We start from the raw sequence: 115,343 nt of genomic DNA, 5'->3' as shown, positions 1-115,343 counted from the left end.
CGCCCGCGTCAACGGCCGCCTGGTCCCGCTGGAGTCCACCCTGGACAACGGCGACACCGTCGAGGTGTTCACCTCCAAGGCCGACAACGCGGGTCCCTCCCGTGACTGGCTCGGCTTCGTCAAGTCGCCCCGCGCCCGCAACAAGATCCGCGCCTGGTTCTCCAAGGAGCGCCGGGACGAGGCCATCGAGCACGGCAAGGACGCCATCGCGCGGGCCATGCGCAAGCAGAACCTGCCGATCCAGCGCATCCTCACCGGCGACTCCCTGGTCACCATCGCCCACGAGATGCGCTACCCGGACATCTCCTCCCTGTACGCCGCGATCGGCGAGGGCCATGTGGCCGCGCAGAACGTCGTGCAGAAGCTGGTCCAGGCGATGGGCGGCGAGGAGGCCGCCAGCGAGGAGATCGACGAGAGCGTGCCGCCGGCGCGCACCCGCAAGCGCCGCTCCAGCGCCGACCCAGGCGTCGTCGTCAAGGGCGTCGACGACGTGTGGGTCAAGCTGGCCCGGTGCTGCACCCCGGTGCCCGGCGACCCGATCATCGGCTTCGTCACCCGGGGCAGCGGCGTCTCCGTGCACCGCACCGACTGCGTCAACGTCGACTCGCTCTCCCGCGAACCCGAGCGGATGCTCGAGGTCGAGTGGGCGCCCACCCAGTCCTCGGTGTTCCTGGTCGCCATCCAGGTCGAGGCGCTGGACCGGTCCCGGCTGCTCTCCGACGTCACCCGGGTCCTGTCCGACCAGCACGTCAACATCCTGTCCGCGGCGGTGCAGACCTCCCGCGACCGGGTGGCGACCTCGCGGTTCACCTTCGAGATGGGCGACCCCAAACACCTGGGCCACGTCCTGAAGGCCGTCCGCGGTGTGGAGGGCGTCTACGACGTCTACCGGGTGACCTCCGCGCGCCAGACCCGCTGACGCCCCGCCCGGGCCCGCACACGAACGACGCCCCCGGCCGCAGAGGCGACCGGGGGCGTCGGCGTCGGAGGGGCGTCGGCCGCCGCACTCCTGGAGGGCGTCAGCCGCCGAACTCCTGCAGACCCTTGAGGGCCTGGTCCAGCAGGGCCCGACGCCCCGCCAGCTCACGCTCGAGCTTCTCCGCCCGCGCGGTGTTGCCCTGCGCGCGGGCCTGCTCGATCTGGCCCTCGAGCTTGTCCACCGCGGCCTGCAGCTGACCGGTCAGACCGGCCGCACGCGCCCGCGCCTCCGGGTTGGTGCGCTTCCACTCGGCCTCCTCGGCCTCCTGGATCGCCCGCTCCACCGCGTGCATCCGGCCCTCGACCTTCGGCCGGGCGTCCCGCGGGACGTGGCCGACGGCCTCCCACCGCTCGTTGATCGCACGGAAGGCGGCGCGCGCGGCCTTGAGGTCGGTGACGGGCAGGAGCTTCTCGGCCTCCCCGGCCAGCTCCTCCTTCAGCTTCAGGTTCTCCGCCTGCTCGGCGTCCCGCTCGGCGAAGACCGAGCTGCGGGCGGCGAAGAAGACGTCCTGGGCGCCGCGGAAGCGGTTCCACAGTTCGTCCTCGTGCTCGCGCTGGGCGCGGCCCGCCGCCTTCCACTCGGTCATCAGCTCGCGGTAACGGGCGGCCGTCGGACCCCAGTCCGTCGAGCCGGAGAGCGACTCCGCCTCGGCGACCAGCCGCTCCTTGACCTTGCGGGCGTCCTCGCGCTGCTGGTCCAGCTGAGCGAAGTGCGCCTTGCGGCGCTTGGAGAACGCGCTGCGGGCGTGCGAGAAGCGGTGCCACAGCTCGTCGTCGGACTTGCGGTCCAGCCGCGGCAGCCCCTTCCAGGTGTCCACCAGCGCGCGCAGCCGCTCGCCGGCCGACCGCCACTGCTCGGACCGGGCCAGCTCCTCGGCCTCGGCGACCAGCGCCTCCTTGGCCTGACGGGCCTCCTCCGACTGCTTCGCCCGCTGCGCCTTGCGCTCCTCGCGACGGGAATCGACCGTCTCCACCAGCTTGTCCAGACGCTTGCGCAGCGCGTCCAGGTCGCCCACCGCGTGATGGGCGTCGACCTGCTCACGCAGGTGCTCGACAGCGGCCAGGGCGTCCTTGGCGGCGAGGTCGGTGGTCCGCACCCTCCGCTCGAGGAGGCCGATCTCGACAACCAGGCCCTCGTACTTGCGCTCGAAGTAGGCCAACGCCTCGTCAGGGGAGCCGGCCTGCCAGGAACCGACGACCTTCTCGCCGTCGGCCGTACGCACGTACACGGTCCCCGTCTCGTCGACGCGGCCCCACGGGTCGCTGCTCACAGCGCCTCCTCCACATGATGCCGCGGGGGGTTTCGTGGCCCCGGGCATCCTCCACAGTTTCGTCACCGGTCAACATAGGCGACCGGCGGGTGGCCTGTCCGCATCCCGCGCGACCGAATATCGGCCCGCGGGAAGGCGTCCACGGCTCAGGACTTGGTGACGGTCGCCTTGTTGATGACCACCGTCGCGTTGGGGGCGCCGTCCCCCATGCCGGTGCTCTCACCGGCCTTGGCGATCTTCTCCAGGACCGCCAGCCCCTTCTTGTCGAGCTTGCCGAACGGCGTGTAGTTCGGCGGCAGCGGGCTGTCCTGGTAGACCAGGAAGAACTGGCTGCCGTTGGTGTTCGGACCGGCGTTGGCCATCGCGACCGTGCCCGTCGGGTAGGTGTCCTTCTTCAGGGCGTCGGACTTGAGGTTCTCGTCCTTGATCTCGTACCCGGGACCGCCGGAGCCCTGGGCCGTCGGGTCGCCGCACTGGAGCACGTAGATGCCCTGGGTGGTCAGGCGGTGGCACTTGGTGTGGTCGAAGTAGCCCTTGCCCGCCAGGAACTCGAAGGAGTTCACGGTGTGCGGCGCGCCCTTGGCGTCCAGCTCGACCGACATCTCCCCGCAGGTGGTGTCCAGCGTCATCGTGTACTGCGCGGACGTGTCGATCTTGAGCGCCGGCTCCTTGTCGAACGTCATCTTCTCGATCTCGCCCGCGGCCGGCTTCTCGCACGGGTCCGGGGCCTTCTTGGACGGCTCGGCGCTCGGGGACGCCTCCGCGCTCTTGGCCACGTTGTCGTCGTCGCCCCGCAGCGTCCCCGTGGTGTACAGCGCGAGGCTGCCGACCAGGACCACGCCGAGGACCGACGCGATCACCGCGTTCCGCATGCGCGCCTTGCGGCGGGCGTCGGTGCGCCGCTGCTGCTGGCGCAAGAACTTCTCCCGGGCGAGCTGACGCCGCCGCTGTTCCTGGGTGACCACCGGGTCTCACTCCTCGTGCGAATCGTGCGTCGACCGGGCCGCTTGGGCCTCCTGAGCCGACCGCGTGCGTGTGCCCCGTACCGTATATGGGTTCGCCGATGATTCGGCAGCGCCGGTAGGCTGCTGACGCCAGGGTGGCCGGAACGCCGCCCGCCCGTATCGACATATGAGGGACGATCGTGCTCATTGCCGGGTTCCCGGCCGGTGCCTGGGGGACGAACTGTTATCTCGTCGCCCCCGGTGCCGGCGAGGAGTGCGTGATCATCGACCCCGGCCACCAGGCCGCCGCGGGAGTCGAGGAGACACTCAGGAAGCATCGGCTCAAGCCCGTCGCGGTCGTCCTCACCCATGGACACATCGACCACGTCGCCTCGGTGGTCCCGGTGTGCGGCGCGCACGACGTGCCCGCCTGGATCCACCCGTCGGACCGGTACATGATGAGCGACCCCGAGAAGGCGCTCGGCCGGTCCATCGGCATGCCGCTCATGGGTGAGCTGGCCGTGGGCGAGCCCGACGACGTCCGGGAGCTCACCGACGGCTCGCGGCTGGAGCTCGCCGGGCTGGAGTTCTCCGTGGCGCACGCTCCCGGCCATACCAAGGGGTCGGTGACCTTCCGGATGCCCGAGAACGCGGACGTGCCGTCCGTCTTCTTCTCCGGGGATCTGCTGTTCGCCGGCTCCATCGGACGGACCGACCTGCCGGGCGGCGACATGGACGACATGCTCGCGTCGCTGGCCCGCGTGTGCCTGCCGCTGGAGGACACCACCGTCGTCCTGTCCGGCCACGGCCCCCAGACGACCATCGGCCAGGAGCGCGCCACCAACCCCTATCTGCGGCAGGTGGCCGCCGGCCCGGAGGGCTTCCAGGCCCCCCGACGAGGAATGTGACGAGAGAACACCCGTGAGCACTTTCAAGGCCCCCAAGGGCACGTACGACCTGATCCCGCCGAGCTCCGCCCGGTACCTCGCCGTGCGCGAGGCGATCGCCGCCCCGCTGCGCAACTCCGGCTACGGCTACATCGAGACCCCCGGCTTCGAGAACGTCGAGCTGTTCGCCCGCGGCGTCGGCGAGTCCACCGACATCGTCACCAAGGAGATGTACGCCTTCGAGACCAAGGGCGGCGACCGGCTCGCCCTGCGTCCCGAGGGCACCGCCTCCGTGCTCCGCGCCGCGCTGGAGGCCAACCTCCACAAGGCCGGCAACCTGCCCGTCAAGCTCTGGTACTCGGGCTCCTACTACCGCTACGAGCGCCCGCAGAAGGGCCGCTACCGCCACTTCTCCCAGGTCGGCGCCGAGGCGATCGGCGCCGAGGACCCCGCGCTGGACGCCGAGCTGATCATCCTGGCCGACCAGGCCTACCGCTCGCTGGGCCTGCGGAACTTCCGCATCCTGCTCAACAGCCTCGGCGACAAGGAGTGCCGCCCCGCCTACCGGGCCGCCCTCCAGGACTTCCTGCGCGGCCTGGACCTCGACGAGGAGACGCTGCGCCGGGCCGAGATCAACCCGCTGCGCGTCCTCGACGACAAGCGGGCCGACGTGCAGCAGCAGCTCGTGGGCGCGCCGCTGCTCCAGGACCACCTGTGCGAGGCGTGCAAGGCCTACCACGAGGAGGTCCGCGAGCTGATCACCGCGGCGGGCGTCGCCTTCGAGGACGACCCGAAGCTGGTCCGCGGCCTCGACTACTACACCCGCACCACCTTCGAGTTCGTCCACGACGGCCTCGGCTCCCAGTCCGCGGTGGGCGGCGGCGGCCGGTACGACGGCCTCTCCGAGATGATCGGCGGCCCGGCGCTGCCGTCCGTGGGCTGGGCGCTCGGCGTCGACCGCACCGTGCTGGCCCTGGAGGCGGAGGGCGTCGAGCTGGACCTGCCCGCCACCACCAGCGTCTTCGCCGTCCCGCTGGGCGAGGAGGCGCGGCGGCTGCTGTTCGCCAAGGTCACCGAGCTGCGCAAGGTGGGCATCGCCGCGGACTTCGGGTACGGCAACAAGGGGCTCAAGGCGGCCATGAAGGCCGCCAACCGCTCCGGCGCCCGGTTCACCCTGGTGGCCGGTGAGCGGGACCTCGCCGAGGGCGTCGTCCAGCTCAAGGACATGGAGTCCGGCGAGCAGACGGCCATCGGCGTCGGCGAGATCGTCGCGGAACTCGAGTCCCGCCTCGGCTGACGCCCGCCGCCCGCGCCCGGGGCGCCTCCTCCGCGAGGAGGGGGCGCCCTTCGCGTTCCCGCCCGTGCGCGGGTGCGTCCCTGGAACGGGTGTTCCCGGCCGGAGGGCCCTTCGGCGCAGCCGTGGGGACCCATTTACGTCCATCGAACGGCGGGCGTGCCAGAGTGCGGCACAATGGCCGTGCCCAGCCCCTTCGACGCCAGGGAATCGGTGTGATGAGCAGCATGACGACAGTGCACGACGTGCCGGCGCCCCGGACCGGGGACGACGGTCCGCGCCGGGCGGGCGGCAGCCGGGCCTTCGGTGTGCTGCTGGTGATCACCGGCCTGCTCGGCGTGTTCGCCTCGGGCATCATCACGATGGACAAGTTCCACCTGCTCGAGGACCCGTCCTACAAGCCGGCCTGCAGCCTGAACCCGATCTTCTCCTGCGTGAGCATCATGCAGAGCGACCAGGCCTCGGTCTTCGGCTTCCCGAACCCGCTGCTGGGCCTGGTCACCTACGGCATCGTCGTCGCCGTGGGCATGAGCGTGATCGCGGGCGCCCGGTTCCCCCGCTGGTACTGGCTCACCTTCAACGCCGGCACGCTCTTCGGCGTGGGCTTCTGCACCTGGCTGATGATCCAGTCCCTGTACGAGATCAACCGCCTCTGCCTGTGGTGCATGCTCGCCTGGACCGTCACCATCCTGATGTTCTGGTACGTGACCTCGTTCAACGTCCGCAACGGCTTCCTGCCCGCGCCCAAGGGGCTGCGGAACTTCTTCGCCGAGTTCACCTGGGCGCTCCCGGTGCTGCACCTCGGCATCGTCGCCATCCTGATCTTCACCCGCTGGGGCGCCAACCTCTGGGCCTGACCGGCCCCGGCCGCGTTGTCGGCGCCGTGGCTTAGGGTTTCGGTGTGGAGCCCGACCTGTTCACCGCCGCAGCCGAAGAACGCCAGGAGAAGGACCCGGCCGCCAGTCCGCTGGCGGTCCGGATGCGCCCCCGCACCCTTGACGAGGTCGTGGGCCAGGGGCACCTGCTGAAGCCCGGCTCCCCGCTGCGCCGCCTGGTCGGCGAAGGCGCCTCCGGCCCCGCCGGACCCTCCTCGGTGATCCTCTGGGGGCCGCCGGGGACGGGCAAGACGACGCTCGCGTACGTGATCTCCAAGGCCACCGACAAGCGGTTCGTGGAGCTCTCCGCGATCACCGCCGGCGTCAAGGAGGTCCGGGCGGTCATCGACGGCGCGCGCCGCGCCACCGGCGGCTTCGGCAAGGAGACCGTCCTCTTCCTCGACGAGATCCACCGCTTCAGCAAGGCCCAGCAGGACTCCCTGCTTCCGGCGGTGGAGAACCGCTGGGTCACCCTGATCGCCGCCACCACCGAGAACCCGTACTTCTCGGTGATCTCCCCGCTGCTCTCGCGCTCCCTGCTGCTGACCCTGGAACCGCTCACCGACGAGGACCTGCGCGGTCTGCTGCACCGCGCGGTGAGCGACGAGCGAGGGCTCGGCGGCTCGGTGGAGCTGCCCGAGGACGCCGAGGAGCACCTGCTGCGGGTCGCCGGCGGTGACGCCCGCCGCGCCCTGACGGCCCTGGAGGCGGGCGCGGGTTCGGCCCTGGCCAAGGGTGAGGCCGCGATCACGCTGGAGACGCTGGAGGACTCCGTCGCCCGCGCCGCCGTGCGCTACGACAAGGACGGCGACCAGCACTATGACGTGGCCAGCGCGCTGATCAAGTCGATCAGGGGCTCCGACGTGGACGCCGCCCTGCACTACCTGGCCCGCATGATCGACGCGGGGGAGGACCCTCGGTTCATCGCGCGCCGGCTGATGATCTCCGCCAGCGAGGACATCGGCCTCGCCGACCCGAACGCGTTGTCCGTCGCCGTGGCCGCGGCGCAGGCCGTCGCCATGATCGGCTTCCCGGAGGCCGCCCTCACGCTGAGCCACGCCACCATCGCGCTGGCCCTCGCCCCCAAGTCCAACGCGGCGACCACGGCGATCGGCGCCGCGCTGGAGGACGTCCGCAAGGGACTGGCCGGGCCGGTCCCGTCGCACCTGCGCGACGGGCACTACAAGGGCGCCGCCAAGCTGGGGCACGCCCAGGGGTACGTCTACCCGCACGACCTGCCCGAGGGCATCGCCGCCCAGCAGTACGCGCCGGACGCGATCAAGGACCGCGAGTACTACAGCCCCACCCGGCACGGCGCCGAGGCCCGGTACGCCGACGCCGTGGAGTGGACCCGCAAGAACCTCGGCCGCCGCCGGTCCTGACCCGCGGTCCTCGCGGCCCGGCGAGGGCTGTACCATTGCCCGAAGTGCTGCGTCCCGTAGTCCGCTCCGGCGGACCGCACCAGGCGGGACATCCAGCCGGAACCCCGAGCCGCGAGGCTCCGGGGATCCAGGAGCGTCGCGCACCGTCGAAGGTGTCGCGGGCAGCCCACCACCGCCTCCGGTCCACGCGCCCGGGGTCACCGGTCGGTGGGCCACTCGCGTGCTGCACGTATGTGCCCAGACCTGGGAGCGGCTGCCCGCCGGGTTCTCCGGAACCGGACGGGTTTCCCGGGCTGCGGATGCGACCTCCCCTAACCCTGGTGAGCCGTATTCACACAGAAATATGAGGTGTTTGGTTCATGGCGAACCAGTCCCGCCCCAAGGTCAAGAAGTCGCGTGCCCTCGGCATCGCGCTGACCCCGAAGGCCGTCAAGTACTTCGAGGCCCGCCCCTACCCGCCGGGTGAGCACGGCCGCGGCCGCAAGCAGAACTCGGACTACAAGGTCCGTCTGCTCGAGAAGCAGCGTCTGCGCGCGCAGTACGACGTGTCCGAGCGCCAGCTCGTCCGCGCCTACGAGCGTGCCTCCAAGGTGCAGGGCAAGACCGGTGAGGCCCTGATCGTCGAGCTCGAGCGCCGTCTCGACGCGCTGGTCCTGCGTTCGGGCATCGCCCGCACGATCTACCAGGCCCGCCAGATGGTCGTCCACGGCCACATCCAGGTCAACGGCCAGAAGGTCGACAAGCCGTCCTTCCGTGTCCGTCCGGACGACGTCGTGCAGGTCCGCGACCGCTCCAAGGACAAGACGCTGTTCCAGGTCGCCCGCGAGGGTGGCTTCGCCCCCGACGGCGAGATCCCGCGCTACCTGCAGGTGAACCTCAAGGCCCTGGCGTTCCGCCTGGACCGCGAGCCGAACCGCAAGGAGATCCCGGTGATCTGCGACGAGCAGCTCGTCGTCGAGTACTACGCCCGCTGATCCTGCTCGGATTGGCGAGCTGCGCTCGCCTCCGGGGCGCCGGAGTCGGTGTCCCTTCGGCTCGCTTGCCGCGAGGCGTGCGCTGCTCAACCTCGGCCCGCCGCCGTGCCGGTTCTTCCGTGCACGGGGGCGGGCCGTCGCCGTTCCCCGGGGCGGGCGGGACGGCCGCGTCGCCGCGCGGCGGAAACCGGTACAGGGCGCGCGCCCTGGCGCGATAGGCTCGGGGCACGACTTTTCCGATGTCAGGGAGCGGGTGCGCAGTGTCCGGTGGAGAGGTGGCCGGAATCCTGGTGGCCGTCTTCTGGGCCATCCTGGTGTCCTTCCTCGCCGTAGCCCTGGCGAGACTGGCCCAGACGCTCAGGGCGACGACCAGGCTGGTGGCGGACGTGACCGAGCAGGCCGTCCCGCTGCTCTCCGACGCCTCCCAGGCCGTGCGTTCCGCACAGACCCAGATCGACCGGGTCGACGCCATCGCATCGGACGTCCAGGAGGTCACGTCGAACGCCAACGCGCTGTCGACGACCGTCGCCTCCACCTTCGGCGGCCCCCTGGTCAAGGTCGCGGCCTTCGGTTACGGCGTGCGCCGCGCGCTGAGCCGCAGCGACGCCGCGGCCGGGGCGCCGCGCGAACCCCGGCGCACCGTGATCGTGGGCCGAACCCTCCCGGCCGAAGGCCGGGCCAGCCGGACGAAGCGGAAGAGGGACTGAACCACCGATGTTCCGTCGAGCCTTCTGGTTCTCCGCCGGCGCAGCCGCCGGCGTGTGGGCCACCACCAAGGTCAACCGCAAGCTGAAACAGCTCACCCCCGAGAGCCTCGCCGCGCAGGCGGCGAACAAGGCCGTCGAGGCGGGCCACCGGCTGAAGGACTTCGCGCTCGACGTGCGCGACAACATGGTCCAGCGCGAGGCCGAACTCGGCGAGGCGCTCGGCCTGAACGCGCCCGTCGACCCCGGACCCCGCGCCGCCGCCCTGGAGCCGGGGCGGACCACCGGGCGGCACATCGCCGCCGCAGACCACCGCAGCAACGAGAAGTACGCCCCGACGTACTCGTACAACCGGAATGAGGACCACTGATGGAGTCGGCCGAGATCCGCCGCCGCTGGCTGAGCTTCTTCGAGGAGCGCGGGCACACCGTCGTCCCTTCGGCGTCGCTGATCGCGGACGACCCGACTCTGCTCCTCGTCCCGGCCGGCATGGTGCCGTTCAAGCCCTACTTCCTGGGTGAGGTCAAGCCGCCGTACCCGCGCGCCACCAGCGTGCAGAAGTGCGTGCGCACGCCGGACATCGAGGAGGTCGGCAAGACCACCCGCCACGGCACCTTCTTCCAGATGTGCGGCAACTTCTCCTTCGGCGACTACTTCAAGGAAGGCGCCATCAAGCTCGCCTGGGAGCTGCTCACCAGCCCCCAGGACAAGGGTGGTTACGGCCTGGAGGCCGAGAAGCTCTGGATCACCGTCTACCAGGACGACGACGAGGCCGAGCAGATCTGGCGCGACGTCGTCGGCGTGCCCGCCGAGCGGATCCAGCGCCTGGGCAAGAAGGACAACTTCTGGTCCATGGGCGTCCCCGGCCCCTGCGGCCCGTGCTCCGAGATCAACTACGACCGCGGCCCCGAGTTCGGCGTCGAGGGCGGCCCGGCCGTCAACGACGAGCGGTACGTGGAGATCTGGAACCTCGTCTTCATGCAGTACGAGCGGGGCGAGGGCACCGGCAAGGACGACTTCGAGATCCTCGGCGACCTGCCCAGCAAGAACATCGACACCGGTCTCGGCCTCGAACGCCTCGCGATGATCCTGCAGGGCGTGCAGAACATGTACGAGATCGACACCTCGATGGCCGTCATCGAGAAGGCCACCGAGCTGACCGGCGTCCGCTACGGCGACGCCGCCTCCTCCGACGTCTCGCTGCGCGTGGTCACCGACCACATGCGCACCTCGGTGATGCTCATCGGCGACGGCGTCACCCCCGGCAACGAGGGCCGCGGCTACGTGCTGCGCCGCATCATGCGCCGCGCCATCCGCAACATGCGCCTGCTCGGCGCCACCGGCCCGGTCGTCAAGGACCTCATCGACGTCGTCATCGGCATGATGGGCCAGCAGTACCCCGAGCTGGTCACCGACCGCGAGCGGATCGAGAAGGTCGCCCTCGCCGAGGAGAACGCCTTCCTCAAGACGCTGAAGGCCGGCACCAACATCCTCGACACCGCCGTCACCGAGACCAAGGCCGCCGGCGGCAAGGTCCTCGCCGGCGACAAGGCGTTCCTGCTCCACGACACCTGGGGCTTCCCCATCGACCTCACCCTCGAGATGGCCGCCGAACAGGGCCTCTCCGTGGACGAGGACGGCTTCCGCCGCCTGATGAAGGAGCAGCGGGAGCGCGCCAAGGCCGACGCCCAGGCCAAGAAGACCGGTCACGCCTCGCTCGGCGCCTACCGCGAGATCGCCGACACCGCCGGCGAGACCGAGTTCATCGGCTACACCCACACCGAGGGCGAGTCCACCGTCGTCGGCATCCTGGTCGACGGCGTCTCCTCCCCGGCCGCCCGCGAGGGCGACGAGGTCGAGGTCGTCCTGGACCGCACCCCGTTCTACGCCGAGGGCGGCGGCCAGATCGGCGACACCGGCCGGATCAAGGCCGACTCCGGCGCCGTGATCGAGATCCGCGACTGCCAGAAGCCGGTCCCGGGCGTCTACGTGCACAAGGGCGTCGTCATGGTGGGCGAGGTGACCGTGGGCTCGAAGGCCGAGGCCTCCATCGACCACCGTCGCCGCACCGCCATCGCCCGCGCCCACTCGGCCACCCACCTCACCCACCAGGCCCTGCGCGACGCGCTCGGCCCGACGGCCGCCCAGGCCGGTTCGGAGAACCAGCCGGGCCGCTTCCGCTTCGACTTCGGCTCCCCGTCGGCCGTCCCGACGGCCGTGATGACCGACGTCGAGCAGAAGATCAACGAGGTGCTCTCCCGCGACCTCGACGTGCGCGCCGACGTGATGAGCATCGACGAGGCCAAGAAGCAGGGCGCCATCGCCGAGTTCGGCGAGAAGTACGGCGAGCGGGTCCGCGTGGTCACCATCGGCGACTTCTCCAAGGAGCTGTGCGGCGGCACGCACGTCCACTCCACCGCCCAGCTCGGTCTGGTGAAGCTGCTCGGCGAGTCCTCCATCGGCTCCGGCGTGCGCCGCATCGAGGCCCTGGTCGGCGTCGACGCGTACAACTTCCTGGCCCGCGAGCACACGGTGGTCAACCAGCTCACCGAGCTGCTCAAGGGCCGCTCGGAGGAGCTGCCGGAGAAGGTCGCCGCCATGCTCGGCAAGCTGAAGGACGCCGAGAAGGAGATCGAGAAGTTCCGCGCCGAGAAGGTGCTGCAGGCCGCCGCCGGTCTCGCCGAGTCCGCCAAGGACGTCCGCGGCGTGGCCCTGGTCACCGGCCAGGTGCCGGACGGCACCACCGCCGACGACCTGCGCAAGCTGGTCCTCGACGTGCGCGGCCGCATCCAGGGCGGCCGGGCCGCCGTGGTGGCCCTGTTCACCACGGTCAACGGCAAGCCGCTCACGGTCATCGCCACCAACGACGCCGCCCGTGACCGCGGCCTCAAGGCCGGCGACCTGGTCCGCGTGGCCGCCAAGACCCTCGGCGGCGGCGGTGGCGGAAAGCCGGACGTCGCCCAGGGCGGCGGCCAGAACCCGGCCGCCATCGGCGAGGCCGTGGACGCCGTCGAGCGCCTCGTGGCCGACACGGCCAAGTGAGGTAGGCGACACATGCGCAGAGGACGCCGGCTGGCCGTCGACGTCGGGGACGCCCGGATCGGGGTCGCCTCGTGCGACCCCGACGGGATCCTCGCCACACCGGTCGAGACGGTGCCGGGACGAGACGTCCCGGCGGCCCACCGGCGGCTCACGCAGCTCGTCGAGGAGTACGAACCCATCGAGGTCGTCGTCGGCCTTCCCCGCTCCCTCAAGGGCGGGGAGGGCCCCGCGGCCGCCAAGGTGCGCGGCTTCACCCAGGAGCTGGCGGCGCGGATCGCGCCGGTGCCGGTGCGGCTGGTGGACGAGCGGATGACCACGGTCACGGCGAGCCAGGGACTGCGCGCCTCGGGCGTGAAGTCCAAGAAGGGACGCTCCGTGATCGACCAGGCCGCGGCTGTGATCATCCTGCAGCAGGCACTGGAATCCGAACGGGTGTCCGGGGTTGCTCCAGGGGAAGCAGTCGAGGTGGCCCGCTGATCGCGGTACGGTAACGTTCCGCGCGATGCGGCGCGTTCGAATGCCGTCGCACAACGAGAGGCGGCGCGGCTCCGAGCCGACCGGTGCCGGAAAGACACCGCCTCGCGGCTCTAGGGGATCGATGACTGAGTATGGCCGGGGCCAAGGCTCCGAACCGTGGCATCCCGGTGACCCGTACTACGGGGACGACGGATGGGGAGGGCAGCACCCGCAGGGGCAGCAGCAGTTCCCGTACGGCGGCCAGCCGCAGCAGTATCCGGAGCAGGACCCGTACGGCGGACAGGACCAGCAGCACTACGGGCAGCAGCACCAGCAGCAGTACGGCGGTGACTGGGGCACCGGAGAGCAGCCGCCGTACGGCACGGGCCACGATCCCTACGCGCAGCAGCATCAGCACCAGCAGCAGCACCCCCACCAGCACCAGCAGTCGTACGACGACGGCTACGGGACGCAGCAGGGCTACCAGGAGCAGGGTCACCAGCAGCAGGGGTACCCGCAGCAGGGCGACGGCCGGCCGGGCGCCGGCCAGGACCGCCCCGACTGGGACGCCGAGCCGGAGGAGGAGCGGCACCCGTTCTTCACCGGCGCGGACGACGACGAGGACGACGGTCGCGACGACCGCCCCGGTCGGCGCGGGCGTGGCGGCAGGTCGGACCGCCGGGGCCGTGACGAGGGCCGCCGGGGCCGCGGCGGCGACCGCGACGAGGGCCGCAGAGGCCGCGGGGGCTGCCTGATCGGCCTGCTGGTGGTCGGCGCGGTGGTCGTCGGCGGGGGCTACTACCTCTACCAGGACCGCTTCGCCTCGGCCCCGGACTTCTCGGGCGACGGCAACGGCACGGCCGTCTCGATCACCATCCCGCCCGGCTCCACCGGCGCGGAGGTCGGCCGGATCCTCAAGGAGAAGGGCATCGTCAAGAGCGTCGACGGCTTCGTCGCGGCGCTCACCGACAGCGGGGGCGACCTCCAGGCGGGCGCGTACCAGCTCGAAAAGGAAATGTCCGCAGAGACCGCGGTGGAATGGCTCCTCGACCCCGGCAAGAGCGGCGCCAAGGGGCTGGTCGTCACCGAGGGCATGCGGAACGCCGACATCTACAAGGCGATCGACAAGAAGCTCGACCTCGACGCGGGCACCACCCAGAAGATCGCCCAGGAGAAGTCCGAGACGCTGGGCCTGCCCGAGTGGGCCGCCGACAGCGACGACATAAAGGACCCCCTGGAGGGCTTCCTCTTCCCGGCGACCTACCCGGCCGCGGACGACACCAAGCCCGAGGACCTCCTCAAGGACATGGTGAAGCGGTCCACCGAGATCTACGAGAAGCACGAGGTCGACACCCGGTACAAGGAGTTCGGGCTCGACAGCCCGCTCGAGCTGGTCACCGTCGCCAGCCTGGTGCAGGCCGAGGGCATCAGCCACGACGACTTCAAGCAGATGGCCGAGGTCATCTACAACCGGCTGTCGCCGGACAACACCGAGACCTACGGCAAGCTCGAGTTCGACTCCAGCTACAACTACTTCAAGAACCAGCACGAGCTGGACATCTCCGCGCAGGATCTCCGGGGCATCGACAACCCCTACAACACGCACTACCACCGCGGTCTGCCGCCCGGCCCGATCGGCAACCCGGGCGAGGACGCCATCACCGGCGCGATGGCCCCCACCGACCAGGGCTGGTACTACTTCATCTCACTCGACGGCAAGACCAGCAAGTTCAGCAAGACCTACGCCGAGCACGAGAAGCTGGTCCAGCAGTTCCAGAAGCAGCTGCGGGAGGAGCAGTGACCCAGCGGCACCGCGCCGCCGTGCTCGGCTCGCCGATCGCCCACTCCCTCTCCCCGGTGCTGCACCGGGCCGCCTACGCCGAGCTCGGCCTGGACGGCTGGACGTACGACCGGTTCGAGACCGACGAGGCGGCCCTGCCCGGCTTCGTCGAGGGCCTCGGCCCGGAGTGGGCCGGGCTTTCGCTGACCATGCCGCTGAAGCGGGCGATCATCCCGCTGCTCGACTCGGTCAGCGAGACCGCCGCCTCCGTCGAGGCCGTCAACACGGTCGTGTTCACCGAGGACGGCCGCCGCGTCGGGGACAACACCGACGTCCCCGGCATGGTCGCCGCCCTCCGCGAGCGGGGCATCGAGAAGGCGGAGTCGGCGGCGGTCCTCGGCGCCGGCGCCACCGCGTCGTCCGCGCTGGCCGCGCTGACCCGGATCTGCCCCGGCGAGATCACGGTGTACGTCCGCAGCGAGGCGCGCGCCGCCGAGATGCGGGAGTGGGGCGCCCGCCTCGGGGCCGGCGTCCGGATCGCCGCCTGGGAGGACGCCGCCGAGGCCCTGCGGGCCCCGCTGGTGATCGCCACGACCCCCGCCGGCGCCACCGACGCCCTGGCCGGGGCGGTGCCGGAGCGGCCCGGCGCGCTGTTCGACGTGCTCTACGAGCCCTGGCCGACCCCGCTGGCGCACCGCTGGTCCGCGGCCGGGGGCGCGCTGGTCGGCGGCCTCGACCTGCTGGTGCACCAGGCGGTGCTCCAGGTCGAGCAGATGACCGGACGGGTCCCGGCGCCGCTGAAGGCCATGCGGGACGCGGGGGAGCGGGCACTCTCCGCCCGCTGAAGCCCCGGGCCGAGCGGCTCGTGCGCCGGTGACCTCCGTCACGCCGCCGTCCCACCGCGCCCCGCGCTGCCGGGGGTCCGTGGCGTGGGACGCCTGTCCGACCGGTGGACCGGTGGGCCGTCCGCCTCCCCGGGCATGGGAGGATCAGGGGCAAGGCGGGCCCGGCCAGGACCTGGGCGCGCCGTCGCCGTACCACTGGCGCGAGCAGGAGGAGCACCGTTGAGCAGGTTGCGCTGGCTGACCGCGGGGGAGTCCCACGGACCCGCACTCGTCGCGACGCTGGAAGGACTTCCGGCCGGCGTGCCGGTCACCACCGAGATGGTGGCCGACCACCTCGCCCGCCGCCGCCTCGGCTACGGCCGCGGCGCCCGGATGAAGTTCGAGCGCGACGAGGTCACCTTCCTCGGCGGCGTGCGCCACGGCCTCAGCCTCGGCTCCCCGATCGCGATCATGGTCGGCAACACCGAGTGGCCCAAGTGGGAGCAGGTCATGGCCGCCGACCCGGTGGACCCGGAGATCCTCGCCGGCCTCGCCCGCAACGCGCCGCTGACCCGGCCGCGGCCCGGCCACGCCGACCTGGCCGGCATGCAGAAGTACGGCTTCGACGAGGCCCGCCCGATCCTCGAGCGCGCCTCCGCCCGCGAAACCGCGGCCCGCGTCGCGCTCGGCGCCGTCGCCCGCTCCTACCTCAAGGAGACGGCCGGCATCGAGATCGTCTCCCACGTCGTCGAACTGGCCGCCGCCAAGGCCCCGTACGGCGTGTACCCGACGCCCGCGGACACCGAGAAGCTGGACGCCGACCCGGTGCGCTGCCTGGACGCCGACGCGTCGAAGCGGATGGTCGCCGAGATCGACCAGGCCCACAAGGACGGTGACACCCTCGGCGGCGTCGTCGAGGTGCTGGCCTACGGCGTGCCCGTCGGCCTCGGCTCGCACGTCCACTGGGACCGCCGCCTGGACGCCCGCCTGGCCGCCGCGCTGATGGGCATCCAGGCCATCAAGGGCGTCGAGGTCGGCGACGGCTTCGACCTGGCCCGCGTGCCCGGCTCCAAGGCGCACGACGAGATCGTCCCCACCGAGGACGGCATCCGCCGCGCCTCCGGCCGCGCCGGCGGCACCGAGGGCGGCCTCACCACCGGCGAGTTGCTGCGGGTGCGGGCCGCGATGAAGCCCATCGCCACCGTGCCGCGCGCCCTGCGCACCGTCGACGTCACCACCGGCGAACCCGCGCAGGCCCACCACCAGCGCTCCGACGTCTGCGCGGTCCCCGCGGCGGGCATCGTCGCCGAGGCCATGGTCGCCCTCGTCCTGGCCGACGCGGTGGCCGAGAAGTTCGGCGGCGACAGCGTCCCCGAGACCCGTCGCAACGTGCGGTCGTACCTCGACACCCTGACCGTCCGATGAACGCCGGACCACGCCTGGTCCTGGTCGGCCCGATGGGCGTCGGCAAGTCCACCGTGGGCGCGCTGCTCGCCGACCGCCTCGGCGTCGGCTACCGCGACACCGACGACGACATCGTCGCCACCGAGGGCCGCGCCATCGCCGACATCTTCGTCGACGACGGCGAGGAGCGGTTCCGCGCCCTGGAGAAGGCGGCCGTGCACACCGCGCTCGCCGAGCACGACGGCGTCCTCGCCCTCGGCGGCGGGGCGATCCTCGACGCCGGCACGCGGGCGCAGCTGGCCGGCCTGCGGGTCGTCTACCTCTCGATGGACGTCGAGGAGGCCGCCCGGCGCACCGGCCTCAACCAGGCCCGCCCGCTGCTCGCCGTCAACCCGCGCAAGCAGTGGCGGGAGCTGATGGAGGCCCGGCGCCACCTGTACACCGAGGTCGCCCGCGCGGTGGTCCCCACCGACGGGCGCACCCCCGAGGAGGTCGCCGAGGCGGTCCTCGACGCACTGGAGAAGAACGAAGCATGAGCACCCGTGAAGCCGTGACCCGGATCCAGGTCGCCGGTAGCGCCGGCACCGACCCGTACGAGGTCCTGGTCGGCCGGCAGCTCCTCGGCGAGCTCGGCGCCCTGGTGGGCGACAAGGCCCAGCGGGTCGCCGTGATCCACCCCGAGGCGCTCGCCGAGACCGGAGACGCGCTCCGTGCCGACCTGGCCGAGCAGGGCTTCGAGGCGGTCGCCATCCAGGTGCCGAACGCGGAGGAGGCCAAGACCGCCGAGGTCGCCGCCTACTGCTGGAAGGCGCTGGGCCAGACCGGCTTCACCCGCACCGACGTGATCGTCGGCGTCGGCGGCGGCGCCACCACCGACCTGGCCGGCTTCGTCGCCGCCACCTGGCTGCGCGGGGTGCGCTGGATCGCCGTCCCCACCACCGTGCTCGCCATGGTGGACGCGGCCGTCGGCGGCAAGACGGGCATCAACACCGCCGAGGGCAAGAACCTCGTCGGCGCCTTCCACCCGCCGGCCGGCGTCCTGTGCGACCTGGCCGCGCTGGACTCGCTGCCGGTGCACGACTACGTCTCCGGCCTCGCCGAGGTCGTCAAGGCCGGCTTCATCGCCGACCCGGTCATCCTCGACCTGATCGAGGGCGACCCCGAGGCCGCGCGCAGCCCCGAAGGGCCGCACACCGCCGAGCTGATCGAGCGCGCCATCCGGGTCAAGGCCGAGGTGGTCTCCTCCGACCTCAAGGAGTCGGGCCTGCGGGAGATCCTCAACTACGGCCACACCCTGGCGCACGCCATCGAGAAGAACGAGCGCTACAAGTGGCGGCACGGCGCGGCCGTCGCCGTCGGCATGCGGTTCGCCGCCGAGCTGGGCCGGGTCGCCGGACGGCTCGACGACGCCACCGCCGACCGGCACACCGAGATCCTCCGCTCCCTCGGCCTGCCGCTGACCTACCGCTACGACCAGTGGCCCAAGCTGCTGGAGAACATGAAGGTCGACAAGAAGTCCCGCGGCGACCTGCTGCGCTTCATCGTCCTGGACGGCCTGGCCCGTCCCACCGTGCTGGAGGGCCCGGACCCGGCGGTGCTGCTCGCCGCCTACGGCGAGGTCGCCGAGTAACCCCCCGGACCCCAGGGCACTTTCCCGCCGCCCCGCCCGTTCCCCACCAGACGGCGCGGGGCGGTACCGTTCCGACGGCCGGTACGACGGATGCGACCACGAGACGGAGTGGCAGGGATGCAGCACGCGGTGGGGTCCGAACTGCCGCCTCCCCACGGGCCCGGGCAGACCGCCTGGACGGGGCAGGCGCCCGAGGCGACCGGTCAGATGCCCTTGCCCCAGGGAGGCCCGGTGCACCCGCAGGCGGCTCCCCTGGCCCAGGGCGGTGTCCACGCGGTGGCGCCGCCGCCCCCGGACCCGCGGACGGCGATCCTCGCGGTGCTGCTCATCGGCCCCGCCGGAGCCGGCAAGACCAGCGTCGCCCAGTACTGGGCCGACCACCGCCGGGTGCCCACCGCCCACATCAGCCTCGACGACGTCCGCGAGTGGGTCCGCTCCGGCTTCGCCGACCCGCAGACCGGCTGGAACGAGCAGTCCGAGACCCAGTACCGCCTGGCCCGCCGCACCTGCGGCTTCGCCGCGCGCAACTTCCTCGCCAACGGCATCTCCTGCGTGATCGACGACGCCGTCTTCCCCGACCGGCCGGTCGTCGGACTCGGCGGCTGGAAGCGGCACGTCGGCCCCGGGCTGCTGCCGGTGGTCCTGCTGCCCGGCCTGGAGGTCGTGCTGGAGCGCAACGCCCGGCGCTCGGGCAACCGGCGGCTCACCGACGAGGAAGTCGCCCGCATCCACGGGCGGATGGCCGGCTGGTACGGCTCCGGCCTGCCCATCATCGACAACTCCCAGATGGACGTCCCCACCACCGCCGCGCTCCTCGACGACGTCCTCGCCCGCTCCATCGCCGCGCCGCCGCAGTGGTGACGCCGGCCGCCGCGGCCCGCACGGGCGGGCGCGGGCCCCGGACACGCGCCTGACGGTCCGCCGGACCGGCCCGGGCGCCCCCGCCCCCCGACCGGCCGCGTTCAGGACGCGCCCCCGCGCGCAGGAACATACGCTCGGGCCATGCCAGAGGTGTTCGCCGCCCGCCGGGCGCGGCTGAGGGAACGCTGCCACGCGGTCGGCAGCGCGGCCGCGCTGGTCACCCGTCCCGCCAACGTGCGGTACCTCGCCGGTGCCGCCCCGCCGGGTGCCGCGCTGCTCCTCGCTCCGCGTGACGGCGCCGAGGACGTGCTGCTGTGCCCGCACCCCCTGGAGGACCCGCAGCCCTCCGGCGCCCGCGAGGGCGGGCGGCCCGACGACCTGCTGCGGATCCGGCCGCTCGGCGGCAGCCTCTCCCCGGAGGGCGGCGACGCCGCCGTGGCCGCCGCCGGACTGGCCGCCGAGGAGGGCGGCGTCGACTCCCTCGCCGTGGAGGAGCACCACCTCACCGTCGCCCGCCACCGCGCCATCGGCTCCGTGGCTCCCCGCCTGCGGCTCACCGACCTCGGAGGGTCCGTGGAGCAGATGCGCGTGGTCAAGGACGAGGAGGAGATCTCCTGCCTGCGCGCCGGCGCCGAGATCGCCGACCAGGCGCTGGGCGAGCTGCTGGAGTCCATCCTGGTCGGCCGCACCGAGCGTCACCTCGCCCTGGAACTGGAGCGCCGCCTCGTCGACCACGGGGCCGACGGTCCGGCGTTCCCCACCTCCGTGGCCACGGGCCCGCACGCCGGGCGGCCGGGCCACCGGCCCACCGACCGCCGGGTCGAGGAAGGCGACTTCCTCTCCGTCTGCATGGGCGCCACCTACCGCGGCTACCGGTGCGAGATCGGCCGGACCTTCGTCATCGGCACCACCCCCGCGGACTGGCAGATCGAGCTCTACGACGTGGTCTTCGCAGCCCAGCGGGCCGGCCGTGAGGCGCTCGCACCGGGCGTCGAACACCGCGATGTGGACCGGGCCGCACGGCACGTGCTGTCGTCCGCCGGCTACGGCAGCGCGCTGCCGGCCCGCACCGGACACGGTGTGGGACTGGAAATCGCGGAGGACCCGCAGTTGGCCCCCGCGGCCATGGGTAAACTGGACGCTTGCGTGCCGGTCACCGTCGAGCCGGGGGTTCACCTCCCCGGTCGGGGCGGGGTCCGGATCGATGACACGCTCGTCGTACGCCCCGAGGCGGACGGCGGACCCGAGCTACTCACCATCACGACCAAGGAGCTGCTCGCGCTGTAGCCTCCGGGCCGCCGCGCACCTGCCGCCCCGGGGTCGTCCACGTCAGTCCAGGAGATTCCGCAACCGTGGCTTCCACGAACGACCTCAAGAACGGCATGGTGCTCAAGCTCGAAGGCGGCCAGCTCTGGTCCGTCGTCGAGTTCCAGCACGTCAAGCCCGGCAAGGGCCCGGCCTTCGTGCGCACCAAGCTCAAGAACGTGCTCTCCGGCAAGGTCGTCGACAAGACCTTCAACGCCGGCGTCAAGGTCGAGACGGCCACCGTTGACAAGCGCGACATGCAGTTCTCGTACATGGACGGCGAGTACTTCGTGTTCATGGACATGGACACCTACGACCAGCTGATGGTCGACCGCAAGGCCGTCGGCGACGCCGCCAACTTCCTGATCGAGGGCTTCACCGCCGTCGTCGCCCAGCACGAGGGCGAGGTGCTCTTCGTCGAGCTGCCGGCCGCCGTCGAGCTGGTCGTCCAGGAGACCGAGCCGGGCGTCCAGGGCGACCGCTCCACCGGTGGCACCAAGCCCGCCACCCTGGAGACCGGCCACCAGATCCAGGTCCCGCTCTTCATCACCACGGGCGAGAAGATCAAGGTCGACACCCGCACGAGCGACTACCTCGGCCGGGTGAACAGCTAACCGTGGCTGCCCGTAACACGGCCCGCAAGCGCGCCTTCCAGATCCTCTTCGAGGCCGACCAGCGCGGCGTCGACGTGCTGTCCGTCCTCGCCGACTGGGTCCGGCACTCCCGGAACGATCCCCGGCAGCCGCCGGTGAGCGAGTACACGATGGAGCTGGTCGAGGGATACGCGGACCGCGTCCGCCGCATCGACGAGCTGATCGCCCAGTACGCCGTGGACTGGACCCTGGACCGCATGCCGGTCGTCGACCGCAACATCCTGCGGCTCGGCGCCTACGAGCTGATCTGGGTGGACGGCACGCCGGACGCCGTCGTGCTGGACGAGATGGTGCAGCTGGCCAAGGAGTTCTCGACCGACGACTCGCCCGCGTTCGTGAACGGACTGCTGGGCCGGCTGAAGGACCTCAAGTCCTCGCTGCGGCGGGAAGAGGCCTGAGCCACGGCCTGAGCCACGGCCCGACCACGGTCCGAGCCACGGCCTCGGCACGGAGCTCACGGCGAAGGGCCCCCAGCGTGACGCTGGGGGCCCTTCGGCGTTCCTGAGGGAGGTCAGTTCTCCTCGTGCGCGACCGCGCGGCGCGCGTCGGCGTCCAGGACGCCCCAGCTGATCAGCTGCTCGGTCAGCACCGAGGGCGACTGGTCGTAGATGACGGCCAGGGTGCGCAGGTCGTCCTGGCGGATCGAGAGCACCTTGCCGTTGTAGTCACCGCGCTGGGACTGGATCGTCGCCGCGTAGCGCTGCAGCGGGCCGGCCTTCTCCACCGGGACGTGCTGGAGCCGCTCGAGGTCGAGGACCAGCTTCGGCGGGGGCTCGGCGGCGCCGCCCGGCGTCGTGCCGGGGAGCAGCTCCTGGACGGGGACGCCGTAGAAGTCCGCCAGCTCGGCGAGGCGCTGCACGGTCACGGCGCGGTCACCGCGCTCGTAGGAACCGACCACGACGGCCTTCCAGCGGCCCTGGGACTTCTCCTCCACACCGTGGAGGGAGAGCCCCTGCTGGGTGCGGATGGCCCGGAGCTTGGCCCCGAGCTGCTTTGCGTATTCGCTGGACATAAAGCTCCCGGACAGTCGGCGTCGCGTGCGGTGCGCGTACGGGGCGGTCGGTGGTGACGCTGTTCGCGCCCGGCGCCCGCCCGGCGTGCCGCACGGTTGGTAACTCACTGTAAGGTTACGCAGCGTTACGCTGCCCCGTCAAGCGGAATGGTCCGGACCGACGGTTCGATGATCGGTCCGCCTGGATACTCCGTACGGGTGAGGCGAGGGTCAGGCGGGCGGATGCTGGGCCGGGGGAGGGGTGTCGCCGGACGCGATCGGGGGCCTGTTAGGGTAGGGGCCGTAAACACGACGTCCTTTAAAGTCCGTCCCGTGAGGCGGAGAAGGAGGTCCTTTTCGTATGGACACGAACAGCTCCGCCTCGGCGGCGCAGGGGTCCGACGCACGTGCCGTGCTCGAGGCCCAGGACATCGCGCGGGTTCTGACCCGCATCGCGCACGAGATCGTCGAACGCGCCAAGGGCGCCGAGGGCGTCGTGCTGCTCGGCATCCCGACCAGGGGCGTCTACCTCGCCCGGCGGATCGCCGACAAGCTCGAGGAGATCACCGGGCGGAAGATCCCCGTCGGCTCCCTCGACATCACCATGTACCGCGACGACCTGCGGCTCCAGCCCCCCAGGGCGCTCGCCCGCACCGAGATCCCCGGTGACGGCATCGACGGCCGCCTGGTCGTCCTCGTCGACGACGTGCTCTTCTCCGGCCGCTCCGTGCGCGCCGCCCTCGACGCGCTGAACGACATCGGCCGCCCCCGCGCCGTGCAGCTCGCGGTCCTCGTCGACCGCGGCCACCGCGAACTGCCGATCCGCGCCGACTACGTCGGCAAGAACCTCCCCACGTCGCTGCGGGAGACGGTCAAGGTGCTGCTCGCCGAGGAGGACGGTCGCGACACCGTGCTGCTCGGGACCAAGCAGGCCACCCAGGGCGAACGGCAGTAGACCCATCCGCGTGCCCGCGCCACCCGGCGCCCACGCGCGTCCGCCCACGCCCGAAATCTCCCAGATGATCCTTCCCACGGAGCCTGCCCGATGAAGCGCCACCTCATCTCGGCCGCCGACCTCACCCGCGACGACGCCGTCCACATCCTCGACACCGCCGAGGAGATGGCCCGGGTCGGGGACCGCACGGTCAAGAAGCTGCCCGCCCTGCGCGGCCGCACCGTCTGCAACCTCTTCTTCGAGGACTCGACCCGCACCCGGATCTCCTTCGAGGCCGCCGAGAAGCGGCTGTCCGCCGACGTCATCAACTTCGCCGCCAAGGGCTCCAGCGTCTCCAAGGGCGAGTCCCTCAAGGACACCGCCCAGACGCTGGCCGCCATGGGCGTCGACGCGGTGGTCATCCGCCACAGCGCCTCCGGCGCCCCCTACCGCCTGGCCACCTCCGGCTGGATCGACGCCCCGGTGATCAACGCCGGCGACGGCACCCACCAGCACCCCACCCAGGCCCTGCTGGACGCCTTCACCATGCGCCGCCGCCTGATCGGCCCGGACGCCGGCCTCGGCCAGGACCTGGCCGGCAAGCACGTCACCATCGTCGGCGACGTCCTGCACAGCCGGGTCGCCCGCTCCAACGTCGACCTGCTGCACACGCTCGGCGCCCACGTCACCCTGGTCGCCCCGCCGACCCTGCTGCCGGTCGGCGTCGAGCACTGGCCCTGCGCGGTCTCCTACGACCTCGACTCCGCCCTCCCCAAGGCCGACGCGGTGATGATGCTCCGCGTCCAGCGCGAGCGGATGAACGCCGCCTTCTTCCCCACCGAGCGCGAGTACTCCCGCCGTTACGGCCTGGACGGCGACCGGATGGCGAAGATGCCCGACCACGCCATCGTGATGCACCCCGGCCCGATGGTCCGCGGCATGGAGATCACCGCCGAGGTCGCCGACTCCGACCGCTGCACCGTCACCGAGCAGGTCGCCAACGGCGTCTTCACCCGGATGGCGGTCCTCTACCTCCTGCTCGGTGGCAACGCCAACGAGCCCACGCCCGGCCAGTGAACCCGTACCGAGGAAAGGCAGAACCCATGAGCAAGACCCTGATCCGCGGTGCGCGCGTGCTGGGCGGCGAGCCGCAGGACGTGCTGATCGACGGCGCCACCATCGCCGCGGTCGGAACCGGCCTGGACACCGAGGGCGTCGGGACCGTGATCGAGGCCGAGGGCAAGGTCCTCCTGCCGGGCCTGGTCGACCTCCACACCCACCTGCGCGAGCCCGGCCGCGAGGACTCCGAGACCGTCCTCACCGGCACCCGCGCCGCGGCCAAGGGCGGCTACACCCAGGTGTACGCCATGGCCAACACCTTCCCCGTCGCCGACACCGCCGGTGTCGTCGAGCAGGTGTACCGCCTCGGCCAGGAACACGGCTACTGCGACGTCCAGCCCATCGGCGCCGTCACCGTCGGCCTGGAGGGCGAGAAGCTCGCCGAGCTCGGCGCGATGCACGAGTCCGCGGCCGGCGTCACCGTCTTCTCCGACGACGGCAAGTGCGTCCACGACGCGGTGATCATGCGCCGCGCGCTGGAGTACGTGAAGGCCTTCGGCGGCGTCGTCGCCCAGCACGCGCAGGAGCCCCGGCTCACCGAGGGCGCCCAGATGAACGAGGGCGTGGTCTCCGCCGAGCTCGGCCTCGGCGGCTGGCCGGCGGTGGCCGAGGAGTCGATCATCGCCCGCGACGTCCTGCTCGCCGAGCACGTCGGCTCCCGCGTCCACATCTGCCACCTGTCCACGGCCGGCTCCGTCGAGATCGTCCGCTGGGCCAAGTCCCGCGGCATCGACGTCACCGCCGAGGTCACCCCGCACCACCTGCTGCTCACCGACGAGATGGTCCGCAGCTACAACCCGGTCTACAAGGTCAACCCGCCGCTGCGCACCGAGCGCGACGTGATGGCCCTGCGCGAGGCCCTGGCCGACGGCACGATCGACATCGTCGCCACCGACCACGCCCCGCACCCGCACGAGGACAAGGACTGCGAGTGGGCCGCGGCCGCCATGGGCATGGTCGGCCTGGAGACCGCCCTGTCCGTGGTGCAGGAGACCATGGTGGAGACCGGCCTGCTGGACTGGGCCGGCGTCGCCGACCGGATGTCCGCCGCGCCCGCCCGGATCGGCCGCGCCAAGGGCCACGGCAGGCCGGTGGCCGCCGGTGAGCCCGCGAACCTGACGCTGGTCGACACCGCATACCGTGGAGACGTGGACCCCGCGGGCTTCGCCTCCCGCAGCCGCAACACCCCGTACGAGGGCCGTGAGCTGCCGGGCCGTGTCACCCACACGTGGCTGCGGGGCAAGGCCACCTACTCGGACGGGAAGCTCGCGTGACGACCACCACCACCCTTCTTCACCTCGCCGCCGAGGCCGAACGCAAGTCGGCCGAGGTCACCAACTGGCCGGGCCGCATCGCCTGGGTGGTCGGTCTCGCCCTGTTCGTCGCGCTCCTCTACTGGCTGATGCGCGAGGGCTGGAAGTGGCGGGCCACCCTCCAGAGCGACCTCCCCGAGCTGCCCCAGGCCCCCGAGGAGCCGGGCGAGGCGCGGCTGACCCTGAGCGGCCGCTACCACGGCTCCACCCACGCCGGTCAGTGGCTCGACCGGATCGTCGCCCACGGCCTGGGCACCCGGAGCCGGGCCGAGCTCACCCTCACCGGCACCGGACTGGTCGTCGAGCGCCCCGGCGCGAACGACTTCTTCGTCCCCGCCGGGCAGCTCCGCGAGGCCCGGCTGGACAAGGGCATCGCCGGCAAGGTCCTCACCGAGGGCGGCCTGCTGGTGGTGACCTGGGAACTGGGCGACCGGCTGATCGACTCCGGCTTCCGCTCCGACCGTTCGGCCGAACACCCCGAGTGGGTCACCGCCCTCAACGACATGATCGAACAGCACAAGAAGCAGACGGAAGGCGCACGATGACGACCTCCACCAGGGGAGCCAAGGCTCCCGCAGTACTCGTCCTGGAGGACGGCCGGATCTTCCGCGGCCGCGCCTACGGGGCCGTGGGGGAGACCTTCGGCGAGGCCGTGTTCTCCACCGGCATGACCGGCTACCAGGAGACCCTCACTGACCCGTCCTACCACCGCCAGGTGGTCGTGATGACGGCGCCGCACGTCGGCAACACGGGCATGAACGAGGAGGACCGCGAGTCCCACAAGATCTGGGTGGCCGGCTACGTCGTCCGCGACCCCGCCCGGGTCCCCTCGAACTGGCGCTCCACCCGCACCCTCGACGACGAGCTCGCCGAGCAGGGCGTCGTGGGCATCAGCGGCATCGACACCCGCGCCCTCACCCGCCACCTGCGCGAGCGCGGCGCCATGCGCGTCGGCATCTACTCCGGCGACGCCGTCGCCGCCGAGGAGACCATGCTCGCCAAGGTGCGCGAGGCCGCCCCGATGAAGGGCGCCAGCCTCTACGAGGAGGTCGCCACCACCGAGGCCTACGTCGTCCCGGCGCAGGGCGAGAAGAAGTTCACCGTCGCGGCGGTCGACCTCGGCATCAAGGGCATGACGCCCTACCGGATGGCCGAGCGCGGCATCGAGGTCCACGTCCTGCCCGCCACCGCGACGCTCGACGAGATCTACGCCCTGAACCCCGACGGCGTGTTCTTCTCCAACGGCCCCGGCGACCCCCAGGCCGCCGACCACCCCGTCGAGCTGATGCGGGGCGTGCTCGAGCGCTCCACCCCGCTCTTCGGCATCTGCTTCGGCAACCAGATCCTCGGCCGCGCCCTCGGCTTCGGCACCTACAAGCTGAAGTACGGCCACCGCGGCATCAACCAGCCGGTCCAGGACCGCACCACCGGCAAGGTCGAGGTCACCGCCCACAACCACGGATTCGCCGTCGACGCCCCGCTCGACACCGTCTCCGACACCCCCTTCGGCCGTGCCGAGGTCTCCCACGTCTGCCTCAACGACAACGTGGTCGAGGGCCTGCAGCTCCTCGACCGGCCGGCGTTCAGCGTCCAGTACCACCCCGAAGCGGCAGCGGGTCCCCACGACGCCGCCTACCTGTTCGACCGCTTCGTGAAGCTCATGGAGGGCCAGCGTGCCTAAGCGCACCGATATCCAGTCCGTCCTGGTCATCGGCTCCGGCCCGATCGTCATCGGCCAGGCCGCGGAGTTCGACTACTCCGGCACCCAGGCGTGCCGCGTCCTCAAGGCCGAGGGCCTGCGGGTCGTCCTGGTGAACTCCAACCCGGCGACGATCATGACCGACCCGGAGATCGCCGACGCCACCTACGTGGAGCCGATCACCCCCGAATTCGTCGAGAAGATCATCGCCAAGGAGCGCCCCGACGCCCTCCTGCCCACCCTCGGCGGCCAGACCGCGCTCAACACGGCGATCTCCCTCCACGAGAACGGCACGCTCGCCAAGTACGGCGTGGAGCTGATCGGCGCCAACGTCGAGGCCATCCACAAGGGCGAGGACCGCGAGCAGTTCAAGGTCGTCGTCGAGGAGGTCCGCAAGAAGATCGGCCACGGCGAGTCCGCCCGCTCGGTCATCTGCCACTCCATGGACGACGTCCTCGCCGGCGTCGACACCCTCGGCGGCTACCCGGTCGTCGTGCGCCCCTCCTTCACCATGGGCGGCGCCGGCTCCGGCTTCGCCCACGACGAGGAGGAGCTGCGCCGCATCGCCGGCCAGGGCCTCACGCTCTCCCCGACCACCGAGGTGCTCCTGGAGGAGTCCATCCTCGGCTGGAAGGAGTACGAGCTGGAGCTGATGCGCGACAAGCACGACAACGTCGTGGTCGTCTGCTCCATCGAGAACTTCGACCCGATGGGCGTCCACACCGGCGACTCCATCACCGTCGCCCCGGCGATGACCCTCACCGACCGCGAGTACCAGGTCCTGCGCGACATCGGCATCGCCGTCATCCGCGAGGTCGGCGTCGACACCGGCGGCTGCAACATCCAGTTCGCCGTCAACCCCGCCGACGGCCGGGTCATCGTCATCGAGATGAACCCGCGCGTCTCCCGCTCCTCCGCGCTCGCCTCCAAGGCCACCGGCTTCCCGATCGCCAAGATCGCCGCCAAGCTGGCCGTCGGCTACACGCTGGACGAGATCCCCAACGACATCACCGAGCAGACCCCGGCCTCCTTCGAGCCGACGCTCGACTACGTCGTGGTCAAGGCGCCCCGCTTCGCCTTCGAGAAGTTCCCCTCCGCCGACTCCACCCTCACCACCACCATGAAGTCGGTGGGCGAGGCCATGGCCATGGGCCGCAACTTCACCGAGGCCCTGCAGAAGGCCCTGCGCTCCCTGGAGAAGAAGGGCAGCCAGTTCACCTTCACCGGCGAGCCCGGCGAGAAGGACGAGCTGCTGCGCGAGGCCGTCCGGCCCACCGACGGCCGCATCAACACCGTGATGCAGGCCATCCGGGCCGGGGCCACCCAGGAGGAGGTCTTCGAGTACACGAAGATCGACCCCTGGTTCGTCGACCAGCTCTTCCTGATCAAGGAGATCGCCGACGAGCTGGCCGCCGCCTCCGAGCTCACCCCCGAGCTGCTCGCCGACGCCAAGCGCCACGGCTTCTCCGACCAGCAGATCGCCGAGATCCGCGGCCTGCGCGAGGACGTCGTCCGCCAGGTCCGGCACGCCCTCGGCGTCCGCCCGGTCTACAAGACGGTCGACACCTGCGCCGCCGAGTTCGCCGCGAAGACCCCGTACTTCTACTCCTCCTACGACGAGGAGAGCGAGGTCGCCCCGCGCGAGCGCCCCGCGGTGATCATCCTCGGCTCGGGCCCCAACCGCATCGGCCAGGGCATCGAGTTCGACTACTCCTGCGTCCACGCCTCCTTCGCGCTCAGCGACGCCGGCTACGAGACCGTGATGGTCAACTGCAACCCGGAGACCGTCTCCACCGACTACGACACCTCCGACCGGCTCTACTTCGAGCCGCTCACCCTGGAGGACGTCCTGGAGATCGTCCACGCCGAGCAGCAGGCGGGCCCGGTCGCCGGCGTCGTCGTCCAGCTCGGCGGCCAGACCCCGCTGGGCCTGTCCCAGGCGCTCAAGGACAACGGCGTGCCCGTCGTCGGCACCTCCCCGGAGGCCATCCACGCCGCCGAGGACCGCGGCGCCTTCGGCCGCGTCCTCGCCGAGGCCGGCCTGCCCGCCCCCAAGCACGGCACCGCCACCACCTTCGCCGAGGCCAAGCGGATCGCCGACGAGATCGGCTACCCGGTCCTGGTCCGCCCGTCCTACGTGCTCGGCGGCCGCGGCATGGAGATCGTCTACGAGGAGTCCCGCCTCGAGGCGTACATCTCCGAGTCCACCGAGATCTCCCCGGACCGCCCCGTCCTGGTCGACCGCTTCCTCGACGACGCGGTCGAGATCGACGTCGACGCCCTCTACGACGGCACCGAGCTCTACCTCGGCGGCGTCATGGAGCACATCGAGGAGGCCGGCATCCACTCCGGCGACTCGGCGTGCGCCCTGCCCCCGATCACCCTCGGCGGCTTCGACATCAAGCGGCTGCGCGCCTCCACCGAGGCCATCGCCAAGGGCGTCGGCGTCCGCGGCCTGATCAACATCCAGTTCGCGCTCGCGGGCGACATCCTCTACGTGCTGGAGGCCAACCCGCGCGCCTCGCGCACCGTGCCCTTCACCTCGAAGGCCACCGCGGTGCCGCTCGCCAAGGCCGCCGCCCGCATCTCGCTCGGCACCACCATCGCCGAGCTGCGCGCCGAGGGCCTGCTCCCGGCGAACGGCGACGGCGGCGACCTGCCGCTGGACGCGCCGATCTCCGTCAAGGAGGCCGTGATGCCGTGGTCGCGCTTCCGCGACGTGCACGGCCGCGGCGTGGACACCGTCCTCGGCCCGGAGATGCGCTCCACCGGCGAGGTCATGGGCATCGACTCGGTCTTCGGCACCGCCTACGCCAAGTCGCAGGCCGGCGCCTACGGCCCGCTGCCCACCAAGGGACGCGCCTTCATCTCGGTCGCCAACCGGGACAAGCGCTCGATGATCTTCCCGGCCCGTGAACTGGTCGCGCACGGCTTCGAGCTGCTCGCCACCTCCGGCACCGCCGAGGTCCTGCGCCGCAACGGCATCCCCGCCACCGTGGTGCGCAAGCAGTCCGAGGGCGAGGGCCCGAACGGCGAGAAGACGATCGTCCAGCTGATCCACGACGGCCAGGTCGACCTCATCGTCAACACCCCGTTCGGCACCGGCGGCCGCCTCGACGGCTACGACATCCGCACCGCCTCCGTGGCCCGCGGCGTGCCCTGCCTCACCACCGTCCAGGCGCTCGCCGCCGCGGTGCAGGGCATCGACGCCCTCACCCAGGGCGACGTCGGGGTCCGCTCCCTGCAGGAACACGCGGAACAGCTGACCGCGTCGCGCGGACAGTGACCGACGAGGGGGACACCGGAAGGTGTCCCCCTCCTCATGAGGAGCCCTCTTCCATGTACAAGCTGTTCTTCCGCCTGGTGTTCTCCCGGATGGACCCGGAGAACGCCCACCACCTGGCCTTCCGCTGGATCCGCCTGGCCGCCCGCGTCCCCGTGCTGCGGACCTACCTCGCCGCCTGGCTCGCCCCCCGGTACACCGAGCTGCGCACCGAGGCGTTCGGCCTCCGGATGCACGGCCCGTTCGGCCTGGCCGCCGGCTTCGACAAGAACGCCGTCGCCATCGACGGCATGGCCATGCTCGGCTTCGACCACGTCGAGATCGGCACGGTCACCGGCGAGGCCCAGCCCGGCAACCCGAAGAAGCGCCTCTTCCGCCTGGTGGCCGACCGCGCGCTGATCAACCGGATGGGCTTCAACAACGACGGCTCCGCCGCCGTCGCCGCCCGCCTGGCCGCCCGTCGGCCGGTCTTCAAGCCGGTCGTCGGCGTCAACATCGGCAAGACCAAGGCCGTCCCCGAGGAGGAGGCCGCCGCCGACTACGTGAAGTCCGCCGAGCGGCTCGCCCGCCACGCCGACTACCTGGTCGTCAACGTCTCCTCGCCCAACACCCCCGGCCTGCGCAACCTCCAGGCCACCGAGGCGCTGCGCCCGCTGCTCACCGCCGTCCGCGAGGCCGCGGACCGCACGGTGACCGACCGGCACGTGCCGCTGCTGGTGAAGATCGCCCCCGACCTCGCCGACGAGGACGTGGACGCCGTCGCCGACCTCGCCGTCGAACTCGGCCTGGACGGCATCATCGCCACCAACACCACCATCGCCCGTGCCGGCCTGGGCCTCAGGTCCTCGCCCGCCGTGGTGCAGGAGACCGGCGGCCTGTCCGGCGCCCCGCTCAAGGAGCGCTCCCTGGAGGTCCTGCGCCGCCTCTACGCCCGCGTCGGCGACCGGATCACCCTGGTCGGCGTCGGCGGCGTCGAGACGGCCGAGGACGTCTGGAAGCGCATCCTGGCCGGCGCCACGCTCGTCCAGGGCTACAGCGCCTTCATCTACGAGGGCCCCCTGTGGGCCCGCGCGATCCACCTGGGACTGGCCCGGCGCCTGCGCCAGAGCCCCTACGCCACCCTCGCGGACGCCGTCGGCGCCGACGTCGGCAAGAACGTGAGGACCGCCGAAGAGGAGAACGCCGCATGAGCCACCTGGAACCCTTCGGCGCGCGCCTGCGCCGCGCCATGGACGAGCGCGGCCCGCTCTGCGTCGGCATCGACCCGCACGCCTCGCTGCTCGGCTCCTGGGGCCTGGCCGACGACGTCGCCGGGCTCGAGCGGTTCAGCCGCACCGTGGTGGAGGCGCTGGCCGACCGGGTCGCCGTCCTCAAGCCGCAGATCGCCTTCTTCGAGCGGTTCGGATCCCGCGGGCTCGCGGTCCTGGAGAAGTCCGTCGAGGAGGCCCGCGCCGCGGGCGCCCTGGTGGTGATGGACGCCAAGCGCGGCGACATCGGCTCCACCATGGCCGCCTACGCCGAGTCGTTCCTGCGCAAGGACGCCCCGCTCTTCTCCGACGCCCTGACCGTCTCGCCCTACCTCGGCTACGGCTCCCTCGCCCCCGCCGTGGACATGGCGAAGGAGAACGGTGCCGGGCTGTTCGTCCTCGCGCTCACCTCAAACCCCGAGGGCGGCGAGGTCCAGCACGCGGTCCGCGAGGACGGCCGCAGGGTCGGTGCGACCATGCTGGCCCACCTGGCCGAGGAGAACGCCGGGCAGGAGCCGCTGGGATCGTTCGGCGCGGTGGTGGGTGCCACCCTCGGCGACCTCTCCTCCTACGACCTGGACGTCAACGGGCCCCTGCTCGCCCCCGGCATCGGCGCCCAGGGCGCGACGCCGGCCGACCTGCCGCGGGTCTTCGGCACCGCGGTGCGCAACGTCGTCCCCAACGTCAGCCGCGGCGTGCTGCGCGAGGGCCCGTCCACCGGGGCGCTGCGCGACGCGGCGGGACGGTTCGCGGACGAGATCCGCGCGGCCGTGACGGGCTGACGGCACCCCGACGGCACGCCGACGGACACGGTCCGCCGCGGGGAAGGCCCCCCGCGGCGGACGCGCCCGGTCCGTATCCCCGCCTTCCGGCGCGCAAAACCGCTCCGGTTTGTCGCAAATGTCGGCCGCTTTGGGCCCGCTACTGAGTCTGACCAGGACTTTTCCGTCGTTCTCGCTGACTCTCGCGGTCCGGACCGCTAGTCTCCGAGCAGAGCCACAGGCCAACTGTGGTGTGTGGCTCACCGGGTGTGGGGCAAGCGAGTTCCTCACCGGTCCGTATCCGACAGTTCGACATCCGAGGTGACGTAGGCGTGGCTCTTCCGCCCCTTACCCCCGAACAGCGCGCAGCCGCGCTCGAAAAGGCCGCCGCGGCTCGCCGGGAGCGGGCCGAGGTCAAGAATCGACTCAAGCACTCCGGCGCCTCCCTGCACGAGGTGATCAAGCAGGGCCAGGAGAACGACGTCATCGGCAAGATGAAGGTCTCCGCCCTGCTCGAGTCGCTGCCCGGCGTGGGCAAGGTCCGCGCCAAGCAGATCATGGAGCGACTCGGCATCTCCGAGAGCCGCCGGGTGCGTGGCCTGGGCTCCAACCAGATCGCCTCCCTGGAGCGGGAGTTCGGCGGCAGCGCCTCCTGAGTCCCGGTCCGCCCGGGATTACTGGAATAATCGGCGCATGGCTGCAACACCCCGGGGGACGACCACCCCCGTCCCCCAGGACGTACGTCCGCGTCTGACCGTGCTCTCCGGCCCCTCCGGGGTCGGCAAGAGCACGGTCGTCGCCCATATGCGCAACGAACACCCCGACGTGTGGCTCTCCGTGTCGGCGACCACCCGCAAGCCCCGACCGGGCGAGCAGGACGGTGTCCACTACTTCTTCGTCACCGACGAGGAGATGGACAAGATGATCGCCAACGGTGAGCTGCTCGAGTGGGCCGAGTTCGCCGGCAACCGCTACGGCACCCCGCGTGCCGCGGTCATGGAGCGACTGGGGGCGGGCAAGCCGGTCCTCCTCGAGATCGACCTCCAGGGCGCGCGCCTGGTGCGCGCGTCCATGCCGCAGGCCCAGCTGGTGTTCCTCGCTCCGCCGTCCTGGGAGGAGCTGGTGCGCCGACTGACCGGGCGCGGCACGGAGTCCGCCGAGGTCATCGAGCGCCGTCTCGAGGCCGCCAAGGTGGAACTCGCGGCCGAGCCCGAGTTCGACGTCACCCTGGTCAACACCTCCGTGGACGCCGTGGCGCGGGAGCTGCTGACCCTCATGGGCGCCGCCTGACGCACCCCGGCCGCCCCTCGCGCGAGGGGCGGCCGCGGGGTACGCTGCGCGGATCGCCCGCCCGCGAAGCTATACTCCGGGGTGTCGGCCGGACGCGCACGTCGTACGCGCATGCCGGCACGCGGCAGGTCACGGACCTGCCCGGCGGTCGGGAGGACCGTCGTGGGACGGGCACCCGGTGCCCGCCAAACCCGCCGGAGCGATCCAGGCGGGAGAGCTTCCAGATCTCATTCCCCTTTATCGGAAGGTCAGAGCGTGTCCTCTTCCATGACCGCGCCCGAGGGCATCATCAACCCGCCGATCGACGAGCTCCTCGAGGCCACCGACTCGAAGTACAGCCTGGTGATCTACGCGGCCAAGCGTGCCCGCCAGATCAACGCGTACTACTCGCAGCTCGGTGAGGGCCTCCTCGAGTACGTGGGCCCGCTCGTCGACACCCACGTCCACGAGAAGCCCCTCTCGATCGCCCTGCGCGAGATCAACGCCGGTCTGCTCACCTCCGAGGCCGTCGACGGCCCGGCGACGGACCCGACGCGCTGAGGCGCCGGCCCCGCCCCGCGGAGCCACCCCGCCTCCGGCGGAGAACAGCACCGGCCACAGGCCCGGCAGTCACACTGCCGGGCCTGTGGTCTGCCCGGGTCCCTCCGGGGACGGCCCGGCGCCCCCGTAGGCTCGGACCACGCAGGCAGTCACTTCAGGGAGAGACACGGTGGACACGACGGTGCACGAGACGGACGGCCGGCCCCGGATCGTCCTGGGCGTCAGCGGCGGCATCGCCGCCTACAAGGCGTGCGAACTGCTGCGGCGGTTCACCGAGTCCGGCCACGACGTCCGGGTGGTGCCCACCGCCTCCGCGCTGAAGTTCGTCGGCGCCCCCACCTGGTCGGCGCTCTCCGGCAACCCGGTCTCCGCCGAGGTGTGGGAGTCCGTCCACGAGGTGCCGCACGTGCGCATCGGGCAGCACGCCGACCTGGTCGTGGTCGCCCCCGCCACCGCGGACATGCTCGCCAAGGCCGCCCACGGCCTCGCCGACGACCTCCTCACCAACACCCTGCTGACCGCCCGCTGCCCGGTGGTCTTCGCCCCCGCCATGCACACCGAGATGTGGGAGCACCCGGCCACCCAGGAGAACGTGGCCACGCTGCGCCGCCGCGGCGCCGTGGTGGTCGAGCCGGCCGTGGGCCGCCTGACCGGCGTCGACACCGGCAAGGGGCGCTTCCCCGACCCGGTGGAGATCTTCGAGATCTGCCGCCGGGTCCTGGTCCGCGGCACGGCCCCCGCCGACCTGGCCGGACGCCATGTGGTGATCAGCGCCGGCGGCACCCGTGAGCCGCTGGACCCGGTCCGGTTCCTCGGCAACCGCTCCTCCGGCAAGCAGGGCTACGCCCTCGCCAGGACCGCCGCCGCCCGGGGCGCCCGGGTGACCCTCGTCGCCGCCAACGCCGCGCTGCCCGACCCGGCGGGGGTGGACGTGGTCCGCGTCGGCACCGCCGTCGAGCTGCGGGAGGCCGTCCTGCGGGCCGCCCGGGACGCCGACGCCGTGGTGATGGCCGCCGCCGTCGCCGACTTCCGGCCCGCCGTCTACGCCGAGGGCAAGATCAAGAAGAGGGACGGCCAGGAGCCGGAGCCGGTCGCCCTGGTCCGCAACCCGGACGTGCTGGCGGAGATCTCCGCCGAGCGGGCCCGCCCCGGCCAGGTCGTCGTCGGCTTCGCCGCCGAGACCGACGACGTGGTGGCCAACGGCCGGGCCAAGCTGAAGCGCAAGGGCTGCGACTTCCTCGTCGTCAACCAGGTGGGGGAGAACCTCACCTTCGGCTCGGAGGAGAACGAGGCCCTGGTGCTCGGCGCCGACGGCGGCGAGACGCCCGTCCCGCACGGCCCCAAGGAGGACCTCGCGGACGTCGTCTGGGACCTGGTCGCCGGGCGGCTGGGCGGATGATCTACACCCGCGACCCTGGTGCGGGGCGGAATGTCCCGAACATCACGGACCGTCCAGCGGTCCGCCGCCCGTAGGGTGAGATCGGTGGCCCGCCAGTCGGGCGGAACCGACTAGACTGTGCCGGACGTCCGGGCAGCAGCCCCGTGCCGTCGCCAAGAATTCAGCCAGCAGCCGCTGCAAACCCAGGGAGCGTTGTGTCCCGTCGCCTGTTCACCTCGGAGTCCGTGACCGAAGGTCACCCCGACAAGATCGCTGACCAGATCAGCGACACGATTCTCGACGCGCTGCTGCGTGAGGACCCCACCTCCCGGGTCGCCGTCGAGACGCTGATCACCACCGGCCTGGTGCACGTCGCCGGCGAGGTCACCACCAAGGCCTACGCCCCGATCCCGCAGCTGGTGCGCGACAAGATCCTCGAGATCGGGTACGACTCCTCGAAGAAGGGCTTCGACGGGGCCTCCTGCGGCGTGTCGGTCTCCATCGGCGCGCAGTCCCCCGACATCGCCCAGGGTGTCGACGCCGCCTACGAGGCGCGTGTCGAGGGTGACGAGGACGAGCTGGACAAGCAGGGCGCCGGCGACCAGGGCCTGATGTTCGGCTACGCCTCCGACGAGACGCCGACCCTGATGCCGCTGCCGGTCTTCCTGGCGCACCGCCTGTCGAAGCGCCTCTCCGACGTGCGCAAGAACGGGACCATCCCGTACCTGCGCCCCGACGGCAAGACCCAGGTCACCATCGAGTACGACGGCGACAAGGCGGTCCGTCTGGACACCGTGGTCGTCTCCTCGCAGCACGCCTCGGACATCGACCTGGACTCGCTGCTGACCCCGGACATCCGCGAGTACGTGGTGGAGCCGGAGCTGCGGGCGCTGTCGGACGACGGCATCAAGCTGGAGACCGAGGGCTACCGCCTGCTGGTCAACCCGACCGGCCGCTTCGAGATCGGCGGCCCGATGGGTGACGCCGGCCTCACCGGCCGCAAGATCATCATCGACACCTACGGCGGCATGGCCCGTCACGGCGGCGGCGCCTTCTCGGGCAAGGACCCGTCCAAGGTGGACCGCTCCGCGGCGTACGCGATGCGCTGGGTCGCCAAGAACGTCGTCGCGGCCGGTCTCGCCGCGCGGTGCGAGGTGCAGGTCGCGTACGCGATCGGCAAGGCCGAGCCGGTGGGTCTGTTCGTCGAGACCTTCGGCACCGAGAAGGTCGGCGTGGAGAAGATCCAGGCCGCCATCGGCCAGGTCTTCGACCTGCGTCCCGCCGCGATCATCCGCGACCTGGACCTGCTCCGTCCGATCTACGCCCAGACGGCGGCGTACGGCCACTTCGGCCGCGAGCTGCCCGACTTCACCTGGGAGCGCACGGACCGCGTGGACGCCCTGAAGAAGGCCGCCGGGGTGTAGTACCCCCGCCCTCCGCACGACCGAGGCCCGGTACCCCGTCCGACGGGGGACCGGGCCTCGGCCGTACGGAGCGGCTGGGTCGGGCACCGGGCCGGGCGTCGCTGTCGGATCCCGGTGGAAGAATGGCGGTGTGAGCAGCGAGAAGACCCCCCGGGAGGGCGGCGCGGACGGCGCGCCGCCCGAGCAGCTCGCGCTCATCCGGGAGAGCGTCCGCGAGGGGAAGGCGAAGGCCCCCAAGGCCAAGCCCAGGACCTGGCGCGGCGCGCCCGTCGCGGAGCGGCTGCCCGTGGCCCGCGTCCTCGTCGACAAGGGCGTCCTCCACCTGGACCGCTACTTCGACTACGCCGTCCCCGCCGAGCTCGACGCCGACGCCCAGCCGGGCGTCCGCGTCCGGGTCCGGTTCGGCGCCGGCCGCAACCGGGTGCGCGGCGGCCGCAGGGAGGGCGGCGGCCTGGTCGACGGCTTCGTCGTCGAGCGGCTCGCCGAGTCCGACTACAGCGGCCCCCTCGCCGCCCTCGCGCAGGTGGTGTCGCCCGAGCCGGTCCTCGGCCCCGAGCTGCTCACGCTCTGCCGCGCCGTCGCCGACCGCTACGCCGGCAGCCTCGCCGACGTCCTGCAGCTCGCCGTCCCGCCCCGCAACGCCACCGCGGAACGCGCCCCCTCGCCCGACCCGCTGCCGCCGCCCCCGGCCCCCGCCCCCGGCACGTGGAGCCGGTACGACCAGGGCCCGGCGTTCCTGGAGAGCCTGGCGACGGGCGGCTCCCCGCGCGCCGTGTGGAACGCCCTGCCGGGCCCCGCCTGGAGCGAGGAGACCGCCCGCGCGGTCGCCGCCACGCTCGCCTCCGGGCGGGGCGCGCTGGTCGTGGTCCCCGACGGGCGCGCCGCCGCCCGCGTCGACGCGGCGCTGACCGCCCTGCTCGGCGAGGGCCGCCACGTGCTGCTGACCGCCGACGCCGGCCCCGAGAAGCGGTACCGGCAGTGGCTCGCGGTACGGCGCGGGGCGGTGCGCGCGGTCGTGGGCACCCGCGCCGCCATGTTCGCGCCCGTCCGCGACCTCGGCCTGGTCGCGCTCTGGGACGACGGCGACGGCAGCCACAGCGAACCGCACGCCCCCCAGCCGCACGCCCGCGAGGTGCTGGAACTGCGCGCCGCGCTCCACGGCTGCGGGTTCCTGCTGGGGGCGTGGAGCACCACGGTGGAGGCCGCCCAGCTGGTCGAGAGCGGCTGGGCGCGGCCCCTGGTGGCCGACCGCTCACTGGTGCGGGCCGCCGCGCCACTGGTGCGGACCGTCGGCGACCAGGACCTGGCGCGCGACGAGGCGGCCCGGGCGGCCCGGCTGCCCACCCTGGCCTGGCAGACCGCGCGCGAGGGCCTGCGGCACGGTCCCGTGCTGGTGCAGGTGCCCCGGCGCGGCTACGTCCCCCGGCTGGCCTGCGCGAACTGCCGCACGCCCGCCCGCTGCCGGCACTGCGCCGGCCCCCTGGAGGGGCAGGACGAGACCCGCCTGGCCTGCGGCTGGTGCGGGCGGCCCGAGGCGGAGTGGCACTGCCCGGAGTGCGGCGCGTTCCGGCTGCGGGCCAGCGTGGTGGGCGCGCGGCGGACCGCGGAGGAGCTGGGGCGCGCGTTCCCCTCCGTGCCGGTGCGGACGTCGGGGCGCGAGCAGGTGCTGGACACCGTGCCGGGCACACCGTCGCTGGTGGTGTCCACGCCCGGCGCCGAGCCGGTCGCCGAGGGCGGCTACGCGGCGGCGCTGCTGCTCGACGGCTGGGCGATGCTGGGACGCCAGGACCTGCGCTCCGGCGAGGAGGCGCTGCGGCGGTGGATCGCCGCGGCGGCGCTGGTGCGGGGCCAGGAGGCCGGCGGGACGGTCGTCGTCATCGCCGAGCCGACGCTGCGGCCCGTGCAGGCGCTGGTGCGGTGGGACCCCGTGGGACACGCGCTGCGGGAGTTGTCCGAGCGGGCGGAGCTCGGGTTCCCGCCGGTCTCCCGGATGGCGTCCGTGTCGGGGCCGCCGGAGGCCGTGGCGGAGTTCGTCGCCGCGGCGGAGCTGCCCGGGGAGGCGGAGGTCCTCGGGCCGGTGCCGCTGCCGGTGACGCCTCCGGGCCGCGCCGTGCGGCGCGGGGCGCCGCCGCCGGGGGAGATCTGGGAGCGGGTCCTCGTGCGCGTGCCGCCCGGGCGGGGCGCGGCCCTGGCCGCCGCCCTCAAGTCCGCCCAGGCCGCCCGCATGGCCCGCGGCGGCGCCGCACCGGTCCGCCTCCGCATCGACCCCCCGGACATCGGCTGACCCCACGGGGCGGGAACCGCGCCGCGGGGGAGCGCACCGGACCGACGGCGGCCCCGTCGGCATTCGGCATCGGTACCTAGGTTGCGATCCTGACTAGGTAGTGATGTCATGTGCGCATGGCTGCGGACCGCAGAGCCAGTTGGCTCAAGGGAGTTCTCGATCTGCTCGTCCTGTCCTGCCTCGTCGACGGCGAGAGCTACGGCTACGAGATCGCCAAGATGCTGGACGACGCCGGCCTGGGCCACATCCGTGGCGGCACCCTCTATCCGGTCCTCAACCGGCTGGAGACGGCGGGACTGGTGCGGGCGGAGTTCCGCGCCGCCGAGCGCGGCCCGGGACGGCGCTACTACGAACTCACGCCGGAGGGGCGGACCTGCCTCGCGGAGGAGGGGGAGACATGGATGACCTTTCACACCACGGTGCGGAACACGCTGACGGCCGCGGGGGTGACGGCGCCGACTACTACGCCGAGCTGACCCGCGCCCTGGGGGAGCAGGGGCTGCCCCAGGACCGTACCGCCGCACTCGTCGCCGAAGTGCGCGCATACGCCGCGGAGTCGGGCGCCGACCCGCGGGCCGAGTTCGGGCCGCCGGCCGACTTCGCCCGGGACCTGGCCCCATCCCCGTCGGGCGGGAACGGCCCGCAGGCTCCGGAACCGGGCGTCCAGCACTGGGTCTGGACCGTGGACGCCTACACGGACCAGGACATGATGAACCGCTTCGGCGCCCAGGGCTGGGAGATCGAAAGGGTCGACCGGCTGGGCCGCTTCGTCAGCCACCGGGACGGGAACACCACCTTGCGCTGGGAGTACCGGCGTGACGTCGTGGACCGCCGTGACCGGTCGCGGCACGCGGCCTCGCTCGCCCCCGACGGCTGGGAACCCTGCGGCCACTGGTCGTACCTCGCCTACTACAAACGGCCGCTCGCCGTCACCGCCGGCCCCGCCGCCGTCGTGGAGAACGCGCCCGAACGCCCCGCCCGCAGCGTCTACTTCACCCGGCGCCTCTACGCCTGGCCGGCGGCCGCGCTGCTCGCCGTCGCCGCCGTCGTGCTCCTGCTGCTGACCGCCCCGGAGGAGTCGGGGGCGCGCGGCGGAATGGTGACCGGCGCGATCGCGGGCACGGCCGTGACGCTGCTCGCCCTCCCGTGGCTCATCGCCCGTCAACGACGGGAGATGAGCGACGCCTCCCGCTTTCCCGGCCGGCCGCCCGCCCCGAAGTCCGAACCGCGCTGACACCGCCTCCCCGCAGCCTTGCTGCCCTGCTGCCCCCTGCGGGCCGCCTCACAGGGGGCAGCAGGGCGGGCGCTCCGTCAGGTGCCGTTGCGGGGGGAGGGGAAGGGGGCCGGGCGGTCGGGGAGGGGCTGGCGGGCCGGAGGGACGGTGGGCAGTTCGCCCGGGGGCGAGGGCTGCTGCCGGGCGGACCGCTCCGCCTCCGCGGCCGCCTGCTGCGCCGCCCTCCGCGCCCCGTAACGCCGGTGCACCGCCTGCTTGGTGACCCCCAGGGCGGACCCCACCGCGTCCCACGAGAACCCCAGCGACCGGTCGAAGTCCACCGCCGCCGTCACCAGCGTCTCGACACTGTCGCGCAGCTCCTGCGCGAGGCGGACCGTCGGCGCGGGTGCCCGTCCGTAGACGACGAAGCCGGCGGAGGAACCGGTGCGGCGCGGGCGATAGACGTTCCCGAGCTGCGCGGTGAGCGTGCGCAGCGCGTCCACCTGCCGGCGGACCCGCTCGATGTCCCGTACCAGCAGGTGCAGGCTGGCCCGAGCCTGGGCGTCGTGGGTTGCGTGGTCGGCCATGAACAAGCCTCTCGAACCGGCGATGAAAGGATCGGCCGCGGCGAAGGCGGCCCGTTGTGGTCAACTCTCCTTTGACCAACGCGTCCGGCCGCCGGGGGTCACGGTCGCGGGGGCGCTCGGTGTCCGCCGCGCGCCCTGGCGGGGCCGCACGCGCGGGAGCCGCCCCCGGGCCTCCTAGACTGGTGCGCCGCCCGCACTTCCCGCCCCGAGAGGCCCCACGCCACCCATGAAGCTCGTCTTCGCAGGCACCCCCGAGGTCGCCCTTCCCGCCCTGGACGCACTCATCGCCTCCGGGCGGCACGAGGTGGCCGCCGTCGTCACCCGCCCCGACGCGCCCGCCGGACGGGGCCGCCGACTGGTGGCGAGCCCGGTCGCCCAGCGCGCCGAGGAGGCCGGCATCGAGGTGCTCAGGCCCGCCACCCCGCGCGACGAGGCCTTCCTCGCCCGGCTGCGCGAGATCGCCCCGGACTGCTGCCCGGTGGTGGCCTACGGCGCCCTGCTGCCCCGCGTCGCCCTCCACGTCCCGGCCCACGGCTGGGTCAACCTGCACTTCTCGCTGCTGCCCGCCTGGCGCGGCGCCGCTCCGGTGCAGCACGCGGTGATGGCGGGCGACGAGATCACCGGCGCGTCCACCTTCCTGATCGAGGAGGGCCTCGACTCCGGGCCGGTCTACGGCACCGTCACCGAGCCGGTCCGCCCCGCCGACACCGCCGGCGACCTGCTCACCCGCCTCTCGCTGGCCGGCGCCGGGCTGCTCGCCGCCACCATGGACGGCATCGAGGACGGCGCCCTCCAGCCGGTCCCGCAGCCCGCCGAGGGCGTCAGCCTCGCCCCCAAGATCACGGTGGAGAACGCGCGCGTCGACTGGGCCGCCCCCGCCCTGCGGGTGGACCGGGTGGTGCGCGGCTGCAACCCCGCGCCCGGCGCCTGGACCAGCTTCCGCGGCGAGCGGCTGAAGCTCACCCAGGTCGTCCCGGTCCCCGACCGGACGGACCTCGCGCCCGGCGAGATCGCGGCGGGCAAGAACAACGTGTACGTCGGCACCGGTTCGCACGCCGTCGAGCTGGTGTGGGTGCGGCCGCAGGGCAAGAAGCCGATGCGCGCCGCCGACTGGGCCCGCGGGGTCCGGATCGCCGCCGGGGAGACCCTGGGCGCCTGACCCGCCGCCCCGACCCGTCCCGCGCTGCCTCGACCGGTCACCCCACCCCGACCGACCGACCGACCGGCCGCCTCGCCGCGCCTCGCCTCGACCGGCCGCCTCGCCTCGCCTCGGCCGACCGCCCCGCCCCGAGCGGCCGGCCCGTCGGCGGGGCGGGCGGGGGCCGTACCCTGGGGAAGCATTCCCCTTCTCGATTTCCGATCCGGAGCACCTTTTTCGTGAGCGACCCCTCCCGCCGGCCCCGCAAGCCCGCCAAGCCGTACCGCCGGCCCCAGAAGGACCCGGTCCGCATCCTCGCCTTCGAGGCGCTGCGCGCCGTCGACGAACGGGACGCGTACGCCAACCTGGTCCTGCCGCCGCTGCTGCGCAAGGCCCGGGAGAAGGAGGGCTTCGACGGCCGGGACGCCGCTCTCGCCACCGAGCTGGTCTACGGCACGCTGCGCCGCCAGGGCACCTACGACGCGATCGTCGCCGACTGCGTCGACCGCCCGCTGCGCGAGGTGGACCCGCCGGTGCTGGACGTGCTCTCGCTCGGCGCCCACCAGCTCCTGGGCACCCGGATCCCGCCCCACGCGGCGGTCTCCGCCACCGTGGAGCTGGCCCGGGTCGTCCTGGGCGACGGCCGGGCCAAGTTCGTGAACGCCGTGCTGCGCAAGATCGCCCGGCACGACCTGGACGGCTGGCTGGAGCGGGTCGCCCCGCCCTACGACGAGGACCCGGAGGACCACCTCGCGGTGGTCCACTCCCACCCGCGCTGGGTGGTCTCCTCGCTGTGGGACTCCCTGGGCGGCGGCCGGGCCGGCGTCGAGGAGCTGCTGGCCGCGGACAACGAGCGCCCCGAGGTGACCCTGGTGGCGCGCCCCGGGCGGGCCACCGCCGGGGAACTGCTGGAGTCGCTGGGCGAGGAGGCGGCGGCGCCCGGGCGCTGGTCGCCGTACGCGGTCCGGCTCACCGAGGGCGGCGAGCCCGGCGCCGTCGAGGCGGTGCGCGAAGGCCGCGCGGGCGTGCAGGACGAGGGCAGCCAGCTGGTCGCCCTGGCCCTGGCCAACGCCCCGATCGAGGGCCCCGACCGGGCCTGGCTGGACGGCTGCGCGGGCCCCGGCGGCAAGGCGGCGCTGCTGGCCGGCCTGGCCGCCGAGCGCGGGGCGGTGCTGCTCGCCTCCGAGAAGCAGCCGCACCGCGCCGGACTGGTGGCGCGGGCGCTGGACGGCAACCCCGGCCCCTACCAGGTGATCGCCGCCGACGGGACGCGTCCGCCCTGGCGCCCCGGATCGTTCGACCGCGTCCTGATGGACGTGCCCTGCACCGGACTGGGGGCGCTGCGGCGCCGGCCCGAGGCGCGGTGGCGGCGCCGTCCCGAGGACCTCGACGGGTTCGCCCCGCTCCAGCGGGCGCTGCTGGCCACCGCGCTGGACTCGGTGCGCGTCGGCGGCGTCGTCGGGTACGTGACCTGCTCGCCGCACCTGGCCGAGACCCGCGCGGTCGTCGACGACGTGCTCAAGCAGCGGGCCGGGGAGGCCGAACTCCTCGACGCGCGCCCCCTGCTGCCGGGCGTGCCGGAGCTCGGCGAGGGCCCCGACGTGCAGCTCTGGCCGCATCTGCACGGCACCGACGCCATGTACCTGGCGCTGTTCCGCCGCCTCGCCTGACGGCCGGACCCGCGGCGCGCCCCCGGCCGCCGCTGGTCCGGCGGGTCCGGCGGAAAAGAGGGGCACCCGGATGCCGCCCGGAGGCCCGCGGCATGGGAGGCTGGGGGCATGGCCGTGCAGATCAACCCGAGCATCCTGTCCGCGGACTTCGCGCGCCTCGCCGACGAGGCGAAGGCGGTGTCCGGAGCCGACTGGCTCCACGTCGACGTCATGGACAACCACTTCGTGCCGAACCTGACCCTCGGCGTGCCGGTGGTCGAGTCCCTGGCACGGGCGACCGACACCCCGCTGGACTGCCACCTGATGATCGAGCAGCCCGACCGCTGGGCCCCCCAGTACGTCGAGGCCGGCGCCGGGTCGGTCACCTTCCACGTGGAGGCCGCGGCCGCGCCGGTCCGGCTGGCCCGGGAGATCCGCGCCAAGGGCGCCCGCGCCTCCATGGCGCTGCGGCCCGCCACGCCGATCGAGCCGTACGAGGACCTGCTGCCCGAGCTCGACATGCTGCTGATCATGACGGTGGAGCCGGGCTTCGGCGGCCAGGCCTTCCTCGACATCATGCTGCCCAAGATCCGCCGCACCCGCGAGCTCATCTCCAAGCACGGCCTCGAGCTCTGGCTGCAGGTGGACGGCGGTGTCTCGGCGTCCACCATCGAACGCTGCGCGGAGGCCGGGGCGGACGTGTTCGTGGCCGGTTCCGCGGTCTACGGCGCCCAGGACCCGGCCGAGGCGGTCCGAGCGCTGCGGGCGAGCGCCGAGTCGGCCACCGCCGCCGCGTCCTGGGCGTGCGGGCACTGACACCGCCCGGGACGTGACGCCCGGCGGATGCGGGGCCAACGGAACGTGAACGACGCCCACAGGGGGCGGATACGCCCTGCCATATCTGCAAGGATGGACGGCAGGTCCAAGATGTGAACAGCAGTGAGGAGAGCGCCGTGTCGGGTATGTCGGCGGGCCGGTCAGCCATGCGGATGGGTCCCGCTGAGCTGGTGCAGGCGGCGGCCATGGCCCGCCGCTTCTACCTCGAGGGCAAGTCCAAGATCCAGATCGCCGAGGAGTTCGGCGTGAGCCGCTTCAAGGTGGCGCGGGTCCTGGAGACCGCCCTCGAGAGGGACCTCGTGCGGATCGAGATCCGTGTCCCGGCCGAACTGGACGCGGAGCGCTCCGACGCGCTCCGGGCCCGGTACGGCCTGCGGCACGCCGTCGTGGTCGAGTCCCCTCCGGAGGCCCAGGACTCCCCGGACCCGGAGGGCCTGGGCGAGGTCGCCGCGGACCTCCTCGGCGAACTGGTCGACGAGGGGGACGTCCTGGGGCTGGCCTGGGGACGGTCCACCATCCACATGTCGGTGGCGCTCAACAAGCTGCCGCAGTGCACGGTGGTCCAGCTCACCGGTGTCTACGACGCCGGAACCGCCGAGCGCGGCTCGGTGGAGGCGGTGCGGCGCGCCGCCCAGGTGTCGGGCGGCGACGCCCACCCCATCTACGCGCCGATGCTGCTGCCGGACGCGGCCACCGCGGCGGCGCTGCGCAACCAGACGGGCATCGCCCGGGCCTTCGAGTACTTCGACAAGGTCACCGTCGCCTGCGTCTCCATCGGGTCGTGGGAGCCGGGCGTCTCCACGGTGCACGACATGCTGAGCGACGAGGAGCGGGAGCACTACGCCTCGCTGGGCGTCGCCGCGGAGATGTCCGCGCACCTCTTCGACGCGCAGGGCCGGCGGGTCGGCCGCGACCTGGGCGAGCGGTGCATCACGGTGAAGGCGGAGCAGCTGCGCCGCATCCCCGAGGTGGTCGCGATCGCCGGAGGGGCGCGCAAGGGCGCCGCGATCGACGCGGTGCTGCGGTCGGGTCTGGTCACCAGCCTGGTGACCGACACCTCGGCCGCCGACTACCTGCTCGCGGCGGGCCAGGCGCCCGCCCCCGCCCTCAACCGCACCGACCCGGACGGCGTCTGACGTACCGTCACCCGAACGGCCCGCGCCCGGCGCGGGCCGTTCGGCGTTTCCCGGGCGGCCGCGCGCCGATACCCCGGTGCGCGGCGGTCCATGCCTCCGCCGGACCGGTTGGCGACTTTGGGCCAGCCCGGCGTGGAAGGCGCATTCCGTTCTTGTGAAGTCATGCACATGATCGAAGAATGGGCCGGTCGCCGGGCCCATGACGGCCCGGCCTCAGCGTTCCACCACTCAGCACGACTGCAGCAAGTCGAGGTGGGAGATCCCCGCCGCTCGTGGGATGGAGACCTGTTGAGACCGAACCGGAGACCGGTCAGAGCCGCGCTCGTGGCTCTGACGTCCATGGCGCTGCTACCGCTCGGCGCCCTCGGCGCCTCAGCCGCGCCGAACGCCGCCGAGGGCCTGCCGGCCAAGGCCGAGAAGAGCGTCCTCGAGGAGTTCGAGGACGGGGGGAAGACGACGTTCTGGGTCAACCTCGCCCAGGACGCCGACCTGACCAGGGCCGACAGGCTCACCGACAAGACCGCCCGGGGCGCCGAGGTGCTGCGGTCCAAGAAGGAGACGGCCGAGGAGAGCCAGGCCGACGTCCTGGCGGTGGCCAGGGAGAACGGCGCGGAGGCGCGCTCCTTCTGGATCATCAACACCGTCCAGGTCACCGCGGGCGAAGCGGTGGCGGAGAAGATCGCGGCCCTCCCCGAGGTCGAGTCGATCCGCGCCGACCGCGGCATCAAGCTCGACGAGCCCGAGAAGGGCGAGCGCGAGAACCGCGTCTCCGGCGTCGAGTGGAACATCGACGCGGTCAACGCCCCCGACGTGTGGGAGGGCGACGGCGTCCGCGGCGAGGGCATCGTCGTCGCCAACGTCGACAGCGGCGTGGACCACACCCACCCGGCCCTGACCGCCTCCTACCGCGGCAGGAACGGCGACGGCACCTTCAGCCACGACTACAACTGGTTCGACCCGGCGTCGGTCTGCGCCGGCGGGAACCCCTGCGACAACAACGACCACGGGACCCACACCATGGGCACCATGGTGGGTGACGACGGCGGCGCCAACCAGATCGGCGTCGCCCCCGGCGCCACCTGGATCGCCGCCAAGGGCTGCGAGTCCAACTCCTGCTCGGACGCCTCCCTGCTGGCCTCCGGCGAGTGGATCCTCGCCCCGACCGACCGCGCGGGGAACAACCCGCGGCCGGAGATGGCGCCCGACGTCGTGAACAACTCCTGGGGCGGCAGCGGCTTCGACCCCTGGTACCAGGAGATCGTCGACTCCTGGCGCGCGGCGGGCATCTTCCCCGCCTTCTCCAACGGCAACAACGGCTCGTCGTGCAGCACCTCCGGCTCGCCGGGCACGTACGTCTCCAGCTACTCCACCGGCGCCTTCGACGTGAACGGCGCCATCGCCTCCTTCTCGTCGCGCGGCCCGGGCGAGGCCGGCACGGTCAAGCCGAACATCGCCGCCCCCGGCGTCAACGTCCGGTCCTCCGTCCCCGGCGGCTACGACAGCTTCAACGGCACCTCGATGGCCTCCCCGCACACCGCTGCCGCCGTCGCCCTGATCTGGTCGGCGTCCCCGCAGCTGCGCGGCGACGTCGAGGCCACCGAGGAACTGCTCGACCAGACCGCCGTCGACACCGAGAACCTGCAGTGCGGCGGCACCGCGGCCCGCAACAACGTCTTCGGCGAGGGCAAGCTGGACGTGCGCGCCGCCGTGGACAACGCGCCGCGCGGCCCGGTCGGCTCGCTGAGCGGCACCGTCACCTCCGGCGGGGAGCCGCTGGCGGGCGCGCGGATCACTGTCGACGGCCCCATCGACCGCACCGTCACCTCCGGCGCCGACGGCGGCTACGCGCTGCCCGTCCTGTCGGTGGGCGAGTACACCCTCACCGCCTCCAAGTACGGCTACCTGAACGGCACCGCCCGGGCCACCGTCGTCGAGGGCGCGACGGCGTCCGCCGCCATCGAGATGGAGCAGGCCCCGTCCTCCACCGTCTCCGGCACGGTCCGCTCCGCCGAGGGCCCGGTCGGCGGCGCCACCGTCTCCTTCGCGGGCACACCGGTCTCCACCACCACGGCCGCGAACGGCACCTGGTCCGCCGTCGTCCCGAACGGCGATTACACCCTCGAAGCGGTCTCCTCCTCGCTGTGCCTGACCAAGGAGCGGAAGGAGATCAGCGTGAGCGCCGACCTCACGGCCGACCTCACCCTGCCCGCCCGCAAGGACTCCTTCGGGACCGCCTGCTCCACCGGCACCGCCGAGTGGATCGCCGGCGACACCCCGCTGGCCCTCACCGGCGACGACGCGGCCGCCCCGGTGACCCTGCCGTTCAGCTTCCCGCTCTACGGCAACCGGTACGGCGCCGGTCACGTCAGCACCAACGGCGTGCTCACCTTCGGCGGCAGCTCCACCAGCTTCTCCAACGTCGCCATCCCGTCCACGGCGGCCCCCAACGCCGCCCTCTACCCGTTCTGGGACGACCTGACGGTCACCTCGCCCGGCCAGGTCACCACCAGGAGCTGGGGCGAGGCGCCGAACCGGAGGTTCCTGGTCGAGTGGCGTGACGTCATGCCGCGGGGAACCACCGTGCGCTTCTCCTTCTCGGTGGAGCTCACCGAGAGCGGCGGCGTCACCTACCGGTACAAGGACGTCCCGGCCGGCAACGCCCGCCTCCAGGGCAACAGCGCCACCGTCGGCGTCGAGAACGCCACCGGCACGGTCGCCCTCCAGTACGCGCTGAACCAGCCGGTGCTCTCGGACGGCATGAGCATCTCCTTCCGCGACACCAGCTCCCGGATCCGCGGCACGGTCACCGACGCCAACGACGGCAAGCCCGTCGAGGGGGCCGAGGTCACCGCGGGCGGCGCCACGGCGGTCACCGGCGCCGACGGCCTCTACACCCTGCGCGTGCCCGAGGGCGAGAACACGGTCGTCGTGCGGGCCCCGGCCTACCGCGGCTTCGAGAGGACCGTCCAGGTCGGCTCCGGGGAACTGGTCGAGGTCGGCGCGGCCCTGGCCACCGGCGCCGTCGCCGCCTCCGCGGAGAGCGTGCTCGCCGTCGTACCGCAGGGCGAGGACCGGGAACGCGGCCTCACGCTGGCCAACTCCGGCTCCGAGACGGAGTTCACCGTCACCGAGAGCGCGGACTGGCTGACCCTGGACGGCGCCACCGGCACCCTCGCCAAGGGCGCCGAGGCGGAGCTGGGCCTGAGCCTGTCCACCGAGGGGCTGACCGCCGGCCAGGTCTACACGACCGAGGTCACCGTCCGCTCGGCCTCCGGGCGCGCGCCCGAGTTCACCGTGCCGGTCACCCTCGTGGTGCCGGGCTACTCCCGGGCCGTCGACGTCGGCGCCGCCACCGGCACCGCGGCCGACTCCGACGGCGCGGCCTGGAGCGCCGACCGCGCCTGGACCACCGGTTCGCACGGCTGGGTGGGCCGGTCCACCACGACCCGCGTCAGCGGCGGCATCGCGGGCACCGTGGACGACGCCCGCTTCGCCACCGCCCGCGAAGGCGCCCTCGAGTACCGCTTCGACGGCCTCGCCGACGGCGTCTACGACATCGAGGTGGACTTCGCGGAGATCGGCAACAAGGCCCCGGGCAGGCGCGTCTTCGACGTGATGGCCGAGGGCACGACCCGTGTCGACAACCTCGACATCGCCCTCGAGACGGGACAGCGGACGGCGCTCACCAAGACCTTCCGGGTCACGGTGACCGACGGCCAGCTGAACCTGCGCCTCGTCGCCGGTGAGGGGAAGACGCTCGTCAACGCCCTGAAGGTCACCGAGCGCCCCGACCTGGGCTGACCGCGGAGCCCTGGGGCCCGTCCCGCCGCCCGCCGCGGCCGGGCGGGCCTCAGGGCGTCCGTGGTCGGAGAGGGCGGAGAGGGCGGAAAGGAGGGACCAGCGGATGGAAGCGCACAGGGCGGAGTCCGGAGGGCTCGACCTGCAGATCCTGCGCATGCTGCTCGACGGGTGCACCGACGCCACCGTGGCCGTGCGCCTGGGCATCGGACGGCGGACCGTGCAGCGGCGGATCCGGCAGATGATGGACGCGGCGGGCGTCAACACCCGCATCCAGCTCGGCTGGCACGCCAGGGAACACTTCCCCCGCCTGAGCCCCCGCGCGTCGGCGCGGGACCTGCGGGACCTGCGGGAACACACGGATCTTAGGAGGAAAGTACAAAGCTGAGGATCCCGGTTCCGGATGATCCGTGTCTGGTTCCCCCGGCTCCGGCCGGGGGAAACTGAAGTACGTGCCTTTTTCCCTCGGCGGTCCACGCCGCAGGGCCGTATCTGTGTGTTTTCGGGATGTGCACGTGCGATTCCTCAACGACGTCCAGCCGACGTACGACCTCACCTACGACGACGTCTTCATGGTTCCGAGCCGCTCCTCCGTAGGCTCCCGCCAGGCCGTCGACCTCTCCTCGCCGGACGGCACCGGCACCACGGTCCCGCTGGTCGTCGCCAACATGACAGCCGTCGCGGGCCGCCGGATGGCCGAGACCGTCGCCCGCCGGGGCGGACTGGTCGTCATCCCGCAGGACATCCCCATCGAGGTCGTCACCGAGGTCGTCGGCTGGGTGAAGAGCCGCCACCTCGTGCTGGACACCCCCATCGTGCTCTCCCCGCACCAGACCGTCGCCGACGCGCTCGCCCTGCTGCCCAAGCGGGCCCACAACGCCGGCGTGGTCGTCGACGAGCACTACAAGCCGGTCGGCGTCGTCACCGACCAGGACCTCTCCGGCGTCGACCGGTTCACCCAGCTCTCGCAGGTCATGTCCCGCGACCTCTTCCTGCTGGACGCCGACGTCGACCCCCGCGAGGCGTTCGTCACCCTCGACGCCGCCAACCGCCGCTACGCCCCCGCCGTGGACGCCGAGGGCCGCCTGGCCGGCATCCTCACCCGCACGGGCGCGCTGCGCGCCACCCTCTACACCCCCGCCGTCGACGCGCAGGGCAGGCTCCGTATCGCCGCCGCCGTCGGCATCAACGGCGACGTGGCCGGCAAGGCCAAGCAGCTGCTGGACGCCGGCGTCGACACCCTGGTGATCGACACCGCGCACGGCCACCAGGAGTCGATGATCAGCGCCGTCCGCACCGTCCGGGCGCTCGACCCGGCCGTGCCGATCGTCGCGGGCAACATCGTCTCCGCGCAGGGCGTGCGCGACCTGATCGAGGCGGGCGCCGACATCGTCAAGGTCGGCGTCGGCCCCGGCGCCATGTGCACCACCCGGATGATGACCGGCGTGGGCCGGCCGCAGTTCTCCGCGGTCCTGGAGTGCGCCGCCGAGGCGAAGAAGCACGGCAAGCACGTCTGGGCCGACGGCGGCGTCCGCCACCCGCGCGACGTGGCGATGGCCCTCGCGGCCGGCGCTTCCAACGTGATGATCGGCTCCTGGTTCGCCGGCACCTACGAGTCCCCGGGCGACCTCCAGCAGGCCCCCGACGGGCGGCTCTACAAGGAGTCCTTCGGCATGGCCTCGGCGCGCGCGGTGGCCAACCGCACCTCCGAGGAGTCCTCGTACGACCGCGCCCGCAAGGCGCTCTTCGAGGAGGGCATCTCCACCTCGCGGATGTTCCTCGACCCGGCCCGGCCGGGCGTCGAGGACCTCGTCGACTCGATCGTCGCGGGCGTCCGCTCCTCCTGCACCTACGCGGGCGCGGGCGACCTGGCGGAGTTCGCCGACAAGGCCGTCGTCGGCGTCCAGAGCGCGGCCGGCTACGCGGAGGGCAAGCCGCTGCACGCCAGCTGGAGCTGATCTGCTCTACTGCCCGTACAGACCACGTACGGAAGTGATCCCCGCACCTTGCTGAACGAGCTCGACGAACGCATCGTGCGCGCCCTCGCCGAGGACGCGCGCCGGTCCTACGCCGACATAGGCCAGATGGTCGGCCTGTCCGCGCCCGCCGTGAAACGGCGGGTGGACCGGCTGCGGGAGACCGGGGTGATCACCGGGTTCACGGTCCGCGTGGACCCGGCGGCCCTCGGCTGGTCCACCGAAGGGCTGGTCGAGGTGTACTGCCGCGGCAACACCTCGCCCGAGACCATCCGGCGCGGGCTGGAGCGCTATCCCGAGGTCGTGTCCGCCTCCACCGTCACCGGGGAGGCGGACGCGGTCGTCCAGGTCTTCGCCGAGGACATGCGGCACTTCGAGCAGGTGCTGGAGAGGATCGCGGGGGAGCCGTTCGTCGAACGCACCAAATCCGTGCTGGTCCTTTCCCCGCTTCTGCGGCGCTTCTCCGGCGGATCCGGACTACCCTCGACGGTATGACGCGCCGACGACATTGACCTGATGCCCCCGGCCGCCTGACGGCGGCCCTGTACGCATATTCCTTCCTGGGCGACTGCGTCGTCCTGTACCCGGTGTACGCGCTGCTGTTCGCCGACGCCGGGCTGTCCGTGGGACAGATCTCCTCGCTGTTCGCGATCTGGTCGCTGACCGGGATCGTCGCCGAGGCGCCCTCCGGCGCCTGGGCCGACCGGTACTCGCGCCGCGCCGCCCTGCGCGCCGGACCGCTGCTGTCGGCCGCCGGTTTCGCCCTGTGGATCTGGGCGCCCTCCTACTGGTCCTTCGCGGCCGGTTTCGTGCTGTGGGGCGTGGGCGGCTCGCTGGCCTCCGGCGCGCTCGAGGCCCTCGTCCACGACGAACTGGAACGGGCGGGCGCGGTCGCGCGCTACCCCGCGGTGATGGGCCGGGCCCGGACGGCGGAGACCCTGGGCGTCGTGGCCTCCATGGCCGCGGCCGGACCCCTGCTCGAGGCCGGGGGACACGCGCTGATCGGCGCGGCCTCGATCGCCGCGTGCCTGCTGGCGGCGGGGGCGGCCCATGCGATGCCGGAGCGACGGGACAGCCTTGCCTCCGACGCGCCCGCGTGCGGCGAGGCCGGTGACTCCGGCGAGCACGGGTCCCGGGTGCGGCCCGTGCGGTGGCCGGTCGGGGCGATGCTGCTGGTCGCGGCGGTGTCCGGGGTGTGGGGCGCGCTCGACGAGTACACGCCGCTGCTGGTCCGCGAGACGGGGGCGGCGGACGGCGAGGTCTCCTGGTACCTGCTGGCGGTCTGGGCGGGCGCGGCCGTGGGTGGTCTGCCGGCCGGGCCCGCGGAGCGGTGGTTCGCGGGGCGGAGGCTCGGTCCGCTGCTCGTCGCGTCGGCGGCGCTGCTGGCCTGGGGAGCGCTGCGGGGCACACCAGCCGGGACGGCGGTGCTGGTCGGACTGGCCTTCGCCGGGTTCCAGCTCGCCACGGTGCTGGCGGACGCGCGGCTGCAGCACGCGATCCGCGGGCCCGGGCGGGCGACGGTCACCTCGGTGGCGGGCATGGCCACGGACCTCGCCGTGATCGCGACGTACACCGCGTACGGCGCGCTGGGCGAGCCCCACGGCGTGACCTTCGCCGTCCTCGCGTGCGTGTACGCCGTGCCGGCGGCGGCGCTGCTGTGGCGGCGCGGCGGCGGCCGTGGCTGAGCCGCGGGGGAGCGGCGGGGAGCCGCGACGGAGCGAGTCGGGGGGGTGCGACACGTGCCGCCCGGGCCCGCCGGACGTATGCCTGGACGCATGCCGGACGCCCGCTGAACGCCCGCGCAACGTTTCGACGCGGAAGGCCACGTAGACGCAACGTTTCGCGCGGTTGTCCGCAACGGATCCGTATTGTCCGCCCCGACGCGCGGACCGTACTGTCATGGGCGCGGTCAAAACCGCAGCTCAACCAAGCCTCCTTCCCGCCGGAGACCCCGTCATGCGCACCGCCCTGCTCCAGAGCTCCGGCCGTCCGGGCGACACCGGCGCGAACATCGCCGCTCTCGACGCGGCGGCCGCCCGCGCCGCCCGCGCGGGAGCGGAACTGATCGCCGCCCCGGAGATGTTCCTGACCGGCTACGCGATCGGGGACGCCGTCCCCCGGCTCGCCGAGCCCGCCGACGGACCGTCCGCCGAGGCCCTCGCCGCCGTCGCCGCCCGCCACGGCATCGCGATCGCCTACGGCTACCCCGAGAGCGACGGCGGGCGCACGTACAACTCCGCCCGGCTGATCGGCGCGGACGGCACCCCGCTCGCCAACTACCGCAAGACGCACCTCTACGGCGACTTCGAGCGGACCTTCTTCACCCCGGGCGACACCCCCGTCGTCCAGGCCCGCCTCGGCTCCCTCACCGTCGGTCTGCTGATCTGCTACGACGTGGAGTTCCCGGAGAACACCCGGGCCCACGCCCTGGCCGGCACCGACCTGCTGCTGGTCCCCACCGCCCTGATGCACCCCTACCGGTTCGTCGCCGAGTCCCTGGTGCCGGTGCGGGCGTTCGAGAACCAGATGTACGTCGCGTACGTCAACCGCACCGGCGCCGAAGGGGAGTTCGCCTTCACCGGCCTCACCGTGCTGGCCGGCCCCGACGGGGTCGTCGCCGCGCGGGCCGGCGAGGAGGAGGAGCTCCTCCTGGCCGAGGTCGACCCCCGGCTGCCCGCGGCGTCCCGTGAGATCAACCCGTACCTCCAGGACCGCCGCCCCGGCCTCTACGGCACCCTCGCCGGGGCCGCCCGCACCGCCTGAAGCGCTCCCACCGCCTGAACCGTCTCGACCCGTCGTCAGTCACCCCAGGAGTCCGCACCCGATGACGTCCACCGTGCCCACCGCCGTCCCGCACGCCGGTGAGGGGCTTCCCCCGGTCACCATGTTCGGCCCGGACTTCCCCTACGCCTACGACGACTACCTGGCCCACCCGGCCGGTCTCGGCCAGGTGCCCGCCACCGAGCACGGCACCGAGGTCGCCGTCATCGGCGGCGGACTGTCGGGCCTGGTCGCGGCCTACGAGCTGATGAAGATGGGCCTCAAGCCCGTCGTCCACGAGGCGGACCAGCTCGGCGGACGCCTGCGCACCGTCGGCTTCGACGGCTGCGACCCCGGCCTCACCGCCGAGCTCGGCGCGATGCGCTTCCCGCCCAGCTCGACCGCGCTCCAGCACTACATCGACCTGGTCGGCCTGGAGACCAAGCCGTTCCCCAACCCGCTCGCCCCGGTCACCCCCTCGACGGTGGTCGACCTCAAGGGCGAGAGCCACTACGCGGAGACCGCCGAGGACCTCCCCGAGGTCTACCGCCGGGTCGCCGACGCGTGGGCGCGCTGCCTCGAGGAGGGCGCGGACTTCTCCGACATGAACCGCGCCATCCGCGAGCGCGACGTGCCGCGCATCCGGGAGATCTGGGCCCGGCTGGTCGAGAAGCTGGACAACCAGACCTTCTACGGCTTCCTCTGCGACTCCCCGGCCTTCGCCTCGTTCCGCGACCGGGAGATCTTCGGCCAGGTCGGCTTCGGCACCGGCGGCTGGGACACCGACTTCCCCAACTCCATCCTGGAGATCCTGCGGGTCGTCTACACCGAGGCGGACGACCACCACCGCGGCATCGTCGGCGGTTCCCAGCAGCTGCCGCTGCGGCTGTGGACCAGGGAGCCGGAGAAGATCGTCCACTGGCCCTACGGCACCTCGCTGAGCTCCCTGCACCCCGGTGGCGAGCCCCGCCCCGCCGTCACCCGCCTGCACCGGACGGCCGGCAACCGGATCACCGTCACCGACGCCGACGGCGACATCCGCACCTACCGGGCCGCGGTGTTCACCGCCCAGTCCTGGATGCTGCTCTCCAAGATCCAGTGCGACGACGCGCTGCTGCCCATCGACCACTGGACCGCTGTCGAGCGCACCCACTACATGGAGTCCAGCAAGCTGTTCGTGCCGGTGGACCGGCCGTTCTGGCTCGACAAGGACCCGGAGACGGGCCGCGACCTGATGTCGATGACCCTCACCGACCGGATGACCCGCGGCACCTACCTGCTGGACGACGGCCCGGACCGCCCGGCCGCCATCTGCCTCTCCTACACCTGGTGCGACGACAGCCTGAAGTGGCTGCCGCTGTCCGCCAACGAGCGGATGGAGGTGATGCTGAAGTCGCTGGGGGAGATCTACCCGGGCCTCGACATCCGCCGCCACATCATCGGCAACCCGGTCACCGTCTCCTGGGAGAACGAGCCCTACTTCATGGGCGCGTTCAAGGCCAACCTGCCCGGTCACTACCGCTACCAGCGCCGCCTGTTCACCCACTTCGTGCAGGACCGGCTGCCCGAGGACCGGCGCGGCCTGTTCCTCGCCGGCGACGACATCTCCTGGACGGCCGGCTGGGCCGAGGGCGCGGTGCAGACGGCCCTCAACGCCGTGTGGGGCGTGATGCACCACCTGGGCGGCTCCACCGACCCGGCCAACCCCGGACCGGGCGACGTCTACGACGAGATCGCACCGGTCGAACTCCCCGAGGACTGACCGGAGGCGCGGTGGGCGCCGGCGGTCAGCGGTCGAGCGGGGTGAGCAGCATCCGGCTCACCACGCCCACGGCCGCGTCCAGCCGCCCCGCGAAGTCGGACGCCAGGTCCGGCACGCGCCGCAGCGCCCACAGGGCCCGGGCCATCGACCAGGTGGTGTCCCGGGCCCGCTCCAGGCTCCACGACCCCGCCAGATGGGTCAGGGGGTCGGCGACCTGGAACAGGTCCGGGCCGGGCATCAGCTCCTCGCGCACCCGCTCCTCCAGGGACGCCAGGAGGTCGCCGACCCGCTCGAACTCGTCCTCCAGGTCGGCCGGACGGCAGTCGAGCGCCCGGCAGGCGTCCACCACGGCGAGCACCAGGTCGTGGCCGATGTGCGCGTTGACGCCGGCCAGCGCGAACTGCACGGGCCGCACGCCGGGATGGCCGCGCAGCCGGAACAGCGGCCGCCAGCAGGCGGGCGGCCGTCCGCCCCGGCCGTCCGCCTCGGCGACCGCCAGGTAGCGCTCGGCGAAGAGCACGCCCAGCGTCGAGGCCTGACCGCGGTCCGGGAAGCGGCCCCGGCCGAGCAGCTCGGCGAACTCCGCGGTGACGGTGAGATAGACGCGGTTGAAGACGGCCACCCCGTCCCGTCGGTGCAGCGAGGCGTCCAGCGCGCGCATCCGTTCGACCACGGCGTCAACCGCGCGTGCCGAGGTGCAGTCCACCGTGTCAACGGGGGGTGGGATTTCTCCGATCGTGGCCATGGGAGCAGCGTCGCAGTCCTACGCTGGCCGCGGTGTCGCCCCGGCGCTCGTTCCCCCCTGCGGGGGATACGGGAGCCGGGCCGATGACGCCGGAACAGGGCAGGACCGTGAGGGGAGCACCACGCGTGGACCGACCGGAGCAGGCGGCGCCGGCACGACGGGCCGGACACGGTCGGAGGCTGCTCGCCGCGGCCGCGGGGGCGCTGGTGGCCGCCGCGCTGACGGCGGGTCTGGTGGCCCAGGCTCCCGACACCCAGGCCTCCCGACCGCAGGCATCGGGGAACCCGGACGCGCCGACCGGGACCGAGGTGTCGCTCCCGGCCACCCGGTGGGCCCCGGTCCCCTCGCCGCAGATCAGGTCGACCTCCTCGCCGCTGCCCGGCCCGGAGGCGGGCGAGAACCCTGCCGGGCAGCGGGCGGCGTCCGGGGACGGGCGGCTCTACCTGCACCCGGACTCGCAGGTGGGGGAGTGGGTGCGCGGCAACCGGGACGACCGGCGCCGCCCCGTGATCGAGTCCCGAATCGCCACCCGCCCCGCCGCAGTGTGGTTCGCCGACCCGGACGCCGGCACGGTCGCGGCACGGGTCCGCGCGGTCACCTCACGGGCCGCCGCGGAGGGCCGGGTCCCGGTGCTGGTGGCGTACACGATCCCGCACCGCGACTGCGGCCAGTACTCCGCCGGCGGCACCCACGACCTGCGCTCCTACGACCGGTGGGTCGACCGGTTCGCCGCCGGGCTCGGCAGCGGGGAGGCGATCGTGATCCTGGAGCCGGACGCGGTCGCCCAGTCGTACTGCCTCTCCGCGAAGGACCGGGACGCCCGCTTCGCCTCGCTGGCCCGCGCGGGACGGGTGATCAAACGGGTCGCGCCCCGCGCCCGCGTCTACTTCGACGCCGGTCACTCCGGCTGGATCGACGCCCGCAAGCAGGCCGGTCTGCTGCGCCAGGCGGGCGCCGCCTCGCCGCTGGCCTCCGACGGCGTCTTCAGCAACGTCTCCAACTTCCGGAGCACCGGGGACGAGGTCCGGTACGTCCGCGAGGTGCTGGCCGCCCTGGACGCGCCGGCGAGCCACGGCGCGGTGATCGACACCAGCCGCAACGGCAACGGGCCTCCCGCCGCGGGGGAGTGGTGCGATCCGTCCGGCCGGAGGATCGGCCGGGCGCCCGCGCTCTCCCCGGGGGAGGCCCGTGTCGACGGTTACCTGTGGGTGAAGCTGCCGGGCGAGTTCGACGGCTGCCGGGGCAGGGCCGGCGTCTTCGACCCCGCCTACGCCTACGAACTGGCGCGCTGACCGCCCCCGCCGCCCTCACCCGTGCCGTCGCCGGTGCCGTCGGCCGCAGCGGAGTCGTAGCGGGAGGTGCCCTCGTCGAGCAGCGGCTCCTGGGTCTTCATGTGGGCCGGGGCGAACAGGCGCAGGGCGTGGTAGCCGGTGATGACCACCAGGGTGCCCAGCGCGATGCCGCTCAGGGTGAAGTTGTCGGTGATCTTCATCGAGACGTTGCCGACGCCGATGATGATGCCCGCCGCGGCCGGGACCAGGTTGAGCGGGTTGCGCAGGTCCACCCGGCCGTTGAGCCAGATCTGGGCGCCCAGCAGGCCGATCATGCCGTAGAGGATGACGGTGATGCCGCCGAGCACCCCGCCCGGGATGGCGGCGACGACCGCGCCGAACTTCGGGCAGAGGCCGAAGAGGAGCGCGAAGCAGGCGGCGGCCCAGTACGCGGCCGTGGAGTAGACGCGGGTCGCCGCCATCACGCCGATGTTCTCGGAGTAGGTGGTGTTCGGCGGGCCGCCCACCGCGGTGGAGAGCATCGAGCCGATGCCGTCGGCGGAGATCGCCTTGCCCAGCTTGTCGTCCATCGGGTCGCCGGTCATCTCACCGACGGCCTTGATGTGGCCGGTGTTCTCGGCGACGAGGGCGATCACCACGGGCAGCGCGACCAGGATGGCGGACCAGTCGAACGCCGGCCCGTGGAAGTCCGGCAGACCGAACCAGGCGGCGTCCTGCACGCCGGAGAGGTCGAGCCGCCAGTGGTCGACGACCTTGCCGGTGGCGTCGGCCGAGTGGATCCGGCCGAAGACCACGTCGAACAGCCAGGAGATCGCGTACCCGAAGATGAGGCCGAGGAAGATCGCCACCCGGGACCAGAAACCGCGCAGGGCGATGACCGCGAAACCCGTGAAGAGCATGGTCAGCAGGGCCACCCACTGGTCCTGCGGCCAGTAGGTGGTGGCGGTGACCGGGGCCAGGTTGAAGCCGATCAGCATCACCACGGCGCCGGTGACCACCGGGGGCATGGCCGCGTGGATGATCCGGGCGCCGAACCTCTGGACCGCGAGACCGACCAGGAAGAGCGCCACACCGACGCAGAACACCGCGCCGGTGACGGTGGCGCTGGACCCGCCCTGGGCCCGGATGACCGCGGCGACGCCGACGAAGGAGAGCGAGCAGCCGAGGTAGCTCGGCACCCTGCCGCGGGTGACCAGCAGGAAGATGATCGTCGCGACACCCGACATCATGATGGCGAGGTTCGGGTCGAGCCCCATCAGGATGGGGGCCACGAACGAGGCGCCGAACATCGCGACCACGTGCTGGGCGCCGAGCCCGGCGGTGCGCGGCCAGGAGAGTCGTTCGTCCGGGCGTACCACTGCTCCGGGTGCGGGCGTACGCCCGTCGCCGTGCAGTTTCCAGCGCACGCCGAGGTCCATAGGAGTTCCGCTTTCTCAGATTCCGAGATCTCCGGTTCTGACCGATTCTGTTCAACCGGAGGATCGCTGTCCGCAACATTGTGGCGGATGGCGACAGGGGTCACCCGGCGGGATGCTCCGAGGTCCGGGAGGCGCCCGGCCGGTCCGAGGTCCCGGGCGTCCCGGGCATCCTGGGGCCGTCGCCCTTCCCGGTGGTCCGCCCGCCCGGCCGCAGCACCCCCGCGAGGCCCGCCACACCGAAGGCCAGCACGGTCACCAGGGCGAAGGAGACGACCAGGCTGGTCGCCTCGGCCAGCGCGCCGATGGCGCCGGGGGCGATCAGGCCGGAGGTGTAGGTGATGGTGGCGACGCCCGCGATGGCCTGGCTCGGGTTGGGACCGCTGCGCCCGGCGGCCGCGAAGCAGAGCGGAACCACCACGGCGATGCCCAGCCCCAGCAGGGCGAACCCGGTCATGGCGAGGGCCGGGTGCGGGGCCAGGACCACCAGCACACCGCCCAGCGCCGCCAGCGTGCCGCACACCCGGACCGTGCGCACGGCGCCGAAGCGGTCGACAACCGGGTCGCCGGCGAAGCGGGCCAGCGCCATGGTGAGGGTGAAGCCGGTGGTGCAGGCGGCGGCCAGGGTCGCCGAGGACCCGAGCACGTCCCGCAGGTAGACCGCGGACCAGTCGAGGCTGGCGCCCTCGGCGAAGACCGCGCAGAAGCCGATCGCGCCGATCAGCAGCGCCGACCGCGGCGGGAGCGCGAACCGCGGCGGCGGCTCGTCGTCCACGGCCGCACGGATGTCCAGCACCCAGGTGCAGGCCACCAGGCCGAGCACGGTCAGCACCGCCGCCGCGACCGCGAAGTGCAGCCGGCCGTCCGTCTCCAGGTGGGCGGCCAGGGTGCCGCCCGCCGAGCCGAGCAGGGCCCCGGTGCTCCACATGCCGTGCAGGCCGGACATGATCGACCGGCCCAGGCGGTTCTCCACCTCCACGCCGAGCGCGTTCATCACCACGTCGGCCATGCCCGAGGTGGCGCCGTAGACGAAGAGCGCGAGGCACAGCGTGAGCAGGTTCGGGGCGAGGCCGGGAAGCACCAGGGAGAGCGTCCACGCCGCCAGCAGCAGGCGCAGCGACGCCCGGCCTCCGAGCACGTGGGACATCCGGCCGGCCAGCGGCATGGCCACCGAGGCGCCCAGGGCCGGCATCGCCAGCGCCAGACCCAGCTGGCCCGCGCTCACCGAGGCGTGGTCGGCGACCCACGGGACCCGGGAGGCGAACGACCCCGCCACCGCGCCGTGCACCGCGAACACCGCGGCCACCGCGTAGCGCGCCCGGCGGACCCGCGGGGGTCCGTAGGCCGGGCCGGACGTCGACGTGTCGGACACCAAGGTCCCTCCCCCGGGGCGATCAGGTGCACCGTGCACCGACCCGACCGTACACGTGAGCGAAGGGTCGTTGTGAGTCAGTCCACAGAGGCGGCCTGTCGACGCCCGTCGGCGGCATGGCACACTGGCTCGTGTCAGATCAATGACCAACAGCGCACTCCGGGGTCGGTGAAAATCCGAACCGGCGGTTACAGTCCGCGACCCGGCCGCCTCCAGCGGCCGGCTGACCAGGTGAAATTCCTGGACCGACGGTTAAAGTCCGGATGGGAGGCAGTGCGCGGCGGGCAGGGCACATCCGTGTCGTCCGCCGGAACGGGCATGCGCCCGCGGGTCGTCCTGACCGCGTCCTCGGACGCGGTCGTCAGGCGTACCCGCGGCCGGATCCCGCCGTCCGGCGCGACCTCCGTGCGGTGTGGGCCGTACGCCCGTTCATGTCCTGCCGTCCGTCACGGCAGCCCCGGAGTCCGTGCCTTCACGGCAGGAGGACCCGGGAAGTGTTCACCGGCATCGTCGAAGAGCTGGGTGAGGTGACGGCCGTCGAGCAACTCGACGACGCCGCACGGTTCCGGCTGCGAGGCCCCGTCGTCACCGAGGGCGCCCGTCACGGCGACTCGATCGCCGTCAACGGCGTCTGCCTCACCGTGGTGGAGCACGAGGGGGACCAGTTCACCGCGGACGTCATGGCCGAGACCCTCAAGCGGTCCAGCCTGGGCGCGCTGGGCGTCGGCTCCCGCGTCAACCTCGAACGCCCCACCCCAGTCGGCGGCCGCCTGGGCGGCCATATCGTGCAGGGCCACGTCGACGGCACCGGCACCGTCCTCGACCGGCAGGCCTCCGAGCACTGGGAGATCGTCCGCGTCTCGCTCCCCGCCGAGCTGTCCCGCTACGTCGTCGCCAAGGGCTCGATCACCGTCGACGGCATCAGCCTCACCGTCGTCGAGGCCGGCCAGGACTTCTTCACCGTCAGCCTGATCCCCACCACCCTGGCGCTGACCACGCTCGGCATCAAGCGGACCGGCGACCCGGTCAACCTCGAGGTCGACGTCGTCGCCAAGTACGTGGAGCGGCTGCTCGGCGCGGACCGGACGGAGGCGGGCCGGTGAACTGGCTCACCACGGAGGCGTTCGCCGTCCTCGGGCAGCACATCATCTGGTCCGACCTGATCGGCAACACCCTCGGCCTCGCCGCGCTCGCCCTCGGCTGGCTGCGCAACGTCTGGACCTGGCCGCTCCAGCTCGTCTCCGGCCTGGTGCTGATCGCGGCGAACCTCGCCGTCCAGCAGGGCGGCGGCGTGGGCAAGCAGATCGTGGTCATCGCCGTGGCCGTCTGGGGCTGGCGCGCCTGGACGCTGGGCCGCAAGGAGTCGGCGGACGGCACCCTCCAGGTCCGCTTCGCCACCTGGCGCGAGCGGGGCCTGCTGGCGGCGGGCGCCGTGGCGGGCACCCTGGCCGTCGGCGGCCTGTTCACCCTCTTCCCCACCCTGTCCTGGAGCCCCTGGGCCGACGCCTACATATTCGTCGGCACCCTGGTCGCCATGTACGCGCAGGCCAAGGGCATGGTCGAGTTCTGGTTCGCCTGGCTTCTGGTCGACCTGGTCGGCGTCCCGCTGAACTTCGCGAGCGGTCTCGCCTTCTCCGGCCTCATCTATCTCGTCTACGGGGCACTCGTCCTGTGGGGCATGCGCGACTGGTGGCTCCGCTCCCGCGCCGCCCAGCGACCCGTCCTGGAAGGAACGCCGGCATGACGGCACCCGCCTGGAACCCCCGCCCCCGGATCCCCGGGGGCCCGGAGGACCCGGACTCCCTGATGCTCGCCCTCGACCCCGTCGAACAGGCCGTCGCCGACATCGCGTCCGGCCGCCCCGTGGTGGTCGTCGACGACGAGAACCGCGAGAACGAGGGCGACCTGGTGATCGCCGCCGAGGCGGCCACCCCCGAGATCGTCGCCTTCATGATGAGCGAGTGCCGCGGCCTGATCTGCGCCCCCATGGAGGCCGCCGAGCTCGACCGGCTGCGGCTGCCGCAGATGGTCCGGGACGAGGCGAACACCGAGTCCATGAAGACCGCGTTCACCGTCTCCGTGGACGCCACCGCCGTCCACGGGGTCAGTACCGGCATCTCCGCCGAGGACCGCGCCGCCACCCTGCGCCTGCTGGCCTCGGGCACCGCCGGCCCGGACGACTTCGTGCGCCCCGGACACGTCTTCCCGCTCCGCGCCCGCCCCGGCGGCGTGCTGGAGCGCCCCGGCCACACCGAGGCCGCCGTCGACCTGGCCCGGCTCGCCGGGCTGCGGCCGGCCGGCGTCATCGTGGAGATCGCGGGGGAGGACGGCCGCATGCTGCGCCTGCCCGAGCTGGTGCCCTTCGCGCGCAAGCACGGACTGACCATCGTCTCCATCGAGGACCTGATCGCCTACCGCCGCTCCGCCGAGCCCACCGTGCGGCGCGAGGCCGAGGTCCGCCTGCCCACCCGGTACGGCGACTTCACCGCCTACGGCTACCGCTCCACCGTCGACGGCGTGGAACACGTCGCCCTCGTCCACGGCGAGATCGGCGACGGCCGCGACCTGCTGGTCCGGCTGCACTCCGAGTGCCTCACCGGCGACGTCTTCCACTCGCTGCGCTGCGACTGCGGCCCCCAGCTCGAGGCATCCCTGGAACGCATCCACGAGGCCGGCCGGGGCGTCCTGGTCTACCTGCGCGGGCACGAGGGCCGCGGCATCGGCCTGATGTCCAAGCTGCGCGCCTACGAGCTGCAGGAACGCGGCCACGACACCCTCGACGCCAACCTGGAGCTCGGCCTGCCCGCCGACGCCCGGGACTACGGCGCCGGCGCGCGGATCCTCGCCGACCTCGGCGTCCGCACCGTGCGCGTGATGACCAACAACCCCGACAAGACCGACGCGCTCGCCCGCCACGGCCTGGAGATCCTCTCCCGGATCCCCATGCCCGTGCAGGCCGGCGAGCACAACGCGCGGTACCTGCGCACCAAGCGCGACCGGATGGGGCACGACCTCCCCTGGCTCGACCAGGACGGCCCGGTGGCCGGCTGCGCCGACCAGTGACCCCGTAGTCCGTCGACCCCCACCCCATCCCACCCCCGACTCCCACCCCATCCCGATCCCCACCCGAAGAACCAGGAGCGAACGTGAGCGGCAAGGGCGCACCCGAACTGACCGTCGAGAACTGCGGGGACCTGCGGGTCGCCGTCGTGGCGGCGCAGTGGCACGAGAAGATCATGGACGGCCTGGTCGACGGCGCGCTGCGCGCCCTGACCGATCTCGGGATCACCGAGCCCACCCTGCTGCGGGTCCCCGGCAGCTTCGAACTGCCCGTGGTGGCCAAGGCGCTGGCCCAGCGCGGCTACGACGCCGTGGTCGCCCTCGGGGTGGTCGTCCGCGGCGGCACCCCGCACTTCGACTACGTGTGCGAGGGAGTCACCCGGGGACTGGTCCAGGTCTCGGTGGAGACCGGCGTCCCGGTCGGCTTCGGCGTGCTCACCTGCGACACCGAGGAACAGGCCCTCGACCGGGCCGGACTGCCCGGCTCCCACGAGGACAAGGGGCACGAGGCCGTCACCGCCGCCGTGGCCACCGCCACCACCCTGCGTTCAGTATCCGAACCGTGGCGGTGACTCCGCGCGGGGGCGCGTAGGGTAGGACCACCATGTCCAAGAAGACTTTCGAGGAGCTCTTCTCCGAGCTCCAGCACAAGGCCGCGCACGGCGACCCCGCCACCTCCCGCACTGCCGAACTGGTGGACAAGGGCGTCCATGCCATCGGCAAGAAGGTGGTCGAGGAGGCGGCCGAGGTCTGGATGGCGGCCGAGCACGAGAGCAAGGAAGCCGCCGCCGAGGAGATCTCGCAGCTGCTATACCACGTTCAGGTGATGATGGTCGCCCGCGGCATCAGCCTGGACGACGTGTACGCCCACCTGTAGGCCGCCCCGCCCCCGCGTGACCCCACGCGCCGCCCGGGCGGGGCCGCTCCCGCCTGTCCGTCCGCCCCGCGCGCGACACCCCAGCCGAGTCGAACGAAGGAAGCCGTTTCATGCTGCGCATCGCCGTCCCCAACAAGGGTTCCCTCTCCGGCCCTGCGGCGGCCATGCTGCATGAGGCCGGCTACCAGCAGCGCCGGGAGTCCAAGGAGCTGCGGATCGTCGACCCGGTCAACGAGGTGGAGTTCTTCTACCTCCGCCCCCGCGACATCGCGATCTACGTCTCCTCCGGCCGCCTCGACATCGGGGTGACCGGCCGCGACCTGCTGATCGACTCCGGCGCCGACGCCGAGGAGATCCTCCCGCTCGGCTTCGCCCGCTCCACCTTCCGCTTCGCCGGCAGGCCCGGCGCCGTCAAGGACCTCGCGGACCTGGCCGGCAAGACCGTCGCGACCTCCTACGAGGGCATCGTCGACAAGTACCTCGCCGAGCAGGGCGTCGACGCCTCCGTGGTCCACCTCGACGGCGCGGTGGAGACCGCCATCGAGCTGGGTGTCGCCGAGGTCATCGCCGACGTCGTGGAGACCGGCACCTCGCTGCGCAACGCGGGCCTGGAGGTCTTCGGCGACCCGATCATGAAGTCCGAGGCCGTGGTGGTGCGCCGCACCGGCGCGGCGACCGACGACCCCAAGGTGCAGCAGTTCCTGCGCCGCCTGCAGGGCGTCCTGGTCGCCCGGACCTACGTGATGATGGACTACGACTGCCGGGTCGAGCAGCTCGAGAAGGCCGTCGCCCTCACGCCCGGCCTGGAGTCCCCGACCGTGTCCCCGCTGCACAACGAGGGCTGGGTCGCCGTCCGCGCCATGGTCCCCTCCGCCGACGCGCAGAAGATCATGGACGACCTGTACGACATCGGCGCCCGCGCCATCCTGACCACCGCCATCCACGCCTGCCGCCTCTGACCGCGCGGCCCGTACTGCTCCGAGGAAGTCCCGCATGACCACGACGGACCGGCCCCAGCTCCCCGTGACCTTCCGGCCCGGCCGCACCCGCACGGTGCTGCTGGCGCTGGGCGCCGCGATGTTCGTGGTCCTCTCCGGCGTCGCGCTGCTGCTGCCCCGGCTCGGTCCGGGGGAGCAGCTGACCTTCGTCCTCACCGGAGCCCTGGTGTTCGGCGTGCTGTGGGTGCTCGCCCGGCCCCGCGTGGAGGCCGACGACACCGGGGTCACGGTGGTGAACATCGCCTCCGGCCGGCGGCTGGAGTGGGCGCAGATCGTCCAGGTGCGGCTGCGGCCCGGCGACCCGTGGGTCTTCCTCGACCTCTCCGACGGCACCAGCCTGCCCGTCCTCGGCATCCAGCCCGGCATGGCCCGGGAGCAGGCGCTGCGCGACGCCCGCGCCCTGCGCGCCCTGGTGGAGGCCAGGAGCGCGGCCGACCCCGCCTGAGCCACCCCGAGGGGGCGCGCGTCACCCCCTGGCGCCCCCGCTCGGCGGAGTCGCCCCTGCCGCGGACCGCCCTGTGTTGATTAACCTGTCGGCTGGGGCGTCACGGTGACGCCTCCGCCCCCGAGCCATGCCCGGCCCGCCGGCCGGACCCCGGGGGCTCCTGCGATCCGAGGAGTGACGAACTCCGGCGATGGACGGACCGTCCTGCAGTACCTGCGCCGCCCCTGCCCGACCTGACGCGGACCCGTTCCGCGGCATCGCGGAGGCGGCGGCCACATGACCCTCCCCCTGCTGCTCCTGGCAGCCGCCCTCCTGCTGATCCTGGCCAACGGATTCTTCGTGGCCGCCGAGTTCGGCCTGGTGACCGTCGACCGCCCCGAGGCGGAACGCGCGGCCGCCGCCGGCGACCGGCGCGCCCGCCGCGTGGTCGACTCCCTCAAGGAACTCTCGTTCCAGCTCTCCGGGACCCAGCTCGGCATCACCCTGACCTCCCTCGTCGTCGGCATGCTCGCCGAGCCCGCGCTCGCCGGACTGCTGCACGGCCCGTTCACCGCGCTGGGGCTGCCCGCGGGCATCGTCCCCGGGGTCTGCGTGGCGGTGGGCATGCTGCTCGCCTCCGCGGTGCAGATGGTGATCGGCGAACTGGTCCCCAAGAACTGGGCGGTCTCCCGGCCGCTCCAGGTGGCCCGCTTCGTGGCCGGACCCCAGCACCGGTTCGCCCGGCTGTTCCGGCCGGTGATCGCCGGACTCAACGCGGTCGCCAACCGGCTGGTGCGGGCCCTGGGCTTCGAGCCCGCCGACGAGCTGGCCTCCGCCCGCACACCCGGCGAACTGGTCTCCCTGGCCCGGCACTCCGCCCGAGCCGGCGCCCTCGAACAGGACACCGCCGACCTGTTCGTCCGCACCCTGTCCACCCTCTCCCTGGGCGAACTGGCCGCCCACCACGTGATGACGCCCCGCGTGCGGGTCGCCGCCCTGCAGGCCTCGGCCACCGCCGAGGACGTCGTCAACCTGACCCGGGCCACCGGCCTCTCCCGCTTCCCCGTCTACCGGGAGCGGATCGACGAGATCGTCGGCATGGCCCACCTCAAGGACGCGCTCGCCGTGCCCGCGGCGGACCGGCTGCGCACCCCGGTCACCCGGATGTGCCGCCCCGCGCTCCTCGTCCCCGAGACCCTCCCGGTCCGGCCCCTGCTGACCCGGCTGCGCAGCGAGCAGCCGATCGCGGTGGTGGTCGACGAGTACGGCGGCACGGCCGGCGTGGTCACCCTGGAGGACATCGTCGAGGAACTGGTCGGCGAGGTCCGCGACGAGCACGACGGCCTCGACCTGCCCGAACTGGCCCCGGCACCCGCCGAGGACGGCGCCCCCGCCTGGGACGCCGACGGCGGCTGCCGCACCGACCTGCTGGAGCGGGCCGGACTCCGGCCGCCGGAAGGGCCCTACGAGACGGTGGCCGGGCTCGTCGCCGACCTGCTCGGGCGCATCCCCGCGGAGGGCGACACCGTCGAGCTGCCCGGCTGGCGGCTGCGGGTCCTGCGCGTCGGGCACAACCGGGCCGAACGGGTCCGGCTGCTCAGGACGGGCGCCGTCGCCGCGTCCGCCGTGCCCGGGACGGCCCCCGTGGCGGCCGTGCTCCCGGCGGTCGAGACCTCCGCGTCCCAGACCTCCGCAGCCCCCCAGCATCTCGTGGAGGCCACCCGGTGAGCGCGCTGCAACTGCTCCTCGCGGCCCTGCTGGTGCTCGGCAACGGTTTCTTCGTCGGTGCCGAGTTCGCGCTGGTCTCCGTGCGGCGCAGCCAGATCGAGCCGTTGGGCACCACCCGTGCCCGGCAGGTCCTGTACGGACTCGAGCACCTGCCCCGGATGATGGCCGCCGCCCAGTTCGGCATCACCGTCTGCTCGCTCACCCTCGGCGCGGTCGCCGAACCCACGGTGGCGCACCTGCTCGAGCCGGTCTTCACGGCGGCCCGGCTGCCGGAGGCCATGGTCCACCCGCTGGGCTACGCCATCGCACTCGCCGTGGTGGTCTTCTTCCACCTGGTGATCGGCGAGATGGTGCCGAAGAACCTGGCGATGGCCGCGCCCGAGAAGGCCGCGCTGTGGCTGGGACCCGGGCTGGTCGCCTTCGCGCGGCTCTGCGGCCCGGTCACCTCCGCCCTGGGCGCCTGCGCCGGGGCGGTGCTGCGGCTGTTCCGGGTCGAGCCGAAGGACGAGGTCGAGGCGGTCTTCACCAGCGAGCAGCTCAACCGGCTGGTGGAGGACGCCGGGCAGGCCGGCCTGCTCGACCCGGAGGACGCGGAGCGGCTGGAGGACGCGCTCGAGCTGGGCTCCCGCCCGGTCGCGGACGTGCTGCTGCCGCTGGAGTCCCTCGTCACCGTCGGGCCCTCCGTCACCCCCGGCGAGGTGGTCGCCCTCACCGCGCGCACCGGGTACTCCCGGTTCCCGGTGGTGGGGGAGGGCGGCGTCTTCCTGGGCTACCTGCACGTCAAGGACGTGCTGGACCTGGACGACGCGGACGGCCCGGTGCCGCCGAGAACGCGGCGCCGGATGACGGAGCTGCCCGCGGGGCTGCCGCTGGACGACGCGCTCACGGTGATGCGGCGCGCCGCGGCGCACCTCGCGGCGGTCACCGACACGGCGGGGCGGGCGGTGGGACTCGTCGCCCTCGAGGACGTCCTCGAACTCCTCGTCGGCGAGGTCCGCGACCCGGCCCACCGGGTACCCGCCCCCGGCTGATCCCTCGCCGCCCGCCCGTGCCGCTGATGCGGTGCGGGCGGGCGCGGGCCGGCGGGCGCGGGTACGCAGGCCGGGGGTCAGCCCCAGGCCCGCACCGCCGGAACCGTCCGCACGGCGCCCGACACAGCCCGGCGCCGGCCCCCGGCCCCCGCCGCCGGAACCGTCACGCCTCCGGCCCCTCCGGTTCGCGCCCCGCGAGGACCTCCCCGTACGCCTGCATCAGGTCCGGCAGCCGCAGCGTCGACAGGTCCTCCCGGGACAGCTCCGCCTCCCCCGGCACGGAGGAGAGCCGCACATCCCGGTACGCGCAGCTCTTCTCGTACAGCGTCCGCAGGAACCGCCCGTTGCCCAGCTCGTCGATCCACCCCTGCTCGACCACGTGCGTGCTGATGGACAGCAGCTCCTCCAGCGCCTCCTCGTCCCAGACGTCCTTGTTCTCCTCCGCCAGCACCGTGCCGATCGCGCACAGCTCGTCCGGCCGGTAGGAGGGGAAGTCCACCCGGGTGGTGAAGCGGGAGGACAGTCCGGGGTTGGCGGCCAGCAGCCGGTCCATGCCCTCGGGGTAGCCGGCGAGGATCACCACCAGCTGGTCGCGGTTGTCCTCCGCCCGCTTCAACAACACCTGCAGCGCCTCCTCGCCGTAGGCGTCCCCCTTGCCGTACCCGGTGTTGACCAGCGCGTACGCCTCGTCGACGAAGAGCACCCCGCCGAGCGCCGAGTCGATCAGCTCGTTCGCCTTCACCGCCGTCTGGCCCAGGAACTCGCCCACCAGGTCGGCCCGTTGCGCCTCGACCAGGTGGTCTCCGCCGAGCAGCCCCAGCGCGTAGAAGACCCGCCCGAGTATCCGGGCCACCGTGGTCTTGCCGGTGCCGGAGGGCCCGGAGAAGACGAAGTGCCGCTGGGGCGGCCGCACCGGCAGCCCCTGGTCGGCGCGCAGCCGCGCCATGTTCAGCTGCGCGGACAGCGCCTTCACCTGCCGCTTGACCGGCTCCAGGCCGACCATCCGCTCCAGCGCGGCGAGCGCCTCCTCCAGCAGCGCGGGATCCGCTGGCCCCGGCGGGAACGGCCGCCTCGGCCCGAACGCCTTCTCCCGCACCGTGTCCTGGGAGGACAGGGGAGAAGTGTCCGGGGCCGGTTCGGAGACCTTCACGCCCACGTCGCGCCCGGCCGTGCCGACGAGCGGGTCGAGGCCCTCCGCCCCGTCGACGCCGGGGGAGAGGGGGAAGCCCGCGTAGCCGTCGATGCCCAGTTCGGCGTCCTCGTCCCAGCCGTCGCCCTCGGAGATCGCCGCCAGCCGCGCGGCGGTGTCCATGAACGACGGGTCGGCATGGTGCACGGCGCGGTACAGCGGCAGCGCGGCGGCGGTCCGGCCGGTGCCCTCGTGGGCGCGGGCCAGCCAGTACCGCAGCTCCTTGCGCTGCGGCTGCTCGCTGCGGCACCGCATCAACGCGGCCGACAGCAGCGGCTCCGCCTGCCCGTACATCTCCAGCCGGACCCGGGCCATGCCGCCGAACAGCCGGGCCTCTATGCCCAGCGTGGGATCGTCGAGCAACGGATCGGTGCAACGGACGAGTTGGTCCCAGTCCTTGACCAGGTAGGCGCGGCAGGCGTGCAGGAACCGGACCTGGGGGTCCGTCCCGGCCGGAGGTAACGCGGCCATGGCGCGGTCGAGTTCGGGGACGTGCCGGCCGTCCAGCCAGTGCGAGGCGTAGGCCAGCAGCAGATCGCGCCGGCTCTCCAGCACCGGCTGCACCCACCAGCCCAGCCAGTACCAGGAGTTGAGCGGCCGCCCGTGCCGGGTGCGCTGCTCGCCGAAGCGGTCGCCGTGCTGGTGCATCCGCAGCAGCGCCGTCGTCGTGTCGACCCGCAGCGCGTGCAGGCCGAGCCAGGCGTCCGCCATCCCGGGGTCCAGCCGCACCGCCGCGCGGAACTCCTCCTCCGCCTGCGGGTAGGCGCCCATCGTGTAGGCGTCCACGCCTCGGAGCCAGGCCAGGTCGGCGGGGGCGCCGGGGCCCCGCGTGCCGCGATCCCTCACGTCGTCGTCCCCCACAAACCGTGCCCCCGTCCCCTTGCCGCCGGGCCGGCCCCGGCTGCCGCCTCGGCCGAACCGCCCCGCCACCGGCCCCGGTTGGCCACACGCGGCGGACCGACGGACGCACCGAGGGCATCGTACCCATGGGGTGGCCGCGGTCCGAAGGGTGCGGGAAGGGCGCTCGGGGCATGACCGGCGCACCGCCCCGGCCGTCACTCCGGCCGGGCAGTCGCACGGTCACCCAGGGTGAGGAAAACGGCCCGCCGGGAGCGCGGGGACCGCCCGGGGGCAGAACGAAGCCCCCGGTCACGGGGGAACAACCGGGGGCTTCGCGATCGTGGACGACCCGCGACGGGCCGTGCATGGAGAACGTAAGACCTGCGCGGCCCCGGGGTCAAGCCGTGCCGGCGCCCCCGTCCGAGGTTCCGCGCGGCCCCGGGGGAAGGGGTTCGCGGGGTGCCGACGGTCCGTCACGAGGAGTGAGGAAAGCGGAGGCCGGACCCTCCGAAAACGCGTACCCGGAAGGCAGTCGACGGACCAGCAGGTGTGCGTGGGGACGCGAGGGATCGCGCGCGAAGTGCGCGCGCTCGGCCTCCTCCCACGCGTCCCAGAACGCGCGCTGCTCCTCGCCGTCCCGGCGGCGGCCCCACCGCCACGACTCCTCGGCGGGCAGGTCCATCCAGATCAGCCGCGCCAGAAGGGGACGCACCTCCCGGCGGCCGGCGCCGACCCCCTCCAGCAGCACCACCGGCGCGGGTGGCAGCGGGCGGGGAGCGCCGAACCGGCGGGCGGTCCAGTCGTAGGGCGCGTACCGGGCCGTGCGGCCCTCCCGCAGCGGCTCCAGCACCTGGGAGGCCAGCCGCCCCGTCCAGGAGAACAACTCCTCGTGCGTGGCGACGTCGTCGAGGTGGAGCACCGGCGCGCCCCCGAGGGCCTCCGCCAGGCGTGCGGCGAAGGTCGTCTTGCCCGAGCCGGCGTGCCCGTCGATCCCGACCAGCCGGACCGGTCCGCAGGACGGCGGCAGGCCGAGCAGGGAGGAGGCGAGGGCGGCGATCACGGCTCCACTGTAGGTCGCGCCCGTCGCGGCCCACGAGGGCGGCCGGGGTGGGCGGACCGGGTGGGCGGACCGGGTGGGTGGCCGGGGCGGCCGGGGTGGGTGGCCGAGGTGTTATCAGAGGTCGATACCAATATTGCGTCCACCGGAACGGCCGAGGTACTGGATCAGCGGCGTACCGCTTGGTCATAGTGGGGGCCCGGAGCCGCGGACACCATCACCCGACTCGTACCCCAGGGGGCCGATCAGTCATGAACAGAGCACAGCAGCCGTCCCGCAGAAACGTTCTCGCGGCGGCGGTCGCCGTCGTCGCCGGAGCCACCGCCGTCACCGCGGCCCCCTCGGTCGCCGCCGCACCCGACCCGGACGCCGCGGAAGCCGGAACGGCCGCGGCGGCGGCCGCCAAGGGGCGGGTGGACAACCGCGCCTGGGTCACCTACGCGGACTGGCGCGAGGGCCGCGCCGACGGCGTGCGGACCCTGGCCGGCGCCCGCCCGGGTGTGGCCATCGCCGCCCCGGCCGGCGTCACCGACTACACCGACCCGCACACCGGGACGACCGCCGCCTGGGAGTACGCCACCTGGACCTCCCCGTCGCACCGCCTCAAGGTCCCGGCGACCGAGGTCATCCCCAGCTGGAACGCCGACACCCCGGACGGGACCTGGATCCAGGTCGAGCTCCAGGGCCGCTACAACGACGGCACCGACACCCCCTGGTACGTGATGGGCCGTTGGGCCGCCGGAGACCAGGACATCCGCCGCACCTCGGTGGACGACCAGACCGACGGCAAGAGCACCGTCTGGACCGACACCTTCTCCGTCGACGACGCCTCCACCGGTCTGCGCCTGGTCTCCTACCGCCTGCGCCTCACCCTCCACCGCCGTCCCGGCTCGGACGCCACCCCCACCGTCTGGCGGCTGGGCGCGATGGGCTCCGACGTCCCGGACCGCTTCACCGTCCCCGCCTCCACGCCGCGCGTCGCCCGCGAACTCCCGGTGCCGCGCTACTCGCAGAACACCCACGTCGGCCAGTACCCCGAGTACGACAACGGCGGCGAGGCCTGGTGCAGCCCGACCTCCTCGCAGATGATCGTCGAGTACTGGGGCCGGAAGCCCACCGCCGAGCAACTCGCGTGGGTCAACCCGGAGTTCGCGGACCCGCAGGTCTGCCACGCGGCGCGGTACACCTACGACTACCAGTACGAGGGCTGCGGCAACTGGCCCTTCAACGCGGCCTACGCCGCCACCTACCCGGACCTCCAGGGCGTGGTGACCCGGCTGGAGTCGCTCGCCGACCTGGAGACCCTGGTCGCCGCCGGCATCCCCGCCATAACGTCGCAGTCCTTCCTCGCGGCCGAGCTCACCGGCGCCGGCTACGGCACCTCCGGCCACCTGATGACCGTGATCGGCTTCACCGCCGAGGGCGACGTCATCGCCAACGACCCGGCCTCCCCGAGCAACGAGGCGGTCCGCCGGATCTACAAGCGCCGCGAGTGGGAGAACATCTGGCTCCGGACCAAGCGCTACAACGCCAGCGGCAAGGTCTCCTCCGGCACGGGCGGCGTCTGCTACCTGTACTTCCCGGCCCGCCCGACGCCCGCCCAGCGCAAGGCCCTCGAGGCGGTGGGCGTGCGCTGACCCCGCCGTCCGGAGCGGCCTGCTCGTCCCGCTCGGCCTGCTTGACCTGCGCTTCTGTGACGAAGCTCTCCGCCCCACCGGGCCCGCGCGATGGCATGGTGGAGGAACGGGTCCGGCCGCGCGGCCGGTTCCCGGGGGGATCCACCGCACGCGACCCGAGCGAGACACCATGAGCGCAGCGACTGCCACCCTGACCCGCACCCTCACCGGCGGCCCGAAGGACGACGACGACAACAACCTCGTCGAGCACATCGCCGGCTGGGTCCTGGTCGTGGTCGTGGCCATGCTGGTCACCCGGCTCGGCCTGGTCTGACCCGTACGGCGCGGCGGCGGACACCGCAGGACAACAGAGGACGACAGCAGTGGGGCCCGGCCATCAGGCCGGGCCCCACTGCTGTCCGCGCCCGTCCGACCTGTGTCCCATCCGTTACGAGTAAGCGAGCGTTAACCGGTGACGCGGCGACGACTACCGGGCATACTCACAGCGCGCAGCCGCCGACCTGCCGTTTTCCTCCGAGACCCGGAGGGGCGTCGGCTCTGCTCGTGAGCCGGCGGGACCCGCACCATCCACGCGGTCGCCCGCCCCGGCCCGTACAGGGAGGAGAACACCGCCATGACCGATCATGGTGCCCCGCAGCCGGTCGACCGCGCGCTGCCCACCGAGGAGGCCCGGGACCTGCTCGCCCTGGTCCGCGACATCGCCCAGCGCGAGATCGCCCCCAAGGCGGCCGACGAGGAGGAGGCGGGCGTCTTCCCGCGCGACCTCTTCACCCTGCTGTCCGAAGCCGGTCTGCTCGGCCTGCCCTACGAGTCCGAGCACGGCGGCGGCGACCAGCCCTACGAGGTCTACCTCCAGGTCCTGGAGGAACTGGCCGCGGCCCGGCTCACCGTCGGCCTCGGGGTGAGCGTGCACACCCTCTCCTGCCACGCCCTGGCCCACTTCGGCACCAAGCAGCAGAAGCTGGAACACCTCCCCGCCATGCTCGGCGGCGGCCTGCTGGGCGCCTACTGCCTCTCCGAGCCCGCCTCCGGCTCCGACGCCGCCTCGCTGCGCACCCGCGCCGTCCGCGAGGGCGGCGACGGCGACTGGGTCGTCGAGGGCACCAAGGCGTGGATCACCCACGGCGGTGTCGCGGACTTCTACACGCTGATGGCCCGCACCGGCGTCGAGGGCCCCCGCGGCATCAGCGCCTTCCTGGTCCCGGGCGACGCCCCCGGTCTGAGCGCGGCCGCACCCGAGAAGAAGATGGGCATGAAGGGCTCACCCACCGCCCAGGTCCACTTCGACGGCGTCCGGCTCGCGGACGACCGCCGGATCGGCGAGGAGGGCCAGGGCTTCGCCATCGCCCTCGCCGCCCTCGACTCCGGACGGCTGGGCATCGCCGCCTGTGCGATCGGCGTGGCCCAGGCCGCGCTGGACGCCGCCACCGCCTACGCCGGCGAGAGGCGCCAGTTCGGACGGCCCATCGGCGACTTCCAGGGCCTGCGCTTCCTGCTCGCCGACATGGCCACCCAGGTCGAGGCGGGCCGCGCCCTCTACCTGGCCGCGGCACGACTGCGCGACGCCGGCCGGCCGTTCTCCCGGCAGGCGGCCATGGCGAAGCTGTTCTGCACCGACGCCGCCATGAAGGTCACCACCGACGCCGTCCAGGTCCTCGGCGGCTACGGCTACACCGCCGACTTCCCGGTGGAGCGCCACATGCGGGAGGCCAAGGTGCTGCAGATCGTCGAGGGCACCAATCAGATCCAGCGGATGGTCATCGGACGTCACCTGCTGGGCCCCGAGTCCCGCTGACCGGTCCACGCCGGCCCGGCGGGGTCGCCAGGCGGTTCCACTCCGGGTCGTTCAGGCCCGGAAGGGTCCGCCCTCCGTCCGCCCAGCTCCGCATCAGGTCGCGGTAGATGGGCGGGTCCTCGGACGCGGGCGCCGGCACCGCCGGCGCCTCCACCGGGCCCGGGACGAACACGCGTCGCCGTCGGGCGACGGCCGAAGAGGTTGCGGTCATACCGGGAGAACGCCCGGGGCGGCGACACGTCACCCCGCCGGGCGTCAGCGCATCAGTTCGGGCGCCTCAGGCGGCGCGGCGCATCTCGCGGCGGGTGATGGGGGCGCGCATGGGGCGCGATCCCGGACCGCCGACGTGCGAGAAGGGCTGCGTCCGCCAGTCCAGCCCGGCGGGCAGCGTGAGCAGCAGGCCCGTCTCCTGCTCCTGGAGGTCCGTGCCCGCGTCGGCCGGCTCGGCGTCCGCGGCGTTCCGGCCGGTCCCGGCGCACACGGTGAGCCCGAACGGGTTCCACGGCGAGGCGCACAGCGCGTGCTCCGGCAGGACGTCCTCGTCCGCCAGGAGGGCGATGGGCTGCGCGCAGTCCGGGCACACCACGCGGTACATCTCGAAGGTGTCGTAGGCGTCGAACTCGTCGTCGGCGTCCGGTTCGACGCCCTCCGGCTCGGGCTCGACGACCTGCTGGAACTTCCTGGACGCGGAGCGGCCAGGGCGCTGAAGACTGTGCATCGGGTAACTCCCCCTCGGGCTGGGCCTGAGGCTCTGCGGCCTCGACCACAGCAAGCATTTCCCTGCACCCCGGGCAGGTAATCACGTGAACATCATGGAGCGGGGTCAGGAAGTGTGTCCTTCATCACATACTCATGCGCAAACGCCCCATGCGCGCCGGTCGCGCCCCTCCGGACGACCGACCCGTGGACGCGTATGGGCCGGACGATCTCCCGCCCTGTACGTTTTCCGCATGGAGGCGCTGGACCGAGAGATCGTGCGACTGCTCGTCGAGGACGGGCGGATGAGCTACACCGACCTGGGCAAGGCCACGGGCCTGTCCACCTCGGCGGTGCACCAGCGGGTGCGCCGGCTCGAGCAGCGCGGCGTCATCCGCGGCTACGCGGCGGTCGTCGACGCCGAGGCGGTGGGGCTGCCGCTGACCGCGTTCATCTCGGTGAAGCCCTTCGACCCCAGCGCCCCCGACGACATCGCCGACCGGCTGGCCGGCGTGCCCGAGATCGAGGCCTGCCACAGCGTGGCCGGGGACGAGAACTACATCCTCAAGGTGCGCGTGGCCACGCCCCACGAGCTGGAGGAACTGCTCGCCCGGGTGCGCGCCCTGGCCGGCGTCTCCACCCGCACCACCGTGGTCCTCTCCACCCCCTACGAGAGCCGCCCGCCCCGCCTCTGACCCCCTCCGCGCCCGCCGCACCCCCGTGCGCGGGGCGTTGCCGCGGGGCGGGACACTGGTGCCATGAGTAATGGCACCGCCCCGACCTCCCGCACCGTGCTGCTGCGCGGAGGTGAGGTCCACAGCCCCGCCGACCCCTTCGCCACCGCCATGGTCGTCGAGCACGGCCATGTCGCCTGGGTCGGCTCCGAGGGCGCCGCCGACGCCTTCGCGGACGGGGTCGACGAGGTCGTCGACCTGGAGGGCGCCCTGGTCACCCCGGCGTTCACCGACGCCCACGTGCACACCACCGGCACCGGGTTCGCCCTCACCGGCCTGGACCTCTCCGGCTGCCCCTCCCTGGAGGAGGCGCTCGCCCGGATCCGCGCCTTCGCCGCCTCCCGCCCCGCCGACCGGGTGCTGCTCGGCCACGGCTGGGACGCCGCCCGCTGGCCCGGCGGCCGCCCGCCGGCCCGCGCCGAGCTGGACGAGGCCACCGGCGGCCGCCCGCTGTACCTCTCCCGGGTGGACGTCCACTCCGCCGTGGTGACCACCGCGCTGCTCGACCTGGTCCCCGGCGTCACCTCGGCGACCGGCTTCGCGGCGGACCGGCCGCTCACCGGCGACGCCCACCACGCGGTCCGCGCCGCCGCCTTCGACGCCGTCACCCCCGCCCAGCGCGCCGAGGCCCAGCGGGCCGCCCTGGCCCACGCCGCCTCCGTCGGCATCGGGACGGTCCACGAGTGCGGCGGACCGACCATCTCCTCCGAGGACGACTTCACCGGCCTCCTCCGCCTCGCCGCCGAGGAGCCCGGCCCCCGCGTGGTCGGCTACTGGGCGGAGCAGGACGTCGCCAAGGCCCGCGAGCTCGGCGCCCACGGCGCGGCCGGCGACCTGTTCGCCGACGGCTCCCTCGGCTCCCACACCGCCTGCCTGCACGACGCCTACGCCGACGCCGGCCACAGCGGCACCCCCTACCTGGACGCCGCCGCCGTCGCCGCGCACGTGGCCGCCTGCACCGAGGCGGGCCTCCAGGCCGGCTTCCACGCCATCGGCGACGCCGCCGTCACCGCCGTGGTCGAGGGCGTCCGCGCCGCCGCCGAGAAGGTCGGCCTGGCCCGGATCCGCGCCGCCCGGCACCGCGTCGAGCACGCCGAGATGCTGACGGAGGCGACGATCGCCGCCTTCGCCGAACTCGGCCTCACCGCCTCCGTGCAGCCCGCCTTCGACGCCTTCTGGGGCGGCGAGGACGGCATGTACGCCCAGCGCCTCGGCGTGGAGCGGGCCCGCACCCTCAACCCGTTCGCCGCCCTGCTGCGCGCGGGGGTGCCGCTGGCCTTCGGCTCCGACAGCCCGGTCACCCCGCTCGACCCGTGGGGCACCGTGCGGGCCGCCGCCTTCCACCGCACCCCCGAGCACCGCGTCTCGGTCCGCGCGGCCTTCACCGCCCACACCCGCGGCGGCTGGCGGGCCGTCGGCCGGGACGACGCCGGGGTGCTGGTCCCGGGCGCCCCCGCCGACTACGCGGTCTGGCGCACGGGGGAGCTGATCGTGCAGGCCCCCGACGACCGGGTGGCCCGCTGGTCCACCGACCCGCGCTCCGGCACCCCCGGCCTGCCCGACCTCACGCCGGGCGGCGAACTCCCGGTCTGCCTGCGCACCGTGGTGGGCGGCGAGACGGTCTTCGTACGGCCGGGCGAGTGATCTCTGGCACCGGGCGTCCTCCCGGGCGCCCGGGCCGTCCGCGGCGCGGTGTGCGCGGGCGGGCGGGAAGAACCGTTCTTCCGGACGCCCTCCGGGGTCCTCGGGCCCGGGTTTGACAGGGCGCGGCGGGCGGCGGGTAGGTTCGGCCGGGTCCACCACCGGACGCCCGACCGGGAGCCTCCGCGCACTCGCGGTGCCGTCGCTGGGTCGGGCCGGTGCGCCGGGGCGGCGCACCGGCCCGCTGTGCCAGGCCCAGCGGCCGTGACGCCCGAGGGAGGTCGTGGCCGGTCGGCAGGTGAGACCAGGGCGGGGTGCCGGCGCTCAACAGACAACGGCCTTCGGCGGATCCGCAGCCGGCGGATCCCGGGCCGGCCCGAAGGGCACCGGCCCCCGCCTGGCGGCCCCTCCGCCACCCCACCGGCCCCGCCACGCGCCGCCTGCGGGTCCCCGCGCCGCGCGCCGCCTCCGGGTCCCCGCGCCGCGCGCCGCCTGTGGGTCCCCGCGCCGCGCGCCGCCTCCGGGTCCGTGCGTGCGGCACGCGCCGCCTCGGGGGGCCCTGGGCCACGTGCGGCCTCCGGGGCCCTGGGCCACGTGCCGCCTCCGGGGCCCTGCCCGTGCGGTCTTCGCGGTCCCGCTGCCGCCGCCCGCGTGGTCGCCGAGGTCCGGCCCCGTCCCCGCGGACCCGGGGCCCCGCGCTCACCCGGACCACGCGGCCGTCCGGACGGTGCACGCCGCGTCGCCGTGTCCGCCGGGAGGCCTCCGCACTAAGGTGGTCCCCTGCGTACGGACTCGGCTGTGCACGGCGCCCGCCTCCGCGCGGACGACGGCGCGGAAACGGAAGGGCAGCAGTGAACGACGGCCTCGGGGCCCCCGCTGCGGGCGGCCAGGAAAGACGGTTCGGCCCGCTCGGCAAGGCCTTGGTGATCATCCCCACCTACAACGAGGCCGACAACGTCGCGCCCATCGTCCGCCGCGTCCGGGCCGCCGTCCCCGAGGCGTACGTCCTCGTCGCCGACGACAACAGCCCCGACGGGACCGGCAAGATCGCCGACGAGCTGGCGGCCGAGGACGGCCACGTGCAGGTCCTGCACCGCAAGGGCAAGGAAGGGCTGGGCGCCGCCTACCTGGCCGGCTTCCGCTGGGGCATGGAGCACGGCTTCGACGTCCTGATCGAGATGGACGCCGACGGCTCCCACCAGCCCGAGGAACTGCCCCGGCTGCTGACCGCCCTCAAGGGCGCCGACCTGGTGCTCGGCTCCCGCTGGGTGCCCGGCGGCCGGGTCGTCAACTGGCCGCGGACCCGCGAGTTCATCTCCCGCGGCGGCAGCCTCTACTCCCGCGTCCTGCTGGACGTCCCGATCCGCGACGTCACCGGCGGCTTCCGCGCCTTCCGCCGGGCCACGCTGGAGGGGCTGGGCCTGGCCGACGTGGCCTCCCAGGGGTACTGCTTCCAGGTGGACCTGGCCCGGCGGGCCGTGAAGGCCGGCTACCACGTGGTCGAGGTGCCGATCACCTTCGTCGAGCGGGAGCACGGCGACTCCAAGATGAGCCGGGACATCCTCGTCGAGGCGCTGTGGCGGGTCACCGCCTGGGGCGTGACGGAGCGGGCCGGCCGGGTCCTCGGGCGGCCCCGGCGCGGCTGAGCGAGGTCACCAGGCACACTGGAGACATGACGACCGGCCCTCAGCGCTCCTTCCCTCCGCCCTCCGGCTCCTCCGGTTCCACCGACTCCTCCCGCCGGGCCCGCCGACCCCGCTCGCGGGCCTGGACCGCGGTGCCCCTCGGAGTGGCCGCGTGGCTGGTGCTGGAGATCTGGCTGCTGACGCTGGTCGCCGACGCGGCCGGCGGATTCACGGTGTTCCTGCTGCTGGTCGCCGGTCTGCTGCTGGGCAGCGCGGTGGTGAAGCGGGCCGGACGGCGTGCCTTCCGCTCGCTGGACGCCGCGGTCCGCGGGCGCGGGACCGGTCAGGAGCCCGGCCCCTCGGAGAACGAGGGTAACGGGTTCACCATGCTGGGCGGCATCCTGCTGATCGTCCCGGGCATGATCACCGACGTGCTGGGGCTGCTGCTCCTCGTGCCGCCGGTCCAGCGCACGGTGCGGGGCGCCCTGGAGCGGACCGTGGAGCGCAGGCTGGCCCGGGCGGCCACCGAGATGGAGGGCCTGTTCCAGCAGGCCCGCATCCACCGGCCCGACGGCAAGGTCGTCCCCGGTGAGGTCGTCCGCGACGAACCCGCCGCCGGCCGCGACGGCCAGGAACCCCGCCCGCCGCTGGTGCCCTGAGCCCTGCCGCGCCACACCGGCGCGGCAGGGCGCCTCCGCACACCTCCGCGGACAAAAAGGCGAACTGGCGGACAAACGAACACGGCCGCGGGCGCCGTACGTGAAGATCACGTGCGGCGCCCGCGGCCGTGTTGCGCGGGTCGCGACGCTGGAACGCGGTGGCTACGCCGACTTGCGGCGCGTGTCGCGCGGATGAACGGCGATGTTCATCGCTCCGGACCGCAGCACCGCGAGACGTTCCTCGAGAACTTCCTCGAGTTCCTCACGGGTACGGCGCTCCATGAGCATGTCCCAGTGGGTACGGGCCGGCTTCGCCTTCTTCTCCTCCGGTCCGTCGCCGTCCACAAGGAGTGCCTGGGCCCCACAGACCTTGCACTCCCACTCCGGCGGGATCTCCGCCTCGACCGAGAAGGGCATCTCGAATCGATGCCCCTTCTCGCATGCGTACTCCACCGCCTGGCGCGGGGCCAGGTCGATGCCGCGGTCGGTCTCGTAGCTGGTCACCACGAGGCGCGTGCCGCGAAGAGCTCGCTCACTCATGAATCGTGCCTCCCGGGCTTGTCGCCCACAGGACAGGTGTCGCTGTCGTCGTCATCCGGCTCAACGTCCGGTCGGCGGTAAAGATTCCCGTTCCGCGCCAATGCGTCGCCGTCGTAGCCGCCCTTGTTGTACCCGCCATCGCCCGGTTTGTCACATCTGACAGAAGATGTCACTCGACGTCTCGGCATCCTTGTCGCGCAGTAACGGTACGGCTGGCAGGCCAAACGCGTACACTACCGCCCCGCCATCCCCGCCGCCAAAAGCGTCAGAGCTTCTCCGGAACCGTGTTCCCCGCCTCGGCCACGGCACGCCGCACAGGGATGCGAGCGAGGAGCAGGAATCCGAGTGCGAAGAAGACCACCAGGGAGATGATGGCGTCCCGGTAGCTGCCGGTCAGCTGATAGGTCACCCCGAACACCAGCGGGCCGAGCCAGCTGGTGCCCCGGTCGCTGATCTCGTAGGCGGCGAAGTACTCGGCCTCCTTGCCCGGCGGGATCAGGTGGGAGAAGAGCGAGCGGGAGAGCGCCTGGCTGCCGCCCATCACCAGGCCGATGCCCGCCGCCAGCGCGAAGAACCAGACGGCGTCGCCGGCCGGCATGAAGTAGGCGGTGCCCACCACCACGGTCCAGGCGGCCAGCGAGCCGAGGACGGTGCGCTTGGCGCCGTGCCGCCGGGCGATCCGGCCCAGCGCCAGCGCGCCGGCCACCGCCAGGACCTGCACCAGCAGCACCGCCGTGATCAGCGTGGTCTGCTCCAGGCCCAGCTCCTCGGAGCCGAAGATCGCCGCCTGGGAGATCACCGTCTGTATGCCGTCGTTGTAGACCAGGTAGGCGAGCAGGAACGCCAGGGTCAGCGGGTGGCGGCGCATGTCGCGCAGCGTCTCCAGCAGGCGCCGCGGCGCGGAGGCCGAGGCCCGCGCCTCGGCCTCCGGCACCGTGCGGTCGCGCAGGCGCCGCAGCGGGATCAGCGCGAAGACACCCCACCACACGCCCGCCGAGGCGAGGCAGATGCGGACCGCGACCGACTCGGACAGGCCGAAGGAGTCGTGCATCGTGTACAGCACCAGGTTGAGCACCAGCATCAGCGCGCCCGCCGCGTAGCCGAACGCCCAGCCCTTGGAGGAGACCGCGTCGCGCTCCTCGGGCGTGGAGATCTGGGGCAGGAAGGCGTTCGAGAGCATCGCCGCCACCGACTGGGAGGCGTTGGCGACGATCAGCAGCGCGCCGCCCAGCAGGTAGCGGTCGCCGTCCAGGAAGAACATGCCGGTGGTGGCCGCGGCGCCCAGGTAGGCGAAGACCGCGAGCAGCGGCTTCTTCCGTCCCGTGCGGTCCGCGACGGCGCTGACCAGCGGCATCAGCACCACGGCCACGATCACCGACAGGGAGACCGTGTAGGCGAAGAACGAGCCCGCGCTCACGGGTATCCCGAGCGGGCGGACCAGGCCGTCCTCCCCGGCGGCGGCCTTGGTGACCGAGGTCAGGTACGGGCCGAGGAAGACGGTGAGCACGCTGGTGGAGTAGACCGAGCACGCCCAGTCGTAGAAGTACCAGCCGCGCTGTTCACGTCGACGCCCGTCGGCCGTTCCGGCCGCCCCGGTCTCCACAGTGATGGTGCCCACCCGATCCTCGCTTCGCGCCGTGGGAGCCGCGCGCGGTCAGGCCCAGACCCCCCGGTCCGCCATCACCGCGCGCAGCGTGTCGATGTGATCGGTCATGATGCCATCGACACCCAGGTCCAGGAGCCTGTGCATCAGCACCGGATCGTTGACCGTCCAGACGTGGACCCGCAGGCCGCGGACGTGGGCGGTGCGGACGAAGCGGCGGTCCACCACGGGGATCCCCGCCTGGGAGACCGGGACCTGCGCGGCGAGCGCCGTGGCCCGCGGTCCGACGGGCAGACCCCAGGAGCGCAGCCGGAGCCCGAGAACGCCCGCGACGCCGTACGAGGTGGCCAGGCGCGGGCCCGCCAGCCGCTGGGCGCGCGCCACCCGGGACTCGGAGAACGAGCCGACGCAGACCCGGTCCCAGGCCTTCGTCCGCTCCAGCAGGTCCAGCAGCGGCAGCAGCGCCCCCTCCTCCTTGACGTCCACGTTCCAGCGGCAGTCGGGGAAGGTCTCCAGGAGTTCGGAGAAGAGCGGCACCGGCTCACGGCCCGCCACCCGCGCCTGCCGGACCTCGCTCCACGGCAGCTCGGCGATGCGGCCGGTGCCGTCGGTGACGCGGTCCAGGGTGTCGTCGTGGAAGGCGACCAGGACGCCGTCGGCCGTGACATGGACGTCCGTCTCCATGTACCGGTAGCCGGCCTCGGCGGCGCGGCGGAACTGGAGGGCGGTGTTCTCCAGGCCGTCGGCGTCCCCGCCGCGGTGGGCGAAGGGGATCGGACCGGGGTGGTCCAGGTAGGGGTGGCGGGTGCGGGTCGTCGTCACGGACGCAGTATGGCGTCCCGCGGCTCCGGTGCCGAGAGGGGGGCGGCCGCCCGCTCCACGACCCGGGAGGACCGGCCGCCGGGCGTGAAGAGGCGGAGGAAGAACTGGACCAGCGGGCCGATCGCCAGCGCGTAGAGCAGCGTTCCCACACCCACGGTGCCGCCCAGCAGGAACCCGGTCACCACGACGACGACCTCGATCGCGGTGCGCATCAGGCGGATCGAGCGGCCGGTGCGGGCGTGCAGCCCCGTCATCAGGCCGTCCCGCGGACCCGGGCCGAAGCCGGCGGCTATGTAGAGGCCCGAGGCGGCGCCGTTGAGCACCAGGCCGGCGAGGAGCAGGAACCAGCGCGCGGCTGGCGCGCCGGTCTCCGGCACCAGGGCGAGGGTGGCGTCCATCGTGAGGCCCACGACGAAGACGTTGGAGACGGTGCCGAGGCCGGGGCGCTGGCGCAGCGGTATCCAGAGCAGCAGGACCAGGGCCCCGATCAGGATGGAGACGACGCCCACGGTCAGGCCGGTCAGCTCCGACACACCCTGGTTGAGCACCCCCCACGGTTCGAGACCGAGTTCCGCGCGCAGCAGCAGCGCGGTGCTGACCCCGAAGAGAGCGAGGCCGAGATAGAGCTGGACGAGACGTCGGGCGAGCACGAGGACCCCCTGTGGTGATGGTGGACCGACCCGTGTCACTCTGTGGCTCGCGTCGTACGGCCCGACAGGGCCAATTCGGGGAAGGTGGACTGGACCGATGCAACGGTGGACCTCTGTGGTGGGAGCCGCCCAGCTCGCCCGGCAGCTCGCCTCGCAGCAGCAGGAGCGTCCCGCCCGGCCGGGACAGCGGCGGCCGCCCGCCTACCGGGCGCTCGCCGACGGCATCCGGCTGCTGGTGCTGGAGGGGCGGGTGCCCGTCGCCGCCCGGCTGCCCGCGGAACGTGAGCTGGCCCTGGCGCTGTCGGTCAGCCGGACCACCGTGGCCGCCGCCTACGAGGCCCTGCGCGGCGAGGGCTTCCTGGAGTCACGGCGCGGCGCGGGCAGCTGGACCGCCGTCCCGCCGGGCAACCCGCTGCCCGCGCGCGGCCTCGAGCCGCTCCCGCCGGAGTCCCTCGGCAGCCTGATCGACCTGGGCACCGCCGCCCTGAACGCGCCCGAGCCCTGGCTCACCCGCGCCGTCCAGGGCGCCCTCGGAGAACTGCCGCCCTACGCCAGCACGCACGGCGACTACCCGGCCGGGCTGCCCGCCCTGCGCGCCACCATCGCCGCGCGGTACACCCGGCTCGGCGTGCCCACCATGCCGGAACAGATCATGGTGACCACCGGCGCCATGGGGGCCATCGACGCCATCTGCCACCTCTTCGCGGGTCGCGGCGAGCGGGTCGCCGTCGAGTCGCCCAGCTACGCCAACATCCTGCAGCTCATCCGTGAGGCGGGGGCGCGGCTGGTGCCGGTCGCCATGGGGGAGGGCGTCTCGGGCTGGGAGATGGACCGCTGGCGCCAGGTGCTGCGCGAGTCCGCGCCCCGGCTCGCCTACGTGGTCGCCGACTTCCACAACCCGACGGGCGCCCTGGCCGACGAGGAACGCCGACGGCTCCTGGTCGACGCCGCCCGGGCGGCGGGCACGGTCGTGGTCGCCGACGAGACCATGCGGGAACTGCCGCTCGACGACGACGTCGACCTGCCGCGGCCGATGTCCGCCTTCGACCCGGCGGGCTCCTCCGTGATCACGGTCGGCTCCGCGAGCAAGGCGTTCTGGGCCGGGATGCGGATCGGCTGGGTGCGCGCCGCGCCCGAGATCGTCCGCTCCCTGGTCGCCGCCCGCGCCTACGCCGACCTGGGCACACCGGTGCTGGAGCAGCTCGCGGTGGCCTGGCTGATGGACACGGGGGAGTGGGACGACGCCGTCGCCTGGCGGCGCGCCCAGGCCCGGGAGAACCGGGACGCCCTGGTGGCGGCGGTCCGGCGGGAACTGCCCTCCTGGGAGTTCACCGTGCCGACCGGTGGTCTCACCCTCTGGGTCCGCACGGGCGGGCTGTCCGGGTCGCGGATCGCCGTGGCCGGCGAGCGGGTCGGCGTCCGGGTGCCCTCCGGCCCCCGCTTCGGGGTGGACGGGGCGTTCGAGGGCTACGTCCGGCTGCCGTTCACCGTGGGCGGCGCGCTGGCCGACGAGGCGGCGTCCCGGCTGGCCGCCGCGGCCCGCCTGGTCGAGTCCGGCACCCCCCTCGGCGCGGAGCCGCCGCGCACCTTCGTCGCCTGACGGCTTTCCTGGGCCCGGGCGGGGGTCCGCCGGGCCGCGGGCGGGGATGTGCGGGTCGCGGTCACCTGGGGCGAGGGTCCGCCAGGGGCACGGGGTCACCATGCCGTCGGCTGCGGCTGCGGCTGCGGCTGCGGCGGGGCCGGCGGGGTTGCGGATCGGGGCGCCGGGCCGTTGCGGGGGCCGTGGGGCGGCGGACGGGGCGCCGGGCCGTCGGTCGCGGGGCTGCGAGGCCGACGGTCGCGGGGCTGCGGGGCTGCGGATCGGGGGCGCCGGGCCGTGGTCGCGGGGCTGCTGGGGCGTGGGGCGGCGGAGCGGGGCGCCGGGCCGACGGTCGCGGGGCTACGGGGCTGCGGCTGCGTGTTGGGGGTGCTGGGGGGCAGGGGGCCGGTTCCCCCGCACGTCCGTCGCCTCGCCGACCCTTCCCCCGGCCCGGGCCGAGGGAACGGCCGCCGCGGGTTCGGGAGCGCGCAGGGCCGCTCGGGTGCCCGGCCCGAGGGGCGGCTAGAGCTCCGCGCGGGCCGGGGTCGCGGGTTCCGTCACCTCGGTGGGGATGCCCGGCTCGTCCAGGGACCTGGGGTCCTTCACGATGTCCACCGCGGGCACACCCGCGACCTCCGGGGGCTCCGCCAGCTCGTTGACGCCGTCGTCGGAGGGGGCGGCAGCCGCCGCGGCCGGCGACGCGCCCGCCGCGCGGGGCGGCAGCAGCTCCAGGACGGCGCTGCGGTGGGTCTCCTCGGCCGCCTCGTCGTACGGGTCGGGCGTCGCCGGCACCTGCACCCGCAGCACGGGCCCCGCGCCCAGCCGCGCGTAGCCCCGGCCGGGCGGCACCAGCGTCGGCGGCGTCGTCCGGGGCGCCGCGCCCAGCACCGCCGTCAGCTGCGCCACCGTCGCGGGCCCGAGCAGCACCCGCGCCCTGGTGTGCTGCCGGACCGCCTTGCTCAGGGCCTCCGCGCTCTCCAGGTGCTCCGCCACGACCACCGTCACCTGGGCCGCCCGCCCGTGCCGCAGCGGCACCTGGAGCAGCGCCTGGGGATCGCCCCCGCCCTCCGCCGCCGCCAGGTGGCCCAGCGCGGCCGGACGGTCCACCACGATCCACAGCGGCCGCCGGGTGTCCTCCGGCACCGGGAGCCCGGACTGCCGGGCCCGGTTGGCCGCGATCAGCCGCCGCTCCGTCTCCCGCGCGGCCCACTCGAGCGAGGCGCGCGCTCCCGCCGGGGAGCACTCCACCGCGACGACGCCGTTGCGTCCGGTCAGGCAGGCGTATTCCCCGGCGGCGCCGCCGTCCACGATCAGCACGTCCCCGTGGCGCAGCGCCTGCAGTGCCACGCTCCGCAGCAGCGTCGACGTGCCGGTGCCCGGGGAGCCCAGGACCAGCAGGTGCGGCTCGGTGGAGCGGGCGCCGGTGCGCCACACCACCGGCGGCACGTCCCGCCCCTCCTCGCCCTCGCCCAGCGGCAGCGTCCGCGGGACCTCGGTGGAGTCCGTGAAACCGAGGACCGTCTCACCCGGCGCCGTGACGAACGACTGCGCCGTGATGTCCGCGGGGAGCGGGGGCAGCACCTCCAGGGTGAGCCGGTTCGCCTCCTCGTCCCAGACGAAGCGGTACTCGCGGCCCCGGCCGGCCTTGGCGTGCAGCAACTGCTCGACGCGGGCGCGGGCCTCGGCCTCGCCGTCGGTGAAGTAGGCGGGATAGCGCAGCACCAGCCGGGAGACCCGGCCGGTGTCGTCGAACTCGTGCACCTCGAAGGGCCCCTGCCACTCCCCGCCGTGCGCGTACAGGGGCGCCGGGTCCTCGGCCGCGGAGAAGTAGGGGACCAGTGCCTCGTAGAGCGTCCGCAGGCGCTCGGCCTGCTCCTCGTCCGGGGCCCCGGCGGGCCGCCGGGAAGAGCCGTCACGGCCCGTCCACGCGGCCGCCGCCATCAGTGCGGCGGCCGCCGTGACGGGCCCGTAGGGCGTCAGCACGACCACCAGGAGCACGGACGCCACCAGGAACAGCAGGGGACCGCGCCGGTCCTTCGGGGTGCCCGACCACTTCCGCCGGGCCCCGACGGCCAGGCGCCCCAGCCCGCGGGCCACCGTGATCAGAGGATGCAGGACGTCCGTGGCGCCGGCGGCCGCCGTCCGGGCCACCTCCCGCCCGCGGACGATGCTTCCGCCGCCGTTGCGCAGGATGTGGGGGAGGGGACGCCGGGCCACGTGAGGTCTCCTGAATGCCGTGCTGCGGGGTGGTTGCGGGTGGGAAGGCGGCCGGATCCGCCGACGGTCAGAACTTCAGCCCGCCCAGCAGGCTCGCCAGGCTCTCGCCGCCGGCCTTGATGCTCGGCGCGATGGCCGTGCTGGACAGGTAGAAACCGAAGAGGACCGAGACGACGGCGTGCGAGGCCTTGAGGCCGTCCTTCCTGAAGAACAGGAAGACGACGATGCCGAAGAGTACGACGCCGGAGATGGACAGGATCATGGGGATCTCCTGGTGTTCGGGTGGGGACAGTCACCACGAGTTGTTCCAGGATCACAGCATGTATCCATACGACAAAAGGTGCAACTGGGTGATTCCCCGCACATTTCCGCCAGTTGGTCGAGGTGTCGTGGCGGATTCGGGGTGCCCGGTGGCGTACGGCCGGTGCCGCGCCGGGGCGGGTGGACGCCGACGATCCTCACCGTCCGCGCCCCGGGGGCCGGGCAGCGATCTCCGGCATGTCGTCGATTCACTCGTACGGTGGGGCGTGTGATCCGGTGCGCACGCCCCCCGCGGGGCCGCCCCGGCCGGACCCCGGTCCGGCGGTTCACCCGCACGCCGTAGGCTCTGCGGAGTCCGGTCACCCGGACGCCCGCCCCCGGACCGGAGCCGGTCACGCGCGGCGGAGCCGGGCCCCGGCCGTCCACGCGAGGCCGGCGGGCAGCGGCGAGAAGCAGGCGCGGTGCACGGGACCACCGCACGAGGAGAGAGGCGGACCGGGCGATGAGTGAAGCCCCCGACCCCGAGGTCGTCGAACTCGCGACCAGGATCTTCGCGATGGCGCGCAAGGGCGAGACCGAGGAGCTCGCCGCGTACCTCGACGCGGGCGTTCCGGCCGACCTCACCAACGACCGCGGCGACTGCCTGGTGATGCTCGCCGCCTACCACGGCCACGCGGACACGGTCCGCGCCCTGCTGGCCCGCGGCGCACAGGTGGACCGGGTCAACGACCGCGGCCAGACGGCGCTCGCGGGCGCCGTCTTCAAGGGGGAGACGGACGTGGTCAGGGCCCTGCTGGAGGGCGGCGCCGACCCCGCCGCCGGGACGCCCTCGGCCGTCGACACGGCCCGCATGTTCGGCCGCGCCGAGGTGCTCGAACTCTTCGGCACCGCCTGACTTTTGACCCTCCTCGCCCCGCTGACCTCGGACGACGTCCGACCGTCCGCCGGGCGGGCACGGGGGGACGCTCCGGACGGCCGTGCCGAAATCCGGTCGCCAGGCGACGAACCCGCGCGTCATGATGGCGGGGTGATTTACGGACGCGACGGTTGGGCAGGAGTTGCCGAACCGCGTGGCCCGTGACCGGTCCGCGAGGACCACCGACGAGAGGCAGAGGAAAATGGTCTACCACGAGCAGAAAACGGCGGGAGCCCGGACGTGTTGTCGCGGCCAGGTGCAGTGATCTCCCGGTTGCGTCGACGCTTGATGTGAGGCTGTTTCCCATGTTCGATCCGGTCATAGCGCCCAGTGGCACCCTGCTCGGCCTGCTCCAGAGGGGCCGAGGCGACGGGACCCTGCACGCGCTCACCGCCCCCCGCGCCGAGGCCCTCGCGGCCCTCGACCGGTGTGTGCTCAACGACCCGCGCCACGACTGGCAGCTGGAGAACCGCTCCCTTTACTACGCCCGGCTCTGTCTCGACCTCGACGGGGGCCTGGAGGCGATCGAGGCCCACCTGCTCGGACCCGCCGACGTCCTCGACGCCGACGAGCACCGGACCGGGCTCGCCCTGTCCGTCCTCGGCCACCTCGCCTCCTACGGCCGTCGCGACGCCCTCGAGCTGCTGCGCCGCTACGCCGCCCAGGGCTCCAACTGGGCGTGGGCCCTCGACGAACTCGCCCTGCGCGACGACGACGCCGGCCTGCGCTCCCTCGCCGAACCCGTGCTGGCCCGCTTCCCGGCCGGCCCGGAGGGCGACGCCGAACTGGCCACCGTGGTGCGCGACGCCTTCGAACCCCGGCCCTGGCGGCTGTGGGCCGACGACCCGCGCCCCGCCGTCCGCGACCGGATCCGCGCCGCCCGTGAGGCCGCCAGCTTCGACCGCTGGCAACGACAACTCGACACCACCGGCCCACGGCCCTCCTGGAGCGTCCGCGCGATCCTCGAGTGGGCCCAGCAGGGCACCGAGCGAGGCGTCCAGCTCCAGGCGCCCGCCGCCCGCTGCCTGCTCGCCGTGGCCGGCCCGGAGGACCGCCCCGAACTGATCGAGGCCGCCAGGTCCGGCCCCGACGGCGCCCGCTGCGCCGCCCTGCGGCACCTCGCCGACACCGGCGACCCGCAGGCCCTCGACCTGATCGAGGCCGCCGTCGCCGGCGGCACCGCCGCGGTCCAGGACGCCGCCGTGGACGCCTTCGAGCGGATGCGCTCCGCCCAGGCCGTCGACGCGGCACGCACCTGGTCGCACCGGCCCGACCCGCTCGGCGCGGCGGCCGGACGGGTCCTCGCGCTGCGCGGCGAGGCCCGCGACGGCGCGCTGGTGCTCGCCGCGCTGCGCGCCGCCGTGCGGACCGAGGGGCCGGACGCACCGACTCTGTGGACGCTGGTCGACGGCGCCGGACGCCTCGGCATCGCCTGCGCGGCGCCGGTCCTGCGCCACGTCTACCGCGAGACGGCCTCCTCCTCCCTGCGCGGGAGGGCCGCCCGGGCCCTGGCCGCCACCGACCCCACCTTCGCGGCGGGGTTCGCGGTGGAGTGCCTGTGGGACTGCGAGGAGACCACGCGGGAGCTGGCCGCGCGGGTCGCCGAGACGGGGGACGCGCGGGTCGCCGAGCGCCTCCGCCGCCTGGCCGCCGACCCCGCCGAGGAGGACGACGTCCAGCTCGCCGTGCGCACGCGCATCGCCACGGACAAGTCCGCCGCCTGACCCCTGCCCCCGCCCGTGCCCCAGCGGCACGGGCGGGGGCGGCTTCTACGGCGGTTTCGCGTGCGGCGGCACGGGCGTGCGGCGCCGTCATCCGCCGCGTGCGGTGCCGGGGTGCCGTATTGCGTGGCCCTACCGCCCTACCGCGCCAAGGCCCCGCCGTCCCACCGCGCCGCCTGCCGATTCCGGCTCCGAGGTGCCGTGTCCGCGTGGCCCCACCGCGCCTGCGCCGCCCCGCCGAGTTCCGGTCCGGGGTGCCGTGTGTGGCCCCACCGCTCCGCCGCACGTCCGTGCCCCGCACCGCAGGGTGCGGGCCATCGCGCCGTGTGCCCCGCCTGGCCGCTGCGCCGCCCGGTCGGCTCCGCCGTACCGGGTGTGCGGCGTGTAACCGGCCCGCGCGCCGGGTCCGCGCACCGCGTGAGGTGATGCCCCACCCACCCTGGCCCGAGGCGGCTCGGCGGGAGCTGCGCACGGCATCGTCGCCGCCGCGGTGCCGCCCTCCGCAGCCGGCCCACGGGGCCCGTCCGGCCCCGCCCGCGCGCCCCGTCACCGCGCCGTGCAAGCGGCCCACGCGCCCGGCGGACGGTCGTCACGGGACGTTCCGCCCCCGGACACACCCCCGTCGACCCCCGCACCCCCACGCCGACGACAACACTCGTATGCGTGTCGTCATCGTCACCGAGTCGTATCCCCCGGACCTCAACGGCGTCGCCCACTGCGCCCACCAGACCGCCCGGCACCTCGCCGCCCGCGGTCACAGCCCCCTCGTCGTCGCCCCGGCCGCCGGTCCCGCCGCCCCGGAGGCCGACCGGCTCGCCCCCTGCCCGGTCGTCCGCGTCCCGTCCGTGCCGCTCCCCGGCTACCCCCAGGTCCGCGTCGCCCTTCCCGGTCGTCGGGTCGGCGCCGTCCTGGAGGCGTACCGCCCCGACCTGGTGCACCTGGCGAGCCCCTTCGTCCTCGGAGTCCGCGGCATGGCCGCCGCCGCCCGCCTCGGCATACCCGCCGTCGCCGTCTACCAGACCGACCTGGCCGGATACGCCCGCACCTACGTCGGCGCCGGAGCCGGCACCGCCTGGCGCCGCATACGCCGCGTCCACGCCGCCGCCGACCTCACCCTCGCCCCGTCCCGCTCCGCCCTCGCCGACCTGCAGGCGCACGGCGTCCCCCGGGTGCGGCTGTGGCCCCGCGGCGTGGACACCGACCGGTTCCACCCCGCCCACCGCGACCAGGAGCTGCGCCGCCGCCTCGCCCCCGACGGCGAGGTGATCGTCGGCTACGTCGGCCGTCTCGCCCCCGAGAAACACGTCGAACTCCTCTCCGGCGTCTCCGCGCTGCCGGGAGTGAAGGTCGTGATCGTCGGCGACGGCCCGAGCAGGGAATCCGTGGCACGCGCGCTGCCGGGCGCCACCCTCCTCGGCGCCCGCTCCGGTGACGAACTCGCGCGCGTCTTCGCCTCGTTCGACGTGTTCGCGCACACCGGACCGTTCGAGACCTTCTGCCAGACCGTCCAGGAGGCGATGGCCTGCGGGCTGCCGGTGATCGCCCCCGCCGCGGGCGGCCCGCTCGACCTGGTGGAGCCGGACCGGACCGGCCTGCTCGTCCCGCCCCTCGACGCGGACGCCCTGCGGGAGGCGGTCCGGACCCTCGCCGCCGACCCAGCCCGGCGCCTCGCGTATGGCGCGGCCGGCCGTACCGCCGTCGAGACACGCACCTGGCAGGCCGTGGGCGACAGGCTGCTGACCCACTACACGGAGGTCCTGCGGACCAGGACGGCGGTGGCCGCATGAGCCTCACCCGGACCACCGGCCGGCCGCTGACCATCGTCCGGCTCGCCAACTTCGTCTCCCCGCACTCCGGGGGACTGCGCACCGCCCTGCGTGAACTCGGCACGGGGTACGCCGCCGCCGGTCACCGCCCCGTGCTCGTCGTGCCGGGCCGTGACCACTCGGACGTGGAGACCGAGCAGGGCAGGGTGATCACCCTGCCCGGCATCGAGGTGCCCGGCACCGGCGGCTACCGGGTCCTCACCGACCGGCGGCGGCTCGCCGGCCTGCTGGAGGACCTAGCCGCCGACCGGCTGGAGGTGAGCGACCGGACCACCCTGCGCTGGACGGGGGAGTGGGCCCGCCGCGCCGGCCTGCGCGCGGTGATGGTCGCCCACGAGAGCGCCGAGGGCGTCCTGCGCACCTGGGGCGTGCCCGGCGGTGCCGCGCGCCGCGCCGCCGACCGCCTCAACCTCCGTACCGCGTACGCCTATTCACGTGTCGTCTGCACCACCGGGTACGCCGAGCGGGAGTTCCTGCGGCTCGGCGTCCGCAACGTGGTGCGCGCCCCGCTCGGCGTCGACCTGACCCTCCGCAGCCCTCTGCTCCGGGACCCGGCCGAACGCGCCCGGTACGCGGCCGCCGACGAGCACCTGCTGCTGCTCTGCTCCCGGCTGTCCGTGGAGAAGCGCCCCGGCACGGCGCTCGACGCGCTGCGCGTCCTGCTGCGGCACGGGGAGCGGGCCGTGCTGGTCGTCGCGGGGGAGGGGCCGCTGCGGGAACGGCTTCGGCGCCGGGCCGAGCGGGAAGGGCTGCCCGTGGTGTTCCTGGGGCACGTCGCCGACCCGGCACGGCTCGTCGCGCTCCAGGCGGCGGCCGACGTGTGCCTGGCTCCGGGGCCGGCCGAGACCTTCGGGCTCGCCGCCCTGGAGGCCATGGCCTGCGGCACGCCCGTGGTGGCCAGCGCCTCCTCCGCCCTGCCCGAGGTGATCGGGCCGTCCGGCGCGGTGGCCCCGGACGGCGGGGCGGGCTTCGCGGACGCGGTCCGCCGCGTGCTGGCGGTGCCCGAACCGGTACGCCGGGCCGCCGCCCGGACCCGCGCGGAGACCTTCGACCGGGACACCGCGATCCAGGCGTTCCTCCGCGCTCACGACGCCCTTCCCCGGGTGACGGCCCGATGAGCGGCCACCGCGCCCCGGGCGGCCTGCGCGGCGACCCCGCGTCCCCGGCCACGCCGCCTGAGGGCCGTCAGCCCGCGGCCACGGCGGTCCCCGGGGACCCGGGCGCGGCGGACGGGTCGCCGCCTCCGCCGGTTCCGGGGCCACCGCCTCCGCCGGTTCCGGGGCCGCCCGCCGGCCCGCCCGCGGCCTCGCTGCAGGCCGACGTCCTGACGAGCCGACCCGGACCGCCCACAGCGCCTCCGCAGCCCGCGCCGCCCACAGCGCCTCCGCAGCCCGCGCCGCCCGCCGTGCCTCCGCAGCCCGCGCCGCCCGCCGTGCCTCCGCAGCTCGGGACACCCGCTCCCTTCGCCCCACCCGGCCTGCCCGCTCCCTTCGCCCCACCCGGCCCGCCCGCTCCGTCCAGTTCCGCCGGTCCGCCGATCCCGCCCTCGCCGTCCGTCCCGCCCGCTCTGCCGATCTTCCCCACGCCGTCCGGACCGCCCGGCGGGTCCGCCCGGCCACCGTCGGCCGAGGCGTCGGCCCCCGCCCGGGCCGGGGCCCGGCCCGACCGGCAGGGCGAGCAGGGGAGGCGCGGGCTCCCGCCCCGTGGGGCAGAGGCCCCGGCGCGGGGCCGGCCGTCGCGTCCCCCGGCGGCGTTCCGGTTCGTGGCCCTCGGCGACTCCCTCACCGAGGGCGTCGGGGACCCGGTGGGGCGGCGGGGCTGGGCCGCGCTGCTGGCCCAGGGGCTCGGCGACCGCGTGGAGTTCACCAACCTCGCGGTCAGCGGCTCCCTCACCCGCGACGTACGGGAGCGCCAACTGCCCGCCGCCCTCGCGCTGCGGCCCGACCTCGTCTCCGTGGTCGTCGGGGTGAACGACACCCTGCGCGGCTCCTTCGACCTCCACGCCGTCGCCCGCCGCCTGGACGCCGTCTACGCCGCCGTCACCACCGGCGGATCCGCGCTGCTCACCGCCTGCCTGCCGGACCCCGGCGCCATGCTCCGCCTGCCGTCCGCCCTCGCGGCCCCGCTGGCCCGCCGCCAGCGCGGCGTCAACGAGGTGGTGCACGCCCTGTCGGGCAACCACGGCGCGCTGCACCTCCACCTCGCGGACGGCGCCTGGGACGGCGACCCGGCCCTGTGGAGCGTGGACCGGCTGCACCCGGGCGAACGCGGCCACCGCGCGCTCGCCCGCGCCTTCCACGCCCTCCTCACCGACGCCGGTATGGCCGACGGGCCCCCGCCCGACGCCGAGCCCCGCCTCCCGCCGCCCGCCCGCGCCGCCGGCCTGTGGTGGATGGCGACCCGCGGCACCGCCTGGGTGGCCCGACGGAGCGTCGACCTGCTGCCCCAGCTGCTGCGCCTGGCCGCCGTGGAGACCGGTCACCGGATGCTGGGCACCACGGCCCGCCTCGACCGCGCGGCCTCACGGGCCGTCGTCTCCGCACTCGCCGCCCTCACCCCACCCCTCGCTCCACCCCTGGCCCCACCGCTTGCCCCGTCCCGGTGACGCCCGTCGCATAAGCGCCGTTTCGACCGGTGTCACCCCGAGGACCTACGCTGTGCACCGTGACATCGCCCGTGACGACCCCCGTCGAACTGCCCCGCCCCGGTTCCGCGCTGCCGCGCCTCGCCGTGGGCCCGGCGGCCGACGAAGGGCTTGCCCGGCGCCTGCGCGCGCTCGCCTGCACCGCCCCGCTGCACGACCTCGACGCGCGCAAGGCCAACCTGTCGGGCGAGTTCTCGGTGTACGGCATGGCCGAGGTGGCCCTCGCCGCCATCGACCTGGTCACCCTCACCATGGACTTCGACACCGGCGCCGACCACGAGCAGATCGTCGCCCGGCTGATCCCCCGCGTCGCCGCCCAGGCCCCCACCCGCCCCGCCACCGAGCACGAACGGGTGGCCCGCTGGGTGCTGGAGAGCCTGATCAACGTCGGCAGCGTGGACCGCGGCTTCCGCGCCGTCTACGGCACCTTCACCGCCGACGGCGTCTACGTCCGCCGCGACTACGACTTCAAGCTGATCGAGGAGGTCCCCGGCCCCGGCGGCGGCGTGTACCTGCGCACCACCGACGAGGCGGTCAACGTCCTGGTCGGCGCCCTCGACACCGACGTGACCAGCGCCCAGATCGCGGCCGAGGTGAAGCTCGAGGTCCTCATCAACCGCGGCCGCCTAGCCGACGCCCAGCTCGCCGCCGAACAGGCCCGCTACCGCACCGTCCAGTACTCCGAGACGCTGCGCCGCGCCCTGGAGGCCACCCGGCGCAACGTCCGCGCGGTGGACTGGCTGAACACCGTGCCCGACATGATCGCCGAGGCCCTCGACCACGTGGCTGACCGCTACCGGCACGAGAACGCCATCCTCACCAACATCCGCAAGGCCCGCGACGAGACCGAGGACCCCGGGCACAAGCGCCGCGCCGCGGAACTGGTGGACATCGTCAAGGACTGCATCCGCCGCCACACCCAGCTCCAGTCCCGCCTCCTGGAGGCCGGCCCGCTGTTCCGCGCCGAGCAGGACCGCCAGGCCTTCGCCACCCCCACCCGCACCGCCGGCACCGACCTCTACGGGCAGCTCCTGGCCCCCGTGCTGCCGCTGCCCGTGGAGCAGTCGATCCGGGTCACCGACGCGTTCTTCGCGCACGGCGTCGGCCTGCGCACGCCCGGTTCGGTCCGCATGGGGGACATGGTCGACCTGCTGCTCACCCCGCCGGCCGAGCGGGAGCACCTGGGCGCCGAGATGCCCGAGCCCGACCTGATCGCCACCCCGGACGACAGCCGCTTCAGCGAGGAACAACTGGCCGCCGCCACCGAGCTGCTGGACCTGCCGCACGACGCGCCCCGCCGCCTGTCCGGCCTGCTCGCCGAGGCCCGCCGCCAGGACCCCGACCTGCCCTACCTGGTCGCCCTGCTCGCCGTCCACGCCGCCAGCCCGCCCGTCGGCACGGCCTACCGGCAGGGCGAGCCGCGCCTGCTGTTCGCGGTCGACGACGGCGCCGAACTCGACGACCCCGAGTTCGGTGGCGCCGACCTGATAGTGGGCACCGCCCTGCTGGACGCGGCGGGCATGGCGGCCGACCGGCGCGACCCCGCCTGAGCGCCGCCGGCGCCCCGCCCCGCCCGCACTTCCCCCGCGTACGACCGTGTCCGACCCCAACGAGGAGCACCAGCAGTGACCGAGTCCGCCGAGTGGAGCGACCCCACGGCGACCGCCCCGCAGGGCGCCGCCACGGGCACGCCCACCGTGTCACCCGCGGACGCCTCCGACGCCGCCCGCCTCGTCGCCTTCGGCCTCCAGCCCAAACTGCAGCCGGCCCGCGACCAGGAGTACGCCGACCTGCTGCGCCGCTACCGCGAGGACCCGCCGTTCGCCCGGCTCGCCGACGCCGTCGCCACCGGGCTCGGCCTCATCGTGCTGGAGGTGTCCCCGCGCGCGGGAATGGCGGTGACCGCCGCCGAGGGCTCCGTCTTCGCGGTCCGCATGGGCGACTACGCGCGCCGCGCCTCCTCCGACACCGCCGACCGGTTCCTGCACGGCCTGGCCCACCTCGCGGTCGCCGCGCTCGCCTTCCCCCGCCCGGAGGACCTCGCCGACGACGGCTACATCGGGCGGGTCACCGTCAACGGCGTCGACGCCTTCGTCCGCCAGGCCTGCCGCCGCCTGGAGGAACGCGCCGAGGAACAGGGCGAGAACACCGACCCGGTCAGCGACGCCCCCGGGCTCGAGGCCGCCTGGCGCGTCTGGACCCGGCGCAGCGCCACGGGCGCCACCAAGGACTCCCGCCGCCTGTCCGGCTCCACCACCGGCATCGTCGCCAAGGCCGTCGCCTTCCTCGCCGACTCCGGCTTCCTCCAGCGCACCGGCGACGAGGGCGGCGGCACCTACCGCACCACCGCCCGCTACCAGCTCCAGGTACGCGACATGGCCGGCAGCGCGGCCATGAGCGAGCTGCTGGAACTGGGCGTGGTCCCGGTCACCGACGGCACGGCCACCCTGCTGCCCCCCGACGACACCGAGGACCTCGACCTGGTCGCCGACGCGGGACTGCCGTTCCACTCCTGACCGCCCGCGGCCCGCGTCCCCGCACCGCCCGCAGCCCCGTCCCCACCGCCCGCAGCCCCGCCCCCCACCGCCTGCACGCCGCACAGAAGACTGACGAGAGCCTCCATGTACGAGCTGTCCCGGATCCGCCTCTACTCCATCGGACCGGCCGGCGCACGGTACGCCGACACCGTCCTGGACCTCCGGGGCGTGGGCGAGCCCGTACCCGACCCGGCGCCAGCCCAGGCGGAGTTCTTCCAGGACGAGCCCTCCGGACCGCCCCGCCGCCCGGCCCCGGCCGGCGTGCTCTTCCTGGAGAACGGCGGCGGCAAGTCCGTCCTGCTCAAGCTGATCTTCTCGGTGATGCTGCCGGGCCACCGCAACACCCTCGGTGGCGCCAGCTCCGGCGTGCTGCGCAAGTTCCTGCTCGCCGAGGACTGCGGCCACGTCGCCCTGGAGTGGCAGCACACCCGCACCGGTGAACTGGTCGTCGTCGGCAAGGTCAGCGAGTGGCGCGGACGCCAGGTCTCCAGCGACCCGCGGAAGTTCGCCGAGGCCTGGTACTCCTTCCGGCCCGGCCCCGGCCTCAGCCTGGACAGCCTGCCCGTCGCCGAGTCCACCGCGATGCGCCCCGCCTCCGAGGGCGCCTCCGGAGCACGCGGCCGCCGCCGCACCATGAAGGGCTTCCGCGACGCCGTCACCGAGGCGGGCAAGTTCTACCCGCACCTCGAGGTGCACTGGGAGGAGATCCACGAGCGCTGGACCGAACACCTCGGCGAGCTCGGACTCGACCCCGAACTCTTCCGCTACCAGCGCGAGATGAACGCCGACGAGGGCGAGGCCGCCGGTCTCTTCGCGGTCAAGAAGGACTCCGACTTCACCGACCTGCTGCTGCGCGCGGTCACCGACACCCGCGACACCGACGGCCTGGCCGACCTGGTCGCCGGCTTCGGCAACAAGCTCGGACGCCGCGCCGAACTGATCGCCGAACGCGACTTCACCGCAGGCTCGCTGGAACTGCTCCAGCGCATCGTCGACGCCACCGACGCCCGCTCCCGCGCCCGCGAGATCCACACCGGCGCCGAACGGCGCACCCGCGCCCTCGCCCGGCGGCTCTCCGCCCGCGGCGGCCGCGAAAGCGCCCGCGCCGCCGACCTGGCCCAGCGGGTCACCGCCGCGGCCCACACGGTCACCGAGGCGGAGGGCACCCGTGCCCGCAGCGCCCTGATCGCCGCCGAACTCGCCTACCGCCACGCCTCGTTGTCGCTCGCGGCGGCCGAGAAGTCGGCCGCCGCGCAGAAGCGCGAACTGGCCGACGCCCGCACCCTGCACTCCGCCTGGCAGGCTACCGAGGCCGTGCTGCGCCACCGCGCCGCCGCCGACCGCTCCGCCCGCGTCGCCGCCGCCATCCGCGAGGCCGAACGGGACGCCGCCCCCGCGCTGGCCGCCCGCGCCCGGGCCGCCGCCGACCTGGTGCGCGCCCTGCACGGGGAGGCCGAACGGGCCGAGGACCAGGCCAACGAGCAGGAGGAGCGGTCCGCCGCCCTCCAGGAACTCGGCGACACCTCCTACCGCGACGGAACGGCCGCCGCCACCGAGGCCCAGCGCGCCCGCAGCGAGGCGGGACACCTGCGCCAGCGGCTCGCCGAGGTCGAGCAGGAGACGGCCGAGGCGGTGGGCGCGGGATGGATCGACGACGGCGCCCGCGAGGCGGACCCGGCGAAGGCCGCCCTGGCCGCCGGCGAGGCGGCCAAGAGCGCCCTCGCCGTCTTCGAGGAAGCCCGGGAGAGCGCCCGCCGCGCGGCCGAACGGGCCCGCGAGGCCGCCACCGCGGAGTCCCGCGCCGAGCTGACCGCCGCCCGCGCCGCCGACGCCGCCACCGCCGCGCTCCGGGCCCACGAGGCGGAGCGGCGCACCGCCGAGGCCCTGGCCGCCGAGGAGCGGCTGGCCGAACTGCTCAGCCTGCCCCCGGCGGCCCGGACGCACGGCACCACCGTCCCCGGCCAGCGCCAGGGCGGCACCGACGGAGCCGACGGCACGGGCGAGGACGGCACGGCGGCGGGCGGCAGGGGAGCTGCCGGCGGGGGAGCGGTCGGCACGGGTACGGACGGTACGGGTTCGGTCGGCACGGGTACGGGCGCGGCGGCCGGCGCCGTCGCGCCCGACGGATCCCGCTCCGCCGGCTCGGCGGCCCCGGCCCCCGCCTCGGCCTCGGCCTCGGTGTTCGGGCGCCAGGGCACCGCCACGACCGCCGCGGTCACCGACGGCCGCCTCACCGCCGAACAGCTCGACCGCTTCGCCGACGACCTGCGCGGCATGCTCGACGACGCGGTCGCCTCCGCCGAACGCCAGCTCTTCGACCTGCGCACCGCCGCCGCCGACGACGCCCGGATCCTGGGCGCCCTGGGCGACGGCGGCCTGCTGCCGCCCGGCCCCGACGTGCTCGCCACCGTGGAGTACCTCGGCGAACAGGGCGTCCCGGCGCTGCCCGGCTGGCGCTACCTCGCCCAGGCCGTCGACCCCGTCGACCACGCCCGCGTCCTGGCCGCCCGCCCGGAACTCGTCGACGGCGTGATCATCACCGACCCCGACTCCCACGCCCGCGCCCGCGAGGTGCTCGCCGAGGCCGCGCTGCTGCCCCGTTCCACGGTGGCCGTCGGCACCGCCGCCGCGCTCCTCGCGCCCACGCCCGACCCGGCGGCGGCCGACCAGGCCGTCTTCCTCGTCCCGCCGAACCCGGCCATGCACGACGAGCACGCCGCGGACGAGGAACGCCAGGCGCTGCGGGCGCGCGCCGCCCGCCGTGACGAGGACATCAGGGCGCTGGCCGGCCGCCTCGCCAAGGACCGCGAACTCGCCTCCCGGCTCGCCTCCTGGCGCCGGGGCTGCCCCGCCGGACGGCTCGCCGAACTCGCGGACGCCGCCGACACGGCCGCCGCGTTCGCCGAGGAGACCGAGGCCGAACTCGCCGGGGCCCGCTCGGCGCGCGCCGAGGCCGAGGAGGCCGCCGCCGAGACGGCCGGCCTCCGCGACGAACGCCAGGACGCCGCCCAGCGCGCCCGCCGTGCCGCCGACGCCCTGGCCGGACTCGCCTCCCGCCTGCGCGAGCGCGCCGGCTGGCAGACACGGCTGAGGGAACTCGCCGAGGAGGCCGCCGAGTCGGAGGCCCGCGCCCAGGCATGCCTGGACCGCGCCCGTGCCGCCGACGAGGACCGCCGCGCCGCCCAGCGGGCCGCCGACGACGCCCGCCGTACCGCCCGGGCCCTGCGCGCCGAGCGGGCCGAGATCGCCGGGGCGCCCGAGGACCTCGGCGAGGGTCCCGACTCGGCGGACGACGCGCCCACCGCCTCACTGCCGGCCCTCCGCGAGGCATACCGGGCCGCCTCCCAGCTCTACGAGAAGGTGGGCGTCGGCGCCGACCTGCGCGCCGAACAGGCCCGCGCCGAGAGCGACGAAAGCGCGGCCCGCGCCGAACTCGACCGCCTCAGCAACAAGGTCCGCACCCGCGCCGACCAGCTGCTCTCCTCCCCGGACGGCGCCGACGGCCCCTCCCGGCAGGCCGCCGCCGCCCGCGCCGAGGAACTCGTCCAGGTCCTCGAGACCCGGATGTCGCAGGCCAGCGAGCAGCTCGGCCGCCTGCGCGGCGACGCCGAACGGCTGGCGCCCGAGGAGGGCGGTCACCACACCGACCTCCCCGAGGAACTCGTTCCGCGCGACGCCGAGCACGCCCAGGCACTGCTGCGTGCCGCGACCACCGAACTCGCCGCCCACACCGAGGCGTTGCGGGAGGCACGGGAGACCCACGCGGCCCTCCTCGACGACCACCGCGCCGCCGAGGACGCCGCCTCGGGCTTCGACGAGACCGCCGCCCTGCTGCGTGACCTGCTGCGCGACCAGTCCGCCGAGGAGGACGCCGAAGAACCGGAGCCCTACCCGGGCGACCTCGCCGAGGCCCGCCGCGGTGCGGCCGAGGCGCGCCGTTCGCTGCGCGGCTGCGCCGCCGACCTGTCCGCCGCCGAGGCGGCCGTCCGCGAGGCCGGCGACATCCTCGTCCGGCACGCCAACTCCGTGCGCTACGAGCAGGTCCGCACTCCCGCCCGGCAGCAGATCCGTGAACTGCCCGCCGCCGCACTGCCGGACCACGCCCGGGCCTGGGCCGAGGCGTTCGCCCCGCGACTGCGCGTGCTCACCGACGAGCTCGAACAGCTCGAGCGCAACCGCGACTCGATCGTTGACCGACTGCGCGGCCTGGTGGAGACCTCGCTGGCCACCCTGCGCTCGGCGCAGCGCCTGTCCCGCCTGCCCGAGGGCCTCGGCGAATGGTCCGGCCAGGAGTTCCTCAGGATCCGCTTCGAGGAGCCCGACCAGGCCACCCTCACCGAACGGCTCGGCGAGGTCGTCGACGAGGCGACCCGGGCCGCCCTGCGGAAGAACTCGGACCTGCGCCGCGACGGGATGTCACTGCTGCTGCGCGGTGTGGCCGCCGCGCTGCACCCCAAGGGCGTCGCCGTGGAGATCCTCAAGCCGGACGCCGTGCTCCGCGCCGAGCGGGTCCCCGTCGGTCAGATGGGCGACGTGTTCTCCGGCGGGCAGCTGCTCACCGCGGCCATCGCGCTGTACTGCACCATGGCCGCCCTGCGCTCCAACGACCGGGGCCGCGACAGGCACCGGCACGCCGGCACGCTCTTCCTGGACAACCCGATCGGCCGCGCCAACGCCACCTACCTCCTGGAGCTCCAGCGGGCCGTGGCCGACGCGCTGGGCGTCCAGCTCCTCTACACGACGGGGCTGTTCGACACCACCGCGCTGGCCGAGTTCCCGCTGGTGATCAGGATGCGCAACGACGCGGACCTGCGGGCGGGCCTGAAGTACATCAGCGTCGAGGAGCACCTGCGCCCCGGGCTGCCCCAGCCGGTCGCGGAAGGGGAGACGGTGCACAGCGAGATCACCGCGACCCGCATGTTCCGCCGCACGCCGTCCACCTGACGGGGCGCGGTCCCGAGCGGCCTCGCACGACCCGCCCCCGCCGACACGCGCCGAGGTCCGCTGGATCGCCCACACGGCGCGGCCAGAGCCGAGCAGGCCGAAGCCAGGCAGGTCATCCGCGCGGGCGCGGGCCAAAGTCGAGCCGACCGGCCGTGCGGCCCGGGCCGAAGCGGAGCATGCCGTCCCCGCGGCCCAGGCCGAAGCTGGACAGGTCGTCCGAGCGGCGCGGTCCGAGTCCGACAGGCCGTCCGCGCGGCGCGAGTCCGACAGAGCGGCCAGGCGGCGCGGCCCGCAGCCCGGCAGAGCCTCAGGCCGCGCGGGCCGAAGCCCGGGAGTGCACCGCGGCGGCGCAGGCCGCGGCGGCGTCAGGTTGTCCTGGCCGCCTGCCCGCCGTGCCGGCGTATTCGCCGGAACTCCCGCTCCGCCACCCGCTCCTGGCGCCGCGCCGCCCGACGCTCCCGACGGAGCTGGCGCGCGGTGCTGCTGGGCTCGGACACCACCCCGTACCGCTGGTTCCACACCTGGCGGGTCACCCACACGTCGAGCACCGCCCAGGTGGCCGCGACGATGCCCGCCACCGCGGCGATCACCGCGGGGAAGGCCAACCACGCCTTGGCCATGCTGAGCAGGAACGCGACGACCGCCAACAGGATGGTGACGGCCACGATCAAGCCCGCCCGCACCGCCGCGGTCCGGACCGGATCCGGCAGACGCCTCCGCCGCGCGGGCACCTCGACCCACAACGGCCGCTCCTGCTCCTCCGGCCCGCTCTCCTCGAACGTCTCCGCAGTGTCCGGCAACGCGGCACACCCCCTTCGTCCGGACGCTGATACCCCCACATGGTGAGGACGATCGGCGCGACCACAGGATTCCCGAAACGGGAGACAAATCTCCCGCAATCACCTGACTGTTACCCAGGACCAGTCGTCACAAGGATTTTCACGGTCCGTTCTCCTCTTCGACGGGTCCCCCGCAGTAGTAGGCTCGCGCCGTTTCGTTGACGCACTGGTGTGCCCCCGGTACGGGCCGGGGGGTTGAAGTGGGGGTGGCCATGGGCTTTCGCGGGACGTCCATCCGCAGGAAGATCGTGGCTCTGCTGATCGTGCCGCTGGTTTCCCTGACGGGTATCTGGGCCTTCACCAGCGTCCTCACCACCACCGAGGCCAACCGTATGTTCACGGTCGCGACGGCCGTCGAGGAGATCGGCTACCCGGTGGAGGAGGTGATCGTCACCCTGCAGGCCGAGCGCCGCCAGGCCCTCGTCCACCTCGCCAGCCCCGAGTCCTCCAACATCCACCTCGTCACCGACAGTTGGAACCCCACCGACGACGCCATGGAGGCGGTCCGGGAGAACGCGGCCAAGGAGGAGGTCCGCGAGGCCCTCGGCCCCACGTCCAGCCGCCACCTCGACCAGGTCCTCGACACCTTCTGGGCCGTGGAGACCGCGCGCAGCGCCGTCGACCGCGGCGCCGCCGACCGCGTCAAGGCGTACGAGTCCTACAACAAGCTGATCGACGAGTGCTTCGAACTCCTCACCGCGCTCCCCGCCGCCGACACCGTCGAACTCGACCAGCAGGCCAGGGCCGTGGTCAACCTGTTCCGGCTCCGGGAAATGATGGCGCGCGAGGACGCCCTGCTCGGCTCCGCCCTGCTGGCGGGCGGTCCCAGCGACAAGGAAGTCCTCCAGATCACCGACCTGGTCGCCCAGCGCTCGATGCTCAAGGAGGTCAGTCTGCCGATGCTTCCGCAGACCGACCGCACCCGGCACGAGAGCTACTGGGAGGGCGAGGCCGCCACCGCGCTCCACAAGGCCGAACTCAGGGCCCGGGACGGCGACGGCCGGATGACCGCCAAGGCCTGGGACGACACCGCCGGAACCGCCCTCGCCGAACTGCAGAAGCTCAACGACGACACCGCCGACCGCTACCAGGACCGCGTCGGCCCGGTCGCGCGCAACATCATCCTCAAGGTCGTCGCCGGAGCGATCCTCGGCCTGCTCGCCGTCCTGGTCAGCGTGGTGGTGTCGGTCCGGATCGGCCGTGGCCTGGTCCGTGACCTGCGCGGCCTGAGCCGGGAGGCGCACGAGGCGTCCGACGTCCGGCTGCCCGGCGTCATGCGGCGCCTGTCCGGCGGGGAGAAGATCGACGTCGAGGCGGAGATCCCCGCCCGGGAGTTCCCCGAGAACGAGATGGGCGAGGTGGGCCGGGCCCTCAACTCCCTGCAGCGCGCCGCCGTCCAGGCCGCCGTCAAGCAGGCCGAGCTCCGCGCCGGCGTCGCCGAGGTCTTCGTCAACCTGGCCCGCCGCAGCCAGGTCCTGCTGCACCGCCAGCTCACCCTCCTCGACACCATGGAACGCCGGGCCGAGGACACCGACGAACTCGCCGACCTCTTCCGCCTGGACCACCTCACCACCCGCATGCGCCGCCACGCGGAGGGCCTCGTGATCCTCTCCGGCGCCGCGCCCGCGCGCCAGTGGCGCAAGCCGGTGCGCCTGATGGACGTGGTCCGAGCCGCGGCCGCCGAGGTGGAGGACTACGAGCGGGTCGAGGTACGCCGGCTGCCCCGGCTCTTCGTCAAGGGGCCCGCCGTCGCGGACCTCACCCACCTGCTGGCCGAACTCCTCGAGAACGCCACGGTGTTCTCCCCGCCGCACACCGCCGTGCAGGTCATCGGCGAGCGGCTGCCGGCCGGGTTCGTCCTGCAGATCCACGACCGCGGCCTGGGCATGGCCGGCGACGCGCTCGCCGACGCCAACCAGCGCCTCGCCGAGACACCGGACTTCGAGCTCTCCGACACCGACCGGCTCGGCCTCTTCGTGGTCAGCCGGCTCGCCCGGCGCCAGCACGTCCGGGTCACCCTCCAGCCCTCCCCGTACGGCGGCACGACGGCCGTCGTGCTGCTGCCGGAGAGCCTGCTCACCGACGAGGGGCCGGAGACCGACGGCTCGGGCCTGCGCCTCGACGGCGCCGCCCGGAAGCGGCTCTCCGAGGCCGAGCGCACCGGTGAGCTCGAACTGGTCGAGGTCATCCCGCTCCAGGAGACGGCGGAGACGCCGCTCGGCGGGGAGCTGCCCCGGCGGGGCGCGAGCCGGCCGGCGCGCGGCGAGGCCGGCGCCGAGCCCGCGACCGAGCACGCCGCCGTGCCCGACGAGGAGGGCCGGGACGGGCAGGGCGGCCCGGTGCGCCCGGAGGCCGAGCCGCCCCGCACGCCCGGAGGCCTGCCCCGTCGGGTCCGCCAGGCCAACCTCGCTCCGCAGCTCAAGGAACCGCCGGCCGACGCCGCCGGGCAGCGGGCGCGACCGCGGGACCGGGACCAGGCGCCCGACACCCGTGACGCGGACGAGGTCCGCGACCGGATGTCCTCGCTCCAGCACGGCTGGCGGCGAGGACGCGCGGAGAACGACTCCGCGGAGACCGAGGCCGGCCGGGACGCCGGCACGGAAACCGCGTACCGGGAGGCGCCCGGGGGAGCGCCGACCGGACCCGTAGCAGCAACGACGAAGGTGGATGATCGATGACAGCCGCACACCCGTTCGAGGCGGGCAAGAGCTCGGGGGGACTCAACTGGCTGCTGGACGACCTCGTGGAACGCGTCACCAGCATCCGCAAGGCCGTGGTGCTCTCCGGTGACGGCCTGGCCACGGGCGTCTCCAAGGAGCTGACCCGCGAGGACGGCGAGCACCTGGCCGCGGTGGCCTCCGGGTTCCACAGCCTGGCCAAGGGCGTGGGACGCCACTTCGAGGCGGGCGCCGTCCGGCAGACCGTGGTGGAACTCGAGGAGGCGTTCCTCTTCGTCACCGCGGCCGGCGACGGCAGCTGCCTGGCCGTGCTCGCCGACGCCGACGCCGACATCGGCCAGGTGGCCTACGAGATGACCCTCCTGGTGCGGAAGGTCGGTTCGCACCTGAGCACCGCCCCCCGCGACGAGATAGTCGCCGGAGGGTAGGGACCGGGCATGAAGGCAGACGGTCCCGTCGACGGGGACTCCACCCAGTGGTTCGACGACGACGCAGGTCCGGTCGTCCGCCCGTACGCCATGACCCGGGGCCGTACGGCCGCGGCGTCCTGCGAGCGGCTGCCGCTGACCGCCATGGTCACCACGCAGCCGGTGAACGAGCAGGACATGGACCCGGAGGTCGTCGCCGCGTTCGTCCCCGAACATCTGACGGTGCTCGGTCTGTGCCGCGACGAGGCCTGCTCCGTGGCCGACCTGGCCTCCGACCTCGACCTCCCGGTCGGGGTCGTACGGGTGCTGCTCTCGGACCTGCTGGACAACGGCCTGATCCGTGTCCAGCCGCCGGTCCGCCTGGTCGAGGCCGTCGACGAGACGGTGCTGCGCGACGTCATCGCCGGCCTGCGCGCCCTGTAGCGGCAGGCGGCGAACGAACGCGGCCCGTACCCCCGCCGACTGGGGTACGGGCCGCGCCGTGCCCGGCACGAGTACCGGGCGTGGGCCACTTGTTCCCGCTCCTGGGGAAGTCATGCCTCAAAATTCGGCAAGATTTTCCTCGGCGGGTCCGCACCGCATCCGGGCCGGTCAGGGGCCCCTGGATTCGCGGGTGATCCCTTCCCTCCGACGCCCGCGCCCTGATAGACGGAGGGACCATGAACAGAGCCCCCGTCATCGCCCGTACCGTGGCCACCTCCGCCGCCGCCCTGCTCACCGTCACCGCGGGCGCGGCCACCGCGCAGGCCGCCCCGGAACCGCACGCGCCGGACGACTTCGTCGCCCTCAGCACCGTGGACCCCACGATCATCGAGGAGGTCCGCTACTTCACCCCGCACAACTTCGTGGGCGAGCGCATCGACGGCTACCAGCAGCCCATCTGCATCCTCACCCGCCCCGCCGCCGAGGCCCTGAGCCAGGCCCAGACCCGTCTGCGCGCCCAGGGCTACAGCCTGAAGGTGTACGACTGCTACCGACCGCAGCGCGCCGTCGACCACTTCGTCCGCTGGGCCAAGGACGAGCAGGACACGGCCATGAAGGCCGAGTTCTACCCCAACCTCGACAAGTCCCGCCTCTTCCCCGACGGTTACATCGCCGAACGGTCCGGCCACAGCCGCGGCTCCACGGTGGACCTGACGGTGGTGAAGCTGCCGGCCAAGCCCGACAAGCCGTGGGTGCCCAGCCGTCCCCTGGTGCCCTGCTTCGCACCCGAGGAGCAGCGCTTCCCCGACAACTCGCTGGACATGGGCACCGGTTACGACTGCTTCGACACCCTCTCCCACACCCTCGACCCCCGCATCCAGGGCGTGCAGCGCGCCAACCGGCTGCTGCTGAAGGACACCCTGGAGGACCTCGGCTTCGTCAACTACGCCGACGAATGGTGGCACTACACCTTCAAGCCGGAGCTCTACCCGGACACCTACTTCGACTTCCCGGTCTCCAAGGCGTCCCTGACCCCCGCGCGCTGAACCCACCGCCCCGCCACGCCTGTTGCCACACATCGAGACGCCCTCGCCCCGTTCCGGACGCGGATCGGATACATTCCGGCCGTGTCCGCGATCCAGCACCCCGCCGCCGTCCACCCGCCGGGCTTCCACTGCTCCGCCTGCGGCACCCGCTACGGCGAGGGCGTCTCCGGCTGGCCCCGCACCTGCCCCGCCTGCGGAACCGTCGCCTACCGCAACCCCCTCCCGGTGGCCGTCGCCCTCCAGCCGGTCCACGACGAGGAGGTCAGAGGCCTGGTCGTCATCGTCCGGGCCATCGAACCGGCCCTCGGCGGCACCGCGCTGCCCGGCGGCTTCATCGACCACGCCGAGGACTGGCGCGAGGCGGTGGCCCGCGAACTCCACGAGGAGACCGGTCTGGTGGCCGACCCCGGCGACGTCCGGCCGGCCGACGTGCTGAGCTCCCCCCGCGGACACCTGCTGGTCTTCGGCCTGCTCCCCGAACGCCCGGCGGCCTCCCTCCCGCCCTTCGTCCCCACCGACGAGACCTCGGCCCGCACCCTGCTGCGGGAACCCGCCGAGCTGTGCTTCCCGCTGCACACCGTCGCCGTCCGCAACTGGTTCCAGGGCCGCTACGCCTGAGTCCGCCCGTGGTGGGCCGCCCCACACATCAGGCGGTGACTATGTGGGGCGCACCCTGGTACGAAAGACGATCACATGGCATCGTCCAGTGTCAGCCGCGTCATGCGCCCCACCCGCGCTGGATCCCCGGAGCCGCACCATGCCCACCCAGAACCCCGCCCCGCTCTGGCAGCCCACGCCCGAGCGGGCCGCCGAGGCCAGGATCACCCGGTTCCAGGCCTGGGCCGCCCAACACCACGGAGCCCCCGCGGATGGCGGATACCCCGCCCTGCACCGCTGGTCCGTGGAGGAGCTGGAGACCTTCTGGACGGCCGTCACCGAGTGGTTCGACGTCCGCTTCTCCACCCCACCCACCGGCGTCCTCACCGACCGCTCGATGCCCGGTGCCACCTGGTTCCCCGGCGCCACCCTCAACTACGCGGAGCACGCCCTGCGCGCCGCCGCCGAGCGCCCGGGCGACCCGGCCCTGCTCCACGTCGACGAGAGCCAGGACCCGCGCACCGTCACCTGGGCCGAACTCAACCGCCAGGTCGGCTCGCTGGCCGCCGAGCTCCGCGCCCTGGGCGTCCGCCCCGGCGACCGGGTCAGCGGCTACCTGCCCAACGTCCCGCAGGCGGTCGTCGCCCTCCTCGCCACCGCCGCCGTGGGCGGTGTCTGGACCTCCTGCGCGCCCGACTTCGGCGCCCGCAGCGTCCTGGACCGCTTCCAGCAGGTCGAGCCCGTCGTCCTCTTCGCGGTCGACGGCTACCGCTACGGCGGCAAGGAGCACGACCGCCGCGAGACCGTCGCCGAACTCCGCCGCGAACTGCCCACGCTGCGCGCCGTCGTGCACATCCCCCTGCTGGGCACCGACGCCCCCGAGGGCGCCCTCGACTGGTCCGCGCTGACCTCCGCGGACACCGAGCCGGTCTTCGAGCAGGTGCCGTTCGACCACCCGCTGTGGGTGCTCTACTCCTCCGGCACCACCGGTCTGCCCAAGGCCATCGTCCAGTCCCAGGGAGGCATCCTCGTCGAACACCTCAAGCAGCTGGGACTCCACTGCGACCTGGGGCCCGGGGACCGGTTCTTCTGGTACACCTCCACCGGCTGGATGATGTGGAACTTCCTCGTCTCCGGCCTGCTCACCGGCACCACCGTGGTGCTCTACGACGGCAGCCCCGGTTACCCGGACACCGGCGCCCAGTGGCGCATCGCCGAACTCACCGGCGCGACGCTCTACGGAACCTCCGCCGCCTACGTCATGGCCTGCCGCAAGGCCGGCGTCCACCCGGGCCGCGACCACGACCTGTCCCGGATCGGCTGCGTCGCCACCACCGGATCCCCGCTCCCGCCGGACGGCTTCCGCTGGCTGCACGACGAGGTCCGCGAGGACCTGTGGATCGCCTCCGTCAGCGGCGGCACCGACGTCTGCTCCTGCTTCGCCGGCGCGGTCCCCACCCTCCCGGTCCACATCGGCGAACTCCAGGCGGCCGGACTCGGCACCGACCTCCAGTCCTGGGACCCGAGCGGCAACCCGCTGGTCGACGAGGTCGGCGAGCTCGTCGTCACCAATCCCATGCCGTCCATGCCCGTCCACTTCTGGAACGACCCGGACGGCAGCCGGTACCACGACAGCTACTTCGACACGTACCCCGGCGTCTGGCGGCACGGCGACTGGATCACCATCACCTCCCGCGGCTCGGTGATCATCCACGGCCGCTCCGACTCCACCCTCAACCGGCAGGGCGTCCGCATGGGCTCGGCCGACATCTACGAGGCGGTCGAACGACTCCCGGAGATCAAGGAATCCCTGGTCATCGGCGTGGAACAGCCCGACGGCGGCTACTGGATGCCGCTGTTCGTCCACCTCGCGCCGGGCGCCGTCCTCGACGACGCACTCGTCGACAAGGTGCGGCGGACCATCCGCGAGCAACTCTCGCCCCGCCACGTCCCGGACGAGATCATCGAGGTCCCCGGCGTCCCGCACACCCTCACCGGCAAGCGCATCGAGGTCCCGGTGAAGCGGCTGCTCCAGGGCGTCTCCCTGGAGAAGGCCGTCAACCCCGGTTCGATCGACGACGTGGGCCTGCTCGCCTTCTACGAGGAACTGGCCCGGAAGCGGGCCTGAGCCACCGCCCCGGTACGGGCCGGATTCCCCCACCGCCACCCTCGGCACCTGTGACTGTCAGTGGCGGCCGTTACGGTGAGTGAGCATCGTTCGACTGCTCGCACACATGGGGGAATCATGGCCCGTACCACCCGCATCCGGCACACCGGCACCCAGAGCCTCCGCCGCGTCCTGCGCCAGGAGATCGCCGGCACCGTCGGCCTGCTGACCGACGAGCACGACTTCCAGATCATGCGGCGCTACCGCAGCTTCGCCGCCTTCGCGGACCACCGGACGTACCTCTTCCAGATGGAGGCGCTCCTGCGGTCCAGGGCCGCGCAGGGCAGCCACACCAATGTCGCCCTCTTCGACCCGGCCGAGTACGCCGCGTACTGCGAGGTCACCGGACTCGACCCGGACGCCGTGACCAGCCGCGCCCGCTTCACGGCCGAACTCGCCGGCACCGGCCCCACCGTGCCGTACGACGGCCGGCCCCTCGAGGACCTGCTCCCCGACCTGGTCGGAGAGGCCGTCCGCCAGGCCACCTGGGAGTACGCCACCCAGATCCTCGCCGGCCTCGGCCCCTGCCCGACCTGCGGGGAGGACCGCGGCCGCCTCGCCCTCGCCCAGGCGGCCCGCGTCCTGGGCGCCGCCCTCGACACGGCGGCACCCGGCACCCTCCACCTGGTCTGCAGCATCGGCACCGTGCCGCACTCGCTCTTCAGCGTCCTGGAGGCCGACCGCGAGGAGAACGGCGAGATCGAGATCGACGAGGGCGAGGCCCTGGAATTCACGGCCGTCCTCGCCCTCGGCCTCGCCACCCGAAGCCCCGGCGGCCTGGTGCTGCGCACCGTCGCCCCCGGGAGGCCCGACCGCGTCCACGGCTGGCGCCTGCGTCCCGATGGACTGGAACCCCTCACCGCCGGCGAGGTCTTCGACGCCTACTGCACCGACGTCACCACCGGCGAACCCATCCCTCCGGAGTCCGGCGTCGACTACTGCGCCCCGCCCGAACTCCACGTGGAACCCCACCACCCGCACTGACGGCGGGCGCGGATCGGCAAGGCCCGCCGTCACCGCGCGCGGCGGGCCGTCACTCCCATCACTCCCCGGACAGCACCGCGCGCGCCGCCAGCCGGGCCTCCTCCGGGCTGTCCGCCGACCGCGCCGCCGCGGCCGCCCGGCGGCACTGCGCCAGCGTGCACGTGGCCAGGGCCGCCCGCACCCGAGCCAGCGCGGCCGGAGCCATCGACAGCGAGGTCACCCCCAGCCCGGTCAGCACACAGGCGAGCAGCGGATCCGCCGCCGCCTCACCACACACCCCACAGCTCTTCGCCTCGGCACGGGCCGCCTCGGCGGTCATCGCCACCAGGTCCAGCAGCGCGGGATGCCAGGGGTCCTGCAGTCGCGACAGCGTCGCCGCCTGCCGGTCCGCCGCGAAGGCGTACTGCGCCAGATCGTTCGTCCCGACGGAAAGGAACTCGACCTCACGCAACAGCGAACGGGCCCGCAGCGCCGCCGACGGAGTCTCCACCATCACGCCCACGGACGCCCGGAGCCCCGCCGCCCGGCACGCCTCGGCGAAGGCCCGCGCGTCGGCCCGGTCGGCCACCATGGGAGCCATCACCTCGAGGTGCACCGGAAGGCCCTCCGCCGCCTTCGTCAGCGCCAGCAGCTGGGTCCGCAGCACCTCGGGATGCTCCAGCAACGTGCGCACCCCCCGCATGCCCAGGGCCGGATTGGGCTCGTCCACCGGGGTCAGGAAGCCGAGCGGCTTGTCCGCACCGGCGTCCAGCACGCGCACCACCACCCGCCGGCCCGGGAAGGCGGCGAGCACCTCCCGGTACGCCTCAACCTGCCGGCTCTCGGAGGGAGCCTCGGCCGCACCGGTGTCGTCCAGGTAGAAGAACTCGGTCCGGAACAGCCCCACACCCTCGGCACCGGCCTCCACCGCCGCCTGGACGTCCGCAGGGGCGCCGATGTTGGCCAGCAGTGGCACCAGGTGCCCGTCCGAGGTGCGCCCCGGCTCCTTCGCCGCGGCCAGTTCGGCCTTCCGCTGCTCGGCCAGTGCGCGCAGCCCTTCCTGCCGTGCCTCAGAGGGATCGACGACCACCTCACCCGTGCTGCCGTCCACGGCGAGCACCGCCCCCTCCGGCAGACCCGCCGCTCCCAGCACCCCGACCACCGCCGGCACCCCGAGGGCGCGCGCCAGGATGGCGCTGTGGCTGGTCGGCCCGCCCTCCTCCGTGACGATGCCCAGCACCAGGGCCGTGTCCAGCAGGGCCGTGTCCGCCGGAGCGAGATCCCGTGCCACCAGCACGTACGGCTCGTCGCTGTCCGGCACCCCGGGCATCGGCACCCCCAGCAGCCGCGCGACGATCCGGTTGCGGACGTCCTCCAGATCGGCGACCCGGCCGGCCAGGTACTCGCCCGCCCCCAGCAGCAGATCCCGGTAGGCCGCACAGGCGTCGTAGACGGCCCGCTCGGCGGTGCTGCCCACGGCGATCCGCCGCTCGACGTCGGCGAGCAGTTCCGGGTCCCGGGCCATCAGTGCCTGGGCGTCCAGCACCGCCTGCGCGTCACCGCCGGCGAGGACTCCCCGCGCGGTGAGGTCCGCGGCCACCGCGTGCAGGGCCTGGCGCGCGCGCCGCTGCTCGCGTTCGGCCTCGCCCCCGGGGATCTGCCGGGCCGGCGGCTCCAGCACGGCGGTCCCCATGTGCCGGACCTCGCCCACCGCCACACCGTGGCTGACTCCCACGCCTCGCAGCGTCGTCTCCATCTCACCGTCCACTCGTGCGAGAGCGCACCCCGCTGGTCGCGCCCGGTTGATCACTGCCTGCCAGTGTGACGGCCCTCCGCCCACGCGGCACAGGCGTGCGGCGGCGCGGCGGCGTCCAGGTCACTCCCAGGCGAAGAGCTGGTCGCCCGCCGTGACGGGGCCGTCCACCGGCATCCCCGACAGGGCGTCGGCCATGGCCTCGAGCGCGATGACCGGACTGACCGGTGACTTGCCCCGCGCCACGACGGCCCCCGGGTCCCACCGCACGACCCCGTCCCCACGGCGCACGGAGTCGCCCTTCCTCAGCAGCGGCACGAACCCCTCGCCGTTCAGCTGCACGGTGTCGATCCCCAGGTGCACGAGCACGCCCTGGCCGCCGTCCGACACCACGACGAAGGCATGGGGATGGAGCGACACAAGGATCCCGTCGATCGGCGCGACGGTCACCGTCGTGCCGGCGGCGGGCTCCACCGCCACACCTGGACCCACCATCGCCTCCGCGAAGACGGGATCCGGCACCGTTTCCAGAGCGACGACCCGGCCCGCGAGGGGCGACGTCACGGTGAGCATCAGAGAGGCCTCCAGAGCCGACGGGGGTCACAGCGGTGAGGGACGCTGCACGAGAAGGCAGCGTATGTCGGGGGTTGCCCCGAATCCGGGTCTTGACCCCCTGTGGGGCCGGAAGAGGGTCCCCGTGAGCGATTTGCCTCCGAGGGCCAGAGGTGTGTAGAGTCTTACACCTGTTCGGGACGAGCGACCGCGAGAGATCGCACCTCCGCCACCCGAGCAGCACCCCGAATCCTTCAGATCTTGCTGATCTTCATCCGAGATCGCCTTTCCGGCATGAGCCGGGAGCGGTGATCGAAGAGGAAAAAAGACTGATAGAGTCGGATCCGCCGGAAAGGAAAAGCGCCGCGAAAGTGGTGCTGGAACTGGAAAGCACCGAGGAAATCGGAACGGAAACGGTCTGATAGAGTCGGAAACGAAG

At 73.7% G+C, this 115,343-nt stretch carries 99 protein-coding genes and 1 riboswitch (1 of these 100 running past the window's edge); of the genes, 79 read left to right on the top strand and 20 right to left on the bottom strand.

Annotated elements, in window-relative coordinates; all coding sequences use genetic code 11:
* A protein-coding gene (locus ACWD3O_RS11820) for a RelA/SpoT family protein (protein WP_451410951.1) crosses the window boundary here: on the top strand, positions 1–919 show its end. 1,613 nt of this gene lie to the left of the window's left edge; only the last 919 of its 2,532 coding nucleotides appear in the window; its start codon lies off the left edge, out of view; its stop codon occupies positions 917–919.
* A 100-nt stretch (positions 920–1,019) separates the two neighbouring features.
* On the opposite strand, the gene ACWD3O_RS11815 is transcribed toward ACWD3O_RS11820, so the two are convergent.
* Positions 1,020–2,249 carry a DUF349 domain-containing protein gene (locus tag ACWD3O_RS11815; RefSeq protein WP_451410950.1) on the bottom strand — a complete coding sequence of 410 codons (1,230 nt, stop codon included), beginning with the start codon at positions 2,247–2,249 and terminating at the stop codon, positions 1,020–1,022.
* 146 nt (positions 2,250–2,395) lie between these two features.
* On the bottom strand, positions 2,396–3,214 hold the full coding sequence (locus ACWD3O_RS11810) for a peptidylprolyl isomerase (protein ID WP_451410949.1): 819 nt from the start codon (positions 3,212–3,214) through the stop codon (positions 2,396–2,398).
* Positions 3,215–3,393: 179 nt separating this feature from the next.
* On the opposite strand from ACWD3O_RS11810, the gene ACWD3O_RS11805 reads away from it, so the two are divergent.
* The 18 genes from ACWD3O_RS11805 (at position 3,394) to nusB (ending at position 21,662) form a co-directional block, all read left to right on the top strand.
* Entirely contained in the window at positions 3,394–4,101 is a 708-nt protein-coding gene (locus tag ACWD3O_RS11805) for an MBL fold metallo-hydrolase (RefSeq protein ID WP_451410948.1), read from the top strand.
* 13 nt (positions 4,102–4,114) lie between these two features.
* The gene (gene hisS / locus ACWD3O_RS11800; RefSeq protein ID WP_451410947.1) at positions 4,115–5,377 is read left to right on the top strand and encodes a histidine--tRNA ligase; all 1,263 of its coding nucleotides are present in this window, start codon (positions 4,115–4,117) and stop codon (positions 5,375–5,377) included.
* Positions 5,378–5,592: 215 nt separating this feature from the next.
* A complete protein-coding gene (locus ACWD3O_RS11795; protein WP_451410946.1) occupies positions 5,593–6,231 on the top strand; it encodes a vitamin K epoxide reductase family protein in 639 nt (212 codons plus the stop codon).
* Positions 6,232–6,275: 44 nt separating this feature from the next.
* Entirely contained in the window at positions 6,276–7,631 is a 1,356-nt protein-coding gene (locus ACWD3O_RS11790; protein ID WP_451415748.1) for a replication-associated recombination protein A, read from the top strand.
* Positions 7,632–7,990: 359 nt separating this feature from the next.
* A complete protein-coding gene (gene rpsD, locus ACWD3O_RS11785) occupies positions 7,991–8,605 on the top strand; it encodes a 30S ribosomal protein S4 (RefSeq protein WP_166023781.1) in 615 nt (204 codons plus the stop codon).
* Between the two features lie 260 nt (positions 8,606–8,865).
* Entirely contained in the window at positions 8,866–9,312 is a 447-nt protein-coding gene (locus ACWD3O_RS11780) for a DUF948 domain-containing protein (protein ID WP_356134000.1), read from the top strand.
* A 7-nt stretch (positions 9,313–9,319) separates the two neighbouring features.
* Positions 9,320–9,679 carry a hypothetical protein gene (locus ACWD3O_RS11775; RefSeq protein WP_451410944.1) on the top strand — a complete coding sequence of 120 codons (360 nt, stop codon included), beginning with the start codon at positions 9,320–9,322 and terminating at the stop codon, positions 9,677–9,679.
* Positions 9,679–12,351 carry an alanine--tRNA ligase gene (gene alaS / locus ACWD3O_RS11770; protein WP_451410943.1) on the top strand — a complete coding sequence of 891 codons (2,673 nt, stop codon included), beginning with the start codon at positions 9,679–9,681 and terminating at the stop codon, positions 12,349–12,351. The genes ACWD3O_RS11775 and alaS overlap by 1 nt, the downstream gene beginning before the upstream one ends.
* 12 nt (positions 12,352–12,363) lie before the next feature.
* A complete protein-coding gene (gene ruvX / locus ACWD3O_RS11765; RefSeq protein ID WP_451410942.1) occupies positions 12,364–12,828 on the top strand; it encodes a Holliday junction resolvase RuvX in 465 nt (154 codons plus the stop codon).
* Positions 12,829–12,949: 121 nt separating this feature from the next.
* Complete coding sequence (gene mltG / locus ACWD3O_RS11760) at positions 12,950–14,608, top strand: endolytic transglycosylase MltG (RefSeq protein WP_451415747.1); 1,659 nt, start codon at positions 12,950–12,952, stop codon at positions 14,606–14,608.
* On the top strand, positions 14,605–15,432 hold the full coding sequence (locus ACWD3O_RS11755; protein WP_451415746.1) for a shikimate dehydrogenase: 828 nt from the start codon (positions 14,605–14,607) through the stop codon (positions 15,430–15,432). The genes mltG and ACWD3O_RS11755 overlap by 4 nt, the downstream gene beginning before the upstream one ends.
* 219 nt (positions 15,433–15,651) lie before the next feature.
* Positions 15,652–16,836 (top strand): chorismate synthase, encoded by a 1,185-nt coding sequence (gene aroC, locus ACWD3O_RS11750; RefSeq protein WP_451410939.1) that lies wholly within the window; start codon positions 15,652–15,654, stop codon positions 16,834–16,836.
* Positions 16,833–17,351 (top strand): shikimate kinase, encoded by a 519-nt coding sequence (locus ACWD3O_RS11745; protein ID WP_451410938.1) that lies wholly within the window; start codon positions 16,833–16,835, stop codon positions 17,349–17,351. The genes aroC and ACWD3O_RS11745 overlap by 4 nt, the downstream gene beginning before the upstream one ends.
* Entirely contained in the window at positions 17,348–18,445 is a 1,098-nt protein-coding gene (gene aroB, locus ACWD3O_RS11740; RefSeq protein ID WP_451415745.1) for a 3-dehydroquinate synthase, read from the top strand. Before ACWD3O_RS11745 ends, aroB begins: the two co-directional genes overlap by 4 nt.
* A gap of 117 nt (positions 18,446–18,562) precedes the next feature.
* Complete coding sequence (locus tag ACWD3O_RS11735; RefSeq protein WP_451410936.1) at positions 18,563–19,306, top strand: AAA family ATPase; 744 nt, start codon at positions 18,563–18,565, stop codon at positions 19,304–19,306.
* Positions 19,307–19,447: 141 nt separating this feature from the next.
* Entirely contained in the window at positions 19,448–20,593 is a 1,146-nt protein-coding gene (locus ACWD3O_RS11730; RefSeq protein ID WP_451415744.1) for a M24 family metallopeptidase, read from the top strand.
* Positions 20,594–20,658: 65 nt separating this feature from the next.
* The gene (gene efp / locus ACWD3O_RS11725; protein ID WP_151774879.1) at positions 20,659–21,225 is read left to right on the top strand and encodes an elongation factor P; all 567 of its coding nucleotides are present in this window, start codon (positions 20,659–20,661) and stop codon (positions 21,223–21,225) included.
* Positions 21,226–21,227: 2 nt separating this feature from the next.
* A complete protein-coding gene (nusB, locus tag ACWD3O_RS11720) occupies positions 21,228–21,662 on the top strand; it encodes a transcription antitermination factor NusB (RefSeq protein WP_451410934.1) in 435 nt (144 codons plus the stop codon).
* Between the two features lie 113 nt (positions 21,663–21,775).
* Here the strand turns inward: nusB and bldD are convergent, their stop codons facing one another.
* On the bottom strand, positions 21,776–22,276 hold the full coding sequence (gene bldD / locus ACWD3O_RS11715) for a transcriptional regulator BldD (protein ID WP_451415743.1): 501 nt from the start codon (positions 22,274–22,276) through the stop codon (positions 21,776–21,778).
* Positions 22,277–22,616: 340 nt separating this feature from the next.
* On the opposite strand from bldD, the gene pyrR reads away from it, so the two are divergent.
* The 16 genes from pyrR to ACWD3O_RS11635 all read left to right on the top strand — a co-directional run bounded on the left by pyrR (position 22,617) and on the right by ACWD3O_RS11635 (position 40,761).
* Complete coding sequence (gene pyrR, locus ACWD3O_RS11710; protein WP_451415742.1) at positions 22,617–23,210, top strand: bifunctional pyr operon transcriptional regulator/uracil phosphoribosyltransferase PyrR; 594 nt, start codon at positions 22,617–22,619, stop codon at positions 23,208–23,210.
* A 90-nt stretch (positions 23,211–23,300) separates the two neighbouring features.
* Positions 23,301–24,266, top strand: a complete 966-nt coding sequence (locus ACWD3O_RS11705; protein WP_451410933.1) for an aspartate carbamoyltransferase catalytic subunit — start codon at positions 23,301–23,303, stop codon at positions 24,264–24,266.
* A 26-nt stretch (positions 24,267–24,292) separates the two neighbouring features.
* The gene (locus ACWD3O_RS11700) at positions 24,293–25,582 is read left to right on the top strand and encodes a dihydroorotase (RefSeq protein ID WP_451415741.1); all 1,290 of its coding nucleotides are present in this window, start codon (positions 24,293–24,295) and stop codon (positions 25,580–25,582) included.
* Entirely contained in the window at positions 25,579–26,166 is a 588-nt protein-coding gene (locus ACWD3O_RS11695) for a PH-like domain-containing protein (protein ID WP_451410931.1), read from the top strand. Before ACWD3O_RS11700 ends, ACWD3O_RS11695 begins: the two co-directional genes overlap by 4 nt.
* A complete protein-coding gene (gene carA, locus ACWD3O_RS11690) occupies positions 26,163–27,302 on the top strand; it encodes a glutamine-hydrolyzing carbamoyl-phosphate synthase small subunit (RefSeq protein WP_451415740.1) in 1,140 nt (379 codons plus the stop codon). The genes ACWD3O_RS11695 and carA overlap by 4 nt, the downstream gene beginning before the upstream one ends.
* On the top strand, positions 27,295–30,606 hold the full coding sequence (gene carB, locus ACWD3O_RS11685) for a carbamoyl-phosphate synthase large subunit (protein ID WP_451415739.1): 3,312 nt from the start codon (positions 27,295–27,297) through the stop codon (positions 30,604–30,606). Before carA ends, carB begins: the two co-directional genes overlap by 8 nt.
* A 53-nt stretch (positions 30,607–30,659) precedes the next feature.
* Positions 30,660–31,793 (top strand): quinone-dependent dihydroorotate dehydrogenase, encoded by a 1,134-nt coding sequence (locus tag ACWD3O_RS11680; protein WP_451410928.1) that lies wholly within the window; start codon positions 30,660–30,662, stop codon positions 31,791–31,793.
* Positions 31,790–32,632, top strand: a complete 843-nt coding sequence (gene pyrF, locus ACWD3O_RS11675; RefSeq protein WP_451415738.1) for an orotidine-5'-phosphate decarboxylase — start codon at positions 31,790–31,792, stop codon at positions 32,630–32,632. Before ACWD3O_RS11680 ends, pyrF begins: the two co-directional genes overlap by 4 nt.
* Positions 32,633–32,943: 311 nt before the next feature.
* Positions 32,944–33,267, top strand: a complete 324-nt coding sequence (locus ACWD3O_RS11670; RefSeq protein WP_108957087.1) for an integration host factor — start codon at positions 32,944–32,946, stop codon at positions 33,265–33,267.
* A gap of 37 nt (positions 33,268–33,304) precedes the next feature.
* On the top strand, positions 33,305–33,901 hold the full coding sequence (gmk, locus tag ACWD3O_RS11665; RefSeq protein WP_451415737.1) for a guanylate kinase: 597 nt from the start codon (positions 33,305–33,307) through the stop codon (positions 33,899–33,901).
* 255 nt (positions 33,902–34,156) lie between these two features.
* The gene (gene rpoZ / locus ACWD3O_RS11660; RefSeq protein ID WP_108957089.1) at positions 34,157–34,441 is read left to right on the top strand and encodes a DNA-directed RNA polymerase subunit omega; all 285 of its coding nucleotides are present in this window, start codon (positions 34,157–34,159) and stop codon (positions 34,439–34,441) included.
* A gap of 169 nt (positions 34,442–34,610) precedes the next feature.
* A complete protein-coding gene (gene coaBC, locus ACWD3O_RS11655) occupies positions 34,611–35,840 on the top strand; it encodes a bifunctional phosphopantothenoylcysteine decarboxylase/phosphopantothenate--cysteine ligase CoaBC (protein WP_451415736.1) in 1,230 nt (409 codons plus the stop codon).
* A 194-nt stretch (positions 35,841–36,034) separates the two neighbouring features.
* Complete coding sequence (gene metK / locus ACWD3O_RS11650; RefSeq protein ID WP_451415735.1) at positions 36,035–37,243, top strand: methionine adenosyltransferase; 1,209 nt, start codon at positions 36,035–36,037, stop codon at positions 37,241–37,243.
* 130 nt (positions 37,244–37,373) lie between these two features.
* Positions 37,374–39,527, top strand: a complete 2,154-nt coding sequence (locus tag ACWD3O_RS11645) for a primosomal protein N' (RefSeq protein ID WP_451415734.1) — start codon at positions 37,374–37,376, stop codon at positions 39,525–39,527.
* A gap of 116 nt (positions 39,528–39,643) precedes the next feature.
* Complete coding sequence (locus tag ACWD3O_RS11640; protein WP_451415733.1) at positions 39,644–40,003, top strand: PadR family transcriptional regulator; 360 nt, start codon at positions 39,644–39,646, stop codon at positions 40,001–40,003.
* Positions 39,925–40,761 (top strand): hypothetical protein, encoded by an 837-nt coding sequence (locus ACWD3O_RS11635; RefSeq protein WP_451415732.1) that lies wholly within the window; start codon positions 39,925–39,927, stop codon positions 40,759–40,761. The genes ACWD3O_RS11640 and ACWD3O_RS11635 overlap by 79 nt, the downstream gene beginning before the upstream one ends.
* A 77-nt stretch (positions 40,762–40,838) precedes the next feature.
* On the opposite strand, the gene ACWD3O_RS11630 is transcribed toward ACWD3O_RS11635, so the two are convergent.
* Complete coding sequence (locus ACWD3O_RS11630) at positions 40,839–41,327, bottom strand: hypothetical protein (RefSeq protein WP_451410920.1); 489 nt, start codon at positions 41,325–41,327, stop codon at positions 40,839–40,841.
* Positions 41,328–41,553: 226 nt separating this feature from the next.
* On the opposite strand from ACWD3O_RS11630, the gene fmt reads away from it, so the two are divergent.
* The 11 genes from fmt (at position 41,554) to ACWD3O_RS11575 (ending at position 56,383) form a co-directional block, all read left to right on the top strand.
* Positions 41,554–42,486 (top strand): methionyl-tRNA formyltransferase, encoded by a 933-nt coding sequence (fmt, locus tag ACWD3O_RS11625; RefSeq protein ID WP_451410919.1) that lies wholly within the window; start codon positions 41,554–41,556, stop codon positions 42,484–42,486.
* Positions 42,487–42,704: 218 nt separating this feature from the next.
* A complete protein-coding gene (locus ACWD3O_RS11620) occupies positions 42,705–44,135 on the top strand; it encodes an RsmB/NOP family class I SAM-dependent RNA methyltransferase (protein WP_451410918.1) in 1,431 nt (476 codons plus the stop codon).
* A 108-nt stretch (positions 44,136–44,243) separates the two neighbouring features.
* Positions 44,244–44,930, top strand: a complete 687-nt coding sequence (rpe, locus tag ACWD3O_RS11615) for a ribulose-phosphate 3-epimerase (RefSeq protein ID WP_361141942.1) — start codon at positions 44,244–44,246, stop codon at positions 44,928–44,930.
* A 113-nt stretch (positions 44,931–45,043) separates the two neighbouring features.
* The gene (locus ACWD3O_RS11610; protein ID WP_451410917.1) at positions 45,044–46,087 is read left to right on the top strand and encodes a sugar-binding transcriptional regulator; all 1,044 of its coding nucleotides are present in this window, start codon (positions 45,044–45,046) and stop codon (positions 46,085–46,087) included.
* A gap of 324 nt (positions 46,088–46,411) precedes the next feature.
* Positions 46,412–49,888 (top strand): S8 family serine peptidase, encoded by a 3,477-nt coding sequence (locus ACWD3O_RS11605; protein ID WP_451415731.1) that lies wholly within the window; start codon positions 46,412–46,414, stop codon positions 49,886–49,888.
* Positions 49,889–49,991: 103 nt separating this feature from the next.
* Entirely contained in the window at positions 49,992–50,273 is a 282-nt protein-coding gene (locus ACWD3O_RS11600) for a hypothetical protein (RefSeq protein ID WP_451415730.1), read from the top strand.
* A 127-nt stretch (positions 50,274–50,400) separates the two neighbouring features.
* On the top strand, positions 50,401–51,843 hold the full coding sequence (locus tag ACWD3O_RS11595) for a GuaB1 family IMP dehydrogenase-related protein (protein ID WP_451410914.1): 1,443 nt from the start codon (positions 50,401–50,403) through the stop codon (positions 51,841–51,843).
* 48 nt (positions 51,844–51,891) lie between these two features.
* Positions 51,892–52,356 (top strand): Lrp/AsnC family transcriptional regulator, encoded by a 465-nt coding sequence (locus ACWD3O_RS11590; RefSeq protein WP_361141936.1) that lies wholly within the window; start codon positions 51,892–51,894, stop codon positions 52,354–52,356.
* A gap of 92 nt (positions 52,357–52,448) precedes the next feature.
* The gene (locus ACWD3O_RS11585; RefSeq protein WP_451415729.1) at positions 52,449–53,546 is read left to right on the top strand and encodes an MFS transporter; all 1,098 of its coding nucleotides are present in this window, start codon (positions 52,449–52,451) and stop codon (positions 53,544–53,546) included.
* 271 nt (positions 53,547–53,817) lie between these two features.
* Positions 53,818–54,624: a carbon-nitrogen hydrolase family protein gene (locus tag ACWD3O_RS11580; protein ID WP_451410912.1), complete on the top strand. Its 807-nt coding sequence runs from the start codon at positions 53,818–53,820 to the stop codon at positions 54,622–54,624.
* Positions 54,625–54,685: 61 nt separating this feature from the next.
* Positions 54,686–56,383, top strand: a complete 1,698-nt coding sequence (locus ACWD3O_RS11575) for a flavin monoamine oxidase family protein (RefSeq protein WP_451415728.1) — start codon at positions 54,686–54,688, stop codon at positions 56,381–56,383.
* 25 nt (positions 56,384–56,408) lie between these two features.
* On the opposite strand, the gene ACWD3O_RS11570 is transcribed toward ACWD3O_RS11575, so the two are convergent.
* Positions 56,409–57,128, bottom strand: coding sequence for a DUF5995 family protein (locus ACWD3O_RS11570; RefSeq protein WP_451410910.1), 720 nt, complete (start codon positions 57,126–57,128; stop codon positions 56,409–56,411).
* Positions 57,129–57,253: 125 nt separating this feature from the next.
* Here ACWD3O_RS11570 and ACWD3O_RS11565 point away from each other — a divergent pair, with 125 nt between their 5' ends.
* On the top strand, positions 57,254–58,420 hold the full coding sequence (locus ACWD3O_RS11565) for a glycoside hydrolase family 6 protein (protein WP_451410909.1): 1,167 nt from the start codon (positions 57,254–57,256) through the stop codon (positions 58,418–58,420).
* Here ACWD3O_RS11565 and ACWD3O_RS11560 read toward each other — a convergent pair.
* Complete coding sequence (locus ACWD3O_RS11560; RefSeq protein WP_451410908.1) at positions 58,402–59,838, bottom strand: uracil-xanthine permease family protein; 1,437 nt, start codon at positions 59,836–59,838, stop codon at positions 58,402–58,404. The genes ACWD3O_RS11565 and ACWD3O_RS11560 overlap by 19 nt on opposite strands.
* A 100-nt stretch (positions 59,839–59,938) precedes the next feature.
* A complete protein-coding gene (locus tag ACWD3O_RS11555; protein ID WP_451415727.1) occupies positions 59,939–61,207 on the bottom strand; it encodes an MFS transporter in 1,269 nt (422 codons plus the stop codon).
* A 150-nt stretch (positions 61,208–61,357) separates the two neighbouring features.
* Positions 61,358–61,488, top strand: a riboswitch (FMN riboswitch).
* Between the two features lie 213 nt (positions 61,489–61,701).
* On the opposite strand from ACWD3O_RS11555, the gene ACWD3O_RS11550 reads away from it, so the two are divergent.
* The 9 genes from ACWD3O_RS11550 (at position 61,702) to ACWD3O_RS11510 (ending at position 69,325) form a co-directional block, all read left to right on the top strand.
* On the top strand, positions 61,702–62,310 hold the full coding sequence (locus ACWD3O_RS11550) for a riboflavin synthase (protein WP_451410906.1): 609 nt from the start codon (positions 61,702–61,704) through the stop codon (positions 62,308–62,310).
* Positions 62,307–62,951, top strand: coding sequence for a nicotinamide mononucleotide transporter family protein (locus ACWD3O_RS11545; RefSeq protein WP_451410905.1), 645 nt, complete (start codon positions 62,307–62,309; stop codon positions 62,949–62,951). Before ACWD3O_RS11550 ends, ACWD3O_RS11545 begins: the two co-directional genes overlap by 4 nt.
* Positions 62,952–63,013: 62 nt before the next feature.
* Positions 63,014–64,270 carry a bifunctional 3,4-dihydroxy-2-butanone-4-phosphate synthase/GTP cyclohydrolase II gene (locus ACWD3O_RS11540; RefSeq protein ID WP_451411080.1) on the top strand — a complete coding sequence of 419 codons (1,257 nt, stop codon included), beginning with the start codon at positions 63,014–63,016 and terminating at the stop codon, positions 64,268–64,270.
* Positions 64,271–64,353: 83 nt separating this feature from the next.
* The gene (gene ribH, locus ACWD3O_RS11535; RefSeq protein WP_451410904.1) at positions 64,354–64,839 is read left to right on the top strand and encodes a 6,7-dimethyl-8-ribityllumazine synthase; all 486 of its coding nucleotides are present in this window, start codon (positions 64,354–64,356) and stop codon (positions 64,837–64,839) included.
* Positions 64,840–64,871: 32 nt separating this feature from the next.
* Positions 64,872–65,144, top strand: a complete 273-nt coding sequence (locus ACWD3O_RS11530; RefSeq protein WP_356134084.1) for a phosphoribosyl-ATP diphosphatase — start codon at positions 64,872–64,874, stop codon at positions 65,142–65,144.
* Positions 65,145–65,254: 110 nt separating this feature from the next.
* The gene (gene hisG / locus ACWD3O_RS11525; protein WP_451410903.1) at positions 65,255–66,103 is read left to right on the top strand and encodes an ATP phosphoribosyltransferase; all 849 of its coding nucleotides are present in this window, start codon (positions 65,255–65,257) and stop codon (positions 66,101–66,103) included.
* Between the two features lie 34 nt (positions 66,104–66,137).
* The gene (locus tag ACWD3O_RS11520) at positions 66,138–66,587 is read left to right on the top strand and encodes a PH domain-containing protein (RefSeq protein WP_451410902.1); all 450 of its coding nucleotides are present in this window, start codon (positions 66,138–66,140) and stop codon (positions 66,585–66,587) included.
* A 276-nt stretch (positions 66,588–66,863) separates the two neighbouring features.
* Positions 66,864–68,294: a hemolysin family protein gene (locus tag ACWD3O_RS11515; protein ID WP_451415726.1), complete on the top strand. Its 1,431-nt coding sequence runs from the start codon at positions 66,864–66,866 to the stop codon at positions 68,292–68,294.
* Positions 68,291–69,325: a hemolysin family protein gene (locus ACWD3O_RS11510; RefSeq protein ID WP_451410900.1), complete on the top strand. Its 1,035-nt coding sequence runs from the start codon at positions 68,291–68,293 to the stop codon at positions 69,323–69,325. The genes ACWD3O_RS11515 and ACWD3O_RS11510 overlap by 4 nt, the downstream gene beginning before the upstream one ends.
* 163 nt (positions 69,326–69,488) lie before the next feature.
* Here the strand turns inward: ACWD3O_RS11510 and ACWD3O_RS11505 are convergent, their stop codons facing one another.
* Together ACWD3O_RS11505 and ACWD3O_RS11500 are read right to left on the bottom strand one after the other, a co-directional pair.
* Positions 69,489–71,360 (bottom strand): AAA family ATPase, encoded by a 1,872-nt coding sequence (locus ACWD3O_RS11505; RefSeq protein WP_451415725.1) that lies wholly within the window; start codon positions 71,358–71,360, stop codon positions 69,489–69,491.
* Positions 71,361–71,751: 391 nt separating this feature from the next.
* Entirely contained in the window at positions 71,752–72,414 is a 663-nt protein-coding gene (locus ACWD3O_RS11500; protein WP_451415724.1) for a uridine kinase family protein, read from the bottom strand.
* A gap of 248 nt (positions 72,415–72,662) precedes the next feature.
* On the opposite strand from ACWD3O_RS11500, the gene ACWD3O_RS11495 reads away from it, so the two are divergent.
* The 3 genes from ACWD3O_RS11495 (at position 72,663) to ACWD3O_RS11485 (ending at position 75,843) form a co-directional block, all read left to right on the top strand.
* Positions 72,663–74,048 carry a peptidase C39 family protein gene (locus ACWD3O_RS11495; protein WP_451410897.1) on the top strand — a complete coding sequence of 462 codons (1,386 nt, stop codon included), beginning with the start codon at positions 72,663–72,665 and terminating at the stop codon, positions 74,046–74,048.
* Between the two features lie 169 nt (positions 74,049–74,217).
* Positions 74,218–74,361 carry an SCO1431 family membrane protein gene (locus tag ACWD3O_RS11490; protein ID WP_451410896.1) on the top strand — a complete coding sequence of 48 codons (144 nt, stop codon included), beginning with the start codon at positions 74,218–74,220 and terminating at the stop codon, positions 74,359–74,361.
* A 300-nt stretch (positions 74,362–74,661) separates the two neighbouring features.
* Positions 74,662–75,843 (top strand): acyl-CoA dehydrogenase family protein, encoded by a 1,182-nt coding sequence (locus tag ACWD3O_RS11485; RefSeq protein ID WP_451415723.1) that lies wholly within the window; start codon positions 74,662–74,664, stop codon positions 75,841–75,843.
* A 277-nt stretch (positions 75,844–76,120) separates the two neighbouring features.
* On the opposite strand, the gene ACWD3O_RS11480 is transcribed toward ACWD3O_RS11485, so the two are convergent.
* Complete coding sequence (locus tag ACWD3O_RS11480) at positions 76,121–76,561, bottom strand: hypothetical protein (RefSeq protein WP_451410894.1); 441 nt, start codon at positions 76,559–76,561, stop codon at positions 76,121–76,123.
* Between the two features lie 232 nt (positions 76,562–76,793).
* Here ACWD3O_RS11480 and ACWD3O_RS11475 point away from each other — a divergent pair, with 232 nt between their 5' ends.
* The 4 genes from ACWD3O_RS11475 to fxsA all read left to right on the top strand — a co-directional run bounded on the left by ACWD3O_RS11475 (position 76,794) and on the right by fxsA (position 81,198).
* Complete coding sequence (locus ACWD3O_RS11475; protein ID WP_356134105.1) at positions 76,794–77,234, top strand: Lrp/AsnC family transcriptional regulator; 441 nt, start codon at positions 76,794–76,796, stop codon at positions 77,232–77,234.
* A gap of 63 nt (positions 77,235–77,297) precedes the next feature.
* Entirely contained in the window at positions 77,298–78,917 is a 1,620-nt protein-coding gene (locus tag ACWD3O_RS11470; protein WP_451410893.1) for an amidohydrolase, read from the top strand.
* A gap of 848 nt (positions 78,918–79,765) precedes the next feature.
* Entirely contained in the window at positions 79,766–80,560 is a 795-nt protein-coding gene (locus ACWD3O_RS11465) for a polyprenol monophosphomannose synthase (RefSeq protein WP_451410892.1), read from the top strand.
* A gap of 26 nt (positions 80,561–80,586) precedes the next feature.
* Complete coding sequence (gene fxsA / locus ACWD3O_RS11460) at positions 80,587–81,198, top strand: FxsA family membrane protein (RefSeq protein WP_451415722.1); 612 nt, start codon at positions 80,587–80,589, stop codon at positions 81,196–81,198.
* A 162-nt stretch (positions 81,199–81,360) separates the two neighbouring features.
* On the opposite strand, the gene ACWD3O_RS11455 is transcribed toward fxsA, so the two are convergent.
* From ACWD3O_RS11455 to yczE, 4 genes are all read right to left on the bottom strand, one after another.
* A complete protein-coding gene (locus tag ACWD3O_RS11455) occupies positions 81,361–81,738 on the bottom strand; it encodes an RNA polymerase-binding protein RbpA (RefSeq protein WP_108957122.1) in 378 nt (125 codons plus the stop codon).
* Between the two features lie 265 nt (positions 81,739–82,003).
* Positions 82,004–83,356 (bottom strand): MFS transporter, encoded by a 1,353-nt coding sequence (locus ACWD3O_RS11450; protein WP_451415721.1) that lies wholly within the window; start codon positions 83,354–83,356, stop codon positions 82,004–82,006.
* Between the two features lie 36 nt (positions 83,357–83,392).
* A complete protein-coding gene (locus ACWD3O_RS11445) occupies positions 83,393–84,163 on the bottom strand; it encodes a glycerophosphodiester phosphodiesterase (RefSeq protein ID WP_451413986.1) in 771 nt (256 codons plus the stop codon).
* Positions 84,160–84,813, bottom strand: a complete 654-nt coding sequence (gene yczE / locus ACWD3O_RS11440) for a membrane protein YczE (protein WP_451413985.1) — start codon at positions 84,811–84,813, stop codon at positions 84,160–84,162. The genes ACWD3O_RS11445 and yczE overlap by 4 nt, the downstream gene beginning before the upstream one ends.
* Positions 84,814–84,910: 97 nt before the next feature.
* On the opposite strand from yczE, the gene ACWD3O_RS11435 reads away from it, so the two are divergent.
* Positions 84,911–86,413 (top strand): SCO1417 family MocR-like transcription factor, encoded by a 1,503-nt coding sequence (locus ACWD3O_RS11435; RefSeq protein ID WP_451415720.1) that lies wholly within the window; start codon positions 84,911–84,913, stop codon positions 86,411–86,413.
* A 501-nt stretch (positions 86,414–86,914) separates the two neighbouring features.
* Here ACWD3O_RS11435 and ACWD3O_RS11430 read toward each other — a convergent pair.
* Positions 86,915–88,609: a hypothetical protein gene (locus ACWD3O_RS11430; protein WP_451415719.1), complete on the bottom strand. Its 1,695-nt coding sequence runs from the start codon at positions 88,607–88,609 to the stop codon at positions 86,915–86,917.
* Between the two features lie 67 nt (positions 88,610–88,676).
* Positions 88,677–88,871, bottom strand: a complete 195-nt coding sequence (locus ACWD3O_RS11425; RefSeq protein ID WP_451415718.1) for a hypothetical protein — start codon at positions 88,869–88,871, stop codon at positions 88,677–88,679.
* Between the two features lie 501 nt (positions 88,872–89,372).
* Here ACWD3O_RS11425 and ACWD3O_RS11420 point away from each other — a divergent pair.
* The 8 genes from ACWD3O_RS11420 to ACWD3O_RS11385 all read left to right on the top strand — a co-directional run bounded on the left by ACWD3O_RS11420 (position 89,373) and on the right by ACWD3O_RS11385 (position 103,458).
* The gene (locus ACWD3O_RS11420) at positions 89,373–89,765 is read left to right on the top strand and encodes an ankyrin repeat domain-containing protein (protein WP_451415717.1); all 393 of its coding nucleotides are present in this window, start codon (positions 89,373–89,375) and stop codon (positions 89,763–89,765) included.
* Positions 89,766–90,091: 326 nt separating this feature from the next.
* Positions 90,092–91,510 (top strand): HEAT repeat domain-containing protein, encoded by a 1,419-nt coding sequence (locus tag ACWD3O_RS11415; RefSeq protein WP_451415716.1) that lies wholly within the window; start codon positions 90,092–90,094, stop codon positions 91,508–91,510.
* 656 nt (positions 91,511–92,166) lie between these two features.
* Positions 92,167–93,294 (top strand): glycosyltransferase family 4 protein, encoded by a 1,128-nt coding sequence (locus ACWD3O_RS11410; RefSeq protein WP_451415715.1) that lies wholly within the window; start codon positions 92,167–92,169, stop codon positions 93,292–93,294.
* Positions 93,291–94,451: a glycosyltransferase gene (locus tag ACWD3O_RS11405; RefSeq protein WP_451413979.1), complete on the top strand. Its 1,161-nt coding sequence runs from the start codon at positions 93,291–93,293 to the stop codon at positions 94,449–94,451. Before ACWD3O_RS11410 ends, ACWD3O_RS11405 begins: the two co-directional genes overlap by 4 nt.
* A 644-nt stretch (positions 94,452–95,095) precedes the next feature.
* Positions 95,096–95,938: an SGNH/GDSL hydrolase family protein gene (locus ACWD3O_RS11400; protein WP_451415714.1), complete on the top strand. Its 843-nt coding sequence runs from the start codon at positions 95,096–95,098 to the stop codon at positions 95,936–95,938.
* Between the two features lie 59 nt (positions 95,939–95,997).
* Entirely contained in the window at positions 95,998–97,527 is a 1,530-nt protein-coding gene (locus ACWD3O_RS11395; protein ID WP_451415713.1) for a hypothetical protein, read from the top strand.
* A gap of 75 nt (positions 97,528–97,602) precedes the next feature.
* On the top strand, positions 97,603–98,493 hold the full coding sequence (locus ACWD3O_RS11390) for a hypothetical protein (protein WP_451413976.1): 891 nt from the start codon (positions 97,603–97,605) through the stop codon (positions 98,491–98,493).
* A gap of 105 nt (positions 98,494–98,598) precedes the next feature.
* Positions 98,599–103,458 carry a hypothetical protein gene (locus tag ACWD3O_RS11385; protein WP_451415712.1) on the top strand — a complete coding sequence of 1,620 codons (4,860 nt, stop codon included), beginning with the start codon at positions 98,599–98,601 and terminating at the stop codon, positions 103,456–103,458.
* Between the two features lie 365 nt (positions 103,459–103,823).
* Here ACWD3O_RS11385 and ACWD3O_RS11380 read toward each other — a convergent pair whose 3' ends face one another.
* Positions 103,824–104,258 (bottom strand): hypothetical protein, encoded by a 435-nt coding sequence (locus ACWD3O_RS11380; RefSeq protein ID WP_451413974.1) that lies wholly within the window; start codon positions 104,256–104,258, stop codon positions 103,824–103,826.
* 251 nt (positions 104,259–104,509) lie between these two features.
* Between ACWD3O_RS11380 and ACWD3O_RS11375 the strand changes: the two genes are divergently transcribed.
* The 7 genes from ACWD3O_RS11375 to ACWD3O_RS11345 all read left to right on the top strand — a co-directional run bounded on the left by ACWD3O_RS11375 (position 104,510) and on the right by ACWD3O_RS11345 (position 112,620).
* The gene (locus ACWD3O_RS11375) at positions 104,510–106,975 is read left to right on the top strand and encodes a nitrate- and nitrite sensing domain-containing protein (RefSeq protein WP_451413973.1); all 2,466 of its coding nucleotides are present in this window, start codon (positions 104,510–104,512) and stop codon (positions 106,973–106,975) included.
* Entirely contained in the window at positions 106,972–107,403 is a 432-nt protein-coding gene (locus tag ACWD3O_RS11370; protein WP_451413972.1) for a roadblock/LC7 domain-containing protein, read from the top strand. Before ACWD3O_RS11375 ends, ACWD3O_RS11370 begins: the two co-directional genes overlap by 4 nt.
* Positions 107,404–107,412: 9 nt before the next feature.
* The gene (locus ACWD3O_RS11365) at positions 107,413–107,826 is read left to right on the top strand and encodes a DUF742 domain-containing protein (RefSeq protein ID WP_451413971.1); all 414 of its coding nucleotides are present in this window, start codon (positions 107,413–107,415) and stop codon (positions 107,824–107,826) included.
* A 236-nt stretch (positions 107,827–108,062) separates the two neighbouring features.
* The gene (locus ACWD3O_RS11360; RefSeq protein ID WP_451413970.1) at positions 108,063–108,872 is read left to right on the top strand and encodes a M15 family metallopeptidase; all 810 of its coding nucleotides are present in this window, start codon (positions 108,063–108,065) and stop codon (positions 108,870–108,872) included.
* 81 nt (positions 108,873–108,953) lie between these two features.
* The gene (locus tag ACWD3O_RS11355) at positions 108,954–109,490 is read left to right on the top strand and encodes an NUDIX domain-containing protein (protein ID WP_451413969.1); all 537 of its coding nucleotides are present in this window, start codon (positions 108,954–108,956) and stop codon (positions 109,488–109,490) included.
* Between the two features lie 139 nt (positions 109,491–109,629).
* The gene (locus ACWD3O_RS11350) at positions 109,630–111,597 is read left to right on the top strand and encodes an acetoacetate--CoA ligase (protein ID WP_451413968.1); all 1,968 of its coding nucleotides are present in this window, start codon (positions 109,630–109,632) and stop codon (positions 111,595–111,597) included.
* 135 nt (positions 111,598–111,732) lie between these two features.
* Entirely contained in the window at positions 111,733–112,620 is an 888-nt protein-coding gene (locus ACWD3O_RS11345; protein WP_451415827.1) for a hypothetical protein, read from the top strand.
* Between the two features lie 58 nt (positions 112,621–112,678).
* On the opposite strand, the gene ptsP is transcribed toward ACWD3O_RS11345, so the two are convergent.
* The 3 genes from ptsP to ACWD3O_RS11330 all read right to left on the bottom strand — a co-directional run.
* Positions 112,679–114,355 (bottom strand): phosphoenolpyruvate--protein phosphotransferase, encoded by a 1,677-nt coding sequence (ptsP, locus tag ACWD3O_RS11340; protein ID WP_451413967.1) that lies wholly within the window; start codon positions 114,353–114,355, stop codon positions 112,679–112,681.
* 120 nt (positions 114,356–114,475) lie between these two features.
* A complete protein-coding gene (locus tag ACWD3O_RS11335) occupies positions 114,476–114,925 on the bottom strand; it encodes a PTS sugar transporter subunit IIA (protein ID WP_451413966.1) in 450 nt (149 codons plus the stop codon).
* Between the two features lie 233 nt (positions 114,926–115,158).
* On the bottom strand, positions 115,159–115,343 hold a 185-nt coding region (locus ACWD3O_RS11330), incomplete at its 5' end, for a hypothetical protein (RefSeq protein ID WP_451415711.1).

This window comes from Streptomyces sp. NPDC002640, from assembly GCF_053592575.1.
Note: the sequence above shows the minus strand (reverse complement) of the source record. Positions and strands in the feature narration are given on the sequence as shown.

Coding starts and splice junctions, on each gene's coding strand:
- ACWD3O_RS11795 (WP_451410946.1), top strand. CDS start 5,593: ATGAGCAGCATGACGACAGTGCACGACGTGCCGGCGCCCCGGACCGGG.
- rpsD (WP_166023781.1), top strand. CDS start 7,991: ATGGCGAACCAGTCCCGCCCCAAGGTCAAGAAGTCGCGTGCCCTCGGC.
- ACWD3O_RS11775 (WP_451410944.1), top strand. CDS start 9,320: ATGTTCCGTCGAGCCTTCTGGTTCTCCGCCGGCGCAGCCGCCGGCGTG.
- alaS (WP_451410943.1), top strand. CDS start 9,679: ATGGAGTCGGCCGAGATCCGCCGCCGCTGGCTGAGCTTCTTCGAGGAG.
- ruvX (WP_451410942.1), top strand. CDS start 12,364: ATGCGCAGAGGACGCCGGCTGGCCGTCGACGTCGGGGACGCCCGGATC.
- mltG (WP_451415747.1), top strand. CDS start 12,950: ATGACTGAGTATGGCCGGGGCCAAGGCTCCGAACCGTGGCATCCCGGT.
- ACWD3O_RS11745 (WP_451410938.1), top strand. CDS start 16,833: ATGAACGCCGGACCACGCCTGGTCCTGGTCGGCCCGATGGGCGTCGGC.
- aroB (WP_451415745.1), top strand. CDS start 17,348: ATGAGCACCCGTGAAGCCGTGACCCGGATCCAGGTCGCCGGTAGCGCC.
- ACWD3O_RS11735 (WP_451410936.1), top strand. CDS start 18,563: ATGCAGCACGCGGTGGGGTCCGAACTGCCGCCTCCCCACGGGCCCGGG.
- ACWD3O_RS11730 (WP_451415744.1), top strand. CDS start 19,448: ATGCCAGAGGTGTTCGCCGCCCGCCGGGCGCGGCTGAGGGAACGCTGC.
- bldD (WP_451415743.1), bottom strand. CDS start 22,276: ATGTCCAGCGAATACGCAAAGCAGCTCGGGGCCAAGCTCCGGGCCATC.
- pyrR (WP_451415742.1), top strand. CDS start 22,617: ATGGACACGAACAGCTCCGCCTCGGCGGCGCAGGGGTCCGACGCACGT.
- ACWD3O_RS11705 (WP_451410933.1), top strand. CDS start 23,301: ATGAAGCGCCACCTCATCTCGGCCGCCGACCTCACCCGCGACGACGCC.
- ACWD3O_RS11700 (WP_451415741.1), top strand. CDS start 24,293: ATGAGCAAGACCCTGATCCGCGGTGCGCGCGTGCTGGGCGGCGAGCCG.
- carA (WP_451415740.1), top strand. CDS start 26,163: ATGACGACCTCCACCAGGGGAGCCAAGGCTCCCGCAGTACTCGTCCTG.
- ACWD3O_RS11680 (WP_451410928.1), top strand. CDS start 30,660: ATGTACAAGCTGTTCTTCCGCCTGGTGTTCTCCCGGATGGACCCGGAG.
- pyrF (WP_451415738.1), top strand. CDS start 31,790: ATGAGCCACCTGGAACCCTTCGGCGCGCGCCTGCGCCGCGCCATGGAC.
- gmk (WP_451415737.1), top strand. CDS start 33,305: ATGGCTGCAACACCCCGGGGGACGACCACCCCCGTCCCCCAGGACGTA.
- ACWD3O_RS11640 (WP_451415733.1), top strand. CDS start 39,644: ATGGCTGCGGACCGCAGAGCCAGTTGGCTCAAGGGAGTTCTCGATCTG.
- ACWD3O_RS11635 (WP_451415732.1), top strand. CDS start 39,925: ATGGATGACCTTTCACACCACGGTGCGGAACACGCTGACGGCCGCGGG.
- ACWD3O_RS11630 (WP_451410920.1), bottom strand. CDS start 41,327: ATGGCCGACCACGCAACCCACGACGCCCAGGCTCGGGCCAGCCTGCAC.
- fmt (WP_451410919.1), top strand. CDS start 41,554: ATGAAGCTCGTCTTCGCAGGCACCCCCGAGGTCGCCCTTCCCGCCCTG.
- rpe (WP_361141942.1), top strand. CDS start 44,244: ATGGCCGTGCAGATCAACCCGAGCATCCTGTCCGCGGACTTCGCGCGC.
- ACWD3O_RS11600 (WP_451415730.1), top strand. CDS start 49,992: ATGGAAGCGCACAGGGCGGAGTCCGGAGGGCTCGACCTGCAGATCCTG.
- ACWD3O_RS11580 (WP_451410912.1), top strand. CDS start 53,818: ATGCGCACCGCCCTGCTCCAGAGCTCCGGCCGTCCGGGCGACACCGGC.
- ACWD3O_RS11575 (WP_451415728.1), top strand. CDS start 54,686: ATGACGTCCACCGTGCCCACCGCCGTCCCGCACGCCGGTGAGGGGCTT.
- ACWD3O_RS11570 (WP_451410910.1), bottom strand. CDS start 57,128: ATGGCCACGATCGGAGAAATCCCACCCCCCGTTGACACGGTGGACTGC.
- ACWD3O_RS11560 (WP_451410908.1), bottom strand. CDS start 59,838: ATGGACCTCGGCGTGCGCTGGAAACTGCACGGCGACGGGCGTACGCCC.
- ACWD3O_RS11540 (WP_451411080.1), top strand. CDS start 63,014: ATGCTCGCCCTCGACCCCGTCGAACAGGCCGTCGCCGACATCGCGTCC.
- ACWD3O_RS11530 (WP_356134084.1), top strand. CDS start 64,872: ATGTCCAAGAAGACTTTCGAGGAGCTCTTCTCCGAGCTCCAGCACAAG.
- hisG (WP_451410903.1), top strand. CDS start 65,255: ATGCTGCGCATCGCCGTCCCCAACAAGGGTTCCCTCTCCGGCCCTGCG.
- ACWD3O_RS11520 (WP_451410902.1), top strand. CDS start 66,138: ATGACCACGACGGACCGGCCCCAGCTCCCCGTGACCTTCCGGCCCGGC.
- ACWD3O_RS11515 (WP_451415726.1), top strand. CDS start 66,864: ATGACCCTCCCCCTGCTGCTCCTGGCAGCCGCCCTCCTGCTGATCCTG.
- ACWD3O_RS11495 (WP_451410897.1), top strand. CDS start 72,663: ATGAACAGAGCACAGCAGCCGTCCCGCAGAAACGTTCTCGCGGCGGCG.
- ACWD3O_RS11490 (WP_451410896.1), top strand. CDS start 74,218: ATGAGCGCAGCGACTGCCACCCTGACCCGCACCCTCACCGGCGGCCCG.
- ACWD3O_RS11485 (WP_451415723.1), top strand. CDS start 74,662: ATGACCGATCATGGTGCCCCGCAGCCGGTCGACCGCGCGCTGCCCACC.
- ACWD3O_RS11480 (WP_451410894.1), bottom strand. CDS start 76,561: ATGCACAGTCTTCAGCGCCCTGGCCGCTCCGCGTCCAGGAAGTTCCAG.
- ACWD3O_RS11475 (WP_356134105.1), top strand. CDS start 76,794: ATGGAGGCGCTGGACCGAGAGATCGTGCGACTGCTCGTCGAGGACGGG.
- ACWD3O_RS11470 (WP_451410893.1), top strand. CDS start 77,298: ATGAGTAATGGCACCGCCCCGACCTCCCGCACCGTGCTGCTGCGCGGA.
- fxsA (WP_451415722.1), top strand. CDS start 80,587: ATGACGACCGGCCCTCAGCGCTCCTTCCCTCCGCCCTCCGGCTCCTCC.
- ACWD3O_RS11455 (WP_108957122.1), bottom strand. CDS start 81,738: ATGAGTGAGCGAGCTCTTCGCGGCACGCGCCTCGTGGTGACCAGCTAC.
- ACWD3O_RS11435 (WP_451415720.1), top strand. CDS start 84,911: ATGCAACGGTGGACCTCTGTGGTGGGAGCCGCCCAGCTCGCCCGGCAG.
- ACWD3O_RS11425 (WP_451415718.1), bottom strand. CDS start 88,871: ATGATCCTGTCCATCTCCGGCGTCGTACTCTTCGGCATCGTCGTCTTC.
- ACWD3O_RS11420 (WP_451415717.1), top strand. CDS start 89,373: ATGAGTGAAGCCCCCGACCCCGAGGTCGTCGAACTCGCGACCAGGATC.
- ACWD3O_RS11415 (WP_451415716.1), top strand. CDS start 90,092: ATGTTCGATCCGGTCATAGCGCCCAGTGGCACCCTGCTCGGCCTGCTC.
- ACWD3O_RS11410 (WP_451415715.1), top strand. CDS start 92,167: ATGCGTGTCGTCATCGTCACCGAGTCGTATCCCCCGGACCTCAACGGC.
- ACWD3O_RS11405 (WP_451413979.1), top strand. CDS start 93,291: ATGAGCCTCACCCGGACCACCGGCCGGCCGCTGACCATCGTCCGGCTC.
- ACWD3O_RS11385 (WP_451415712.1), top strand. CDS start 98,599: ATGTACGAGCTGTCCCGGATCCGCCTCTACTCCATCGGACCGGCCGGC.
- ACWD3O_RS11375 (WP_451413973.1), top strand. CDS start 104,510: ATGGGCTTTCGCGGGACGTCCATCCGCAGGAAGATCGTGGCTCTGCTG.
- ACWD3O_RS11370 (WP_451413972.1), top strand. CDS start 106,972: ATGACAGCCGCACACCCGTTCGAGGCGGGCAAGAGCTCGGGGGGACTC.
- ACWD3O_RS11365 (WP_451413971.1), top strand. CDS start 107,413: ATGAAGGCAGACGGTCCCGTCGACGGGGACTCCACCCAGTGGTTCGAC.
- ACWD3O_RS11360 (WP_451413970.1), top strand. CDS start 108,063: ATGAACAGAGCCCCCGTCATCGCCCGTACCGTGGCCACCTCCGCCGCC.
- ACWD3O_RS11350 (WP_451413968.1), top strand. CDS start 109,630: ATGCCCACCCAGAACCCCGCCCCGCTCTGGCAGCCCACGCCCGAGCGG.
- ptsP (WP_451413967.1), bottom strand. CDS start 114,355: ATGGAGACGACGCTGCGAGGCGTGGGAGTCAGCCACGGTGTGGCGGTG.
- ACWD3O_RS11335 (WP_451413966.1), bottom strand. CDS start 114,925: ATGCTCACCGTGACGTCGCCCCTCGCGGGCCGGGTCGTCGCTCTGGAA.